The organism is Nocardia sp. FBN12 (assembly GCF_050320175.1).
GTDB lineage: Bacteria > Actinomycetota > Actinomycetes > Mycobacteriales > Mycobacteriaceae > Nocardia.
This window is the reverse complement of sequence record NZ_CP190048.1, coordinates 560674-672305: the sequence shown is the minus strand read 5'-3', so window position 1 is coordinate 672305 and position 111632 is coordinate 560674. Positions and strand designations below refer to the sequence as shown.

Annotated in this window: 110 protein-coding genes and 2 tRNA genes (2 of these 112 only partly in view); 52 read left to right on the top strand and 60 right to left on the bottom strand. The window is 67.6% G+C overall.

Features of this window, described 5'->3' with window-relative positions:
- Positions 1 to 509: the 3' portion of a ribonuclease Z gene (locus ACQHI0_RS03500; protein ID WP_427909067.1), read on the top strand. 379 nt of this gene lie to the left of the window's left edge; the window shows 509 of its 888 coding nt (coding positions 380-888); the start codon falls outside the window, past its left edge; the stop codon is at positions 507 to 509.
- A gap of 68 nt (positions 510 to 577) precedes the next feature.
- Here the strand turns inward: ACQHI0_RS03500 and ACQHI0_RS03495 are convergent, their stop codons facing one another.
- Positions 578 to 1231, bottom strand: a complete 654-nt coding sequence (locus ACQHI0_RS03495) for a TetR/AcrR family transcriptional regulator (protein WP_427906491.1) — start codon at positions 1229 to 1231, stop codon at positions 578 to 580.
- A 93-nt stretch (positions 1232 to 1324) separates the two neighbouring features.
- Here ACQHI0_RS03495 and ACQHI0_RS03490 point away from each other — a divergent pair, with 93 nt between their 5' ends.
- Positions 1325 to 1696: a nitroreductase family deazaflavin-dependent oxidoreductase gene (locus ACQHI0_RS03490; protein WP_427906490.1), complete on the top strand. Its 372-nt coding sequence runs from the start codon at positions 1325 to 1327 to the stop codon at positions 1694 to 1696.
- A 60-nt stretch (positions 1697 to 1756) separates the two neighbouring features.
- Here the strand turns inward: ACQHI0_RS03490 and ACQHI0_RS03485 are convergent, their stop codons facing one another.
- The gene (locus tag ACQHI0_RS03485) at positions 1757 to 2293 is read right to left on the bottom strand and encodes a DUF3145 domain-containing protein (protein ID WP_427906489.1); all 537 of its coding nucleotides are present in this window, start codon (positions 2291 to 2293) and stop codon (positions 1757 to 1759) included.
- Between the two features lie 102 nt (positions 2294 to 2395).
- Positions 2396 to 3211 carry a serine hydrolase domain-containing protein gene (locus tag ACQHI0_RS03480; RefSeq protein WP_427906488.1) on the bottom strand — a complete coding sequence of 272 codons (816 nt, stop codon included), beginning with the start codon at positions 3209 to 3211 and terminating at the stop codon, positions 2396 to 2398.
- Between the two features lie 39 nt (positions 3212 to 3250).
- Here ACQHI0_RS03480 and ACQHI0_RS03475 point away from each other — a divergent pair, with 39 nt between their 5' ends.
- Positions 3251 to 4450, top strand: a complete 1200-nt coding sequence (locus ACQHI0_RS03475) for a serine hydrolase domain-containing protein (RefSeq protein WP_427906487.1) — start codon at positions 3251 to 3253, stop codon at positions 4448 to 4450.
- Between the two features lie 87 nt (positions 4451 to 4537).
- Here ACQHI0_RS03475 and aztD read toward each other — a convergent pair whose 3' ends face one another.
- Complete coding sequence (gene aztD / locus ACQHI0_RS03470) at positions 4538 to 5698, bottom strand: zinc metallochaperone AztD (RefSeq protein ID WP_427906486.1); 1161 nt, start codon at positions 5696 to 5698, stop codon at positions 4538 to 4540.
- A 26-nt stretch (positions 5699 to 5724) separates the two neighbouring features.
- Entirely contained in the window at positions 5725 to 6597 is an 873-nt protein-coding gene (gene aztC / locus ACQHI0_RS03465) for a zinc ABC transporter substrate-binding protein AztC (RefSeq protein ID WP_427909066.1), read from the bottom strand.
- Between aztC and ACQHI0_RS03460 the strand changes: the two genes are divergently transcribed.
- The gene (locus ACQHI0_RS03460; RefSeq protein ID WP_427909396.1) at positions 6545 to 6673 is read left to right on the top strand and encodes a hypothetical protein; all 129 of its coding nucleotides are present in this window, start codon (positions 6545 to 6547) and stop codon (positions 6671 to 6673) included. The genes aztC and ACQHI0_RS03460 overlap by 53 nt on opposite strands.
- A 43-nt stretch (positions 6674 to 6716) precedes the next feature.
- Here ACQHI0_RS03460 and aztB read toward each other — a convergent pair whose 3' ends face one another.
- A complete protein-coding gene (gene aztB, locus ACQHI0_RS03455) occupies positions 6717 to 8789 on the bottom strand; it encodes a zinc ABC transporter permease AztB (protein ID WP_427906485.1) in 2073 nt (690 codons plus the stop codon).
- Positions 8790 to 8837: 48 nt separating this feature from the next.
- Between aztB and aztA the strand changes: the two genes are divergently transcribed.
- Positions 8838 to 9509, top strand: coding sequence for a zinc ABC transporter ATP-binding protein AztA (gene aztA, locus ACQHI0_RS03450; RefSeq protein WP_427906484.1), 672 nt, complete (start codon positions 8838 to 8840; stop codon positions 9507 to 9509).
- Between the two features lie 89 nt (positions 9510 to 9598).
- Here aztA and ACQHI0_RS03445 read toward each other — a convergent pair whose 3' ends face one another.
- From ACQHI0_RS03445 to ACQHI0_RS03435, 3 genes are all read right to left on the bottom strand, one after another.
- Positions 9599 to 10729 (bottom strand): NDMA-dependent alcohol dehydrogenase, encoded by a 1131-nt coding sequence (locus ACQHI0_RS03445; RefSeq protein ID WP_427906483.1) that lies wholly within the window; start codon positions 10727 to 10729, stop codon positions 9599 to 9601.
- A gap of 104 nt (positions 10730 to 10833) precedes the next feature.
- Entirely contained in the window at positions 10834 to 11358 is a 525-nt protein-coding gene (locus ACQHI0_RS03440) for a DinB family protein (protein ID WP_427906482.1), read from the bottom strand.
- A 71-nt stretch (positions 11359 to 11429) separates the two neighbouring features.
- Entirely contained in the window at positions 11430 to 12494 is a 1065-nt protein-coding gene (locus ACQHI0_RS03435; protein ID WP_427909065.1) for a phosphotransferase family protein, read from the bottom strand.
- Between the two features lie 70 nt (positions 12495 to 12564).
- Here ACQHI0_RS03435 and pabB point away from each other — a divergent pair, with 70 nt between their 5' ends.
- A complete protein-coding gene (pabB, locus tag ACQHI0_RS03430) occupies positions 12565 to 14613 on the top strand; it encodes an aminodeoxychorismate synthase component I (RefSeq protein WP_427906481.1) in 2049 nt (682 codons plus the stop codon).
- Between the two features lie 59 nt (positions 14614 to 14672).
- Here the strand turns inward: pabB and ACQHI0_RS03425 are convergent, their stop codons facing one another.
- Positions 14673 to 15167, bottom strand: coding sequence for a hypothetical protein (locus ACQHI0_RS03425; protein WP_427906480.1), 495 nt, complete (start codon positions 15165 to 15167; stop codon positions 14673 to 14675).
- Between the two features lie 650 nt (positions 15168 to 15817).
- On the opposite strand from ACQHI0_RS03425, the gene ACQHI0_RS03420 reads away from it, so the two are divergent.
- Entirely contained in the window at positions 15818 to 17611 is a 1794-nt protein-coding gene (locus ACQHI0_RS03420) for a TerD family protein (RefSeq protein ID WP_427906479.1), read from the top strand.
- Here ACQHI0_RS03420 and ACQHI0_RS03415 read toward each other — a convergent pair.
- A complete protein-coding gene (locus ACQHI0_RS03415; protein WP_378921229.1) occupies positions 17608 to 17898 on the bottom strand; it encodes a hypothetical protein in 291 nt (96 codons plus the stop codon). The genes ACQHI0_RS03420 and ACQHI0_RS03415 overlap by 4 nt on opposite strands.
- Before the next feature lie 206 nt (positions 17899 to 18104).
- Between ACQHI0_RS03415 and ACQHI0_RS03410 the strand changes: the two genes are divergently transcribed.
- Complete coding sequence (locus ACQHI0_RS03410) at positions 18105 to 18377, top strand: hypothetical protein (protein ID WP_378952254.1); 273 nt, start codon at positions 18105 to 18107, stop codon at positions 18375 to 18377.
- Positions 18378 to 18547: 170 nt separating this feature from the next.
- On the opposite strand, the gene ACQHI0_RS03405 is transcribed toward ACQHI0_RS03410, so the two are convergent.
- From ACQHI0_RS03405 to ACQHI0_RS03380, 6 genes are all read right to left on the bottom strand, one after another.
- Positions 18548 to 19036, bottom strand: a complete 489-nt coding sequence (locus tag ACQHI0_RS03405; RefSeq protein WP_427906478.1) for an FBP domain-containing protein — start codon at positions 19034 to 19036, stop codon at positions 18548 to 18550.
- Positions 19037 to 19133: 97 nt separating this feature from the next.
- Positions 19134 to 20360 carry a vWA domain-containing protein gene (locus ACQHI0_RS03400; RefSeq protein ID WP_427906477.1) on the bottom strand — a complete coding sequence of 409 codons (1227 nt, stop codon included), beginning with the start codon at positions 20358 to 20360 and terminating at the stop codon, positions 19134 to 19136.
- Between the two features lie 51 nt (positions 20361 to 20411).
- Entirely contained in the window at positions 20412 to 21032 is a 621-nt protein-coding gene (locus tag ACQHI0_RS03395; RefSeq protein ID WP_427906476.1) for a response regulator, read from the bottom strand.
- Positions 21029 to 22171 (bottom strand): sensor histidine kinase, encoded by a 1143-nt coding sequence (locus ACQHI0_RS03390; protein ID WP_427906475.1) that lies wholly within the window; start codon positions 22169 to 22171, stop codon positions 21029 to 21031. The genes ACQHI0_RS03395 and ACQHI0_RS03390 overlap by 4 nt, the downstream gene beginning before the upstream one ends.
- Entirely contained in the window at positions 22171 to 22983 is an 813-nt protein-coding gene (locus ACQHI0_RS03385) for an ABC transporter permease (RefSeq protein ID WP_427906474.1), read from the bottom strand. The genes ACQHI0_RS03390 and ACQHI0_RS03385 overlap by 1 nt, the downstream gene beginning before the upstream one ends.
- Positions 22980 to 23906, bottom strand: coding sequence for an ABC transporter ATP-binding protein (locus ACQHI0_RS03380; RefSeq protein ID WP_427906473.1), 927 nt, complete (start codon positions 23904 to 23906; stop codon positions 22980 to 22982). Before ACQHI0_RS03380 ends, ACQHI0_RS03385 begins: the two co-directional genes overlap by 4 nt.
- Before the next feature lie 232 nt (positions 23907 to 24138).
- Between ACQHI0_RS03380 and ACQHI0_RS03375 the strand changes: the two genes are divergently transcribed.
- Positions 24139 to 24603: a nitroreductase family deazaflavin-dependent oxidoreductase gene (locus ACQHI0_RS03375; RefSeq protein WP_427906472.1), complete on the top strand. Its 465-nt coding sequence runs from the start codon at positions 24139 to 24141 to the stop codon at positions 24601 to 24603.
- A gap of 50 nt (positions 24604 to 24653) precedes the next feature.
- Here ACQHI0_RS03375 and ACQHI0_RS03370 read toward each other — a convergent pair whose 3' ends face one another.
- The gene (locus ACQHI0_RS03370) at positions 24654 to 25673 is read right to left on the bottom strand and encodes an aldo/keto reductase (RefSeq protein ID WP_427906471.1); all 1020 of its coding nucleotides are present in this window, start codon (positions 25671 to 25673) and stop codon (positions 24654 to 24656) included.
- 120 nt (positions 25674 to 25793) lie between these two features.
- On the opposite strand from ACQHI0_RS03370, the gene ACQHI0_RS03365 reads away from it, so the two are divergent.
- On the top strand, positions 25794 to 26366 hold the full coding sequence (locus ACQHI0_RS03365) for a TetR/AcrR family transcriptional regulator (RefSeq protein ID WP_427906470.1): 573 nt from the start codon (positions 25794 to 25796) through the stop codon (positions 26364 to 26366).
- Here the strand turns inward: ACQHI0_RS03365 and ACQHI0_RS03360 are convergent.
- The gene (locus ACQHI0_RS03360) at positions 26353 to 26508 is read right to left on the bottom strand and encodes a hypothetical protein (protein ID WP_427906469.1); all 156 of its coding nucleotides are present in this window, start codon (positions 26506 to 26508) and stop codon (positions 26353 to 26355) included. The genes ACQHI0_RS03365 and ACQHI0_RS03360 overlap by 14 nt on opposite strands.
- On the opposite strand from ACQHI0_RS03360, the gene ACQHI0_RS03355 reads away from it, so the two are divergent.
- The gene (locus ACQHI0_RS03355; RefSeq protein ID WP_427906468.1) at positions 26494 to 26706 is read left to right on the top strand and encodes a hypothetical protein; all 213 of its coding nucleotides are present in this window, start codon (positions 26494 to 26496) and stop codon (positions 26704 to 26706) included. The two genes, ACQHI0_RS03360 and ACQHI0_RS03355, sit on opposite strands and share 15 nt — an antisense overlap.
- Positions 26707 to 26736: 30 nt before the next feature.
- On the opposite strand, the gene ACQHI0_RS03350 is transcribed toward ACQHI0_RS03355, so the two are convergent.
- Together ACQHI0_RS03350 and ACQHI0_RS03345 are read right to left on the bottom strand one after the other, a co-directional pair.
- Positions 26737 to 26810 (bottom strand) — tRNA-Ile (locus ACQHI0_RS03350).
- A 364-nt stretch (positions 26811 to 27174) separates the two neighbouring features.
- Positions 27175 to 28179, bottom strand: coding sequence for a zinc-binding dehydrogenase (locus tag ACQHI0_RS03345; protein ID WP_427906467.1), 1005 nt, complete (start codon positions 28177 to 28179; stop codon positions 27175 to 27177).
- 154 nt (positions 28180 to 28333) lie between these two features.
- Between ACQHI0_RS03345 and ACQHI0_RS03340 the strand changes: the two genes are divergently transcribed.
- A complete protein-coding gene (locus tag ACQHI0_RS03340; protein ID WP_427906466.1) occupies positions 28334 to 28837 on the top strand; it encodes a hypothetical protein in 504 nt (167 codons plus the stop codon).
- Between the two features lie 5 nt (positions 28838 to 28842).
- Here ACQHI0_RS03340 and ACQHI0_RS03335 read toward each other — a convergent pair whose 3' ends face one another.
- The 5 genes from ACQHI0_RS03335 to ACQHI0_RS03315 all read right to left on the bottom strand — a co-directional run bounded on the left by ACQHI0_RS03335 (position 28843) and on the right by ACQHI0_RS03315 (position 34501).
- Entirely contained in the window at positions 28843 to 30615 is a 1773-nt protein-coding gene (locus ACQHI0_RS03335; RefSeq protein WP_427906465.1) for an SDR family oxidoreductase, read from the bottom strand.
- A gap of 31 nt (positions 30616 to 30646) precedes the next feature.
- Positions 30647 to 31741 (bottom strand): PDR/VanB family oxidoreductase, encoded by a 1095-nt coding sequence (locus ACQHI0_RS03330; protein ID WP_427906464.1) that lies wholly within the window; start codon positions 31739 to 31741, stop codon positions 30647 to 30649.
- The gene (locus tag ACQHI0_RS03325; protein ID WP_427906463.1) at positions 31738 to 32640 is read right to left on the bottom strand and encodes a metal-dependent hydrolase; all 903 of its coding nucleotides are present in this window, start codon (positions 32638 to 32640) and stop codon (positions 31738 to 31740) included. Before ACQHI0_RS03325 ends, ACQHI0_RS03330 begins: the two co-directional genes overlap by 4 nt.
- 115 nt (positions 32641 to 32755) lie before the next feature.
- Entirely contained in the window at positions 32756 to 33760 is a 1005-nt protein-coding gene (locus ACQHI0_RS03320; protein WP_427906462.1) for a YdcF family protein, read from the bottom strand.
- Positions 33761 to 33838: 78 nt separating this feature from the next.
- Positions 33839 to 34501: a rhomboid-like protein gene (locus ACQHI0_RS03315; RefSeq protein ID WP_427906461.1), complete on the bottom strand. Its 663-nt coding sequence runs from the start codon at positions 34499 to 34501 to the stop codon at positions 33839 to 33841.
- Between the two features lie 376 nt (positions 34502 to 34877).
- On the opposite strand from ACQHI0_RS03315, the gene ACQHI0_RS03310 reads away from it, so the two are divergent.
- From ACQHI0_RS03310 to ACQHI0_RS03300, 3 genes are read left to right on the top strand one after another with little or no spacing between them, the layout of a single operon-like run.
- Positions 34878 to 35195, top strand: coding sequence for a plasmid stabilization protein (locus ACQHI0_RS03310; protein ID WP_427906460.1), 318 nt, complete (start codon positions 34878 to 34880; stop codon positions 35193 to 35195).
- 20 nt (positions 35196 to 35215) lie between these two features.
- On the top strand, positions 35216 to 36175 hold the full coding sequence (locus ACQHI0_RS03305; protein ID WP_427906459.1) for a TIGR03557 family F420-dependent LLM class oxidoreductase: 960 nt from the start codon (positions 35216 to 35218) through the stop codon (positions 36173 to 36175).
- 9 nt (positions 36176 to 36184) lie between these two features.
- A complete protein-coding gene (locus ACQHI0_RS03300; protein ID WP_427906458.1) occupies positions 36185 to 36967 on the top strand; it encodes a DUF72 domain-containing protein in 783 nt (260 codons plus the stop codon).
- A gap of 81 nt (positions 36968 to 37048) precedes the next feature.
- Here the strand turns inward: ACQHI0_RS03300 and ACQHI0_RS03295 are convergent, their stop codons facing one another.
- On the bottom strand, positions 37049 to 39082 hold the full coding sequence (locus tag ACQHI0_RS03295; protein ID WP_427906457.1) for a CocE/NonD family hydrolase: 2034 nt from the start codon (positions 39080 to 39082) through the stop codon (positions 37049 to 37051).
- Positions 39083 to 39237: 155 nt separating this feature from the next.
- Here ACQHI0_RS03295 and ACQHI0_RS03290 point away from each other — a divergent pair, with 155 nt between their 5' ends.
- Both ACQHI0_RS03290 and cynR read left to right on the top strand, forming a co-directional pair.
- The gene (locus ACQHI0_RS03290; RefSeq protein WP_427906456.1) at positions 39238 to 39900 is read left to right on the top strand and encodes a TetR/AcrR family transcriptional regulator; all 663 of its coding nucleotides are present in this window, start codon (positions 39238 to 39240) and stop codon (positions 39898 to 39900) included.
- 34 nt (positions 39901 to 39934) lie between these two features.
- Entirely contained in the window at positions 39935 to 40816 is an 882-nt protein-coding gene (gene cynR / locus ACQHI0_RS03285) for a transcriptional regulator CynR (protein WP_427906455.1), read from the top strand.
- 23 nt (positions 40817 to 40839) lie between these two features.
- Here the strand turns inward: cynR and ACQHI0_RS03280 are convergent, their stop codons facing one another.
- Positions 40840 to 41607, bottom strand: a complete 768-nt coding sequence (locus ACQHI0_RS03280) for an ankyrin repeat domain-containing protein (RefSeq protein WP_427906454.1) — start codon at positions 41605 to 41607, stop codon at positions 40840 to 40842.
- Positions 41608 to 41927: 320 nt separating this feature from the next.
- Here ACQHI0_RS03280 and ACQHI0_RS03275 point away from each other — a divergent pair, with 320 nt between their 5' ends.
- The 4 genes from ACQHI0_RS03275 to ACQHI0_RS03260 are packed head-to-tail and all read left to right on the top strand — an operon-like array spanning position 41928 to position 44819.
- Complete coding sequence (locus tag ACQHI0_RS03275) at positions 41928 to 42791, top strand: hypothetical protein (RefSeq protein ID WP_427906453.1); 864 nt, start codon at positions 41928 to 41930, stop codon at positions 42789 to 42791.
- A 45-nt stretch (positions 42792 to 42836) separates the two neighbouring features.
- On the top strand, positions 42837 to 43055 hold the full coding sequence (locus ACQHI0_RS03270; protein ID WP_427906452.1) for a three-helix bundle dimerization domain-containing protein: 219 nt from the start codon (positions 42837 to 42839) through the stop codon (positions 43053 to 43055).
- A gap of 58 nt (positions 43056 to 43113) precedes the next feature.
- Positions 43114 to 44199: an S-(hydroxymethyl)mycothiol dehydrogenase gene (locus ACQHI0_RS03265; protein WP_427906451.1), complete on the top strand. Its 1086-nt coding sequence runs from the start codon at positions 43114 to 43116 to the stop codon at positions 44197 to 44199.
- Positions 44193 to 44819 carry an MBL fold metallo-hydrolase gene (locus ACQHI0_RS03260; RefSeq protein WP_427909064.1) on the top strand — a complete coding sequence of 209 codons (627 nt, stop codon included), beginning with the start codon at positions 44193 to 44195 and terminating at the stop codon, positions 44817 to 44819. The genes ACQHI0_RS03265 and ACQHI0_RS03260 overlap by 7 nt, the downstream gene beginning before the upstream one ends.
- Before the next feature lie 24 nt (positions 44820 to 44843).
- Here the strand turns inward: ACQHI0_RS03260 and ACQHI0_RS03255 are convergent, their stop codons facing one another.
- A complete protein-coding gene (locus ACQHI0_RS03255) occupies positions 44844 to 45227 on the bottom strand; it encodes a DUF6223 family protein (RefSeq protein ID WP_427906450.1) in 384 nt (127 codons plus the stop codon).
- Positions 45228 to 45488: 261 nt separating this feature from the next.
- Between ACQHI0_RS03255 and ACQHI0_RS03250 the strand changes: the two genes are divergently transcribed.
- Both ACQHI0_RS03250 and ACQHI0_RS03245 read left to right on the top strand, forming a co-directional pair.
- On the top strand, positions 45489 to 46592 hold the full coding sequence (locus tag ACQHI0_RS03250) for a sensor histidine kinase (RefSeq protein WP_427906449.1): 1104 nt from the start codon (positions 45489 to 45491) through the stop codon (positions 46590 to 46592).
- The gene (locus tag ACQHI0_RS03245; protein ID WP_427906448.1) at positions 46589 to 47251 is read left to right on the top strand and encodes a response regulator; all 663 of its coding nucleotides are present in this window, start codon (positions 46589 to 46591) and stop codon (positions 47249 to 47251) included. The genes ACQHI0_RS03250 and ACQHI0_RS03245 overlap by 4 nt, the downstream gene beginning before the upstream one ends.
- 19 nt (positions 47252 to 47270) lie before the next feature.
- Here ACQHI0_RS03245 and ACQHI0_RS03240 read toward each other — a convergent pair whose 3' ends face one another.
- The gene (locus tag ACQHI0_RS03240; RefSeq protein WP_427906447.1) at positions 47271 to 47720 is read right to left on the bottom strand and encodes a GNAT family N-acetyltransferase; all 450 of its coding nucleotides are present in this window, start codon (positions 47718 to 47720) and stop codon (positions 47271 to 47273) included.
- A 64-nt stretch (positions 47721 to 47784) separates the two neighbouring features.
- A complete protein-coding gene (locus ACQHI0_RS03235) occupies positions 47785 to 48249 on the bottom strand; it encodes an anthrone oxygenase family protein (RefSeq protein WP_427906446.1) in 465 nt (154 codons plus the stop codon).
- A 71-nt stretch (positions 48250 to 48320) separates the two neighbouring features.
- Between ACQHI0_RS03235 and ACQHI0_RS03230 the strand changes: the two genes are divergently transcribed.
- From ACQHI0_RS03230 to ACQHI0_RS03215, 4 genes are all read left to right on the top strand, one after another.
- Positions 48321 to 48686 (top strand): hypothetical protein, encoded by a 366-nt coding sequence (locus tag ACQHI0_RS03230; protein ID WP_427906445.1) that lies wholly within the window; start codon positions 48321 to 48323, stop codon positions 48684 to 48686.
- 115 nt (positions 48687 to 48801) lie between these two features.
- Positions 48802 to 50115 carry an acyl-CoA dehydrogenase family protein gene (locus ACQHI0_RS03225; RefSeq protein ID WP_427906444.1) on the top strand — a complete coding sequence of 438 codons (1314 nt, stop codon included), beginning with the start codon at positions 48802 to 48804 and terminating at the stop codon, positions 50113 to 50115.
- A complete protein-coding gene (locus tag ACQHI0_RS03220) occupies positions 50112 to 51551 on the top strand; it encodes an LLM class flavin-dependent oxidoreductase (RefSeq protein ID WP_427906443.1) in 1440 nt (479 codons plus the stop codon). The genes ACQHI0_RS03225 and ACQHI0_RS03220 overlap by 4 nt, the downstream gene beginning before the upstream one ends.
- A gap of 176 nt (positions 51552 to 51727) precedes the next feature.
- The gene (locus ACQHI0_RS03215) at positions 51728 to 53110 is read left to right on the top strand and encodes a styrene monooxygenase/indole monooxygenase family protein (RefSeq protein ID WP_427906442.1); all 1383 of its coding nucleotides are present in this window, start codon (positions 51728 to 51730) and stop codon (positions 53108 to 53110) included.
- A 111-nt stretch (positions 53111 to 53221) separates the two neighbouring features.
- Here ACQHI0_RS03215 and ACQHI0_RS03210 read toward each other — a convergent pair whose 3' ends face one another.
- Positions 53222 to 53809 (bottom strand): TetR/AcrR family transcriptional regulator, encoded by a 588-nt coding sequence (locus tag ACQHI0_RS03210; protein WP_427906441.1) that lies wholly within the window; start codon positions 53807 to 53809, stop codon positions 53222 to 53224.
- A gap of 86 nt (positions 53810 to 53895) precedes the next feature.
- Here ACQHI0_RS03210 and ACQHI0_RS03205 point away from each other — a divergent pair, with 86 nt between their 5' ends.
- From ACQHI0_RS03205 to ACQHI0_RS03190, 4 genes are all read left to right on the top strand, one after another.
- On the top strand, positions 53896 to 54789 hold the full coding sequence (locus tag ACQHI0_RS03205; protein ID WP_427906440.1) for an NADP-dependent oxidoreductase: 894 nt from the start codon (positions 53896 to 53898) through the stop codon (positions 54787 to 54789).
- Between the two features lie 148 nt (positions 54790 to 54937).
- On the top strand, positions 54938 to 56635 hold the full coding sequence (locus ACQHI0_RS03200) for a fatty acyl-AMP ligase (RefSeq protein ID WP_427906439.1): 1698 nt from the start codon (positions 54938 to 54940) through the stop codon (positions 56633 to 56635).
- Positions 56636 to 56646: 11 nt separating this feature from the next.
- Positions 56647 to 56913, top strand: a complete 267-nt coding sequence (locus ACQHI0_RS03195; protein ID WP_427906438.1) for an acyl carrier protein — start codon at positions 56647 to 56649, stop codon at positions 56911 to 56913.
- Positions 56910 to 61334 carry a type I polyketide synthase gene (locus tag ACQHI0_RS03190; protein WP_427906437.1) on the top strand — a complete coding sequence of 1475 codons (4425 nt, stop codon included), beginning with the start codon at positions 56910 to 56912 and terminating at the stop codon, positions 61332 to 61334. The genes ACQHI0_RS03195 and ACQHI0_RS03190 overlap by 4 nt, the downstream gene beginning before the upstream one ends.
- Before the next feature lie 24 nt (positions 61335 to 61358).
- Here the strand turns inward: ACQHI0_RS03190 and ACQHI0_RS03185 are convergent, their stop codons facing one another.
- Positions 61359 to 62612: a reverse transcriptase family protein gene (locus ACQHI0_RS03185; RefSeq protein ID WP_427906436.1), complete on the bottom strand. Its 1254-nt coding sequence runs from the start codon at positions 62610 to 62612 to the stop codon at positions 61359 to 61361.
- Positions 62613 to 63035: 423 nt separating this feature from the next.
- Between ACQHI0_RS03185 and ACQHI0_RS03180 the strand changes: the two genes are divergently transcribed.
- A complete protein-coding gene (locus tag ACQHI0_RS03180; RefSeq protein ID WP_427906435.1) occupies positions 63036 to 64241 on the top strand; it encodes a DUF2254 family protein in 1206 nt (401 codons plus the stop codon).
- On the opposite strand, the gene ACQHI0_RS03175 is transcribed toward ACQHI0_RS03180, so the two are convergent.
- From ACQHI0_RS03175 to ACQHI0_RS03155, 5 genes are all read right to left on the bottom strand, one after another.
- Entirely contained in the window at positions 64179 to 65807 is a 1629-nt protein-coding gene (locus tag ACQHI0_RS03175; RefSeq protein ID WP_427906434.1) for a protein kinase domain-containing protein, read from the bottom strand. The genes ACQHI0_RS03180 and ACQHI0_RS03175 overlap by 63 nt on opposite strands.
- A gap of 85 nt (positions 65808 to 65892) precedes the next feature.
- A complete protein-coding gene (locus ACQHI0_RS03170) occupies positions 65893 to 66045 on the bottom strand; it encodes a hypothetical protein (protein WP_427906433.1) in 153 nt (50 codons plus the stop codon).
- 129 nt (positions 66046 to 66174) lie between these two features.
- Positions 66175 to 67386 (bottom strand): acetyl-CoA C-acetyltransferase, encoded by a 1212-nt coding sequence (locus tag ACQHI0_RS03165; protein WP_427906432.1) that lies wholly within the window; start codon positions 67384 to 67386, stop codon positions 66175 to 66177.
- Positions 67387 to 67404: 18 nt separating this feature from the next.
- A complete protein-coding gene (locus tag ACQHI0_RS03160; RefSeq protein WP_427906431.1) occupies positions 67405 to 68184 on the bottom strand; it encodes an IclR family transcriptional regulator domain-containing protein in 780 nt (259 codons plus the stop codon).
- A gap of 540 nt (positions 68185 to 68724) precedes the next feature.
- Positions 68725 to 68970 (bottom strand): hypothetical protein, encoded by a 246-nt coding sequence (locus ACQHI0_RS03155; RefSeq protein WP_266298859.1) that lies wholly within the window; start codon positions 68968 to 68970, stop codon positions 68725 to 68727.
- A gap of 211 nt (positions 68971 to 69181) precedes the next feature.
- On the opposite strand from ACQHI0_RS03155, the gene ACQHI0_RS03150 reads away from it, so the two are divergent.
- A tRNA-Asn gene (locus ACQHI0_RS03150) sits at positions 69182 to 69254 on the top strand.
- Between the two features lie 111 nt (positions 69255 to 69365).
- Here ACQHI0_RS03150 and ACQHI0_RS03145 read toward each other — a convergent pair.
- From ACQHI0_RS03145 to ACQHI0_RS03130, 4 genes are all read right to left on the bottom strand, one after another.
- Complete coding sequence (locus tag ACQHI0_RS03145) at positions 69366 to 70661, bottom strand: tyrosine-type recombinase/integrase (protein WP_427906430.1); 1296 nt, start codon at positions 70659 to 70661, stop codon at positions 69366 to 69368.
- A gap of 36 nt (positions 70662 to 70697) precedes the next feature.
- Positions 70698 to 70970, bottom strand: coding sequence for a helix-turn-helix transcriptional regulator (locus tag ACQHI0_RS03140; RefSeq protein ID WP_378952948.1), 273 nt, complete (start codon positions 70968 to 70970; stop codon positions 70698 to 70700).
- A gap of 353 nt (positions 70971 to 71323) precedes the next feature.
- Positions 71324 to 74260 carry a PrgI family mobile element protein gene (locus ACQHI0_RS03135; RefSeq protein WP_427906429.1) on the bottom strand — a complete coding sequence of 979 codons (2937 nt, stop codon included), beginning with the start codon at positions 74258 to 74260 and terminating at the stop codon, positions 71324 to 71326.
- Positions 74257 to 75771, bottom strand: coding sequence for a hypothetical protein (locus ACQHI0_RS03130; protein WP_427906428.1), 1515 nt, complete (start codon positions 75769 to 75771; stop codon positions 74257 to 74259). Before ACQHI0_RS03130 ends, ACQHI0_RS03135 begins: the two co-directional genes overlap by 4 nt.
- Here ACQHI0_RS03130 and ACQHI0_RS03125 point away from each other — a divergent pair.
- Positions 75737 to 76129 carry a hypothetical protein gene (locus ACQHI0_RS03125; protein ID WP_427906427.1) on the top strand — a complete coding sequence of 131 codons (393 nt, stop codon included), beginning with the start codon at positions 75737 to 75739 and terminating at the stop codon, positions 76127 to 76129. The genes ACQHI0_RS03130 and ACQHI0_RS03125 overlap by 35 nt on opposite strands.
- Here the strand turns inward: ACQHI0_RS03125 and ACQHI0_RS03120 are convergent.
- Positions 76107 to 76511 (bottom strand): pilin, encoded by a 405-nt coding sequence (locus ACQHI0_RS03120; RefSeq protein WP_427906426.1) that lies wholly within the window; start codon positions 76509 to 76511, stop codon positions 76107 to 76109. The two genes, ACQHI0_RS03125 and ACQHI0_RS03120, sit on opposite strands and share 23 nt — an antisense overlap.
- Complete coding sequence (locus tag ACQHI0_RS03115) at positions 76508 to 77434, bottom strand: hypothetical protein (RefSeq protein WP_427906425.1); 927 nt, start codon at positions 77432 to 77434, stop codon at positions 76508 to 76510. Before ACQHI0_RS03115 ends, ACQHI0_RS03120 begins: the two co-directional genes overlap by 4 nt.
- Positions 77435 to 77893: 459 nt before the next feature.
- Here ACQHI0_RS03115 and ACQHI0_RS03110 point away from each other — a divergent pair, with 459 nt between their 5' ends.
- From ACQHI0_RS03110 to ACQHI0_RS03085, 6 genes are read left to right on the top strand one after another with little or no spacing between them, the layout of a single operon-like run.
- Positions 77894 to 78538, top strand: coding sequence for a hypothetical protein (locus ACQHI0_RS03110; protein ID WP_427906424.1), 645 nt, complete (start codon positions 77894 to 77896; stop codon positions 78536 to 78538).
- Positions 78539 to 78583: 45 nt separating this feature from the next.
- Entirely contained in the window at positions 78584 to 79585 is a 1002-nt protein-coding gene (locus tag ACQHI0_RS03105; RefSeq protein ID WP_427906423.1) for a TRM11 family SAM-dependent methyltransferase, read from the top strand.
- Positions 79582 to 82101: a helicase HerA domain-containing protein gene (locus ACQHI0_RS03100; protein ID WP_427906422.1), complete on the top strand. Its 2520-nt coding sequence runs from the start codon at positions 79582 to 79584 to the stop codon at positions 82099 to 82101. The genes ACQHI0_RS03105 and ACQHI0_RS03100 overlap by 4 nt, the downstream gene beginning before the upstream one ends.
- 37 nt (positions 82102 to 82138) lie before the next feature.
- On the top strand, positions 82139 to 83170 hold the full coding sequence (locus ACQHI0_RS03095) for a replication-relaxation family protein (protein ID WP_427906421.1): 1032 nt from the start codon (positions 82139 to 82141) through the stop codon (positions 83168 to 83170).
- Positions 83171 to 83177: 7 nt separating this feature from the next.
- Positions 83178 to 84182: an NlpC/P60 family protein gene (locus ACQHI0_RS03090; protein WP_427906420.1), complete on the top strand. Its 1005-nt coding sequence runs from the start codon at positions 83178 to 83180 to the stop codon at positions 84180 to 84182.
- Positions 84183 to 84210: 28 nt separating this feature from the next.
- Positions 84211 to 85641 (top strand): cutinase family protein, encoded by a 1431-nt coding sequence (locus ACQHI0_RS03085; RefSeq protein WP_427906419.1) that lies wholly within the window; start codon positions 84211 to 84213, stop codon positions 85639 to 85641.
- 96 nt (positions 85642 to 85737) lie between these two features.
- Here ACQHI0_RS03085 and ACQHI0_RS03080 read toward each other — a convergent pair whose 3' ends face one another.
- From ACQHI0_RS03080 to ACQHI0_RS03025, 12 genes are all read right to left on the bottom strand, one after another.
- Positions 85738 to 86154: a hypothetical protein gene (locus ACQHI0_RS03080; RefSeq protein ID WP_427906418.1), complete on the bottom strand. Its 417-nt coding sequence runs from the start codon at positions 86152 to 86154 to the stop codon at positions 85738 to 85740.
- A gap of 93 nt (positions 86155 to 86247) precedes the next feature.
- Positions 86248 to 87156, bottom strand: coding sequence for a hypothetical protein (locus ACQHI0_RS03075; RefSeq protein ID WP_427906417.1), 909 nt, complete (start codon positions 87154 to 87156; stop codon positions 86248 to 86250).
- Positions 87157 to 87475: 319 nt separating this feature from the next.
- Entirely contained in the window at positions 87476 to 87781 is a 306-nt protein-coding gene (locus ACQHI0_RS03070; protein WP_427906416.1) for a hypothetical protein, read from the bottom strand.
- Between the two features lie 53 nt (positions 87782 to 87834).
- Positions 87835 to 88152, bottom strand: a complete 318-nt coding sequence (locus tag ACQHI0_RS03065; RefSeq protein WP_427906415.1) for a hypothetical protein — start codon at positions 88150 to 88152, stop codon at positions 87835 to 87837.
- A gap of 126 nt (positions 88153 to 88278) precedes the next feature.
- The gene (locus ACQHI0_RS03060) at positions 88279 to 90072 is read right to left on the bottom strand and encodes a VWA domain-containing protein (protein WP_427906414.1); all 1794 of its coding nucleotides are present in this window, start codon (positions 90070 to 90072) and stop codon (positions 88279 to 88281) included.
- Between the two features lie 45 nt (positions 90073 to 90117).
- Positions 90118 to 90414 carry a hypothetical protein gene (locus ACQHI0_RS03055; protein ID WP_427906413.1) on the bottom strand — a complete coding sequence of 99 codons (297 nt, stop codon included), beginning with the start codon at positions 90412 to 90414 and terminating at the stop codon, positions 90118 to 90120.
- A gap of 59 nt (positions 90415 to 90473) precedes the next feature.
- A complete protein-coding gene (locus tag ACQHI0_RS03050) occupies positions 90474 to 91658 on the bottom strand; it encodes an AAA family ATPase (protein WP_427906412.1) in 1185 nt (394 codons plus the stop codon).
- Positions 91659 to 92396: 738 nt separating this feature from the next.
- Positions 92397 to 94178 (bottom strand): BTAD domain-containing putative transcriptional regulator, encoded by a 1782-nt coding sequence (locus tag ACQHI0_RS03045; RefSeq protein WP_427906411.1) that lies wholly within the window; start codon positions 94176 to 94178, stop codon positions 92397 to 92399.
- Between the two features lie 3 nt (positions 94179 to 94181).
- Positions 94182 to 94925: a hypothetical protein gene (locus ACQHI0_RS03040; protein ID WP_427906410.1), complete on the bottom strand. Its 744-nt coding sequence runs from the start codon at positions 94923 to 94925 to the stop codon at positions 94182 to 94184.
- An 83-nt stretch (positions 94926 to 95008) separates the two neighbouring features.
- On the bottom strand, positions 95009 to 96139 hold the full coding sequence (locus ACQHI0_RS03035) for a lipase family protein (RefSeq protein WP_427906409.1): 1131 nt from the start codon (positions 96137 to 96139) through the stop codon (positions 95009 to 95011).
- Entirely contained in the window at positions 96136 to 97374 is a 1239-nt protein-coding gene (locus ACQHI0_RS03030) for a cutinase family protein (RefSeq protein WP_427906408.1), read from the bottom strand. Before ACQHI0_RS03030 ends, ACQHI0_RS03035 begins: the two co-directional genes overlap by 4 nt.
- Positions 97371 to 98180 (bottom strand): hypothetical protein, encoded by an 810-nt coding sequence (locus ACQHI0_RS03025; protein ID WP_427906407.1) that lies wholly within the window; start codon positions 98178 to 98180, stop codon positions 97371 to 97373. The genes ACQHI0_RS03030 and ACQHI0_RS03025 overlap by 4 nt, the downstream gene beginning before the upstream one ends.
- A 741-nt stretch (positions 98181 to 98921) precedes the next feature.
- Between ACQHI0_RS03025 and ACQHI0_RS03020 the strand changes: the two genes are divergently transcribed.
- The 3 genes from ACQHI0_RS03020 to ACQHI0_RS03010 all read left to right on the top strand — a co-directional run bounded on the left by ACQHI0_RS03020 (position 98922) and on the right by ACQHI0_RS03010 (position 102314).
- Positions 98922 to 99770, top strand: a complete 849-nt coding sequence (locus ACQHI0_RS03020; RefSeq protein ID WP_427906406.1) for a helix-turn-helix domain-containing protein — start codon at positions 98922 to 98924, stop codon at positions 99768 to 99770.
- Positions 99771 to 99953: 183 nt separating this feature from the next.
- On the top strand, positions 99954 to 100727 hold the full coding sequence (locus ACQHI0_RS03015; protein ID WP_427906405.1) for a hypothetical protein: 774 nt from the start codon (positions 99954 to 99956) through the stop codon (positions 100725 to 100727).
- A gap of 414 nt (positions 100728 to 101141) precedes the next feature.
- Positions 101142 to 102314, top strand: coding sequence for a hypothetical protein (locus ACQHI0_RS03010; protein WP_427906404.1), 1173 nt, complete (start codon positions 101142 to 101144; stop codon positions 102312 to 102314).
- Here ACQHI0_RS03010 and ACQHI0_RS03005 read toward each other — a convergent pair.
- The 4 genes from ACQHI0_RS03005 to ACQHI0_RS02990 form a co-directional block, all read right to left on the bottom strand.
- Positions 102232 to 102969, bottom strand: a complete 738-nt coding sequence (locus tag ACQHI0_RS03005; protein ID WP_427906403.1) for an HAD family hydrolase — start codon at positions 102967 to 102969, stop codon at positions 102232 to 102234. The two genes, ACQHI0_RS03010 and ACQHI0_RS03005, sit on opposite strands and share 83 nt — an antisense overlap.
- 61 nt (positions 102970 to 103030) lie before the next feature.
- Positions 103031 to 103477 carry a hypothetical protein gene (locus tag ACQHI0_RS03000; protein WP_427906402.1) on the bottom strand — a complete coding sequence of 149 codons (447 nt, stop codon included), beginning with the start codon at positions 103475 to 103477 and terminating at the stop codon, positions 103031 to 103033.
- Between the two features lie 32 nt (positions 103478 to 103509).
- A complete protein-coding gene (locus ACQHI0_RS02995) occupies positions 103510 to 104346 on the bottom strand; it encodes a hypothetical protein (protein WP_427906401.1) in 837 nt (278 codons plus the stop codon).
- Entirely contained in the window at positions 104333 to 104923 is a 591-nt protein-coding gene (locus tag ACQHI0_RS02990) for a hypothetical protein (protein ID WP_427906400.1), read from the bottom strand. Before ACQHI0_RS02990 ends, ACQHI0_RS02995 begins: the two co-directional genes overlap by 14 nt.
- A 777-nt stretch (positions 104924 to 105700) precedes the next feature.
- Between ACQHI0_RS02990 and ACQHI0_RS02985 the strand changes: the two genes are divergently transcribed.
- The 9 genes from ACQHI0_RS02985 to ACQHI0_RS02945 form a co-directional block, all read left to right on the top strand.
- Complete coding sequence (locus ACQHI0_RS02985) at positions 105701 to 106087, top strand: DNA-directed RNA polymerase subunit beta (RefSeq protein ID WP_427906399.1); 387 nt, start codon at positions 105701 to 105703, stop codon at positions 106085 to 106087.
- A 389-nt stretch (positions 106088 to 106476) separates the two neighbouring features.
- Positions 106477 to 106767, top strand: a complete 291-nt coding sequence (locus tag ACQHI0_RS02980) for a hypothetical protein (protein WP_427906398.1) — start codon at positions 106477 to 106479, stop codon at positions 106765 to 106767.
- Positions 106768 to 106845: 78 nt separating this feature from the next.
- Positions 106846 to 107004: a hypothetical protein gene (locus ACQHI0_RS02975; protein WP_427906397.1), complete on the top strand. Its 159-nt coding sequence runs from the start codon at positions 106846 to 106848 to the stop codon at positions 107002 to 107004.
- 205 nt (positions 107005 to 107209) lie between these two features.
- Complete coding sequence (locus tag ACQHI0_RS02970; RefSeq protein WP_427906396.1) at positions 107210 to 107812, top strand: Scr1 family TA system antitoxin-like transcriptional regulator; 603 nt, start codon at positions 107210 to 107212, stop codon at positions 107810 to 107812.
- 110 nt (positions 107813 to 107922) lie between these two features.
- Positions 107923 to 108717 (top strand): SAM-dependent methyltransferase, encoded by a 795-nt coding sequence (locus ACQHI0_RS02965; protein WP_427906395.1) that lies wholly within the window; start codon positions 107923 to 107925, stop codon positions 108715 to 108717.
- 236 nt (positions 108718 to 108953) lie between these two features.
- Positions 108954 to 109094: a hypothetical protein gene (locus ACQHI0_RS02960; protein WP_427906394.1), complete on the top strand. Its 141-nt coding sequence runs from the start codon at positions 108954 to 108956 to the stop codon at positions 109092 to 109094.
- Positions 109095 to 109151: 57 nt separating this feature from the next.
- Positions 109152 to 109844, top strand: a complete 693-nt coding sequence (locus ACQHI0_RS02955) for a 6-phosphogluconolactonase (RefSeq protein ID WP_427906393.1) — start codon at positions 109152 to 109154, stop codon at positions 109842 to 109844.
- Between the two features lie 2 nt (positions 109845 to 109846).
- Entirely contained in the window at positions 109847 to 110920 is a 1074-nt protein-coding gene (locus ACQHI0_RS02950) for an ROK family protein (RefSeq protein WP_427906392.1), read from the top strand.
- 1 nt (position 110921) lies between these two features.
- Positions 110922 to 111632: the 5' portion of a sedoheptulose 7-phosphate cyclase gene (locus ACQHI0_RS02945; RefSeq protein WP_427906391.1), read on the top strand. Its footprint extends 417 nt past the window's final position; 711 of the gene's 1128 nt are visible here — the first part of the coding sequence; the start codon lies at positions 110922 to 110924; the stop codon falls past the right edge of the window.

The window sequence follows — 111632 nt, the reverse complement described above, 5'->3', positions numbered from 1 at the left end:
TGCAGGGCAACGGTTTCACTCTCACCGCACTCCCGCTTGCCCACAGCATCCCCACCTACGGATACCGCCTCGCCGAACCGGACAGCCGAACGTTTCTGCCCGAGAAGCTACGCGAGCACGGCATCTCCGGCGCCGCGATCCGTGAGCTGTCGGGGCCGCTGCTCGCGGAATGCTCGGCGCCGAGGCCGGGCCAGAAGGTCGCGTTCGTCATGGATACGCGCCTGTGCGACAACGTCTTCGAACTCGCGGACGGTGTCGACATGCTGATCATCGAGTCGACCTTCCTCGACTCCGAGACGGATCAGGCACACGAACGCGGCCATCTCACCGCGCGTCAGGCGGGCGAGGTAGCGCGCGCTTGCGGCGTGAAAACCCTTGTCCTGACGCATTTTTCCGAGCGATACACGGCAAGCGAGGACCACCTGTTCATCGAACAGGCGGCCTTCCCCGACGCAGTCCTCGCCCACGATCTCGACCGCATCGCCCTACCCGCCCGACGCACGGCCTGAAGACAGCCAGCCGTACGGCCACGGCGTGGACCGCGCGCAGTGCTGGCGGTGCCCGGGCAATCGGGGCTTCAGTGCTCACCTCGGCGCGTTTCGAGCGCATCCAGGATCAGATCCAGACCGAACCCGAATTCGCTCGCGTAGTCGTATCCCGGTCGCAGCGCGTGGTCGACGATCATCTCGGTGAGATACGGCAATTCGTCCGCCGGAAGGTTCGCCAGAATGCCACCCGCGACTTCCTCGACATCCGCCGGCTCGGACACCGGCAGGTTCGCCTCCTGGAGGACGAACCCACCGACATAACTGTCGATCAGCGAGACAGCGTGCGCGGCCATCGGCAGCGAAAACCCGCCTTCCCGAAGAACTCCGAGGACAGCGTCGTGATGCCGGAGTGTCGCAGGCCCCGGGTTCCGGCGGGAATCCATCAGCCCGAGCGCCCAGCTGTGTTGCGCCAGCACCGCGCGCGCCGAGCACGCCCTCCCGCGAATCGCGTCTCGCCAATCGGCACTCCCCGCTTCGGGTAGCGCGATCGCCGCGAACACCGCGTCGACGACCCCGTCGAGTATCGCGTCCTTGTTCGGCACATGGTTGTAGAGCGACATCGCCTCCACCCCCAACTCCTGCGCCACCCGCCGCATCGTGATGGCCTCCGCTCCCCCTCGGTCGGCGACCCGAATCGCGGCAGCCAGCACCCGCTCGCGGCTGAGCGGTTGCCGTACGGGCATCGGACCTCCTAGGAGCTGAAGTGTTGACAAGCTTACAGTCGTAAGTCAGCCTTACAAGTGTAAGCCACACCGGCCCGAACAAGGGAGCACCCCATGCCTATGCCGATTTGGTGGGGCCACATCAACAAGCGCGTCTTCAACCCTCGCGCCGTCGCGGGCGGAAAATGGCCGGTCCTCACCCACACCGGCCGCACCTCGGGAACGACGTACCACACCCCGCTCGACGCCCACCCCGTCGAAGGCGGCTACCTCTTCGTCCTGGTCTACGGATCGGCAGCGGACTGGGTGCAGAACATCCTCGCCGCCGGCACCGCGCGACTCCGCAAGGACGGCCAGGAGTTCGCGCTCACCGCACCACGCGTCGTCGACAGAGACGAAGCCTTCCAGGCCCTACCCCCAGAGATCGCCCGCCCACCGAAACTCCTGCGCATCACGGAGTTCCTCCGCATGGACCTCGCCGACTGACGCTCGCCGGCGATCGGTGTGGCCGTCGGGATCAGACCCCGCTCGGCCGACCGGATGCCGTCAGCCCACATCCCGTCGTAACCAGGTGACTTCGGCACCGACGCTGTCGGTGCCCTGCCGGAATGCCTCGAGGTCCTCGTCCCAGGGTGAGCCAAGTGCGCGGTCGAGTTCGGTGGAGAGGTCGAAGGTTCCGTGGGAGTCGAGTTCGGTGGCGGCTTGGAGTAGGGCGCGTAATCGCATTTCGCCGAGCATCACGTCGCCGTTGGCGCCGGTGGATCCGTGCCAGAGGCCGAGGGTGGGGACGAAGCTGTAGCGTTCGCCGTCGACGCCTTCGCTGGGGTCCTCGGTGACTTCGAAACGGAGCACGGGCCAGGTGCGCAATGATTGGGCTATCCGGGCCGCGGTACCGACGGGGCCGACCCAATCGCTGCTCGCGCGGAGTTGTCCGTCGGCAGGCTGAGTGTTCCAGCGCAATTTCGCGGGCGACGAGAGCGCGGTGGACAACGCCCATTCCACGTGCGGGCACAACGCGGCGGGCGATGAGTGGATGTACACCACACCCGCCGTCGCGTCAGCGAACTGACTCGATGCGCGCACTAACAACACCTCCAGCCTCGACAAGGAACGTCTTCCCCAACGGCCCGTCGCGGTCTGGCGTGGCACGAGTGTACTGAAGTGTGCGGTGTTGCGCGTGTTACTTTACTGCGTGTTATGTGTCTCTGCGATAACGGAATCGCTGAATTTCGGCCACGCCGTTCTGGCCCAGTCACCGAAATTCTCGTCGCTCAACGCGATTGTCGCCACCCCTATTTCCGGGTCGACCCAGAGGAACGTGCCGGACTGGCCGAAGTGCCCGTAGGTGCGGGCGGAATTGCCAGATCCCGTCCAGTGCGGGGTTTTCCCGTCGCGGATTTCGAATCCCAATCCCCAGTCGTTGGGGCGCTGGGAGCCGTATCCGGGCAGTACTCCGTTGCGGTCCGGGAATTGCACCGACGTCGCGTCATCCAGTGTTTGCCGAGATATCAATTGGGGTACCAGCAACTCGCCCGCGAATAGCGTGAGGTCGGCGAGGGAAGCGCTGGCCGCGTGGCCGGCTGATCCGTCGAGGACCGCGGTGGTCATGCCGAGCGGCTCGAAAACGGCCTCGCGCAGATACTGCGGAAATTCGATGCCGGTCTGCTCGGTCAGGAAGCCGGCGAGCAGTTCGAAGCCCGCGCTCGAGTAGATGCGGCGGGCGCCGGGTTCGGCGAGCACCTCGGGCGTATCGAACGCGACGCCCGAGGTGTGGGCGAGCAGATGCCGCACGGTCGAACCGGGCGGACCCGCGGGTTGATCGAGTTCGACCGCGCCTTCCTCGACCGCGACGAGCGCGGCATAGGCGACGAGCGGTTTGGTCACCGAGGCGAGCCGGAACACCCGTTCGGTATCGCCGATGCTCGACGCACCGCCGGTGGTGACCACGGCGGCGGCGGCGTTCTTGACCGGCCAGTGCTGAACCTGCTGCAACGATCGCATATCGGCAGCGTACGAGACGCGGCTACGATCGAGGACACCATGAGTCCCGCACCATCGATCCACGGCGACGTGGCGGCCGGTTTCGGCCCCGTCGCCGACGCTTTCCGCCGCAACTTCATCGACCACGGCGAGATCGGCGCCGCCGTCGCCGTGTACGCCGGTGACCAGCCACTGGTCGACCTGTGGGCAGGCCATCGCGATCGCAAGCGCGAGGTGGCGTGGGAGCGCGACACGATCGTGCCAGTGTTCTCCTCGTCGAAGGGGATGTCGGCGTTCACCCTCGCGACGGCGGTCTCGCGCGGGCTGCTCGACTACGAGGCGCCGGTGGCGAAGTACTGGCCGGAGTTCGGCGCGCACGGCAAGGAACGGATCACCGTGCGTCAGCTGATCGACCATCAGGCCGGGCTGTCGGGGCTGGACCGGATCGTGAAACTGCGTGAGCTCACCGACCGCGATGCCCTCGGCGAGCTGCTCGCCGCGCAGAAACCGGCGTGGGTGCCGGGTACCCGGCACGGCTACCACGCGCTGACGCTTGGCCTGTATCAGAGCGAACTACTGCGACGAGTCGATCCGGCCGGCCGTAGTCTCGGGCGCTTCTTCGCCGAAGAGGTCGCGGGCCCGGTCGGCGCCGACCTGTTCATCGGGCTGCCCGCCGACGAGCCGATGGAGCGGATTGCCCAGCTCTCGGCGACCAAGGGACTCGACATCATGCGCTACGAGCGCCGCGATCTGCCGCTGCGACTCGGCGGCGAACTCTATGCCAAGCGCGGGTATTCCTATGCGGCACTGACGAATCCGCGTCCCGGCGCCCCCGCTCGTGCCGCCCGGCGGGAGTTCCTCGAAATCGAATGGCCCGGCATGAACGGTGTCGGCAATGCCCGCGCGCTGGCGAAGGTCTACGGGGCCGCGGCGGGCCGCACCGGTGCGCTGTCGATCAGCGACGATGTTCTCGACCTGCTCGCGGCGGCCGACACCGCCGACGATGTGCCCGCCGACGACCTGGTGCTGCACACCAAGAGCCGCTATCACCTCGGTTTCCGCAAGTCGCGCGGCTCTTTCCGCTTCGGCTCCGACAAGCGCGCCTATGGCACAACCGGTTTGGGCGGCTCGTTCGGATTCGCCGATCCGACAACGGGATTGGGTTTCGGCTACAGCATGAACCGCCTCGGCATGGCGATTCTCGATGATGTCCGCAGTCGCAATCTGCGCGAGGTCGTCGTGCGGTGCGCCGACCGATAGCACATCGACCGGCCCGATCTCCCGATCGGGCCGGTCCCGGTCGACACCGCGATGGCATCCAGCTCACCGAGCCGGACACGCACAGCCTCAGTGCGCGGTGACGCCGGTGATCTCGTTCGGCGATGCGGCGAGCGTGGCCGTGGCGGTGACCTTTCCGTCGGCGAGGTCGACGCGGTGCACCTGCTTGGTCGCCGGGTCGCTCACGTAGGCGATACCGTCGCGCACGAACAGCGCAGGGCGGGCTTGCTGCCAGTCCAGGGGCTCGGACCAGGTGCCGATCACCGGGATGGTGCGAACTTCCTTGCCCGCGACGGGGTCGATCACGTGGATCTTGCCGTCGGTGCCGAGCACCAGGGCCTCACCCTGCGGGCCGCGGCCCAGCGAGCGGAAGGTGTAGCTGGTGCCGATGTCGACGAGGCGCAGTGTGCCGTCGGCGGTATTCACCAGCGAGATCTGCTGTGGGCGTTCGAGTTCGGCGTCCTTGTCCTGCTTGTAGTCGCCGAGCACGATCGGGGAGACCTCGCTGCCGGACATGTTGCCGATCCGGCCGTAGGCGGTCGGGCTGGTCACCTTGGTGATCTTGCCGTCGCGGTAGATGACGGCACCGGTCTGGCAGCCGACCACCACAGCTTCGCCCTGCGCGGCGGCTTCGCCGTGCACCCCGGGGCAGTCCTCGTTGCGGGTGATCTCCTTGCGGTCCTTGTCGAGGGCCATGAGGCCGACCCGCGAGTCCTCGGTACCGAGGGTGACCAGCAGGTTCCCGTTGCTCAGTTCGAGCGCGACGCCGTGGTGCGCGGCGGCGGCCTTGTAGACCTCCGAGGACTTTCCGCTGTCGATCTTGTCGGTGTCGATGACGGTGACCTCGCCGGTGCCGTCGGCGAAGAGCACGGTCTTGCCCGCGTGCCGCACCACGTGGCCGGGTTTGGCTGCGGCGTAATCGGTTCCAGTGAACTCGGCGGCGTAGGCATCGAAGACACGGAATCCGTCCTTGGTCGACACCATCAGATGGTCGTCGTCGCCGGCCGGGTTGAGCCGGTTGTACCCTTCGAGCTTCACCTCACCTTCCTGGGCGAGCGAGGCACCGTCGAGGACGTAGATGCCGCCGTCGTAGGTGAGGGCGATCGGTTCGGCGCCAGGGGTGTGCTCATGATCGTGGGCGGAATCGTCTGTGCCACAACCGCTCAGCGCCAGAACCGAGGCGACGGCCCCGGACATGGCCACCATCGTGGTGGTCCGTGTGGTGTTCATGTAGTGCTCCATCTCTTGTGCGTGAATTACGTGGTGGGCCCGGATAAGCCACGGGCGATGGCCTCGGTGTTGGCGCGCGCCATCTCCAGATAGGTCGCCGCGCCCCCACCCGGTTCGGTCAGTGATTCGGTATGCAGGGCGATCACCTGCACCTGCAAGCCGGTGTGTTCGGCGAGCACGCGCGAAAGCCGGTCGGGTTGCGCGGAATCGGCGAAGATCGCGCGCGCACCGGCGGTCCTGATCGCGGTGGCGAGGTCGTCGAGGTCGGACGCGCTCGGCGAGGCGAGGGTGGTGCCGCTCGGTATCACCGCGCCGATCACCTGGAACCCGAATCGCTGTGCGAGATAACCGAACACGTGATGATCGGTGACCAGCTGCCTGCGCTCGACCGGGATGGTGGCGAATCGATCGGTCATCCAGCGGTCCAATTCGTCGAGTTCGCCGAGATAGCGCTGCGTATTCGCCCGCACCGCACCGGCATCGACGCCGTCGACCTGGTCGAGCACTTCGGCGCTGATCGCCTCGACAGCCATGCGCACCCGTCGCGGATCGGTCCAGAAGTGTGGATCGGGCTGTCCCGCGGACTCGTCGGAGGTGTACTGGATCGGATCGGCCCGCTCAGCGACGGCCAGCGTCGGCACGCCCGCCGCGACCGCCGCCTGCACATGCCGGGCTACGCCCTCCTCGAGCCCGAGTCCGTTGTGCACCACCAGCGCCGACCGTTCGATATCGGCGGCCTGACGGGCGGAGATCGCGAACGAATGCGGATCGGCACCCGCCTGCATCAACACCGTCACCGGCACCGTGTCACCGACCACGGCCCGGGTCAGATCGCCGAGAATATTCGTGGTCACCACGATCCCGGACCGTTCGGCGCCACTGGTGCACGCGGTCACCAAGGGCACGAGCAATGCGGCTGCGGCGATCAACCCGACCACCAGGCGCGTCGACGCCAGGCGCCGCCGTCCCGAGTGACCCGCATCGAACGTTGGGCACTGATTCTCTGGAAACGCGTGGTTCACAGGCCTGTCTCCACCATCAGCGACGGCGCGATATCCAGCGAGAACGTGCGCGCGACGCGGAGGTTGTCGTTGTAAGCGATCTCGTGGATCCTGCGCCCACGAATGTCGTTGACATAGGCGCGATCCGGGTCGACACGGATCACCGGCTGCCCTTCGACGGGCCCATCCGAAACAGCGAGATGTGCTGTCTCCGCGCCGGTTACGGGGTCGATACTGCGCAGGACGCCGTCCCGGGTGAGCACCAGCAGCGGCGATCCTTCACCTGCGGTGTTCACCGCGACCGCCTCGGAGATCACGGTCCGCGTCCAGGTCTTCTTCCTGATGTCGAGCGTCCACACGCCATCGCGACCGGCGAGCGCGGTCAGCGTGGTGCTGCCGGGGCGGTGGGTGAACGTGCTCGCCCGGTCCGTGGTCGGCGCCGGGTAGGGAATCTTCTCGGCGACGAACTCGCCGTCCCGCTGTGCTACCACGAGTGCGCCGTCAGCACAACCGAAGACGACTCCGCGTCGGGTGACGGCCTGCCCTCGCGGCTGTGGGCAGGTGACGGCCTGCGCTTGACCCGCCGCGCCGTCTCGCCCGCGCACCTCGACGCGTCCCGAGCTGTCGGCGACCACGATCCGCTCGGCATACGGCACCGCGATGCCCTCGACCCGGCGTTGGGTCCGGGCGACACCGCCGTCCAGCGCCGGACGGTCGAACAAGATCGTCGCGCCCGAGTCGAGGACAACCGACGCAACGGCGGCGTCGCTGTACGCGCCGACAACCCCGGAACCTCCCGCGCCGCTGCCGGCGCCCGGCTCGGCGGCCGCGCCACTGTCGCCCGCCACGACCGCGCCGACTTCCCGGATCGGAGCCTGGTAGTAGTGCCGGTGGTCGCCGTGGTCGACCGTCCATGCCCCGCTGTCCACGACCCGCACCGACGCGCCCGCGCTCAGATACGCGAAGCGCCCGTCACCCACCGCCGCGACGGTCGGCACCCGCTGGTCCCCACCGCTCGGCGACTGACCGGCACTGCCAGGCGTTGCCGATGGCACAGCGTCTATCGACGTGACCTTCTCGGTCAGCAGATCGATCACCCGCACCGCCCCGCCCGCATCGGCGAGAACCAGGCGCGTCTGCGCCTCGCTCATCTCCTGCGCACCGGCCACGAATCCGTGCGGCGTCTCTTCGGCCACCGCGGGTTCCTCCGCCGTCGCGCACCCGACCAACGGCAGTGCGGCCAGCGCGGCCACCGACGCGGCCCCGACCTTCCCGACGCGCTCCCGCACCGCCGAGAGAATCGCCGATACGAAGAACGACCCCACCGCCACGGCCGCGATGGTCGCCCCCGCAGCCGTCCCCGCGTGCCACGAAATGACCAGTCCCGCAACGGTAGAGAACCCGCCGACCAGCGCGGCGATCAGCATCACCACCGGAATCCGATCCGACCAGTACACCGCGGCCGCGGGCGGAGCGATGAGCAACCCGAACACCAACAGCGTCCCGACGACGTGGAACGAGGCCACGATCGCCAGGGTCAGCAGCCCGACCAACGCCACCTGTGCCGCTTTCGGGTGTAGCCCGAGCGTGTGCGCTTTGCGCGGATCAAAGGTCAGCGCGAGGAACGCACGATGGCCGAACACGGCGATCATCAGCGAAAGCGCCAGCGCCGCAACGAGATACCACAGGTCGACGGTGCGCACGGCGAGCACATCACCGAACAGGAACCCGGTCAGATCCACCGCGAACGATTGCGACCGCGACACCAGGATCACCCCGGCCGCGAGCATCCCGACGAACAGCAACCCGATCGCGGTATCGGCCGCGAACCGCTTACTGCGCGAGAGCAGCGACACCCCGGCAGCCATGGCGGTGCAACTGACCGCGGCACCGACCATCAGGTTCCCGCCGAGCAACGCCGCCACCGCGACACCGGGCAGCATCCCGTGCGCCATCGCGTCGCCGAGAAATGCCATGCCGCGCACCACCACCCAGGTCCCGGCGAGCGCGCAGACGCACGAAACGAGCAGCCCACCCCACAGCGCGCGTTGTACGAAAGCCACCTCGAACGGGGCGAACAGCCATTCCATAGCGCGAGACGATATACTGAAAATGATTATCGTTTCAATTGAGGTGAGATGCAGCACACAGATGCAATCCGGATCGAGCGCCTGACCGCGGGTTATGCCCGACGGCCGGTGCTCCGCGAAGTGACGGCCACGATCCCCCGCGGCCGGATCACCGCGATCGTCGGCCCGAACGGCTCAGGAAAATCGACCCTGCTCGGCGTCCTCGCCGGAACCGTGGCGGCGCAAACAGGGAGGGTGGACCGGAGCACCACCCGGCGGCCCGCTTTCGTGGTGCAGCACACGGCGATTCCGCCGACTCTGCCGATCACCGTGCGAGACGCGGTCGCGATGGGACGCTGGGCACACCGCGGACCCTGGCGCCGCCTGCGGGCTGAGGATCGCGAGATCACGCGGACCTGCATGGAGAGAATGGAGCTCACCGATCTGGCAACTCGGCGGCTCGACACCCTGTCGGGCGGTCAACGACAACGCACGCTGCTCGCGCAGGCCTTGGCGCAGGAGTCCGATCTTCTGCTGCTCGACGAACCGGCGGCGGGCTTGGACGAGGCGTCGCAGGCCGAGATCTCCCGCGCGCTGCGGCAGGTGAGCGCGACCGGCGTGACGGTGGTACAGGCAACCCACGACCTGGCCGAGGCGGCCGGCGCCGACCACTGCCTACTCCTGCGAGACGGTCGACTGAAAGCCGCGGGTCACCCCGATGAAGTCCTGGTCAGGACCTAGATCGACAGTCCGCTCGGCGAAGCGATTCGCCCACGACCTGATCGCCCAGGTCGCGGTCCGCCTCGCCGAGCGGGCCGAAAAAGAGCTGACTACCAGTCGGCTTCGGTGAAGCGGATGATGCCGCGGATGTTCTTGCCGTCCAGCATGTCCTGGTAGCCCTGGTTGATCTCCTCCAGCGAGTAGCTGCGGGTGACCATGTCGTCGAGGTTGAGCTGACCCGACTTGTAGAGCTGGAGCAGGCGCGGTGCGTCCTGACGGGCATTGCCGCCGCCGAAGATGCAGCCCTTCACCGTCTTCTGCAGCATGGACAGCAGGAAGCTGTTCATCTTCACGTCGCTCTCGTCCATGCGGCCCATGGAGGTGACGACCAGGGTGCCCGCCTTGGCCGTGAGGATCAGACCCTCTTCGACGTACTCGCCGTGCATCTCACCCATGGTGAGGATGACCTTCTCGGCCATCCGCCCCTCGGTGGCCTCGATCATCGGCATGATCGCGGCGGCCATGCTCTCGTAAGTGTGGGTGGCGCCGAACTTCTGCGCCTGCTCGAGCTTCCACGGATTCGGGTCGATGGCGATGACCTTCGACGCACCGGAGAGCACCGCGCCCTGCAGCGCGCTCATGCCGACGCCACCGATGCCCGCGATCACCACGGTCTCGCCCGGCTGCACCTGCGCCACGTGAGTCGAGGAACCGAACCCGGTCGGCACACCACAGCCCACGAGGCACGCCACCTCGAACGGGATGGTGGGGTCGATCTTCACCACCGAGGTGTGGTGCACCGTCATGTACGGGGAGAACGTGCCGAGCAGACACATCGGGATGACGTTCTCGCCGCGCGCCTGGATGCGGTAGGTGCCATCCGAAATCGCCTGTCCCATCAGCAGTCCGGCACCCAGATCGCACAGCGCCATATTGCCGGCGACGCACGAGGGGCAGCGGCCACACGCGGGGATGAACGACAGGATGACGTGGTCGCCCACCGCCAGGTCGGCCGGACAGTTCGGGCCGAGCTTGGTGATGACACCCGCCCCCTCGTGTCCGCCCATCACGGGATAGCCCGGCATCGGCGTCGCGCCGGTGACGATGTGATGGTCGGAGTGGCACATGCCCGCCGTTTCCATCCGGATCTGTACTTCACCGGCGACGGGGTCGCCGACCTCGATCTCCTCGACCGACCATTCCTGATCGGTGCCCCACAGGATCGCGCCCTTCGTCTTCATGCCGGTAGACCTCTCGCCAAGCTCGTGCCTCGTTGTGACTGCACTCACCCTAACGACAAATCACCGATTTCTGAAACACGTTCTAGAAATTTCTCGAGAAATTTCTATCCGCGCACGTCGTGGACGTGGTGCACGAGGTCGTGCAGGAAGTACCGACCCAGCGAGGTGACGGTGAACAGCGAGCCGTCGCTGCGCGCACCCCGCAGGTCGAGCCGATCCGAGGGCACCGAGGCGAACGCGGCGGCCACCCGATCAGCGGCGACGGTCAGTTCCGAAGCGACGACAGCGAGATCCTGTTCGCCGTAGCGGTCGGCAACCGCGGTCGCGTCCTGGTCCCAGTTCTCGAACCTCGGCGCCTCGACGCCGTCACCGGCCAGCATCAGGGCGAGCCTGGTGTCGAAGATCCGGCACACATCGCGCACGTGCGCGCCGTACTCGAGCACCGACCAGGTCAGCTCGTCCGGACGCACTCGCGCGTCGTCGCGTTCGAGCGCCGAGCCGATCCGGGTGGCGCTGTCGAGGACGCGCTCGGGGACGGCCGAGTACGCGGTGGTCTCAGCGTCGAATCCACACTCGGAACAGGGACGTTCGAGGACCCAGGTCCAGTTCTTGGTGTCGGGGACGATCATGGGAATCAGCCTAGGTTGTCCGCTTATTGCGCTCCATCAATATCACGCCAAATTTCGGCGAGATCCGGGCATCATTCGGCGAGCTGGTTCGCTTGCTCGAACAGTTCCAGCGTCACCGCGTGCAGGAAGTCGCCAACCGGTTTCGGTGCCTTGCCCGCGAACGCCCGCGCGTAGGTGCCCTCGAGCACGATGCCCAGCTTGAAGCAGGCGAGCACGGTGTACCAGGTGACCGCGCTGAGGTCGCGGTCGGAGAACTTGCCGTAGTGCTCGATCATCTCCGCCTCGGTCGGCAGACCGCCGACGGTGCCGAGCGTGCCCATCAGGCCCGCGCCGACGGTGCCGGGTTCGGGTCGGGTCGCCAGCTGCCAGCCCAGGTCGAGCAGCGGATCGCCGATCGTCGACATCTCCCAGTCGACCATCGCCGCCACCTCGGGACCGTCGTAGTCGAACATCATGTTCGCCAGGTGACAGTCGCCGTGCATGATGCCGGGCATCCAGTCCGCAGGCCGGTGCCGTTCGAGCCAGTCACCGATCCGCTCGACGCCGGGGATCTGCGGGCCGGGGTAGCCCTCGTTGCCGTTGTAGGAGTCGAGCTCGCGCAGCCAGCGCGGCACCTGCCGTTCGAGGAAACCCGCCGGACGGCCGTAGTCGTCGAGGCCGAGCGCCTGGTAGTCGAGGGAACCGAGCCGGGCGATGGCCTCGACCGCGGACAGACCCATCTGGCGCCGGATCTCGGGATCACCGGCGTGCAGTTCGGGCAGTTCGGTCTGCGGGTTGAAGCCGCGGATGGGCTCCATCAGATAGAACACCGCGCCGATCACCGACTCGTCGTCGCAGGCGGCGATCACCCGGGGCGAGCGCACCTCGGTGTCGGCGATCGCGCCGAGCAGTCGCGATTCCCGGCCGATCACCTCGTTGCTCTTGGCGCGCAGATGCTTGGGGCCGCGCCGCAGCACATACTCGCGCCCGCCCCGGGTGAAGCGCAGCATCACGTTCTGCGTGCCACCACCGAGCGCGGTGACCGCGTCGAATTCCGCCCCGGGCAAGCCCTGTTCGTCCATCCACCGCCCGATTGCCGCGAAATCGGCGATCGCCGGGTCAACATCGACAGGTTGAGAAACAGCCATGCCGCACATTGTGCCCGGAGATCGACGGGGACTGCGCGGGAATGCGCGCGCGGGCGCCCGGCGTAATGTCTCTGCCACGATGCGCACGCTCTTGATCGACAACTACGACTCGTTCACCTACAACCTCTATCAGCTGATCAGCGAGGTCAACGGGAGCGAGCCGACCGTCGTGCGCAACGACGAGGGGCCGGTGGATCTCGCGCACTTCGACAATGTGGTGATCTCGCCCGGCCCCGGCCGCCCGGACCGCGCCCGCGACATGGGAATCTCGACGGCCCTGATCGCGCAGGCCGACCTGCCGCTGCTCGGCGTGTGCCTCGGCCATCAGGGGATCGTGCTCGGCGCGGGCGGGACCGTGGAGCGCGCACCGCAGGCCAGGCACGGTTTTCTCGATCAGGTGACCCATGACGATCGGGATCTGTTCACGGGTCTGCCGCAGGGTTTCACCGTCGTGCGGTATCACTCGCTCGCGGCGCGCGAGCCGCTGCCCGCGTCGCTCGAGGTGACCGCGTCGACGAGCGACGGGGTGGTGATGGGGGTGCGGCATCGCGAACGGCCGCAATGGGGTGTGCAGTTCCATCCCGAGTCGGTGTCGAGTGAATTCGGTGCGGCGCTGCTGCGTAACTTCGCCGATCTCACCAAGGCGCGCGTGCGGGTTTCCGCACCGGTGCTCGTCCGCGGACCAGCGGTCGTCGCGCCTGCGTCGCATGAACGCTCATTTCGCTTGCGAGACAAGGTGATCGAACGGGCGATCGACACCGAAGCCATCTTCTTGCGCCTCTACGCCTCGGCGCCGACCGCGTTCTGGCTCGACAGCGAACACGTCGAACCCGGTCTCGATCGCTTCTCCTTCCTCGGCGACGCGAGCGGGCCACATGCCGAAATCGTCGGCTACCGGGTGGGCGACGGCTCTGTCACCGTGACGGACGCCGAGGGCACCCGCGCGGTCGCGGGTACCGTCCTGGACTACCTCGACCGCGAACTCCGGGCCAGGCACTGCGAAATCCCGCCGCTGCCTTTCGATTTCGCGGGAGGTTATGTCGGCTATCTCGGCTACGAGGTGAAGGCCGACTGTGGTGCGCGCGATGCCCACCGCTCCCCCACACCCGATGCCCAGTGGATTTTCGCCGACCGGCTGATCGTGGTCGACCATGAAGCAGGGCGCACCTACCTGCTCGCCCTCACCGAGGGCGAACTCGACGCCGAGCAGTGGCTGCGCGAGACCGCGGACGCCCTCGACGATCTGCCGACCTGGGTCAATCCCGCCGACCTGCCCGTGCCCGCCGATCCCGACGCCGTGCAGGCACACCTGGTGCGTGGGCGCGACCGCTATCTGGCCGATATCGCGGTATGTCAGGACCGGCTGCACGCGGGCGAGTCCTACGAGATCTGTCTGACCGATGCGGTCGCCGTCGCTGCCGCGCCCGACGACGGGCTCGCCTTCTACCGTCGGCTGCGCCGCTGCAACCCGGCACCGTATGCCGCCTACCTGCGCTTCGACGGCCTCGATGTGGCTTGTTCCTCGCCGGAGCGGTTTCTCAAGGTCGATCGGGACCGGGTGGTCGAGAGCAAGCCGATCAAAGGCACCGCCCCGCGCGGAGCGACCGCAGACGAGGACGAGATCCTGCGTCGCGCACTTGCCGACGACCCGAAGACCCGCGCCGAGAACTTGATGATCGTCGACCTGCTGCGCAACGACCTCGGCCGCGTCTGCGAGGTCGGCTCGGTCCACGTGCCGAAGCTGATGGACACCGAAACCTATTCCACCCTGCACCAGTTGGTGTCCACCGTGCGCGGGACCCTACTGCGCGACGCCGGCGTGATCGACTGTCTGCGCGCCTGCTTCCCCGGCGGTTCGATGACCGGGGCGCCGAAGCTGCGGACCATGGAGATCCTCGACGAACTGGAAACCCAAGCGCGCGGCATCTACTCGGGCACCATCGGCTTTCTCGGCCTGAGTGGCACCGCCGACCTCAATATCGTGATCCGCACGGCGGTCCGCTACGACGACGAGTGGCGGATCGGCGCGGGCGGCGCGATCGTCCTCGATTCCGATCCCGAGGACGAGTACGCGGAGATGGTGCTCAAGGCCGCGGCGACGTTCCGGGCGTTGACTCCCGATCCGTGAGTTCGACACGCATCAATACCGGTACGGCCACACACCGGTTCGGCACGGCGTTCGCGCACTCAGCGTCGGCGGCGGCCGCGCTTGTCCGGTTCCGGCTCCGGCGCGGGTTCTTCGCCCCCACGCCCGGCGATCCGCCCGAGCAACCCGACGCCGGGTAGTTTCGCCACCGCGCCCAACACGTCCTCACCCAGGGAAATCAGGGCCTCGAGCCGCGGCAGCAACCGATCGTAGGTTGCGAACACCGGATCAGCCAGCGCCAACGTCCGATCCAGCCGATCGATAGTGCTGTTGAGCCGATCGACCGCGATCGACAAGTTCTCCACCAGATCCGGCAACTGCGCGGCCAACTGCGCCGAAGCAGGCGGCAACCGCACTGCCGTATCGAAGGCGTACCCCGCAGTCTGCTGAGCAGCATCGATAGCCTGCCCCGCCGCAGCCTGCGCAGCCCCCACCGCCGCCTGAGCGGCCGACAACAAGTCAGCCCCCGGCACCTTCCGCGCCTGCGCCGCCGGAGCAGACTCCTCCGCGCGCCCCCGCTTCCTCGGGTTCGTCATAACCCCACTGTGCCGCAAGGACGCCGCCGCCGCAGGGACCACACCCCCAGCCCAGCTCCGTGTCCCACTGAAGCCCCACCACCCGCCCAAAAACAGCACCACCCACACGTCCCGTCCCCGTCCTCCACAACCCACCCAACCAACCACCACACTCCCGCACACCGCGCACACAGCCAGTCCCCGCCTTCCACGCCCCACCCAACCCAAACACACCGTGCACCCCAGCCCGTCCCCGCCTTCCACAACCCACCCAACCCAAACCACGCCGTGCACCCCAGCCCGTCCCCGCCTTCCACAACCCACCCAACCCAGCCACCGCACTCCCGACCCTTAGGGAGGGACGGCCACACAGTGGCCGGTCGCGGCCGGGTCGCCGGTTAGGCGCCGGGGCGTAGGCGACGAAGGAGCAAGCCCCGGTGCCTAACCGGCGGCCCCTCAGGGCCGCGACTCGAGCGCGCCAGCGCTCCAATAAACACAGCGTCAAACCATCTGGGACTACTCAAACCCCGGTCATCCCTGGCCACCAACGCCCACCAACCCCACACACCCCCACCCAGCACTCAAACCCTGTCAGACCCCCATGACATCATGCGAACACCATGGAACTACGCAAGGGTGCACACGCGCCGGTCCCGACATCGCTTCTCGCCGTGGTCGTTTCATGGCGATCCGCGCATACGGTAGACGCGCATGCCCTGCTGGTCACCGAATCAGGCCTAGTCCGCGGCGACCGCGATTTCGTTTTCTTCAACGCCCCGCGCCACGCCTCCCAGGCGGTCACCCTCGACCAGGAACCCGCCCCCGGCACCGCGCGACTGAGCATTTCGCTGCCCCGCACCGAACCCGACGTGGCCCGCATCGTCGTCAGCGCGTCCCTCGACGACGCCACCTTCGACCAACTCCCCGACCTCACCCTGACCGTCCACGCCGCCGACGGCCCGATCGCCCAGTTCACCATCGACGGCATCGAGGACGTCAAGGCGATGATGTTCGGCGAGTTCTACCGCCGCGACGGCCAGTGGCGTTTCCGCGCGATCGGCCAGGGCTGGTCCGGCGGGTTGGCCGGTCTGGCCGGTGAATTCGGAGTCACGGTGGACGAGCCCGCCGGGCACCCCGGCGCCGGCCACAGGTCGACAGTGCCCGCGCGAGCGTTCCAGGCCGACGACGCACATCCCGGCGATCGATACGCGAGCGTGCCCTCCCGACACGACGCGGCGACCACCACCGACCCGACGGGCAGCGATCCAGCCGATGCCCACCGCGACCGACGGAGCTGGACCGCGACCCCTGAGCCGCCGGCGCGACACCACACCGGACCGACCTCGACGCGCCCACCGGCCCTGTCCCGCCGCGTCATCGACGTCCCACCGCCACCACCGCAGGACCCGGAGCTCGCCGACTGGCACCCCGACCCGGAGAACCCCGATCAGCTGCGCTGGTGGGACGGCGACGAGTGGACCGCCAGCGTCCACCCCCACCTCCACGATCACCGAACCCGCTGCACTCGCTGCGGTAACCCCTTGCGGCGCAAGCTGTTCGGTGGACACGGCCCGTGCAAGAACTGTGCCGACGAAGTCGAGGAATTCCTCACCCACTGGCGCAACAGAGCCAGGCGCGCCCTCGCGGGCCCTGGCACGATGTCGCGGGAATGGATCGAGGTGTGGGCCGCGCTGCGCTTCCAGCGCATCGAGGAGGAACGCGGCCGGACACTGCTGCGCGAGGCCGGCCTGACCCAGGTCGAGCGAATGGTCGCCTTCGCCTTCGCCGACGGTGAGGTGTTCGCCGAGGAGCTGGAAGCCTTCGAACATGTCGTCAGCGAACTGGCGCTGTCCGGTGGCGTCGTCGACGATCTGCGCCGCCGAATGCACCGCGGCCGCACCCTGTCCCGCTTGCGCGCCGGCGAGCTGCCCACCATCAACACCCCGGGCCTGCACCTCGACCCCGACGAGCGCGTCCACCTCGACCTGCCCGCCGTCCACATCCGGATGCTCGCCCGCGGCCCACGCAACACCGAGGGCCGCCTGATCGGCAGCTCCAAGAAACTGCGCTTCGTCGGCGACGGCACCGGCATCGAACTGCCGTGGAACCGGGTGGTGTCGGTTCATCCCGAGCACGGCACCGTCGTGCTCGCCGCGACCTCCGCACGCGGCGGCGCGACCTTCGGCGTCGCCGACCCCGACTATGTGGCGGCGGCGCTGGAAGGTGCGCTGCGCGTGTCGAAACGCCTGGTCCTGACACCGGGACAGCTCGACAGCCGAAGCATCCCCCAGGACGTGAAAGCCCAGGTGTGGCAACGCGACGGTGGCGCGTGCGTCGAATGCGGCGACGGCCACTACCTGGAATTCGACCACATCATCCCGCTCAGCCGCGGTGGTGCGACGAGCGCGACGAACCTGCAGATCCTGTGCCGGGCCTGCAATCGCGCCAAGGGCGCGCGGATCTAACCGAGAATCGCGTTCATGATGGTGCCGCCACTGGTGGCGACCACCCCGCCGATCATCGCACCCGCGATCATCTTCGGCGACTCCATCGCGCTGCCGTTCCACTTCTCCCAGGCGAACTTTCCACCGGCGACCGTGATCGCGAGCACACCCGACAGGATCATGAACCAGGTCAAGTACTGGACCATTTTCATGATCTTGTCCGACAGCGGAGGCGCTTCCGGCGTAGGGTTGCCGATCTGCGCATACGTGGTGATGGTGTCGGCCATCGACGTCAGAATGATGCTCATAGCCTGCTCCCCTATCGCGTGACGCGAACTGCGTTCCAGCCCTGCCGTATTCGATCGTGGTCCAGGATACGGGCGCGAACCCCCTGCACACCAACAAAACCGATCGGTTCGGTCCAGATGGCCACCGACATGGTGGCAGATGACCGGATACCATCAGTGCAGAGTTGATCGTCGTTCCGTTCCTCCGAGCTACCGAGTGAGACCCCATGTTTCTGGCCGCCGTCACCGATACCTTGGCGCAGATCGGCAATCCGACCCCCGAAGCACCACCGCTCGCGGACAAGATCATGCAGATGGTCAGCTACCTGACCTGGTTCATCCTGTTGTCCGGCATCGTCGCCATCACTGTCGCGGGCGGAAAGTTCGCCTGGGAGAAATGGACCGGCGGCGCCATGCAATCGCCGAAGATGGTCGCCGGCGCGATGATCGGCGGCGTCGTCGCCACCAGCGCGGGCACGATCATGAACGCGATGCTCTGAGGTTTCCTGCTCCACTCGGGACGGTCCGGGATCATCAACCCGGGCAGACTCGACCAGCCAGGAAAGCATCGACCCGAGTTCTGTTGAGGTTCAACAGAACTCGGGCCTAATGGGTTGGTGAGTGTCGGCGCACAGCATCTACCTCCTCATCGATCAGCGGGGCGGGCCGGCTAGGTGTAGAGCCGGTCCACGAAGGCGTTCAGGTTTTCCACCACCCGCTGCGCCTTCTCCTCCGGTGTCAGATCCTCGCGATACCGGCTGCCCATCGACGGCCGCTTCTTGTTGCGCGCATACAGCGAACAGGCCAGATCGGTGCACATGTAACTGCCGACCGTGTTGCCCTTGCGCCCCGACTCGCCCGTCTTGCTCGCGGTCATCAGCGAAACGCCGCCACCGGAATGCGTGGTGAGACAGATCGTGCACATCTGCGTCTTACCCGACCCGCCGGTCTCGTGCCGCAACGCGACACTGACCAGCCCGTCCGCCCGCGGCACCGAGATGTAGCAGCGCCCCGCGTACGACGGGTCGGTCCAGCCGAGGAAGTCGAGATCCTCCCAGGGCCGCTCCCCCAGGTCACGCGGCACATTCAACCGCTTCGCGTCACCTTTCGAACAGTTGACGAACGACGACCTGATGTCGCGTTCGGTAATGGGTTCCATGAGCTCGTCCTTTCAGTTTGCCGAACAGCAAACGGTAGACACGCTAACGATCCCCCTGGTCAGTGACAACCCGATTTCGGACCGCCCGGTCCATGGCTCAGGAGTTGACGATCCCCGCGGCGCGGGCGGCGCGCAACCAGTCCGGGAATTCGCCGAGCAGGCGGCGATAGAGTTCGGCGTCGTCGACCTGGTCGATGTCGTCGAGGGCGAAGAAGCCCGCGTTGTCGATGACGCGGTCGTCGAGCTCGTCGAGGGTGCGCAGGACGCCGAAGTTCGCTGTGCCGAGGCCGATGAACTGCCAGAAGGCGGGGAGGTGGGCGGCCTCGCGCATCAGGGTGGCGATCTCGCGCTTTTTCGCGAAGCCGCCGTCGGTGAAGAACAGCACCAGGGTGGGTTCGGTCAGGGTGTCGATGATCGCGCGCATGATCGGCAGTTCGTCGTTGCGGCCGCCGATGGCGTTGTAATCGATGCCCTGGTGGGTGCCCTTGAGGTGGAGGTAGGTCCGCGCCCACTGTTCTCCGCCCGCGACCGTGATGTCGGGCAGTTTCGCGTAGGTGAGTGCGTAGAGGTAGGCCTCGAGCGTCCCGTCGTCATCGAGCTGGGTGGCGACCGGGATCATCCGTTCGACCACCCGGTGCACGGTGCCTGCGCGATACATCTTCTCCATGCTGCCGGTCTTGTCGATCACCAGCACCACCCGCGCTCTGGCACCGAAGGCATTCTTGTCGATCAGCACCTTCGCGACTTCGCGTTTGCGCATGTCCAGTTGCTGCCGCTTCTCGAACGACAGCGCCGCCTCGCCCGGAACCGTCCGAACTTCGGCGACCACTTCCGGCTCGTCGTCGACGCTCACCCCGTGGTCGGTGACCAAGTCGGCGAACCCGCCCGCGTATCCCTGCCCGACCGCACGGACCTTCCACGCTTCGCCCCGGCGATAGAGCTCGAGCGCGATCACGACCGACTCGCTGTCGAGCCCGTCGATCGCGTACTCGTGCAACACATTTCCCGCGCGGTCGGCGACCGAAGCCAGCGGAGCCGCGGCGGTGCCGAACGTCTGCCCCTGCGCCGCAACGGTGATCACCGCGCGAATCTGCGCGATCTCGCCCGGCACGGCGCCCAGCGAAACCTCGAGGCCCGCACCGGTCAACCGAACACCCGGCGCCTGCGGCTGATTGAAGAAGACGAAGTCCGCGTCCGAGCGAACCTTGCCCGTTTCGGTCACCAACAGCGCCGAGAGATCGGCCGCGACCCCGCCCCGTACCGACAGCACCACCTCGTCCGAAACCAAGCCCGCGTTCTGCCCTTTGACCAGCGCAGCAGCCATCGATATCCCTCTCATCGCACCGTAATGCCCCACACCCTAGGCGAAATCGGGCTAGATCCACCCCTTCTCACGGGCTTTGAGTGCGGCTTCGTAGCGGTTGGACACGCCGAGCTTGGTCATCGCCGAGGACAGGTAGTTGCGGGTGGTGCCCGGGGAGAGGTGGGCGCGTTTGGCGATGTCCTCCACGGAGGCGCCGTCGGCGGCGAATTCGAGGACGTCGGCCTCCCGGGCGGTGAGCACGGTGTCCCCCGCGCTGATGGCTTCGGCCGCGAGTTCGGGATCGACGTAGCGACCACCGTTGTGCACCGACCGGATCACCTCGGCCAGCGTCGCCGCCGAGGTCGTCTTGGGCAGGAAACCGCGCACACCCGCGGCGAGAGCGCGCTTGAGATAGCCGGGTCTGCCATGGCTGGTGACGATCAAAGTGCCTGCGCCGGGCGTGATTCGGAGCAGCTCGACAGCGGTGTCGATGCCGTCGATGCCCGGCATCTGCAGATCGATGACGGCGACCGCGGCCGGCTCACCGTCCGCGGCCCGACGGCGCCACGCGGCGACGAGTTCCGCACCGGAGCCGACGTGGGCGACGACCTCGAGATCGGGCTCCAGGCCGAGCATCGTCGCCATGGCGGCGCGGATGAGGGTTTCGTCATCGGCGAGGAATACCGGAATCACTGATTCTCCCAATGGATTTCGAGGGTGAACTCGTCGCCGGAGGTGACGATGTCGAGGGTCGCGCCGACGGCGGCGAGTCGTTCACCGAGGCCGCGCAGCCCCGATCGTTCACCGATCGCGCCCTGCGGACGGTCGTTGCGCAGCGACATACCCGACCCGCCGAGTGCGAGGGTCGCCGTCGTCGCTGCCGAGTGTTCGACGATATTGGTCGTACCTTCCCGGACCACCCAGGCCGCGACTTCATGGAATGGCGCTGGCACCTTGGCCGCGTCTCCCTCGACCACCAGTACGCATCCCGCCGCCGACAGCAGCGACCGCGCCCCGGCCACTTCCCCGCGCAGGTCGATATTGCGGTAACCGCGCACCAGGGTCCGCATCTGTCCCATCGATTCGACCGCGAGCGTTCTGACCGCCTCCATCTCCGCCACCGCGCGATCGGCATCGCCCGCGCGCGACAGTGCCACCGCCAGTTCACTTTTCACCGCGATAGCCGAGAACCCGCGTCCGACGACGTCGTGGAGGTCGCGCGAGAAACGCAGTCGTTCCTCGGCGACCTGCAGTTGCGCCTCGACACCTTTGGTTCGCTCCAGCTCATCGATGATTCCCAGCCCCCACACCGTGAGCCGCGTCAACACGATCGCGAATATCCCGATGAGAAGAAGTACCGCCGCCCCCTGCAGACCCATGCCGAGCGGCCTGCCGAAGACCACCAGCGGGGTGGCCACGCTCAGGCCGATCAGAATCCACCACTTGTGGCGAGTGAACGGGATGACGGAGAAGATCGCCATGACCACCGTGGACACACCCACCGTGCGCGCGCTGAGGACAGTCGGTTCGCCGCTCGCCAACCGGGCGACGACCCCACTGATCGCCCACAGCGCGACCAGCACCGCGAGGGCGGCCGGCAACATCCGTGGCCGCGTCACCACACCGGGGACGGTGGCGAAATCGGGTTGCGCCTCCAGTGCGACCGCGGCCGCGATACCACCGGCAACGATCCCGAGCACCGAGACCACCGACTCGGCGCTGATCGCCAGCACGACGACCAGCACGGCGATCACCGCCTGGAACGAGAGCCGGGTGTAGAGCCGGAACTTGGCGGCCCCCGACAACTCGTGCCACCAGGCGGTCGCGCGCATCACCCGCGGTCGTCCCAGCGGAAGCTCTTGCGGGTCAGCACGAGCGCCAGCACGGTCCATAGCGCCAGTGTCGCAAACGGTCGGCCTGCTTGGGTGACGGTGTCGGCGAAGCTGAGCGCGGCGTCGGATTCGGCGGTCGCCGACAGCTTGCCCATCGTGCCGAGCGAGATGAGGTCGGAGACCGCGGCGAAGGGGGTCCACTCCGCGACCTGCGCCAGTCGATCGGGCAGGAAGCCGCGGATGGAGGCCATGCCGAGCATCGCGATGACCATCACCGGCAGCGAGGTGATCTGCGCGGCCTCGGCGTTCTTGGTGTAGGCGCTGGTCGCCAGGGCGAGCAGGGTGAACAGGACTGTCCCGCCGACCAGGGCGAGCACGATCGCCAGTGGGTTGACCGGCGCGGGTGCGCCGCTGCCGTAGACCACCACGGCCACGACGGCGGTGCACGCGACGGTCATGACGGCGCCGGGTATGGCCGGAGCGAGCTGGATCTGCCAGTCGGCGGCCTCACCGATGCGCAGCCGTTTCAGCACGCCCTCGCTGCGGCGCGTCGTCACCATCGACAGCACCGAGTAGTACTGCACGAACAGCAGGGCGAGGACCGCGAGCAATTCGAAGGTCACCGCCGCCATCGCGGTTGTCGGCTCGGTGTCCTTGCCGGCAATGAAGAAGGTGGCCAACGGAAGCCCGATCGGGAACACCGTTGCCATGTAGACGAGAGTCTTGTTGCGCCGGAACTGCAACCATTCCGCCTTGGCGAGCGCGGTGAGCGGTCGACGGCGAGATCCGCCGGCGGGCAGGGTGGTGGTCATCGTGCTCCGATCAAGGTGGGAGTGGTCGCTTCGGCGATGTCGAGGAAGACCGATTCCAGCGAGGCGGCGCGCGCCTCGAGCCCGGTCAGCTGCACCCCAGCTTCGCGGGCCCAGCCGAGCAGTTCGAACAGGTGGCCCGGTAAGTCGTTGGTGCTGACGGTGACTCGCGCGTGTGCCTCGACCCTGGCACCACGCAACTGCGGCACGGGCAGGCCGGGATGGTCGAAGGCGATGCGGGCCGGATGATCGTCGACGATGTCGCGCAGGGTGCCTCTGCGGGCGATCGCGCCCTTGTGCATGATCGCGATCTGGTCGGCGAGCGCTTCGGCCTCGTCCAGGTAGTGCGTGGTGAGGACCATCGTCACCCCGGATGCTTTGAGGTCGGCGAGCAATTGCCATGTCCCGCGCCGGCTTTCCGGGTCGAGGCCGGTGGTCGGCTCGTCCAGGAACAGCAATCGGGGCTGTCCGAGCAGGGCACACGCCATGTCGACGCGGCGCTTTTCGCCACCCGAGAGCGAACCGACCCGGACGCCCGCGCGATCGGTCAGGCCGACCTGCGCCAAGACGGCGGCCGCGGTGGTCGGATCGGTGCAGGTTCCGCGCCACATCTCCAGCGTCTCGGCGACGGTCAGCTCGGCGGGCAGCCCGCCGGACTGCAACATGATGCCGACCCGCGGGCGGACCTGGTCGCGGTCCCGCAGCGGGTCGAGACCGAAGACTTCGATCTCGCCTGCCGACGGGGCGACCAGCCCTTCCAGCATGTCGAGCGTCGAGGTCTTGCCCGCACCGTTGGTTCCGAGCAGGGCGAACACCTCGCCCTCGTGCACCTCGAGGTCCACGCCTTTGACGGCTTCGAACGCGTCCTCGCCGCGACCGTATGTTCGCCGCAGCCCGCGTGCGGTGATCACGTCTGTGTTTCTCATGCCTTCTACGGTGGTCGACGCGGGGCGTCACCAGTAGTAAGCGCAGTCACCGATCGCCGATGGGATTCGCACGGTTGCGCCATGACAAAAGTCATCGGCCACTGTTGACGAATCACCACCCCACCGGCGGACAACACGTCTACTATGGTGCGTAGTAGATCGAGACTCTGGAGGGGCAGTGCACGATCAGAACCAAAACCGCAGTACCACAACGCCGTTGACAGCACGGTTGGTGGAATCGCTATCCCGATTCGCGAGCAAGCGCGGAATCTACCTCGGCCGCCGATCAACGAAGGTCCATGTAGCCCTGTACCGCCGCACCAACGGCCGACTCGGCGGCCGTTTCCCCGCTTTCCCCGATGCCCGAGTCCTGCTCCTGAACCACGTCGGCGCCAGAACCGGCACCCACCGAACCTCACCCGTCATGTACCACCACGACGGCGACGCCATCGCCATAGCTGGATCCAAAGCCGGCCAACCAACCCACCCAGCCTGGTTCCACAACCTGAAAGCCAACCCGGACACCACGATCCAAATCGGCGCCGACCTACTCCCCGTCCGAGCCCGGATAGCCGCCGACACCGAACGAAACCGCCTGTGGCCGAGGTTCGTCGAGTCCTTCCCCAGCTACGACTTCTACCAACGCAACGCAGGCAACCGCACGATCCCAATCGTCATCCTCGAGCCACGCGACTGATCCCACCGTCGATCGGTGCTCTGGTTATGCCGCCGGTGCGAACGCCCTCATCATCGACGACGTAGGGCTGGGTTGAGCAGAGATGGTGGCGTGTCATGCTTTTCGTGGGGAGCGAGGTCGGTGCCGGGGGCGACTATCGCATCGATGGCGTCGAGGACGTCGGGCGGCAGGACGGTGTCGGCGGCGGCTAGCTGGGAGCGCAGGTGGTCCATGGTGCGTGGTCCGATGATGGCGCTCGTGATGGCGGGGTGCGTGGTGACGAACGCCAGGGCGAGTTGGATCAGGGTCAGGCCCGCCTGGTCGGCCAGCTTCGCGAGTTGCTCGACGGCGGCCATTTTGGCGTGGTTGGCGGGGATCGTGGTGTCGTAGCGGTCGGGCATGAAGGTTGAACGGCTGGTGGATATTTCGCGGTCGGCGCGGATCGCGCCCGAGAGCCAGCCCGACGCCAGCGGACTCCACGCGAGGACGCCGAGGCCGTATTCCTCGGTGACCGGCAGGACGTGGGTTTCGATGCCGCGCTGCAGGATCGAATAGCTGGGTTGTTCGGTCACATATCGGCTCAGGTGGCGCTCCGCGGCTGCCCATTGCGCCTGGACGATGCGGTAGGCGGGGAATGTCGAGGAGCCGAAGTAGCGGATCTTGCCCGCGCGCTGCAGGTCGGTCAGCGCCGAGAGGGTTTCCTCGTCGCTGGTTTCGGGGTCCCAACGGTGGATTTGATAGAGGTCGACGTGGTCGACGTCGAGGCGGCGCAGGCTGTTGTCGAGCGCGGTGGTCAGCCAGCGGCGCGAACCGCCGCGATGGTTGCGCTCCTCGCCCATCGGCATGCTCGCCTTCGTAGCCAGCACGATGTCGTCGCGACGGCCAGCGATAGCCTTGCCCACCAGTTCTTCCGATTCACCGTGGCCGTACATGTCGGCGGTGTCGATGAGGTTGATGCCGCCCTCGATCGCGACATCGATCATGGCGGTGACCTCGTCCTGCGTGGACTTTCCCAGCTTGCCGAAGTTCATCGCGCCGAGCACGAGCGCGCTGACCTGAACGCCGGTACGACCCAGAGTGCGGTACTGCATGGCGGTTCCTCCCAGATGAGCTTGGTTCGGCTCGCCGGTTCTGGCATCCTCAACCAAGCGGAACAATGTTCCGCTAATCAACATACGGAACAGTGTTCCGCTTAGCAAGAGGGAGGTCTCGTGGTCGACAACCCGACCGAGCCGCCGCGCCGACGAGCCGACGCCCGGCGCAACCAGCAGGCGCTACTCGACGCTGCCGCAGCCGCCTTCATCGCCTCCGGCGTCGACGTCCCCGTCCGCGAGATCGCCACCCGCGCCGGCGTCGGGGTCGGCACCATCTATCGCCACTTCCCCACCCGGGCCGACCTCATCGTCGCCGTCTACCGCCACCAGGTCGAAGCCTGCGCCGAAGCTGGCCCCACCCTCCTCGCCACCAACACCTCACCCCACGCCGCACTCGGCGAATGGATCAACCTCTTCGCCGATTTCCTGACCACCAAACACGGTCTCGCGGAAGCACTTCAATCCGACGCCACCACCTTCGAAACCCTCCACACCTACTTCCTCGACCGCCTGGTCCCCACCTGCGAGGCCCTCCTCACCGCCGCCACCGCCGCAGGCGAAATCCGCCCCGGTACCGACCCCTACGAAATCCTCCGTGCTGTCGGCAACCTCTGCGTCGGCGGAAGTACTCCTCGCTACAACCCGCGCCGCATGGTCGGCCTCCTCATCGCGGGGCTCAGGGCGAAGTAGGGGTACCGAAAGCTCTCAGAAAGGTTGTCACCGCCGCGTCGGAGACAACGCGTAGTTCGGGGATCGCGAGGGGGCAGGTGCCGAGTTTGGATCGGGTGTCGATGCTGCCGGTGAGCAGGGCGGTGAAGTGGGTGGCCGCCAATTCCGGGTCATCGAGCCGGAGCGTGCCCGCGAGGGCGAGGCGGACTCGAGTCTGGTAGCCGAGAACCGGCGGGTGATCGAACGAATTCGAGCGACGTATCAGTCGGTGGACACCTTCGACCCCGAAGCGGCCGACCGCCTATCCGCCCTCACCGAGACCCTGCTGCACCGCGCCCGGACCGTCGACGCGCAGAGTTGATTGCGAATATCAGCAGGTCAGAGGGGGAAGTGGGGCGGGTGGGGCTCGAACCCACGACCAGCGGATTATGAGTCCGCGGCTCTAACCGACTGAGCTACCGCCCCTCGCCGCGGGGGTCTCCGCGGGCGAGTCGCATGGTACCCGGCGGAGTGCGGGGTTGACCACTTGACGCGGCGGTCGTGTCGGAGGTGGGACAGGAACGGCGATCGGGGGCCGCGGCTTCCTAGGAAGGCGCGGCGACCGATCGCCGTTGTCGTGCGGCACCCGGGGGATGGGTTACGAGCGTTCAGCTCGCTGGCCACCCCGCACTCGCGCGTCGCGGTCGCGACGTTCGATGTTGCCCCCTGGGTTGCTGGCCAACTTGATGACTCCTATTACCAACAACAGAACCGCAGCTATCACTGCGATGATTATCAGTCCCTGCACAGAACATAACTTAACGTGTATTCCGTTGCGGTGCTTGATAAGTTACAATGACGCGCCGAGCGTCAACAAGGTACGACCGAGGGCGGATCGACTCTCGATGGCGGCGTGCGCCTGTCGCACCTGGTCGATCGGGAAGGTTTGCCCGATCACCACTTCCAGCGCACCCTCGGCTACCGCCTGCTGCGCGCGGGCCGTGATACCGACCCAGTCGACATCGTCCTCGACGACATCGAACAGCCCGAGCACTCGCACACCGCGTGCGACCGCCGCTTCGGTGTCGCCCTGCGCGAAATCACCCGCGGCAGAGCCGTATCCGAGGAACAGGCCGCCATCGGCAGCGGCCGTCAACGCCGCGCCGCCGATCTCACCGCCGGCACCGTCGAAGACTACGGCCACACCCCCTCCGGTGATCTCACGGACTCGCTCTTCCCACCCGTCGGCGGAGTAGTCGACCACTGCCGTGGCGCCCAATCGTGTTGCGAGCGCGAGCTTTTCCTGGCCACGGGCAGCCGCTACCACGTGCGCGCCGGCGGCGACCGACAGCTGGGTGAGCAGTGTGCCGAGGCCACCCGCGGCGGCGGTGATCAGCACCCACGAACCCGGTTGCACCGCGGCGGTGTCGAAGACGGACAGAGCCGTGCGTCCGTCGTGGGCGAGACCGACGGCCTGCTCAGTGGTGAGTCCGTCGGGGATCTCGGTCAGGGTGGCCGCCTTGGCGAGGGATTTCTCGGCGTAGCCGCCGGTGGGCAGGCCGCCACCGATGCCGCTGGCGGCGGTCTGGGTGACCACGCGCTTGCCCAGCCAGCGGGGATCTACCTGCGCGCCGACCGCGCTGACCACACCACCGACAGCGCCGCCGGGGACATAGGGCAGGCTCAACGCGAAGTAATCCTGCCCCCACCCGCTGCGCAACCGGGTGTCGAGGAACATCACGTCGGCCACCTCGACGTCGACCACCACTTCGGCCGAATCCGGTTGTGGCGCAGGGAATTCCAATACCTCCAAGACTTCGGGACCACCGAATTCCTTGACCTGCACTGCACGCATCGCGACTCCTTCGTGGTGTTGACCGAACGAGTCAAGCATGAAACCTGAAGTGAAGTTCAGGTCAAGGGCGCTGAGGCCTGGATCACAGAATGTCCACCGGCCGGACTGCCCGGATCCCACGGCTGCTCCGCGGCCAGTGGCCTTACAGTGAATTGTGGCGTTCTCTTTCCCGCGAGCGGGCAGACGGCAAGTCGACCTCCCCACCGTCGACCGCACCGTCGATGCGCTGCGCTTGCCCGACGCGATCTTCAAGACCTCACCGTGGCAGCCCCGCGAGCTCGTGGAAACCGGTCTGCGCCAATGGTTGCGGTGCTGCGGCGCCGCCATTCGCGACGACCAGGTGATCGGCATGCCCTCGCACGCGGTCGACGAGGCCTGGCACGGCTTCATCCTCTGCACCCAGCTCTACGCGGACTTCTGTGCGCAGGCTTATGGCCGTTTCCTGCATCATTTCCCCGAGGGCGTCGGCGAGAGCACCCAGAATCACGGCACCATGGTCGAACAACTGGGCCGCACCGTGGTGGCCTGGTCGCTGGTCGCGCGGCCGGACGAGGAGTGCGTGCTCTGGGACCTGGACCGAAAGGTGGGCGTCGACAACCCCTGGGGCGTGGACGCCCGGCACGTCGCCGCCGTGCAGGAGCAACTGCGCCGGGCGTAGCCGAGTCAGACCAGCTTCATCCGGCGCGCGGCGAAGCGCACCGCACCGGGGGCGATCCGGTTGAGCCGGTACTGCACCCACGATTCCGGCGTCACCGGCACGATGTCACGTCCGGTCCGCACGGCCTTCACGATCTGGGCCGCCACACGGTCGGGAGTGTAGCCGCGTCGCTCGTACAGCTTGTCGAACTTCTGCTGCTTGGCCGTCTCCTCCTCGGCGGAGACACCCGAGATGCGGGTGGTGGCGACGATATTGGTGTGCACGATGCCGGGGCACACCGTCGACACCGAGACGCCGCGGTCGGCCAGTTCGGCACGCAGGCAGTCGGAGAACATGAACACCGCCGACTTGCTGGTGGCATAGGCCGCCATGTCGCGCTGCGGGCTGTAGGCGGCCATGCTCGACAGGTTCACGATGTGCCCGCCGAGCCCGCGATCGGCCATCGCCGCACCGAACGCCCGGCAGCCGTTGACCACGCCGCCGAGGTTGATCCGCAGGACGCGGTCGAACTCCTCCGACGGCGTGTCGAGGAACCCGCCCGCCTGGCCGACGCCGGCATTGTTGACCAGCACATCGGGCACGCCGTGCGCGGCGATCACCGTGTCCGCATGCGCGCGCACCGCGTCCTCGTTCGACACATCGAGCGGATAGGAATGCGCCACACCACCTTCCGCGGCGACGAGTTCCGCGGTGGCCTTGGCGGCGAGCTCGTTGACATCGGAGACCACCACTTCGGCGCCGAGCCGGGCGAAGGCCAGCGCGGTCTCGCGGCCGATGCCGCTACCCGCACCGGTGACCACCACCAGCTTGTGCTCGAATTCCCTTCGCGCAGGGCCTACTTCAGCCCTGGCCAGCCCGCGTGAGACCGCGGCACCGTCGAGTGCGTCGATCAGCTCGGTGGTCGCGGTGGCGAGCAGTTCCGGATGCGAGAACGGCATCCAGTGCCCGGCGGGCACATCACGACGCCACAGCCGGTCGGTCCACTTGCCCGAATCGTCGTAGCCCGCGGGTCGCACGGCGACATCGCGTCCGGCCACGATCAGCTGCACCGGCACCTCGGTGCGGCGCTCACGCGGGGAGAGCATGCGCTGCACGATGTTCGCGCGATAGATGAGCAGTCCGTCGACCATGTCACGGCGGAAGGTGGGGCCGAGCTTCACATTCGCGACGGGCGTGTCGTTCATCAGGGAAACCGCACGCTGCCACAGCTTTTCGGTGCCGATGGCGTTGAATGTCGCGCGCGGCAGCCCGGGCGTCATGAAGAAGAAGGTGTAGGCCGAGGAGGCGAGCTGGGTCATCGGCTGCCAGACATTGCGCAGGGTCGGGCGGGAGAGCCGGTCGCGCACCCAGCTGGACAGGTGGTCGAGATTGGGGCCCGAGACCGAGGTGAACGAGGCGACGCGCTCGCCGGCCTGCGGTTCGCATACCGCCTCCCACACCTGCACCGAGCCCCAGTCGTGGGCGAGCACGTGCACGGGGCGGTCGGGGCTCACCGCGTCGAGCACAGCGTAGAAATCGCGTGACAGTTCGTCGAGGCGGAAGTCGTCGGTGCGCTGGGTGCGGGTGGATTCGCCGTGCCCGCGGGTGTCGTAGGCGACCACATGGAAGCGGTCGGTGAGCAGCGGAATCACCCGGTCCCACAGGTGGTGGGTGTCGGGCCAGCCGTGCACGAGCACGATGGTGTCGGCGGCCGGGTCGCCGTATTCGAACACGGCGATGTCGAAATCACCGCTGCGGACGGTGCGCTGGTTGACGGGCTGCGGGCTGTCGTTCGTCATGATCGTTCGGACTCCTTGTCCAGCAGAGAAATCACAGGTCGAGCACCAATCGCTCACCGCGGGAACGGGATACGCAGGCCAGCATGGCACCCTCGGCACGGTCGGCATCGGACAGCGTGGTGTCGCGATGGTCCGGCTCGCCCGAGCGAACCCGCACCACGCAGGTGCCACAGAAGCCCTGCCTGCACGAGTAGGGCTGGTCGGGGCGGGAATCGAGGATCGTGTCGAGCACCGACCGGTCGGCGTCGACCGTGACAACCGCACCGCTGGAGGCGAATTCGATCTCGAATGCCGTGCCGTCGATGATCGGTGGCGGCGAGAATCGCTCGAAATGCAGTTCCACATCGGGCATCTCGCGCACGGCGGCGACGATCGCCGAGGTCATCGGTGTCGGGCCGCACGCGTAGACCGCGGTGCCGGGACCTACGCCCGGCAGCAGATCCGGCGCGGTGGGCAGGCCGTGCTCGTCATCGGTGCGCACGACGACATTCGCGCCGAAGCTCTCGATCTCGGCCAGGAACGGGATGGTGTCGCGACTGCGACCGCTGTAGACCAGCGTCCACGGCACACCGAGCCGGTGGGCGAGCCGTGCCATCGGCAGGATCGGGGTGATGCCGATGCCCCCTGCGACGAAATGCAGCCGCTGCGAAGGTGATCCGTGACCGGGCACCGCGAACGGGAAGGCGTTGCGCGGGCCGCGCACCACCAGCCGGGAGCCGGCGGGCAGTTCGTCGTGCACCTCGATCGAGCCACCGCCGCCACCGGGAATACGGCGCACGGCGATGCGGTACGCGCGCTCGTCGGCGGGATCGCCACACAGCGAGTACTGGCGCAGCCGACCCGACGGCAGTTCCAGATCCAGGTGCGCACCGGGCCGCCAGCGCGGCAGCACGCGACCGTCGGGGGCTTCGAGGCGAAGACTCACCACGTCCTGGTCGTGCGCTTCGATCCGGCGTTCGGTCACCACCACCGGCAGGCGGCGGTCGTCGACGCGCGGTCGCAGATCAGCTCGGTTGACCAGCGCGCTCCAGCGCAGCCGGGTAGCCGCGATGGCGTCGATGACCTTCATCGCCGGATCGTGGCGGTACTTGCCGTAGAGATCGGCGGGAATGTCGCGCGTGGTCACGACGCTGCCGAGCGGGCACCGGGCGAGGCGGCCAGATACGCGATCGCCTGCGCCGTCGAGCCGACGGATTGCGGGTTGTAGCCGGGCTGGAAGGTCGACAGCGCACTTACCAGCAACGACGGGACGCCGGGCAGCGCACCGCGCCACATCGCCCCGAACACCCCGGTGAGCAGCCGCGGGTAGCCCCGATCGGGCAACCGCGGGTCCTGCTGGACGAGGAACCGCGCACCGCGCACCAGCACGATGAGGAAGATCGGGAACACCAGCGTCATGGACGCGCAGCGACGGACGTAGCCGACGCCGAAATACTCCGCGACATCATGGGCGACGCTGCGGTGTTCGACCTCTTCGGCACCGTGCCAGCGGAACAGGTCGGCCATCCGCGGGTCGGCGCCGAACTGCTCCAGATCGGCGTTGAGAATCCAGTCGCCGAGCCAGGCGAAGAAGTGTTCGAGGCAGGCGATGAAAGCGAGGCGTTCCACCAGCATCTGGCGGCCTGCGCGATCGTCGCCACCGCGCGGGCCGAGCGAGACACGAAACAGGAATTCCATCTGCCGCAGATAGGGACTCGCGTCGATGCCATGGGCGGTGAAGACGTCGTCGAGCACCTTCGCGTGGGTTTGCGCGTGCATGGCTTCCTGCCCGATGAAACCGAGCATGTCCTCGCGCAGCTTCTCGTCCTTGACGTAGGGCAATGCTTCGCGATAGGTCTCGATGAACATGCGCTCGCCCTCGGGCAGCAACATGTTGAGCGCGCTGATCAGGTGGCCGGCGATCGGTTCCGCCGACATCCACTGGAGGTCGATGCCAGACCAGTCGAAGCTGACATTGCGCGCGTGCAATGCCACCACGCCCGGATCGATGTCCGGATGCTCTCGTCCCCAAGGAAATATCTTCATCGGTACTCCTCGATCAACCGCGCACGGCCTGCCATGCACCAGGTCGCGACGTTGCGCCCTGCTCGGTAGTTCCGATGATACAACTATCCATAACTGTACGTAACACCTAAATGTGTCAGCCGGCTTCGCCGAAGATCGCCAGCGCGACCGGAGCCGCCACCAGCAACCCGCACAGCACGGCATTGAGCACCTTGTGCTCGGCCAGAATCCCGGCGTATTCGCGCAGGATGGCGCTGGGCAGGTAGTAGCGGGCCGTCGGCGCGCCGACGGCCTTGGCGTCGATCCCGACCGAGCGCGCGAGCAACGCGGTCCGCAGCACATGGAAATTGCTGGTGACCAGCAGAATGCGGCTCTCGATCCCCTGTCTGGCCAGCAATTCGCGGCTGAACAGCAGGTTCTCGCGGGTGGTAGTCGAACGGTCCTCCCGCAGGATCTCGTCGTCGCGCACGCCGTGTTCGACGAGGTAGGCGGCCATCGCGGTGCTCTCGGCGACCTTCTCGTCGGACCCCTTGCCACCGCTGGTGACCAGCAGTGGCGTCCGGCCGTGCGCGCGGGCGGTGCGCCAGATACCGAGCGCACGGTCGAGCCTGCTCGCCAGCAGCGGCGGAACCCGGTCACCGAGCAAGCCGGAGCCGTGCACGACGATCGCGACCACGTCGTCGGTACGTGTCACCCAGCCGTAGACGAGCGAATAGAACAGGAACGCGACGAGCACGAAGCCGAGGTAGGCGGCGACGAGCACGACCGCGAGCAGCAATACCCCGAGCACCTCCCACTCGGCGATCACCGCCAGCACCAGCAACACGTACGGAACCAACAGTGCGACGCCGAGTCCGAGGGAGAGCAGGTTCGCCACGCGCACGCCCTCGCGGCGCAGCATCACCACCCCGTTGAGCATCAGCAGCCCCGACAGCGCGAGCACGAGCAATGGCGACAACGCCAGCGCGAAGAAGACCAGCATCTCGGGGCCCGCCCCTTCGGCACCCGAACCGATCAATGCGCCACCGGCACACAGAATTCCGAGCAGCAGCAACACGCCATTACTGAATCGGCGCCGCTCCTGACGGAAGCGCAGCGCGAACACACCGAGCAGAACCACACCTATCGCCAGCAAGATCACCGGTCCCACCCTAGTGAGCACAGGACGCTCGGCGGTCGCCCGTCCCGCACCCACGGCCGGTCGGCTAACTATTAGCAATCAGCGCTCGGTCGAGGATTTCCGCAGGACTACCGCGGGATCCCACGCGCGCCCGCGGCCTCGAGTCAGCGGGTAGCAAGCGAAACCGATGGCGGCCGCGCTCGCATGTCCGATGTCGGTGAACGCGCGGTTCAGGAAGATCGGCGGGAGCACGACCGCGAGGACCGCGACCACGTATAACCAGCGCCACGGCGTCACCACCCGGTACGCGAGCACCGCGGCCACACCGGCCAGCGCGTAACTGACGCCCACATCGAGGAAATACATCGCGCGTTCGGGCGCGTCGTCGCTGCGAATCGCCCACAGCAGCACGCCCTGACTGAGGTAGGTGGCGCCCACATGCGCGAGCACGACGACCACCAGCCAGCGCAGGGTGCCGAGCCAGCGTTCGACATTGGCGTGAAAGACGGTGAACAGCACCACATAGGCGAACCATCCGCCGCCGTCGGTCCAGAAAGCACTGGCGATCAGCACCCGCAGCGGATCTTCACCGAGGTGATGCAGGTTGGTCGAGCGGTGACCGAGCCACTGTTCGGCTTCATCGGGCGGGAGACGATCGATGATCACCGTCGTGACGGCGAGGGCGGTGAGCCAGAGGTAGGTGCCGGGCGCGCTGCGGATCCACCGCCATGCACGAATCGCGATTCCGCCTGGTGCGCCCACCAGGTAAGTGTGGCAGGTCGATGCGACCACATGCAGGTAGCTATGTTATTGCTAACACAGTTTCGGGTACTCACGATATGTCGGGTATCGGAACCACAACCAGCTATGACACCACGGCTCGAACACTTCGTCCCGCGGTGAGCGGCAATAGCTGGATGGACATTCGGGGAAGGAGGTGAGCCGTTATGGTCATCGACTTCTTTCAGTGGCTAGCTACCGTGATCTTCAACTTCTTCATCTGATCCGCCAGGCTCGGACCGTGATGGCGCCCACCGACCGTGGACGCCATCATCGCGTGACCGGCCGCTGTTTCCGTCCTCGGCTACCGGGTAGGCGACACCCAAGATGCCCACCGATCGAGGAGGAGGTCTACGCCATGCCGCAGCAAGCGTGGAGCGACAAGCGCGAACGCCAGTACAAAGACATCAAGAAGTCCGAGCGCGACCGTGGCCGTAGCGAAGAACGGGCCGAGGAGATCGCCGCGCGGACGGTCAACAAGACTCGCGCCCAGCACGGCGAAACAAAGGGATCCAGCAAGAAATCCGGCAGTTCCTCGCAACGACGTGGCGGTCAACGAACCCAGGGCAGCGGCAAGACCCGCGATCAGCTCTACGACGAGGCCCGGCGCCGCAATATCGACGGCCGCTCCAAGATGAACAAGCAGGAATTGGCCAACGCCCTCGGCCGCGGCTGACCCACTGCGAAAGGTTCGCCATGCAGCTCGGATTTAAATTGGCGGCCGAGGCATTCGGCCCGAAGGAACTTGTCCGACAGGCGGTTCGGGCCGAATCGGTCGGCTTCGATTTCGTCGAGATGAGCGATCACTTCCATCCGTGGCTCGACAATCAGGGCCACTCCCCCTTCGCCTGGACGGTCCTCGGCACGATCGCGGCACGCACCGAGGAAATCGGGCTCGCCACCGGCGTGACCTGCCCGATCATCCGCTATCACCCCGCGATCATCGCCCAGGCGGCCGCCACCACCGCCCTGGTATCGGACGGGCGGTTCACCCTGGGAATCGGTTCGGGCGAGCGGCTCAACGAGCACATCGTCGGGCACGAGTTCCCGCCGGTGCTGATCCGTCAGCGGATGTTGCGCGAGGCGCTCGAGATCATTCGGTTGTTGTGGCGCGGCGGCTACCGCAACTACTACGGCGAGTTTCTGGAGCTGTCGGACGCGCGGGTGTTCGATCTACCGGAGACGCTGCCGGTGATCGCGGTGGCGGCGGGCGGCCCCAGCGCGGCCAAGATCGCCGCCGAACTCGGCGACGGGCTGTTCGCGACCGCGCCGGATCCCGCACTGGTGCAGGCCTTTCAGCAGGATGGCGGCACAGGTCCGCGCTATGTCGAAGTGGGCGTCGCCTTCGCCGAGAGCGATCGCGAAGGCGCCGAGGCCGCGCTGTCGACGAACCGGTGGTCGACCGGCGGCTGGAAGGTGATGAGCGAGCTGCCCAATCCGGCGAACTTCGAAGCCGCGTCGAGCACCGTGCGAGTCGACGACATGCTCGAGTCCTTTGTCTGCGGCAACGATCCGAAACGCTACGTCGAGGCGGTGCGCAAGGCAGTCGACGCGGGTTTCGATCACGTGGTGCTGATGAACGCGGGACCGGACATGGACGCGTTCCTCGACTTCTACAGCAGCGAACTCCAGCCGCTGCTGCGCTCGGAGATCTGAGGCACCGACATGACCATGTACGTCGGCACTTCCGGTTGGCAGTACCGCGATTGGCGCGGCGTGCTGTATCCACCGAAGGTGCCGGCGAGGCTGTGGCTCGAGCAGTACGCGGAGGCGTTTTCGACCGTCGAGTCGAACAACGCGTTCTATCGATTGCCGAGCCGGGAGAACTTCGCGACCTGGCGGGAACGCACGCCCGCCGGCTTCGTCGTGGCGGTGAAGGCGAGCCGCTATCTCACCCATATCAAGCGGCTGCGCGACCCGGCCGAACCGGTGCAGCGGCTACTCGACCACGCCGCGGGCCTCGGCGAGCGACTCGGCCCGATCCTGCTCCAGCTGCCGCCGACCCTGCGCGCGGACTCCGATCTCCTCGACACCTGCCTGCGCTGCTTCCCGGATTCGGTGCGGGTAGCGGTGGAACCGCGCCACGATTCCTGGTGGACCGACGAGATCCGCACGGTCCTGAAATCCCGTGGCGCGGCACTGTCCTGGGCAGATCGCGACTCCCGCCCGGTCACGCCGCTGTGGCGAACCACCGACTGGGCCTACCTGCGCCTGCACGCGGGCCGCGCCACTCCCCTACCGTCCTACGGCAAGCAGGCGCTGAGCGGCTGGGCACATCGGCTGCTCGACACCTGGTCGCCCGACGACGACAGCTACGTCTACTTCAACAACGACCACGGTGGCGCGGCGGTGCGCGACGCGGTCACCTTCGCCCACCTCGCGGCGGGTGCGGGCGCCGACGTGACCCGGGTGCCCGACTTGGCGACCCACGAACGGTCGCGGTCGTGACCACCGCGACCGATCGCACCGAGGCATATGCCGAATTCGTCGACGATCTGACGAGGCTGTTCGAACCGGGGTGAACCGGGCTCACCAGCCGGGATCGACGTCCAAGGGAACGTTGATCCAGCTCGGCCGGGACGGATCCAGCTCGAGATGCTGGGTGCGCAGCCCGCTCTCGTTCAGCAACGGCCGCAACGGGATTCCGCTGGGGAAGTTGCCCGCGAACACATCCACCCGAAGCCGATGGCCCGGCAACAGCACACCGTCGGTGGCGCGGATGCCGATGTCGATGGTGGTCGGCTCGCCGGGCACGATCGGTTGGCGGGTGTCGAGGGTGAGGATCGGGTAGGGGTCGGTGTAGTCGCCGTTGGGTGAGCGGGTCGACTTGGCTTCGTCGACCGCGCGGAGCGAGGCCATCAGCTGGCCCTGGGTCCACACTGTCGAAGTGCCGTCGGGCGCGACGTCGTTCACCGTGACGGTCCAGTAGCCGTCGGTGGTGTCGAGCACGGTGTTGAGGTGCGCGGCGATCTCACCGGAGATCCTGGTCGGCTGGGTCACCGGGGCAGTGGTGAAGGTGAGCGCGGCGCCCTCACTGATCCTGGCGTCCTTCGCGCAGATATCGGGCAGCGGAATCATGCCCGCCGTGCCCTGCGCCGCGTCCCGCGAACAGATCGTCGTCAGGCTCGGATCGACCGAAACACGCTGGGCCGCACCGGGCGCGGCTACCAAACTGCCGTCGTACCGCGCGCCCGGCGCGGTCCCCGACGAGGCGCCGTCGAGATACATCCGCCGGTACTGCATGCCAGGGCGCGGAAACTCCACATCGGTGGTCCACTGCCCACTTCCCTGCTGCCACAGGGTGACCGGGTCGTAGCGATCGATGCCGTTGTCGATTCCCTTGAGCCACTTGTCGAACCACGCGCGCTGCAGCGATTCCAGCGGCGCGGGCGCATTCGGCTGACCGAGGCCCGAGCTCACCGTCACGTGGTAGACGTCGCCCATGATGAGCTTCTTCTGCTCGGCTGGCACGTCGACGGCGTTGTAGATGCGCGGAGTCGAGTAGGTGAAGATGTCGTGCCAGCCGCCGTAGAGGAAGGTCGGCACCTGCACCTTGTCGGGCTCGCCGACCCAGGCGGTCCGCAGCGGGCTCTCGTCGTCGAGAATCGCGGCCATCTCCGGTGGGATCTGTTCGACGGTCGGCGTGGCCAGTGCGGCGATGAGCACGTTGAAGAAGGTGAACGGGTCACGGATCCGGTCGGCCATCCAGGTCCAGTCGAACTTGCCGGTGAGGATCGCGACCACATCCGGCAGCAGTTTCGCGCCGTCGACGGCGAGCAGCCAGAGCGGGATGAAGCCGATGCCGAGCGCGCCACCGGGGGCGGCGACATCGCGGATCAGGTCGTTACCGGGGACGATCGGGAAGATCGCCTTCAGCGCCTCGGGATGGCGCTGCGCGGTCTGCAGCTGGTTGATCCCCGAATAGGAGATGCCGCTCATCCCGATCTTGCCGTCGGACCAGCCCTGTTTCGCCGCCCAGTCGACGACTTCCACGCCGTCGAGCTGTTCGCGTTCGCCGAACACCTGCCAGGTGCCCTGCGAGAAACCGGTGCCGCGCACGTCGACGACCACCTGGGTGTAGCCGCCGCGGATCAGGTTCCGGTCGACGCCGAAGGTGCGGGCGGCGCCGCCGGGCAGCGCCTTCATCATGTCGCTGAGGCTGCTGAAACCGAACGGCGAGAAGTCCAGGTTCTGCAGCACCGGCATCAGCACGTCCGACAGGCCGGGCACCGCGAGCGCCGAGTCGGCGATGTTGGTGACCAGCTTGGTGTAGGGCGTCATGTTGACGATGGTGGGTGTCGGCTCCGCGATCGGCTGACCGTCGGCGCCGGCCGGGTGATAGACGTTGGCTTTCAATACGGTGCCGTCACTCATCGTGATCGGCACATCCCACTCGATGAAGACATTGGGGAATTGCTGGGGCCCGTTGTGGGTGGCGACGAACTGCGCGTCGAGACCCTCAGCGTTCGGCGATGCTTGTCCGACCGGTGCGGATGCCACGGCGCCTGCCAACACGACGACGGATGCGACCAGCGCAGCCAGCCGCCCACGATGTTTGATCATGCTTCGGTTCAGCCCTCCACCATCGGGAACCACAACGTTCCCGTACCGGGAAGTAACGTAGCGCGCGTCACGTTCGATCGCAAGAACATGTTCTGGGCAAGCCATGATCAGCGCCCGCGCGAATCCCGCACCGGTCACCTGACAGAATCGACACTGTGACAGCGCCCGAACTCGACGACGGCCGCCGATACCGTGGCGCCGCACCCGGGCAACGTCAGCAGGAACGCCGCACCCGGCTGATCGAAGCGGCCACCGAAGCCTTCGGTGTCGACGGCTACCGCAACACCACGGTCACCACGATCTGCGCGGCGGCAGGTGTCGGCAAGCGCTACTTCTACGAATCCTTCGCCGACAGTGAGGATTTGCTGCTCGAGGTGTATCGCGAGACAGCCGCCAGGATGATCGAGGCGATCCATACCGGCCTGCGCGATCCCGACGCCGACGTCGAGACCCAGGTGCGCGTCGCGCTCACCGCGTACTTCCAGCTCATCCTCGACGACCCACGGGTTCCCCGGATCGCGTTCTTCGAGATCCTCGGCGTGAGCGCTGCGGTGGACCGGGCCTACTACGGCGTTCTCGACGCCCTGGTCGACATCTGCCTGGCCCTGATCACCCCGCACGTCGACCTCGAAACCCACCCCACCGTCAGCGTGCGCACAGTGCTGTTCGGCCTGGTCGGCGCCATCGTGATCATCGCCCAGAAGTGGGTGCTCGACGACTACCGCCAACCGATGACCGATGTGGTGGACAGCGCGTGCCTGGTGGTCAACGCGGTGCTGACGAAGATCGGCCCGGACGGCAGGTCGATTCTCGGTTGACGACGCGGGCGGTGCTCGCGCGTATTCTCGGGCGGTGACGCCAGAACTCCGGCACCTGCGTTATCTGGCCGCCGTCGCCGAGCACGGGAATTTCACCCGGGCAGCCGAGGAGCTGCACGTGTCGCAGCCGACGCTGTCGCATCAGATCAAGCAGCTCGAGCGGGCCGTGGGGGCGGTATTGCTCGATCGGGCGGGGCGCAGTGTGCGGCTCACCGACGCCGGGGCGGCCTATCTCGCGCATGCCCGCCGGGCCGTCGAGGAGGTCGCGGCGGCGCAGCGGGCCGTGCACGATGTCACCGATCTGAGTCGCGGGCTGCTCCGCTTCGCCGCGACGCCCACTTTCACGCCCTACCTGGTGGGGCCGCTCATCGCGGGGTTTCGGGCGCGCTATCCGGGGATCACCGTCGAGTTCGGCGAGTCCTCCCAGGACACCATCGAGTCCGAACTGCTCGACGACCGCATCGACCTCGGCATCGCCTTCGCGCCGCCGCGTCTGCCCGGCATCGCGGCCGAAGCGTTGTTCGAGGAGAACCTGGCCGCGGTACTCGGCGTCGCCGCCCACCCCTCGCTACCGGAAACCATGGCACCCGGCGATCTGGTCGGCCACGATCTCGCCCTGCTCAATCCGTCGTTCGCGACGCGCCATCACATCGACAGCTACCTGCGCGCGCAGGATATTTCGCCCCGAATCGCCTTGGAGGTCGACTCGATTCAGGCGCTGCTGGAGGCGGTGTCCGCTTCGAGTCTGGTGACGATCCTGCCCGAGGCGGTCACCGGCACCCACCCACAGCTGACACGAATTCCGTTGTGGCCCAGCTTACCTCGCAGAACAGTCACTCTGCTGCGCGCGGCCGAGGGTCATCGTAGTGCCGCCGCAACGGCGTTCGCAGAATTGGTGCGCGAACACGTGCGGTGAGCTTCGACCGCTGTCGTGTCCACTCAGCGCAGCAGCGCGACGATCGCGTCTTGGTCGAGACGCTCGGCGTTCTGCAGCGCGGTGCGGCCTTCGGCGTCGCGGATCTGCGGGTCGGCGCCCGCGGCGAGCAGTGCGGTGACGGTTTCCTGGTAGCGCGGAGAGCCGTCGCCATAGACGACCGCCTCCTGCAGTGCCGTCCACTGCGGCTTGTTCACATGGTTGACGTCGACGCCCGCGGCGATCAGCATTCGCACGGTAGTCACATGCGCGTGCTCACTCGCCGGGATGAGTGCCGTGCCGCCGTAACGGTTCACGCTGCGCAGGTCGGCGCCGTGGCGCAGGGTCGCTTCGAGGATCTGGTCGAGGCCCTCGGCGCCGGCGTACAGGTAGGCGGAGTCCTGGAGGTCGTCCTTGGCGTTCACGTCGGCGCCCGCCTCGATCAGCGCCACCGCTGCCTCGGCGGCCTTGTTCTTGGTGGCGGCGACCAGTGGGGTGCGGCCGTGGTCGCCGCGCGTCTCCATGTCGGCGCCGCGGGCGATCAGGTCACGGACCTGCGCGGTGTCGTTGCCCGCTGCCGCGGCGTAGAGATCGTCGTCCAGCGTGTGATCGAGCTGCCGAGCCTGCGGAGCGGCGGCGGACCCTGCTGAGGTCGCGGCCGGCGCCGCCGAGGTCGACGCGCCGGTTCCCGCCGTCCCGGGGTCGGCGGAGCAGGCACCGACGCCCACCGCGAGAATCGCGAGCGCGAGCACGGCCGCGCGGGGGCCACGAACTGTCGGGCGAGCCGGATTCATATCTCTCCTCTGGTCAGGTCCCTTCCACCGTGCCCACCCGATCGCCCCGCGTCCAGGACGCGGCGCCGATCGCGACCATCGACACCGTCTATGCGTCGCGGCCCAGCAGGGATGCGCCCGCCGGCCGCCCGCCGCATCCGGGTCAACCGCGGTGACCGCAGGGTGAACAGCGCGGAACCATCACCGGTGTGTATTGCCCTGTGCGACACCATGTGCCCAGACTGAATGCCTGTTCGACAGCGTGGTCGAGATCCCTGCCGCCCCACGCGGTTCCCCGTGCGTTCCGGGTCGGCGACCATCGACGAGCCGAAGGATGCGCGATGCCGTTTCTGTTGATCTCCGGAGTCTTCGTCGCCAAAGGCGCACAGCCCGATGGCGATTCGGTCCGCTTCCGACCTGACGACCCCGCCCTGTGGGATCGCGTCGGCGGTCCGCATCGCGTCAAACGCAACGCCTCGGGTGCCGCGCAGTTGCGCCTCGACGGCATCGACTCACTCGAAACGCACTACACGCCCAGGCACGGCACCCGCATGCACCAGCCGCTCGAACTGGCCCACGCCGCCGCCGGGGAGCTGCTGGCGTGGCTGGGGTTCACCGGCGTCGTGCGTAACGCGAGCGAGACGGTGACCAGCACCGATCAGGCCGACGTACCCGGTTTCATCCTGACCCGCGGCGCCGACCTGCACGGACGATGCGTCGCGTTCGCCGGGCGTGGACCCGCACCCGGCGACTCGGGCAGCGAGACCTTCGTCGATGTCGCGCTGCTGCGGCTCACCCTCAACCACCATCAGCTGGCGACCGGCCTGGCCTACCCCACGTTTTACCGCAGCCTGTTCCCCGCCTTGCGCGACGAGTTCATCGCGGTCTCGACCGCGGCCGCCGGCCTCGGCGTCTGGCCCGCCGACGCGACGACGACCGGTGCCACCATCACCTCCCCGACCTCCCTCACCGACGACATCGTCTTGCTCCCCAAGCTGTTCCGCCGCCTCGCGGATTACCTCGAACTCGGTGACGGCGACCTGTCGCTCGACGGCTTCCCCGCCTTCCTCGCCCAGGCGGCCGACCGCTTCTTCATCCTGTCGACCGGCCACTCCACCACCGGACTCGACGCGATCACGGTGATCGACGGTGCGACCGTCCGCCTCACCCACCCGCCTACCGATCTGGTTTTCGACGAAAAGTAGGCACCGCCCCCGTTGATCGTCGCGGTCTGCGGGTAACCCAGGCATATGACCACTAACGAGAACCGACAGCTCGATGAGGTCATCGAGCGGTTGATCATCAGGTACCCCACCATCGAACCCGCTGAGCTCGCCGACATCGTGCACAACGTGTACGACGCGTTCGGAAAAGTGCACATCCGCGACTATGTCCCGCTGCTCGTCGAGCATCACGTGAAGGAAGAACTCGGCACTCCGACCGGACAGATCCCACCCATCCCGGACTGATCGGGCGCGCGACCCCGCTAGCGTTGGCGTAGCTCACGTCAACAATGAGGAGGTTCGCATGCCCGACACCGTCCGCGGGGTCATCGCTCGCGCGCAGGATGCGCCGGTCGAAACCGTCGATGTCGTGATTCCCGATCCGGGGCCGCACGATGTGGTCGTCCGCGTCCAGTCCTGCGGGGTGTGCCACACCGATCTGCACTATCGCCAGGGTGGGATCAACGACGAGTTCCCGTTCCTGCTCGGTCACGAGGCTGCCGGTGTGGTCGAGTCCGTCGGCGCCGCCGTGACCCATGTGGCCGAGGGCGACTTCGTCGTCCTCAACTGGCGCGCGGTCTGCGGTGAGTGCCGAGCGTGTCGTCGCGGGCGCCCCTGGTACTGCTTCGACACCCACAACGCCAGCGTCCCGATGACGCTCACCGACGGCACCCCACTCACCCCGGCCCTCGGAGTCGGCGCGTTCGCCGACAAGACCCTTGTGCACGAAAAGCAGTGCACCAAGGTCGATTCCGAGACCGACCCAGCTGTCGCGGGCCTGCTCGGCTGTGGCGTGATGGCCGGCATCGGCGCCGCCATGAACACCGGAAACGTCTCGCGCGGTGACAGTGTCGCGGTGATCGGCTGCGGCGGTGTGGGTGACGCCGCCATCGCCGGTGCGCGCCTCGCCGGGGCGGGCACGATCATCGCGATCGACCGCGATCAGCGAAAGCTGGACTGGGCCAAGGACTTCGGTGCCACCCACACCATCGACGCGACCAGCGAAGACGTCGTGGAACGGATCAAGGAACTCACCGACAGCTTCGGTGCCGACGTGGTGATCGACGCGGTCGGCCGCCCGGAGACCTGGCAGCAGGCGTTCTACGGCCGCGATCTGGCAGGCACGGTGGTGCTCGTCGGTGTTCCCACTCCGGAGATGAAGCTGGAGATGCCGCTCATCGATCTGTTCTCGCACGGTGGGTCACTGAAGTCGTCCTGGTACGGCGACTGCCTGCCCGAACGCGACTTCCCGATGCTCATCGACCTCTACCGGCAGGGCAGGTTGCCGCTGGACCGGTTCGTCACCGAGAAGATCGGCATCGACGAGGTGGAGCAGGCGTTCGCCGCGATGGCCGAGGGCAAGGTGCTGCGTTCGGTGGTGGTCTGGTGACCCGCATCGAAAGAGTCGTCACCTCGGGCACTTTCGCGCTCGACGGTGGCACCTGGGATGTCGACAACAATGTGTGGCTGATCGGTGACGACAACGAGGTGCTCGTCATCGACGCCGCCCACGACGCCGATGCCATCGCCGCCGCGGTCGGCGACCGCCAGGTCACCGCGATCCTGTGCACCCACGGCCACAACGACCACGTGACCGTCGCCCCGGAACTCGCGAAGCGCCTCGACGCACCCGTCCTGCTCCACCCCGGCGACGAGCCACTCTGGCGCATGACCCACCCCGACGCCGACTACCGCTCCCTGGCCGATACTCCACGAATCACCGTGGCGGGCACCGACATCGACATCCTGCATACTCCCGGCCACTCCCCCGGCTCGGTCTCCCTGCACGTCCCCGATCTCGCGGCCCTGTTCACCGGCGACACCCTGTTCGCCGGCGGCCCCGGCGCCACGGGCCGCTCGTTCTCGGACTTCGACACGATCATCGACTCCATCCGGGACCGGCTCTTCGCCCTCCCCGACGCCACGACGGTCCACACCGGCCACGGCGACAACACGGCCATCGGCACCGAACGGCCCGCACTCGCCGACTGGATCGCCCGAGGACACTGAACTCGCCCCCGTGACGCGTGCCCGCTAACGATGGGCGCGGGCGCGCGCACGGGCGCCGAGTGCGATGGCCGATACGCCGAGGACGATCGCGATCGCCGCGCCGACGATGCCGTTTCCGGTGCCGGGACCGCCGTCCGCGGTCGCGACGCCGATCGCGCCGACGATCGCCGCGACCGCGCCCCCACCGATCGCGATGATCGATCGGATCGGATTTCCGTCGCGGACCAGGGCCCAACCGCCCACGATCGCGGCGGCCAGGCCGAGGAAGGCGGCCGAAGTCGCGAAGAAGCGGTCGGTCGTCATCCCAGAGGAGTCGGCGAGAGTGCTGGTATCCGCCGAGGCAGGGGCGGCGGCGATGAGAACGATGGCCACGGTGACAGTGGCTGTGGTGAGCGGGCGGATGGACATGGGTGCTCCTTCGTCTCTGGTCACTCGCTGGGTTCTCGGTACCGGCAGCTGGCGGTGGCCGCTCCGTCGGTGACTGCTTCCATCGTCGACGTGTACAAGGGCTCGGTCATCGTGCGGCCGTGGACAATTCGCGCTGCGACGAGGGCGGCAGTGGGATACCGCGACGGCAGGCGGTAGCGCCGGGACTACCACGATCGCGGTAGCCGCAGGATCATCCCGATGCTGGACGCGGTCCCGATCGAGCCGGGCTAGGGTGCACAGATGAGCAGGGCACGAGTCATCGATTGCGCGATCGCGGTCGCAGTGGCCGCGGTCCCGCTGGTCACCGGGCTGACCACGGAGCCCGCCGGATCCCGCCTCGACGTCCTCGGCTACGGGTTGCTCGTCATCAGCGGGCTCGCCCTCGTCGAACGCAGGCGCGCGCCGGTGGCCGTGCTGATCGTGACCGGGTTGTGCGCGTTCGGCTATCAGGCGCTCGATATCGACCTGCCCGCTGTCGCGTTCCTGTTCGCGGTGTATTCCACCGTCCGGGCCGGTCACCACGTTGTGGCGGTACTGGCCTCGGTGGCGCTGATCGCGGCGCTACCCCTCGCGGCCATGCTGTCGCTGCACGACATCGCCGCATCGCTCGCTCGGGGCCGCGACGCGCTGGAGATCGCCTGGCTGATCGCGGCGGGCGCGGCGGGTGAGGCATTGCGCCAGGCCGAACGCCGGGCCGACGAAGCAGAACGGACCACAGAGGAAACCGCGCGCCGCCGGGCCGACGAGGAGCGCTTGCACATCGCACGCGAGCTGCACGATTCGCTCACCCATCAGATCTCGGTGATCAAGGTGCAGTCCGAGGCCGCTGTTCATGTGGCACGCAAGCGTGGCGACGAGGTCCCGGCAGCGCTGCTCGCCATCCGCGAAGCCGGTCGCGAGGCGGCTCGCGAGCTGCGCGCGACCCTGGAAGCGCTGCGTGACGACGACACCTCCCCGCGCCCCGGCCTCGCCCACGTCCCCGAGTTGGTGGAGCGTGTCCGGTCCGCGGGCCTCGACACGACCCTCACGATCGAAGGTGCGCACCCGAACGTGCCCGTCGCGGTCGACCGGACCGTCTACCGGATCGTGCAGGAGTCCCTCACCAACGTCACCCGCCATGCCGCCGCCGCGACGGCCACGGTCCGAATCGATTACGGCGCAGACAGTCTCGTCGTCGATGTCGAGGACGACGGAACCGCGAATCCCGCCGCTGTTCCGGTCCCCGGAGTCGGATTGCTCGGGATGCGCGAACGCGTCACCGCACTCGGCGGCCACCTGCACGCCGCGCCACGAGCCCGCGGCGGCTTCGCCGTGCACGTCGAATTACCCGTGGAAAGAACATGATTCGGGTCCTGCTCGTCGACGACCAGCCGCTCATCCGCAGCGGCTTTCGCGCACTCCTCGACATCGAGGACGACATCGAGGTGGTCGCCGAAGCCGCCGACGGACGCGAAGGCGTCGAACTTGCCCGCGAACACCTGCCCGACATCGCGCTCATCGACATCCAGATGCCGGTGGTCGACGGCATCGAAGCCACCCGCCGTATCGCCGCGGACCCGGCCCTGTCCGGCGTCCACGTCGTCATCCTGACCAATTACGGCCTCGACGAATACGTTTTCGACGCCCTGCGCGCGGGTGCCGCGGGCTTCCTCGTCAAGGACATCGAGCCAGAGGACTTCCTCCACGCCATCCGGGTGGCCGCCCGCGGCGATGCCCTCCTCGCCCCCTCGATCACCCGCCGCCTGATCCACCGCTACCTCACCCAGCCGCGCACCCCCACCCCCGGCGCCGCCATGAACGAACTGACCACCCGTGAACGCGAAGCCGTCACTCTCGTGGCGCAAGGCCTGTCCAACGACGACATCGCCCGCCACATGGTGATCAGCCCCCACACCGCCAAAACCCACATCAACCGGGCCATGACCAAACTCCACGCCCGCGACCGAGCCCAACTCGTCGTCCTCGCCTACGAATCCGGCCTGGTCACCCCTGGAACCCCGTGACCCTCAGCCGCGAAGTAGCTCAGTTCAGTCGCTTGTGCATTTTGACCGAGGTCGCCTCATAACCGAGCGTCTCGTAGAGGCCTCGTGCCCTCGTGTTGAACCCGAAGACTTGCAGGCCGAGGGTGTGCGCGCCCTGCTCACGGGCATATTCCTCGCCGAGGAGCATGACCGCGCGGCCAAAGCCCCGACCGCGCTTGTCGGCGTCGATCAGGATGTCCCAGATCCACCAGGCGCCGGGGTCGGGGCTCGTGTCCGGGCCGATCCAGAGGTAGCCGAGAATGTCGCCGGCATCATCGACCACATCGAAGACCGCGTGACCCGGAGCCGGTGCACCGGAGGGAAATGAGCCGGCCACGCTGTCGTCCGCCTGCCGCAGGGCGGCCTCGGGCGTCTGACCCACGGCGACAAGATCTTTGGCGTATTCGTCTCGACTGCGCTCGAGCCAGGCAGGGAATTGTCGCGCGGCCATGCGACGGAGGGCTACAGACATCGGAACAGCCTTCCACATCGCGAGATGTTCCCACCGAGGTGGACTAATTGTCGCGTCTGGCCGACATCACGAGCGCGATGATGAGCGCGAAGGCGACGAATGCTGTTCCGGTGCGCAGGAAATGGAATATGTCCCAGCGGGTGAGGATCGCGGCGTAGTCCGCCGGTGCGCCGTCGAGTGCCCACCGGTTGATCCGGTGGTTGATCGGCACATTGCCCAGTCTGGTGATGGCGAACGAGGCGAGCACCAGTGTCGTGGCGAGCGCGGCGACGATCCGGTCCCGACCGGTCGCGAGTACGGCCGCACCCAGACAACTCAGCGCGGCGGCGGCCATCGTGGCCTGCATGCTGTTGCTGTTGTTCTGCATCAGTTCGGTGTGGAATTCCAGGCGCACCTGCAGCGGGACGCGATGGAAGGTCGGGACGAGATTGGCTGCGCCGTAACCGAATGCGCCGACCAGGAGGTCGATGGTGAGCAGGGCGAGCGAGCGGATACTTCGGACGAGCACGGAGATCTCCGCACTTCGCTTCTCGCGGCGACCTGATCAACGCCGTCGTCGAACGCACGACCGGACAGGCCGTGGCGGCGATGCGCGCCGCCGACCTCGACAGCGGGCCCGCGACCGACGCGCTGCTGCGCATGCTGGATGTCGGCTGGCGATTCTTCCGGGTGTCACCGCTGGCCCACCATGTCGGTTCCTTCGCCCGGCAGCGCGACGAGGACCGCCAGCTCCCGGTCAACGACCGCCTGCTTCGACTCGTCACCCGGGGCCAGCAGGCGGGCGAGTTCGATGACGCCATGGCGGCACAGTGGCTCGTCACCGCGATCGTCGCGGTCAGCCATGCCGCGGGCGACGAGGTCAGGTCAGGCCGGATGACGCAGGCGGAGGCGGAGGTGGTGCTGCGCGACAGCGTTGTACGACTGGTCGGCGCCGGCGGGAGTTGAGCCGAAGACTTCCGCGACTCACCGGCCGAGGAAAGGTGTCAGCGGTGCCGCACCCGTTGTGATCGCGCTGCGCGCAACCCGTGAATCCCGCATCCCCCTGCGCGATCGTGGACCCATGACTTCCACCGCCGCGCCATCGACCACCGATTCCGAGCTGGACGCCGTCTTCGCCCCGATCTTCGACCGGATCGCCGCAGGCGCGGTCGAGCGGGAAGCCGACCGGCGGCTGCCGTTCGACGAGGTGGGCTGGCTGAAAGAGGCCAGGTTCGGCGCCCTGCGGGTGCCGGTCGAGTTCGGTGGGTACGGCGTGCGTGTGCGGCAGTTGTTCCGGCTGCTCATCGACTTGGCGGCGGCCGAGTCGAACCTGCCGCAGGCACTGCGGGTGCACTGGTCGTTCGTCGAGGATCAGCTCCTGGCCGAGGACGGTCCGGAGCGGGAGCGGTGGTTGCGGGCGGTCGCGGCGGGCACCCTGGTCGGCAATGCGATCACCGAACCGGGGGTGGGTGCGGTCGATCGGTACCGCACCCGGCTGACGCGCGACGTTGACCGACTGTTGCTCAACGGCGTGAAGTACTACAGCACCGGATCGCTGTTCGCCGATCACATCCTCGTCGCGGCCGACCGCGACGGTGAGCGGCTCGGCGTGCTGGTCGACGCGAATGCCGATGGGGTTGTGCAGCACGATGACTGGGACGGTTTCGGGCAGCGTCTCACCGCGAGCGGCACCACCGAGTTCACCGACGTCATCGTCGCCGAGGACCGCGTCCTCGGCCCCGGTTACGGTGTCGCGGGCCCCACCTACGGCACCGCCTATCTGCAGCTGGTGCAGCTCGCGGTGCTCGCGGGGATCGCCGCACGCGCCGAACGCGATGCCAGAGAGTGGGTGAGTGCGCGCACCCGCACCTACACCCACGCCGCCGCTGATCTGCCGCGCGAAGATCCGCTTGTCCAGCAGGTGATCGGCAAGCTGTCGGCGGCGGCGTTCACCGCGCGAGCGGCGGTGCTCGCGGTGGCGGATGTGCTCGACCGGGTCCTCGACGCAGGGGCGAAGGACGAGCAGGATCTCGTGGCCGCCGAATTGGCCGCCGCGCAAGCACAACTCGGGGTGATCGACATCGTGCTCGACGCCACCACGCGATTGTTCGAACTCGGCGGAGCCTCGATCGTGTCCGAACGACTACGCCTGGACCGACACTGGCGCAACGCACGCACCGTCTCCGTGCACAATCCCACCCTCTTCAAAGCGCGTGCGGTCGGCGACTACCTACTCAACGGTACCGACCTGCCCTTCGGGTGGAGTGCGGGCGAACGTACCGCGGGCGCGGCGGCGCAACACGATGGCAGGTCGGCGGAATCCGAGCTCGACGCCTCGGCGAAGGACCTTCGCTCGGAGGCGAGCGCCGCGCTTTCCGCGGAGGCGACGCGATGAGCAGGCCGATCCGGTTCAACGCCTTCGACATGAACTGTGTCGCCCACCAGTCGCCGGGGCTGTGGCGGCACCCGGAAGATCAATCGCACCGCTACACCGACATCGGCTATTGGACCGAGCTGGCGAAACTGCTGGAACGCGGCCGGTTCGACGGGATCTTCATCGCCGACGTGCTCGGCACCTACGACGTGTACGGCGGCAACGACATCGCCGCACTGCGCCAGGGCGCGCAGACACCGGTCGCCGACCCGCTGCTGCTGGTGTCGGCGATGGCGGCGGTGACCGAGCACCTCGGTTTCGGGATCACCACCGGCACCGGCTTCGAACACCCGTTTCCGTTCGCTCGCCGCCTGTCCACCCTCGACCACCTCACGAACGGGAGGCTCGGCTGGAACGTGGTGACCGGGTATCTGCCCTCCGCCGCACGAAATTTCGGCGCCGACGACCAACTCGACCACGACGAGCGGTACAACCAGGCCGACGAATACCTCGAGGTGCTCTACAAGCTCTGGGAGGGTTCGTGGGAGGACGACGCGGTCGTGCGCGATGCCGAACGCGGCGTCTACACCGATCCGTCGAAGGTGCACCACATCGGCCATTACGGCAAGCACTACACCGTGCCGGGCATCCACGTCTGCGAACCGTCGCCACAGCGCACGCCGGTGATCTACCAGGCGGGCGCCTCACCGCGCGGTGTGCGGTTCGCGGCCGAGAACGCCGAGGCGATCTTCATCGCCGGCCCGTCGAAACGAGTGCTGGCGCAGACCGTTTCGCGTGTTCGTGACGCACTGGAGGCCGCGGGCCGTGACCGGTACGCCGCCCGGATCTACGCGCTGGCGACCATCATCACCGACGAGACGGACGAGGCTGCGCGGGCCAAACGCGCGGAGTACCTGTCCTACGCGAGCATCGAAGGCGGGCTGGTGTTCATGTCCGGCTGGATGGGAATCGACCTGTCGCGCTACGACCTCGACGATCCGATCGGCGACGTGCAGAGCAACGCCATCCAGTCGGCGGTCGCGGCGTTTCAGGAATTCGACGACGACGGTCGCGAATGGACGGTGCGCGATATCGGACGCTGGGCGGGCATCGGCGGCATGGGCCCGGTATTCACGGGCTCCGGCGAAACCGTCGCCGACCTGTTGCAGGAGTGGGTCACCGACACCGACCTCGACGGGTTCAACCTCGCCTACGCGATCACGCCGGGCACGTTCGAAGATATTGTGCGCCACGTTGTTCCGGTATTGACCGAGCGCGGGGTCTACCGCACTGGATACGAGCCGGGCACATTGCGCAATGTTCTGTTCGGCGCCGGTGACCGGCTTCCACCGGAGCACCGCGGCGCCGGGTATCGCGTCGGCGGTCCGCGTTCCACCGCTCTGCCACCCGAGCAGTCGCGTCCCGAACCGGTGGAGGTACCCACAGTTCCGGCCTGACGGCCACCGGCCCCAGCCGCGCTCCAGCCGTCTCCGTCGATGTTCGCGCCAGGCCGACCCCGGCCCGGCGAGATCGGCGTGCGTGCATTGACATACGTTGTGGTACAAGGTATTTAGATCGATTCCCGCTGATCGCAACACTCATCATCGGACCGAGGCAAGCGCACCATTCCGGTATGACATCGCAGACTCCCGTTTCCCGTTCCTCTCGTTCGGCCGCGGTAATCGGCGCCGGCCAAACCGGCGTCACTGCGGCGCTAGGTCTTCTCGACGCCGGTTTCACCGTGACCCTCTACAGCGACCGAGATCAGCGCGCACTCCGCGACGACGTTCCCGCCACCGGCACCGCCCTGGAGTTCGGCGAGACCCAGCAGGCCGAGGCCGCGCTCGGACTCGACAGCTATACCGGCCGCGCGCCCCGCCACACGGGGCTCAGTGTGCGCATCGCCGGGCCGGAGAACGCCGAATTGATCGCCTTCGACGGCACTTTCGAGGGTTACGTCGGCGTCGCCGTCGACACCCGGCTCAAGGCCGACGAACGTCTCACGACCTTCATCGAACGCGGCGGCGATTTCGTCGTCGAACCGGTCACCCCTGAATCCCTCGACGCCATCGCCGCCGGCAACGACCTCACCCTGGTCGCCACCGGCCGCGGCGGGCTGGCCGACCTGTTCCCGATCGACGAGGAGCGCACCGTCTACGACAAGCCGCAGCGCTCGCTGCTCACGGTCACCGTGACCGGCCTCGACTTCGACCCCGGAGTGTTCGCGCACCGCAGCCCCGCCGGTGGCGCGCACAGCTTGTTCTCCATTCTCGCCGAACAGGGCGAGGCGTGGTGGGGTCCGTACCTGCACAAGGACGCGGGCCCGAGCTGGGCGTTCCTCGGCTGGGCCCGCCCCGGCAGCGACTGGGAAACCCGTTTCGCCGCAGCCGATTCCGCCGAATCGGCGTTGCGGATCGTGCAGGATCTCTACCGCGACTACATCGACTGGGATCTACCGGAAGTGCAGGCCACCCAGGTGATCGCCGAAGACCCGCACTCCTGGCTCAAGGGCGCGGTCCGACCGGTCGTGCGGGCCGGGGTGGGGCGCACCGCGGGCGGTCATCCGGTCGCCGCCCTCGGTGACACCGCGGTCGCCTACGACCCGGTCGCGGGTCAGGGCGCGCAGAGCGGGCTGATCCAAGCGCAGCGCCTGGTCGCGGCTGCCGCCGTGCACGACGGACCGTTCGACGAGCAGTGGATCAGCGACCAGTACGCCGCCTTCCTCGCTGCCCGCAGCGACGCCGCCGCCAAGGTGACCCGCCTGTTCCTCAGCGACCCGGAATTCGCCGACATCAGCGGCCAGTTCTTCGCCACCGCCGCGGTGAACCCGAAGTTCGCCTCGGCATTGGTCGGCTTGCTGCACCGCCCACAGCCGTTCCTGCCCATCGACTCCCCCGCCGACGCCGCCGCCTACGTCGCCGAGGTCACCGGGGCCGACGCGGGCGAGTTGCTGGCGAAGTTCGCCCCGGCCGGGCGCTTCGAACGCTCGACATTCGCCCCGGCAGCCGTCGGGTAACGCGCACACCGGGTCCGGCCGACCACTACGCACACCCGCGGTCGGCCGGACCGATAGTTGCTCGGCGATCACCGAGCCATGTGACCTGCCCGGCGAGACCCGGGACAGGCGCTACGCGCGAACCCCGGGGCGGGTGACCTCCCAGGCCGCCTCGATCATCTGGAAGATCTCGTCGACCGCAGCCGCTGGATCGGCGGCCTCCCGGCCCAGCGAATAGGCGTCGATCACGAACCTGGCGATGGCCGCGCTCTCCGTCGCGGTCCGCGCCAGTGCGGGATCGGCGGCGATGGCCGCTGCCAGCGCCTGCGCATGACGTAGCCGCATCGACTCCCCGTACCTGCGCAGCGCGGGCGATCCGTCGATCATGCGCCAGATCGGGGCGGCGCCGTCCGCCGAGCAATGTCGCACCATGGAATGGATTTCGCGACGCAGCGCGGGGATGAGCGGTTCGTCGGCCGCCCGGTCGGTGACCGCGCGCACCAGTCCTTGCTCGAAGACTTCATCGCGCTCGAACACCAGGGCCTCTTTGGCGGCGAAGTGGGCGAAGAGCGTGGTGACAGCCACGTCGGCCGCAGCGGCCACTTCGCGGATGCCCACCTCGTCGTACCCGCGTTCCAGGAAGAGCCGCAGGGCGGTATCGGCGATCTTCTGGCGGGTCGCGGCCTTTTTGCGCTCACGACGTCCGGTCGGCACGGTCATGCCAGGAGGCTACCAGTTACGAACCTGAATCAGTTATGAAGTCCTACCCGTTTCAAAATACTAACTGTTAGTGTTACCTTCGGGACATGAAGAAAGTGATCTTCGCCGAGTTCGGCGGTCCGGACGTCCTGCAACTCATCGATGCCGAGGAACCCCACGCGGGCCCCGGCCAGATACGCGTCGCGGTGCGCGCGGCGGGCGTCAACCCGGTCGACTGGCGGCTGCGCGAAGGCCAGATCCTCGGGGCCCATCCGATCGAGTTGCCCGCCGGAGTCGGGCTGGATGCGGCCGGGGTGGTGGACGAAGTCGGCGAGGGCGTCGACGACGTCGAGGTCGGCGACCACGTGTTCGGCGAAGGCTCGAGCACCTATGCCGAGTTCGCCGTGCTGTCGGCCTGGGCCGCCATGCCCGAGGGCCTGACCTTCGAAGAAGCCGCCGGATACCCCTCCGTGGTAGAGACCGCGTTGCGCGTCATCGGTGAGGTCGGGGTCCAGGCCGGACAGACGCTGCTGGTCAGCGGTGCGTCCGGGGGTGTCGGATCGGCGGTGCTGCAGATCGCGCGCGAGGGTGGCATCACGGTGATCGGCACCGCGGGGGCCGCGAACCAGGACTATCTGCGGAGCCTTGGCGCTCGCACCACGACATACGGCGAGGGCTGGGTCGAGCGGGTGCGGCGGCTCGGCGCTGTTGACGCGGCCCTCGATCTGGCGGGCTCGGGGGTGATCCGCGAACTCGTCGAGTTGACCGGGGATCCACAGTCGGTCGTCTCCATCGCGGATCTCGACGCGCCGAAGCTCGGGGTGCGGTTCTCCGGCGTGGCCGGGAGCGTGCCGGACGCACTCGCCACGGCCGCCGCGCTGATCGCGCGGGGAAAGCTCCGTATCCCGGTCGAGCAGTCGTACACGCTGTCCGAGGCCGCCGCGGCCCACATCGATAGCCGGACCGGTCACTCGCGAGGGCGTCGGGTCATCGTCGTCTGAGCCGTTCTCGCACCAACAGCGGACGCGGATTCGGGCGGTTCGGCCGCCACACCCAAGGGTGCGGCGAGACCACCCCCGGGTTAGCTGGGTGATACCTGCGGGCACTATCCGGACCGACACAGAGAGCGGATAGTCATAGTCGACCCCTATGACTTTCTCCCCTGTGAAGGAACGCCACATGCAGCTCAGTTACGTGCACCACGTCAGGCAGCAGGTTCGCGTCTACGGCGAGACGCGCTCCTACACCTACCTGCGTGAGGCAGGGCGCGAGCTGACCGAGGAGGTCCTCACCTACCGCGAACTCGATAGCGATGTCAGAGCCCTGGCCGCGTGGCTGGCCGAGCGCCCGGAATCGACGGAACCCGTCGTCCTGCTCTACCACGACGGGATGGCTTTCCTGCGGGCCTTCCTCGGCTGCCTCTACGCCGGCGTCATCGCGGTGCCCGCGCCGCTGCCGCACGACGAGCGCAGCACCCGGCGCGTAGCGGGCATCATCGCCGACTCCGGCGCCCGCTTGGTGCTCACCACCGCCAACTTCCAGCCGATGGTCGCCGCGGCCACGACCGCGGCCGTGGTGGCCACCGACGAACAGCTCGGTGACCCCGACGCGTGGCGCCTGCCCGCCATCGACACCGGAACCATCGCGTTCCTGCAGTACACCTCCGGCTCGACCGGCACCCCGAAGGGTGTCGTCGTGACCCACGGCAACCTCCTGCACAACGAAGCCGCGATCTCCACCTCGATCGGCATCGACGACGCCTCGACCGGGGTCACCTGGATCCCGCAATTTCACGACATGGGCCTGATTGGATCGCTGCTCGCCTCGATCTACGCCGGCGCGAACCTGGTGTTCATGTCGCCCACCACCTTTCTCAAGCGCCCCGTTCGCTGGCTGCAGGCGATCGACAAGTACCGCGCGACCTGCACCGCAGCACCGAACTTCGCCTATGAGCTGATCGCCAAGCGCGTCACCGACGAACAGTTGGCCACCCTCGACCTGTCCACCCTCGAGGTGGCGTTGTGCGGCGCCGAGCCGGTCCGCGAACGAACCATCGCCGCGATGCGCGAACGGTTCGCGCCCGCGGGGTGGCGTCCGACCGCACTGCTACCCGCCTACGGCCTGGCCGAGGCGACGCTGCTCGTCACCGCGGGGCCGATCGACGCACAGCCTGTCGTCACCGCCGGAACCGACAGCCTGCTGGTCGGTTGCGGACAACCGGCGCGCGGTCTCACCGTCCGCATCGTCGACCCGCACACCGGGCAGCAGGCCATCGACGACACCGTCGGCGAGATCTGGGTTCGCGGCGACAGCGTCGCGGCCGGCTATTGGAACCGGCCGCAGGAGACCCGCCACACCTTCGACGCGTATCTCGGCGACGAAGGGCCGTTCCTGCGCACCGGCGACCTCGGGATGTTGCGCGACGGCGAACTGTTCGTCACCGGGCGGCTCAAGGACCTACTGATCATCAATGGCCGAAACCTCTACCCGCAGGATGTCGAGGAACTGGTTGAGCAGTCGCACCCCGCGCTCACGACCGGCGTGGCCGTCTCCGTCGAAGCCGGTGGCCGGGAACGACTCGTCGTCATGCAGGGCATCAAGACCGCGCTGCTGCGCGGTACCACCCTCGCCGAGCTGACCTCGACGATCAAGATCGCGGTCGCCCGCGGTTTCGATGTCCCCGCACCGAGTGTCGTTCTCGTCGAAAGCCGCTCCGTACACCGCACCACCAGCGGCAAGGTCCAACGGGCCTCGATGCGCGAAGCCTTCCTCGACAACAGCCTGTCGACCGTCCTGCACGAAGATCTCGAACCGGCCCTGAGCCGATCATCGACCGCGACCCGCTGAGGAGCCGAAACATGTTCGCCACCATCACCACCCACGCCGCGACGACCGAGGACTGGCTCATCGAGCGGGTCGCCGACTACACCGAACGCGCACCGCACCAGGTGGATCCGACGATCCCGCTCGCCGAACTCGGCATGGACTCGGTGTCGGCGGTGGCCCTGTGCGGCGAGATCGAAGACCGGTGGATGCTCGACATCGACCCGACCCTGGTCTTCGAATACCCCACCATCGCGGCCATCGCCACCTACCTCACCGCCGAAATCTCCGTCGCGGCATGACCGATATCGCTGTCGTCGGCCTCGACTGCCGCTTCCCCCACGCCGCCGACCCGGCGCGGTTGTGGCAGTTGCTGATCGACGGCCGCGACGCGATCTCGGAAGTCCCGTCGAGCCGCTGGAATGCCGACGACTTCCACGACCCGGCCGGCGCGCCCGGCACCATCAATACCCGCAGCGGCGGCTTCATCGACGATGCCGACGCGTTCGACGCGGAGTTCTTCGGCATCACCGCGCACGAGGCCGAGTCGATGGACCCGCAACAACGGCTGCTGCTGCAGGCCACCTGGCGCGCGTTCGAGGACGCCACGCTCGATCCGCGTGCGCAATCCGGTTCGCGGACCGGAGTTTACGTCGGCGTGATGGCCAACGAATGGGCCAACCTGCAGATGAGCGACTACGCCGCGATCACCCCACAGCACGGATCCGGCAACGGATACTTCATGACCGCGAACCGGCTGTCCTATCAGTTCGACCTCGCGGGGCCGAGTATCGCGGTCGACACGGCATGCTCGTCGTCGCTGGTCGCGGTCCATCTCGCGTGCAATGCCCTGTCGGCGGGCGATTGCGACCAAGCCGTCGCGGGCGGGGTCAACCTCGTGCTGACCCCGGCCGTCGGTGTGTTCTACACCCAGGCAGGACTGTCGGCGCCGGACGCACGGTGTAAACCGTTCAGCGGCAACGCCGATGGAATCGTGCGCGGTGAAGGCGTCGCGGTGCTCGTGCTGCGCCGCCTGGCCGACGCGCAGGCCGAGGGGCTGCCGATCTATGCGGTGATCAAAGGCAGTGCGGTCAATTCCGACGGGCGCAGCAACGGCATCACCGCGCCGAACCGGTGGGCGCAGGAGAAGGTGATCGGCGAGGCCTATCGACGGGCGGGCGTACCGGCCACCGACATCGACTTCATCGAGGCGCACGGCACCGGAACGGTTCTCGGCGACATGATCGAGGTCAAGGCGCTCGGCAAGCTGCACGGGGGCAATCGGGCGCGACCCTGCGGGATCGGATCGATCAAGGGCAACCTCGGCCACACCGAGGGGGCGGCGGGCGTGGCCGGACTCATCAAAGCCGTCCTCAGCCTGCACCACGGTCTCGTCCCGCCGTCGCGATTCGCCGACCAGGAGAACCCCCGCCTGCAGATGGCACGGCACGGCCTGCGCCTGCTCGATGACCCGATGCCACTCGACCGGCCCGCGCACTGTGGGGTGAGCAGCTTCGGGCTCGGCGGTACGAACGTACACATGGTGCTGGCCAGCGCCAGCGCCACCACGGCGCCCGCAGCGTCCGGGGCCTCCGCAACGACCGGGACCTCAGGGGCGTCCGGGGCGAGGGTGATCACCCTGTCGTCGGACAGCGTGGAAGGATTGCGGCGCAACGCGATTCGCATGGCCGAGGCATTGAGATCGGTGCCGGATGACCATTTCGCCCAGTTCTGCTGGACGAGCAATCAGGTCAAGTCGTCGGGTCGGCACCGGCTCGCTGTCGTCGCCCACAACCGGGACGAGGCGATAGCGCAACTGCGCACCGGCGCGTCATCCGATGGTCGCACCCGCAACGAGCCGACCGCGCCGTCGCGCACCGGCGACCGCACGCGCGAGGACGAGAGCCTGCGGGCAGAACAGCAGGGTGTCGCGCGGCCGGTACGCGTCGGCTGGATGTTCACCGGCCAGGGATCGCAATTCCCCGGAATGGGGCGCACGCTGCACGAGGCGAGCCACGGGTTCCGGCAGGCGCTCGACCTGGTGGATACCACCATGGGCGCCCACCTCGGCCGCTCGGTCCGCGACCTGCTGCTCGACGAGCACGCCGACGTCGACCCCACCGCCCTCGCGCAACCGGCGATCTTCGCCATGGAATACGCCATCGCCAAGACGCTGGCCGACCTCGGCATCCGGCCGGCCTGGCTGATCGGGCACAGCATCGGCGAATTCGCCGCCGCGGCGGTGGCGGGAGTCTTCGATCTCGATGACGCCTGCAAGCTGGTGACCACACGGGGGCGGCTGATGCAACGGCTGCCGACGGGTGGCTCGATGCTGGCCGTCCGCTCCACCACCGAGCAGCTCGCCGACCTGCTCGCCGACGAACCCGCTATCGTGATCGCCGCCGTCAACGGCCCGCGAGATCTCGTCCTCTCCGGCGACGCCCGAGCGCTGCACCGCATCGCCTCGGCGCTGCGCCCACTGGCGGTGAGCGCGAAGCCACTCACCGTGTCGCACGCGTTCCACAGTCCGCTGATGGCACCGATGCTGGCCGAGTTCGAGGCGGTCGCCAGTACCTGTGCCTACCGCGCCGCCACCCTGCCCATCTACTCGACGGTGCACGGCCGACCGCTCGAGCCCGAGGAGGTGATGGATGCCGAATACTGGACCGAACACGTCCGCGCCACAGTCCGTTTCGGCGACGCCGTACAAGCCGCGCTCGCCACGGACCCGACACACCTCATCGAAGTCGGACCCCGCCGCGTACTCGCCGCGGCGGTACGCGGAATCGACCCCGGCCTCGGCACCCGCTGCCTGTCCCCGAGCCCCGGCCCGAGCGCGACCGGCGACGAACTCGCCACCACCGTCGCCGCGCTGTACCGCGACGGTCTCGACCCCGCGTGGAACGAGCTCTACGAACCCGCGCAGCGCGTCCGCCGACGCCTGCCCGTGTACGAATTCTCCGTCGCGCACCGATTCTGGGTGGAGCCACCCGCTGTCAGCGAAATCGGCGCCTCGGCACTCGATCCGAAATCCCCACCACCGCAAGCACATACCGAGGCAACGATGATCGAACCACTGATCGCGCTCTTCCGTGAACAGAACGCGGTGCTGGCAGGCTTGCTCACGGCACCCGCCGATGCGCCCGGCCCGCACCTCGACACCGCGCGCCGCGATCGGGCCCCGGACGCGGTCGCCGACATCGTCCGCGCGGAACTCGCCAGGGTGAGCGGGTTCCCCGCCGACCGGCTGCACGACGCGCGAACACTCGGTGACGGCCTCGGATTCGATTCGCTCATGCTGACCGACCTGTTCGCCGGCCTGGCACGCAAACTCCCCGGCACGACCATCGACCCGACGCTCATCACGGGGACAACGACGCTCGGCGACGTCATCGCCCACTTCACCGATTCACCGTCCGGGCGAAACGTGTCGGCCGAGATGCCGGGCACCACCGAAATCACCTCTCCTGCAGCCGAAGTCAGGCCGTCCGCCGTCGAACCCGAGTATCGGATCTCCGACTTCGCCGAAGTGCGGGCCATCGCCGATCGGCTCGCCGGCGGGCATGCGCTCGGCCTGGCCAATCCCTACTTCCTGATCAACGACGGCGTCACCCGGGACACCTCGTTCATCGACGGCACGCAGGTGGTCAACTTCTCCAGCTACAACTACCTGGGGATGTCCGGCCACCCCGCCGTCGTCGCCGCCGTTCAGGACGCCGTGGCCCGCTACGGCAGCTCGGTCTCGGCCAGCCGCCTGCTTTCCGGCGAAAAGCCGATCCATCGCGAACTCGAGGCCGAACTCGCCGCCCTGCTCGGCACCGAGGACGCGATCGCGCTGGTCGGCGGCCACTCGACGAACGTCACCGTCATCGGCCATCTGGTCGGCCCCGAAGACCTGGTGATCCACGACAGCCTGGCGCACGACAGCATCCTGCAGGGCTGCCAGCTGTCCGGCGCGACCCGCAGACCGTTCCCGCACAACGACCACGCCGCCCTCGACGCGTTGCTGACCGAAATCCGTCACCAGTACCGCAGGGTGCTCATTCTCATCGAAGGCGTCTACAGCCAGGACGGCGATATCCCGGATCTGCCCGCGATCATCGAGATCAAGAAGAAGCACCAGGCCCTGCTGATGATCGACGAGGCGCACAGCGTCGGCGTGCTCGGCGAGAACGGCGGTGGCATCGGCGAATACTTCGATGTCGACCGCCGTGATGTCGAACTGTGGTCCGGCACGATGTCGAAGGCGCTCGCGGGCTGCGGTGGCTATGTGGCAGGCAGCGCGGACCTGGTCCAGTTCCTGAAGTACACCACCCCGGGTTTCGTCTACAGCGTCGGCATGACGCCGATGAACGCCGCCGCGTCCTTGGCCGCGATGCGACTGTTGCGGGCCGACCGCGAGCCGCTCGACCGTCTCCGGCGCAACTCGGAACTGTTCCTGCGCCTCGCCGGCGAGGCGGGTATCAACACCGGCGACAGCCACGACACCCCGATCATCCCGTGCATTGTCGGCGATTCGATGAAGACGCTGAAACTGTCCACCGCGCTGCTGCACCGCGCGATCAACGTCAACCCGATCATCTACCCGGCCGTCCCGGAGGATCTGGCCCGGCTCCGCTTCTTCGTCACGGCCTGCCACTCCGAAGACCAGATCCGCGACACCGTCACCGCTCTCGCCGAAGAACTCGCGCGGATGTCGGCCGACGACCTCGTCGACCACTAACCGCGGCCGCTGCGACGGCGCAGGTCAGCTGGTCCAGTCGACTCGGTCGGCCATCGCGAGAAGTCTGGCGCGGCGATGCGGACCGGTTTCGCCGATCCAGGAGATCAGCCCGTAGACGTGGGCGCGGAAGTCGTTGTGTCCGTGGCGGTTCTGAGCCGCGGCACCCGTGCGCAGACAGTTGTGGAGCAGGGCGCGGACGGCGTCGTAGCGGTCGCGGGGTGCGGCCGGGGCGTCGTTGACGACGAGCCCGGCCAGCACCTGTCGCTGGTGGGCGCGGCGGATCAGGGTCTTGCCGGTGTGCACGGTGAAGCCCTCGTCGCGGGCGATTCGGGTCACCGTCCAGATCAGCCGGGCGGTATCGAGGTCGTTGCCGGAGAAGGCGAGGTCGTCGGCGTAGCGGGTGTAGGTCAGGCCGTGGCGGCGCGCATAGCCGGTCAGGCGGCGATCGAGGCCGCGTGCGACGAGGTTGGCCAGGCGCGGCGAGGTCGGGGCACCCTGGGGCAGGTGCCGGGCGGCGAGCATGGTGCGCTGGAAGTAGTCGAGTCCGCGCAGTTCGGCCACCGGGGACGCGGTGGTGCACAGTTCGGCCAGAACGCGGGCCACCGGCGGGGAGTAACCACAGGCCACGAACACCGCACGCACCCGCGCCACGCCGATCGTGGGAAAGAAGTCACGCAGGTCCTGCCGGACCACCACCGCGGTTCCGGCATGCGGCGCGGCGAAAGATGCCGCACTGCAACCCTTCTCGAAGCCGTGACACGCGGGGTCGGCGGGGATGCCGGCGAGCACCCGGTGCAGGATCCGGCGCTGGATCTCACGCAACCGCACCTTCGGCGCCTCGACGAGCCGCATCCCTTTCGCCTTCGGTAGTCGCCGATATCGATAGTGCGACAACGGTTGTGACGCGCGCCGCAGCCAGCCACCCCGATCGGCGAACCACTCGAGCTCGGTCGGCGTCACGTTCAGCAACAGGGCCAGCGCGGCGAGATCCGGGATCTCGACCGCGCCGAATCGCATCGGCGCCACAACGGGATCGAGGGTGACAACAGTCGTCGGCAGCTTCGGCAGGTCGACCAGCACCCGGCGCAACGTGTTCACCGGATCCACCGGCTCGACCGGCATGAGGTCGATCACCCGCCCCGCGAGCTCCTGCGCCGGCCCCGGTTCGAGCACTTCGGCGAACGCCTCGGCCAGTGTCGAGGACCCCCACCCGTCGTCGAGGAGCTCGAACGAACGTGCCAGCCGCGCAGCCAGATCGGGCTCGATCGCCGGGCTCATCGGCGTGCGACAGTGACGGGGCGACCAGAATCCTTCGTCTGCGGTGCTGCGCGGCACGCGAAGCGTGCGCCTTTGCTCCGGACGCTGAGCCCAACTGACAAGACGTTCCCAGGGGTTACCCCTGAGGTGGGTCGAACCGACCCGCTCTCCCCCCGCCACCGTCGCACCCGGCCACTGTAGACACACCCGCGGCGAACCCCGGACGAGCCGCGCCGAGGCGCGAATCCGAGGGAGTCACCCTTTTCGGGTGAGCCGGGCACGCGGGTCGATGTGTGACCATCGCAAGGTCCGCGTTGGTCGTGCCGACAGGAGCTGAGTCGATGGCTGGTTCACGATGATCCGCGCTGGTCGACGCGCCGTGGTCACCGACCACCCGCCCGGCGACGCCAGGGGGCTCGACCTCATCGATGCGGACCGCGCCGAGTGCACGCCCGGATAACCCGCCGCCCGCGCCGCCTGCGAGCCGGTCTGGCCCAGCTCGCCTTCATGCTCGCGGGACTCGGCGCGGGGCTGGTCGTCCCGAGGATCGGCTGGGGACCACGCGTATCGAGCGGCCCGGTGACCGACGCGCTGCTCTCGATCGGGATCGGTTTGCTCGGCGCGGTGGCCCTCATATTCTCGCTGCTGTTCCTGGTGGTGCAGTGGGTGACCACCACGTTCACCCCCCGTTTGATGCTGTTCCGCGACGATCCCCTCGTCTGGCGAACCTTCGGTTTCGCTCTCGGCTTGGTCGTGTTCTGCATTACCGCCGCACTCGCCATCGGCAGGAAGATCGAGGTAACGGCTTTCGTGCCGGTGCTCGCGATGGTGCTGCTGCTCGTGCTGATCGCGCAATTGCGGACCCTGCAGTTGCGGGCGTTCGCCGCTATTCAGCTGGCGCCCGCGCTCGGCTCGATCGCCGACCGCGGACGCACGGTGCTCGACACCATGTACGCCGAACACAGCTCCGCCGCGCCAGAGCTGCCACCGGCACTGACAACGGTGGTCTGGCGGCATCCACCGGCGGTGCTGCAACGGGTCGAGACGGCCGCGCTGATCGACGCCGCCACGGCTGCGAATGTGACCATCGTCGTGCACGAGAGTCCGGGCGCCACACTGCATCACGGCGATCGCGTGGCAACGGTGCACGGCGGGGAGTTGTCCGCGGAGACGGTGCTGCGCGGGCTCGCCGTCGGCGATGAACGGACCTTCGATCAGGATCCGCTGCTGGCGGTTCGGCTGCTGGCCGATATCGGGCTGCGTGCGTTGTCCGCGGCGGTGAACGATCCGGCGACCACCGTCCAGGCCCTCGACCAGTTGGAGGATCTGCTCGGCTGGGCGGCCGCGGCACGGCTGGAATCACTGCACCACGCCGATGGCGACGGTGTCGAAAGGCTCGTCGTACATCTGCCGGGATGGGAGGAATTCCTCCGGACAGGTGTCGATGACATCGCCTTCGCCGCCCGCTCGCCGATGGTCGTCGCAGGTCTTCGAGGCGCCCTGCTCCGGATCCGCGACCGCGCCACCCCCGAGCGCGCCGCCGGGCTCGACAGACGATTGGCCCGACTCGACGGAAAGGTCGCCGAGCTATGCCTCGATCCCGGCGACGCAGAACCCGTTCGCGGCCTGGTCGAGGGTGAACTCGATTGATGTTTTCGCACCGTCCGCGCCGGTCACCGGCGCGCTGACGGTTACGGCCGACCCGGTCGAACCGCGCACCGTGAGCGCTTTGTCCTCGAAGCGCCGCACCCCGGACAGCGCGGTGCCGGGCTGGGCGCCGGTGCACAGGAGCGGGTAGTCGGGTTCCACGTCGGCCGGGTTCACCGGATCACCGACCACCCGGCTCAGATACCGTTCGACGGTGTAGCGCGCCTGCTCGTCGGTGAGCTGGGTCGCGGACCGATCACTGACGATCGGGCAGCCGTAGACAGACCGCAACTCGCTGGGCCGCAAGCTCACCTGGAGCGTGTCGTTCTGCCAGTAGGGTCCGAATTGGCCGAGCACGCCGGGCCGGCGCACCGCGTCGGTGATCTGGGCGACGTCGCCGTACATCCCAGGTATTTCGGCGGGCGACTGGGTCCAGCATTTGCGGACCAGTGCGCTCATGTCACCGGCGAGGACATCGTCGAGCCACGGGCGCAGGACAGTCGCCGCGTTCGGACTGCCCGGGACCGCACCGATCTGCGCGGCAGGCTTGGTCACCGGCGCGTCCGACCCACCCCGATCCTTGGCGGTCAGTACGGCGAACGCGGTCACCCCCGCCACCGCCGCCGCGGCGCCGACTCCGACCAGGACCCGGCGTGTCCGTGAGCGTCCGCTCGGTGGTGTGGGCGGCGTATCTCGCCGCAGCACAGCGGTATCCGTCAGAGCGGGGATGCCGGTGAGCGCGGCGACCGCGGCGTCGGCGAGCTCACCGCAGCTGGCGTACCGGTCGTCCGGGTTCTTCGCCATCGCCCGCGCGATCACCGCGTCCAAGGCGAACGGCAACGCCGGATTTCCGGCCGACGGGCGCGGCGGCGGTTCGATCAGATGCGCGCTGATCAACGCGGCGGGACTCTCCCGCTGGAACGGAACGAACCCGGTGAGCAGCTCGTAGAGCGTGCCGCCGAGGGCGTACACATCGGTGCGCACGTCGAGCGGCTGACCCTCCAGCTGCTCGGGGGCCGCGTAGGCGAGGGTGCCGAGCACCGAACCCGCGGACGTGAGACTTGTTGTCTCCCCCATACTTCGAGCGATCCCGAAATCGGTGACCAGCACCTCGTCGGTGCCGTCATCGGCCCGCGCGATCAACAGGTTCGCCGGTTTGATATCCCGGTGCAACAGACCCTGCCGGTGCGCGTAGTCCAGTCCTTCGGCCGCCTCGGCGACAATGCGCACCGCCCGCTCCGGCGTGAGCACCGACAGCCCCTGGCGCAGCAACTGCGCCGCATCGAGGCCGTCCACGAACTGCATCGCGATCCACAGCCGATCGCCGTCGACCCCACGGTCGAAGATCTGCACCACATTCGGATGCCGCAGCCGGGCGGCCAGGTCAGCCTCGCGCTCGAACCGCGCCCGAAACGTCGGCTCCACCGCCAACCGCGCATCGAGGACCTTCAGCGCATCCCGGCGCGGCAGTCGTGGATGCTGGGCCAGATAGACCGCGCCCATTCCCCCGCCACCGAGCCTGCGTTCGATGCGGTATCCCGCGAGGATCGCCCCTGGCCCGAACTCCATCACCACTCCTTCGCAGCACGACCACCCACGTGACTGCGCCCCAGGCTATCCGCCCCGGCACACCCACGCTGGTGGTCGATTCGACTCAGGTGGTGGCGTCTGGATCTCCTACGGCGGCCAGGAAGGTCGGAAACTGGTTGCCTGCGACCGGCTCGGCGGGCGCCGTGCTCGCGTCGCTGTGATCCTGGGCGCTGAACAACGGCACCGGTGCGGCGCCGACGGTGTTCGGATCAGTCATGGGTGTTCCCCCGTGTATCGGTTTACCTGAGCGGTAGTGGCGCCGAGCCTAGCGGCATCCGCATGCGGTCATCGGCGTGGGTCGCAGAGGATCCTGCGATCTGCCTGACCAGAGGATACCTGTGCCGGATCAGCAGACGCGTTCGAAGACGGCTGCCAAACCCTGTCCGCCGCCGATGCACATCGTCTCGAGCCCGTAGCGACCCTCACGGCGAGACAGCTCGTGCAGCAGGGTGGCCAGGATTCTGGCGCCGGTGGCGCCGACCGGGTGGCCGAGGGAGATCCCCGAGCCGTTGGGATTGACGCGCGGATCGTCGGGTTCGACCTTCCAGGTTCGCAGCACGGCCAGGGTCTGCGCGGCGAAGGCCTCGTTGAGTTCGATCAAGTCCATGTCGGCAAGGGTGAGATCCAGTCGAGCGAGCGCCTTTTCGGTCGCGGGGACCGGCCCGATGCCCATGGTGGCCGGCGGTACCCCCGCGACCGCCCACGACGCGAGCCGCGCCATCGGACGCAGGCCGAGCGCCTGCGCGCGCTCCGCAGTGGTGACGATGCAGACAGCCGCGCCGTCGTTCTGGCCACTGGAATTGCCTGCGGTCACGGTGGATTCGGGATCGGCACCGAGCCGGATCGGACGCAGCCGCCCCAACGTGTCGAGGTCGGTATCGGCACGCGGGTGCTCATCGGTCCGCACCAGCAACGGGTCCTGTTTCCGTTGCGGCACAGCGACAGTCACCATCTCCGCGTCGAAACGTCCATTCCGCTGCGCGTCGACGGCCCGCTGATGCGACTGCACCGCGAGCGCGTCCTGATCCGCGCGGCTGATGCCGAACTGCGCGCGCAGATTCTCCGCGGTCTCGATCATGCCGCCGTCGACGCGAAAGTTCTTGCCACCGGCGGTGACTCGCGCGCGAGCGAGACGGTCGTGCAGCACCGGCCCGTCGCCGCGGATGCCCCAGCGGATGTCGGCGGCGTAGAACTCGGTGCGGCTCATGGATTCCACCCCACCCGCCAGCACGAGATCACTGCCGCCCGACTGCACCTGCATGCACGCCTGCAGCACTGCTTGCAGGCCCGACCCACAGCGCCGGTCGACCTGAACGCCCGGCACGCCGACACCGAGGCCGGCGTCCAGCGCGGCGATCCGGCCGATCGCGGGGGCGTCGCCGTTGGGCGATGCCTGACCGAGGACGACGTCGTCGACGGTCGCAGGATCGAGCCCGGTGCGGGCGATCAGTTCCGTGATCACGGTCGCGGCGAGTTCTTGCGGGGCAAGGTCTTTGAAGACACCGCCGAATCGGCCGACGGGCGTGCGCAGCGGTTCGCAGATAACAGCTTCGGGCATGGATCTTCCTCGTTGACGTCAGGTGTTGGAACGGATCTGGGTCAGGTCGTGCTCGATCGCGGTGCTGGTCGCGAGCAGGGCGGGGATCAGGGAATCGCGGACCTCGCGCAGCGTGTAGCGGGCGGCGTGGGTGGAGATGTTCACCGCGGCGACCACAGTGCCGTGCCGATCGCGCAGGGGCGCCGCCATGGAGCGCAGTCCGTGCTCGAGCTCCTGGTCGACGATGCAGAAGCCGTCGGAGCGGACCTGTGCCAGCTCAGCGCGCAGTTGGCGCTTCGTGGTGACCGTCGCGTCGGTGAGCGGCGTCAGGTCGGCCTGTGCGAGGTATTCGCCGAGCGCGTCGTCGTCGAGATCTGCGAGCAGTACTCGGCCCATCGAGGTGGCGAACGCGGGGAAACGGGTGCCGATATTGATCGAGACGGTCATGATCCGGCTCACCGGAACACGGGCGACATAGACGATGTCGGTGCCGTCCAGGATCGATACCGAGGTCGACTCGCGGACCTTCTCGGCCAGTGCTTCGAGATGCGGGCCTGCCAGGTCGGGCAGGCTCAGGCTGGACAGGAAGCTGTAGCCGAGTTCGAGAACCCTTGGCGTGAGCCAGAACTGGGTGCCATCGGAGCGCATGTAGCCCAGTTCGACCAGGGTGAGCAGGAAACGTCGCGCGGTGGCCCGGGTCAGCTCGGTGGACTGGGCGACCTCACTGAGGGTGCGCCGGGGATGTTCGGCGTCGAACGACCGGATGACGGCGAGGCCGCGCCCGAGGGACTGCACGTAATCCGGCGACGGTTCGGTCATGACTGCCGTGACTCCTTCTCCCGTGGGAACCGGTGGCGCTCGCCCCGCGGCGAACGTCGATGCACCGGGCCCGCGGCTACGTCGCGGCAGCCCTCACCGAAGTTCGGCATGCACGAGGGCCTCATGTTCACCATACGAACAATAGTCCGCATAGCGAACCAAGTTAAGGCCACACCCCAATAGATGGTCAAGGGCATGCGCGGCGCGATGGGCCTGGTCCACGGCGCGAAACGGGTCATCGTGATGGCCCGACGGCCTGACCCTCGCCGAAACCGCGCCGGGCGTCAGCGAATCCGACGTCCGCGAGGCCACCGGCGCGCACCTCGGAGTCGCTCTGACAACCGTCGTCCGAGAGTTCGATAACGGCTCGATGGCTAGCGCGAGGCGAACAGTGAAAGTGTCTGTGCTGTAAACGAATTCAGCCAGATCTAGCCGAGGGCGCCACTCAGCAGGTACAGCCCTCTTGCATCGAGTCGGATTCCTCGTCAGCCAGGGACTTCCATACAAGCGAACCGACGTACCCGGCCGCCTGGATTCAGCTCAGCGGCGCAGCTGATTGTGGGGAATCAGCACCGTGGTCCGCTCGTCGATCGGCTCCATCGGCTCCAGCTTCTGCTGCGTGCTCAACTTGTCCGACAGCCTCTGCCGACCCACCGACACCAGCTTCTTCGTCACCGGGGACCCCGTGACAGCCCGCGTCGCCGCACTGATCTGCTCGTAGCGCGCGCGCCCGGCCTTCGTACCGAGCACATACCCGGCCGCTACGCCGATGATCAACCGCAGCATCTCCTGGAGCTCCTCCCACGTCTGTGTGCGCGCTCCATCCTGCCCCAGCCGCCCCATCCATGTCGATCCGGCCACCATCCGACGACACATCGTTATACGCCGCATGTCCGCAGGTAGCGCCCCGATTTGGGTTCCCGCGACACGATGCGCTAAAGTTTCATCTCGGTCAGCCCGCCAAGGCAGACCGCCTGAGTCTAGCCACCCAGGGCAATCCCCTATAGCTCAATTGGCAGAGCAGCCGACTGTTAATCGGCAGGTTTCTGGTTCGAGTCCAGATGGGGGAGCATAAGAAATCCCCTGACCAGGCAAAATGGTCAGGGGATTTCTTCGTTTATCCTGCATTTTCGGGCCATCACCAAGAAAACACCAAGAATTCGCCACCAAGAACGTCGTTGTCAGCCCGACGTACCGAACCCCAGCTCCAGCGCGGCCGATGAGTCCGGCGCCTGCTCCGGTGACGCGATGTAGTGCCGTTCGGTGATCGCCTCGCGGGAGTGCCCCAACTGCTTGGCGGCGGTCTTCGAATCCGACGTCTCGGCGATCAGCGTCGCTACCGCCTTCCGGAACGTGTACTGCGTGACATCCTGATACAACGTGCCCCGGGCATTCCGCCATGTCCGATTGAAGTTGTTCGGATCGCGCAGCACTGCGCCCCGACCGGGAAAGACGAGCGGGACCTTGTCTTCGATCTGCACCACGTTGGTACCCACCTCGCGCAGCGCCTTCACCGCGCACATCCGTCCACAGGTCGGGCTGTCGCGTAGCCGCTTCAGCATCTCGATCGTGAACCCGGGCAGCGCCACCGTCCGATGCCCGGCATCGGACTTCGCCCACTCCTGCCGGAACAACCCCTTCCCGTTGAGCCTGACAATGGTCGCCGACACGGTGAACGTCGCCGGTTTCGCCTCGAGATCGAACTGATCCCACGACGCTGCCAGCGCTTCGCCTGGCCGCACCCCTGAGCCCAGGATCAAATCGGCCACATCGAGTATCGTCCGGTCCCTTTTCGGGCCGTGCGTGTAAGCGGGCGCTCCCGGAATCTCGTTACCCGCCAACCACTCCCGAAGTTGAGCACGCAGACCTGCCAGGCGGTCCCGCTCGATCGTCTGAGGTTTGATCTTGCGGCTGCGCAGACGCGATGTGTCTCGCACCGGGTTCTCCGGCAGGGCTCCGTATCGCACGGCGACCCCCATGATGCCGGTCAGAATCACCTTGTGCAGCCGCGCCTTCGACCTCATTCCGGCAGCGACAATCGACTGGATGTGTTCGTCGAGTCGACCTGTATCTGCCTCCCAGACACGAAGATTGCCGATCGCGGGACGCAGCTTGACCGTCGCCTTGTCGGCGCGCTTGTCATCGCTCGCGTCGATCTCGCCCTTGTACAGGTCATACGACTGCTGGCCTACGCCTTCATCTCGTGACACCTCGTCGAGCCAGATGTCCATCAGGACGGTGAGGCGTGTATCGCGGGTGACTTTGCCGCGCGTGCGGCCCTTGTACTGCTTCTGCCGAGCTGTGAGCTTCTTCCGCAACTCCGCCGTGGCCTTGCTCTTGGTTTTTCCGAGTGCATCCACGACGCGGCCCGTGCCGTCGTAGTCACGAAACGTGACCCAGGCTCTCCACTTCCCGTCCTTCTGCTCCTTGGTGCCGATATCGCCGTAGCTGCCGAGCTCGGTGGCTGGTCGTGGCATTGATCCTCTCGATTCTTTCGATTCTTTCGATGGCTGTCAGGCGGCTTCGGGTTGGTCATCGGTGTGCACCATGCACGCTTTGAGGTAGGCGTCCAGGTCACCGAGGCGATACATGCACGAGTTGCCGGAGGGCTTCGAGTAGCGGGGGCCGCGTCCCATCGCGGCCCAGTTCGCCAGCGTTCGAGGGTGCACGCCCAAGTAGTCGGCAGCCTCACTGCGGTTAAGCCAGCGCCTGTGTCCCGTCCGGTGTGGACCGCCGGGCCTGTGCAGCGGCGTGACCACCTCGCCGCCAGGAGTTCTCGGATTCATCAATTCCTCGCTTTCTTCGTGCACCACGCCGCGTGTCCGGTGCCAAGTAAGGGTCGGCGGCGACGGGGTGATGGGTTGCGTGAAGGGACCGGATCATTCCGACACCGGGTCCATGAACGCTCCGTAGTTGGTGAGCAGTCAAATAGCTTCTCGTCCAACGTTTCTGCTGTCGCGTCGCCCGATTTGGGGTTTCCCGTTCGCCGACCGCCCCGTTCGGGCACAGCGGCGGATTCCGGGCGGATTGGGTAGCGCGTGGATGCGCGGACGGGCCGCGCTAGATCGCTCTCGCCGGGCATGCGGGGTCCGTGATGGTGAAGAAGATTTGGGCGTCCTACGACCGGAGCAGGACGAGCTCATGCCCCATAACTTCCGACCACCACCTCGGCTCGGTCGCTGGCAGACGCGACCATGTTCGGGTGGCCGGTCTCCTGCTTGTTAGGAGTGCCGGTCAACGAGTCCGCCAACGTATCGCCGATCTCGACGTCGGTGTTGGGTTCGTCATCCCTAGCGGCTAGTTCGACCGGAGCGGTCGTGATGATGGAGTTCTCGGTGGCCGACGCCAGCGATCCGAACACAGCCCGATCTCCGCCGACCGTGAGGAGACCGCTCCCCCGTGCGGCCGAGAGCAGGAATTGTTGTTCTCCGTCGGAGAGGTGGAACGCGGTGGCGACTTCGTCGATGGCTTGGGGTGCTTGGCGTAGCAGGATCTGGGTCGCAGCGTTGGACACGATCGCGCGTCCGAGCTCGGTTGAGCACACGTCGGCGCAGTCCTGGGTTGCCACGGTCAGCCCGGCCCAGTGCTTGCGGAAACTCTTGGCCGCCTTGAACAAGAACCGTGCTCCGGCGGGCTGGCTCAGCAGCAGCCACCCTTCGTCCACGGTGATCATGCGAGGTCGTCGCAAGCCCGGGTGCGACACCCGGCGCCAGGTCAAATCCAGCACCAGCAAGGTGCCGATCGTTTTCAGCTCCTCGGGCAGTTCTCGCAGCGAGAACACGATGAGCCCACCGTCCGGGTCGGTGGTGGTCGGGCCATCCAGCAGAGCGCCGTAGGCTCCGCCGCCGACGAACGGATGCAGCCCAGCCTCCAACTCTGCGGCGGCGGGGGCTGCCATCCGGGCGAGTTGCTCGCGCAATCCGCCCAGGGTGGGTGCCGGTTGGGTCCAGGTGGCCGGGTCTTCGGTGATCCCGACAGCGGCGTAGGTCGCCGTCAACGCCGAGTCCAATGCTGTTCTCTGCGCGGCGGTCTGGTCACCGAGCAACACCTGCATCAACGTGTGCAGAAACAGCTTGCGCCGCGTGAGCGCATCGGGCGGGGCACTGCGGCGGCCGTCGTCTCGGGTGTGGATTTCCAGGTCGAAGGGGTTGAGTCGCACGCCGGGGGCTCCGAGGCGGATGGTGGTTCCGCCGACAGTTTCGGCGAGGCGGCGGTATTCGTCTTCGGGGTCGATCACGATCTGTTCGATCCCGCGATAGAGCGACCGCAGGATCTCGGTTTTGACCAGGTAGGACTTACCCGCACCACTACGCCCGAGGACGACCAGGTTGTGGTTGTGTGCTTCGGGGGCGAACCGGTCCACGAACAGCAGCCCGGAGGCGGCGTCGCGGCCGTAGAGCACCCCGTGCGGGCGGGCGGCCTGCGCCGGATCGACGGCGGGAAGTTGTGGGGAGTCGAAAGGGAACGCCGCGGCGAGGGCGGTGGTGTCGAAGGTGCGCTGGACTCCGATCAAGTCCTGGCCCAGCGGCAGAGTGGTGGCCCAGGCTTGAGCGGCTCGGTAGGACAGGGTGCAGGTATCCACGAGCAGGCTGGCCGCCAAGGCCCGCACGGCGGCAACCTCGTCAGCCAGTTCGGCCTCGGATTCGGCGTGCACGCTCAGATATATCCCGACGCGGAACAACCTCGCCTCCGCGCGCGCGACCCGGGCGGACAGGTCGGCGGCGTCCTCCACCGCAACATCGACCTGTGGGTCGGTGAGGCGGCCTCGGCCCGTGTCGTGCATCCGGGAGGACTCGAGTCGGGCTTGCTGGCGGCGTAGACGGGTGGCGGCAGTGACCGGGTCGACGGGGTCGATGTGTATGGCGACCTCGACACGTCCGGGGTGTGAGAGCAGTGGTGCGAGCCAGCCGGCCGTTACCTCTCTCGGGTATCCGGTGACCGCGAGGGTCTGAGTCCAGTCCGAGCCGATCTCGAGATGCCGGGTGCCGATGGTGAGTGATTCCGGCGCGAACCCGGTCTCGGTGGCGAATGGGTCGACCACTGCGGAGGCGGGGTCAGACGTGATGATCGCGGAGGGTTCGGCGATGTCGGCTGCGACCGAGACGAGGCCCTCGGGGTTGGTGCAGCTGGTCAGCACCGACCGCGCCTGCGTCTCTTCGAGAGAGGTGACCGAGATTCCCAGCGGTGCAAGGACATCGGCTGCCTCGGCCATCCGGCGTAGGAGCCGCGATTGCGCAGCCCGGCGCGCGCCGGTGGACAGCGCGCGCCGGGCCCGGTTTCGTCCGGGCCACCGGGCACGCAGCCCGGTGGCGGCGAGGCTCTGCGTGGGTTCGCGCCACACCAGCAGCACTTGGCGGTGGGTCGGGTTCTCTCGCGCGGCCAGCTCGGCGAGATGATCGGCATGATCGAGCGCGGACACAGCGAGGTCGGTTGACATCTGCTCGGCGGCGGAGTGCAGGCCGGTGATCTGTTCTGTGAGGTCCAACCGTGCCGAGCGCACCAGGATCTGCACGGGTTGGCGCAGCGTGTGTAGCCATCCCGCGAGTTGGCCGACGAGACTGTCCTGTTCGGCCGGGGTACGCAGGCTCAGGTTCAGGGTTCCGGCGACCGCGATGACGGCGAGCCCGTCGGCACCGAGGTCGATCACCCCGATACCGCTACCGGTTTGCGTCACCGACTCCGGCAGCGGTGACATCTGCGCGGTGAACGCGACCGGTGTGGGTGGGCGGGGCCGGGTTCGGGTGGTGCGGTTGGTGATCCATTGCGGCGGGGGCGGTGCCTGCCCGCGTGTTCTCACCAGGTGACGTGGGCGCAGGCGGTGGCGGATCGCAGCGACGGCGAGCAGGTCGGTCGACAGACCGTCGCGTCGGGTCACGACGGCGACGGTGACAATGACTCCGATTGGAGTCATTGTGGCGAGAAAGATCGGCGGCTCGATCACCGTTTTGACGGTGATCCAGGCGACGTAAATCAGTGCGGCGGTGGTGGCGAGGACGGCGAGTTGGCGGGCGGTGAACGGACCCAGCAGTCGGTCGGAGCGGTCGACGTCGGCGGGGATGCGCACGATGGTGCTCATTGCGGGGTGTCTCCTCTCGGAGCGCGTGGTGCGCGGCGGCGCACGGGCAGGTCGGGCATGGGTAGATGCAGCTGCCGCCCCGCAGGACGCGCAGGCGCGGATGCGGGTGGATGTGGCGGGTTCGGTGGCGGCGGAACAGGTTTGACCCGGGTCACCGGGAACGGCAGCGGGTACTGGCCGCTGCGGTTCGGCCGGAGACGGGCGTAGGGGTCGGCCGGGGCGGGCTCGGTGAAATCGAAGGCGAGCTGTTGAGGTGTTGCCCGGCGGCCGGGTCGCTCGGGTGGTGGTGTGGCCGGTGGTGTCGTGCGGACCCGGCGGACCGGGATCGGGAGCGGGTACTGACCGCCAGCCCCGGCGCGGATGCCCCGGTATGGGTCCGGTGGGGCGAAGTCGAACGCGAGCTGGCGTCCACGTTGAGCCCGCGTCGGTCTCGGCGGTGGGGTGGGGCTGGTCGAGTGGGCGGGTGTCGGGCTCGGCTGGCGGGCGACGCGGCGCACCCCTGCCAGAGGCAGCATCAGCTGCCCGTCTCGCGTCGAGCGGACCCGCGCAAACGGATCCACAGGTCCGGAGCTGGTAGCGGTACGAGGTGCTCGTGGGGGCCGGGCCGCACGCTGGCCGGATGTCGCTGAGGCGGCGCTGCGTGCGCTACTCGCGGTAGAACCTTTGAGCAGGCCGAGCGTCTTGTAGGCGATGAAGCCACGCACAATCGAGCCGACGAAGCTGCGGCCTTGCCCGATCTTGAGTACCGATAGCAGCCAGAACGGGGTCTTGATCAACACGAACATCAGCGCCAAAGCGACGATCATGTTCACGATCTCGTTCGCGTCCGGGCCGAACAGATACCACCCGCCCGGGGCCAGCAGCACCCGCAGAACCGTCACCAAGATCAGCGACTGCACGACCTGGATCCCCAGGCACGCGGCGAACGAGCGCCACCACCACCGCGCTACCCCGTCGATACCCGGCAGGGCATGACACATCAACGCTAGCGGTGCACCCACGATCAGCAGGATCGTGATGGTGACTCGCACGACGTAGCTGATGAGCAGCACGAGCAGCATCACCACCAGCGCGAGATAGAGCAGCAGCGCGAAGCCTTGGCTCTGTGGACCGGTCGTTGCGAGCTCGGTCAGCGCATCGGCGGCTGAGCCGGAGTCGACGCCATCTCCGGCCACGGCGGCGGCGAGTGCGTTGGCGAAGCTGATCGCTGCCGTGGCGATCGCCATGCTCAGTCCCCCGGCGGCGAACCCGACCACCAGGCGGGGGGCGAGTTCTCGGAGCGACCATTGGGTCTGCAGGTTCTCGCGCATCATCAGCAGCACCCCGGCCGCCATCACGACGAGCACGTAGAGGGCGGTGACGATCTGCCAGGACTGGTTCCACAGCACACCGATCTGTGGGATCTCACTGGGTTCGGGTGTGGTGAGCAGGGTTTCCGATAGCAACTCGAGCAGCGGGTTGAGCGCGGACTCGACGATGCGCCGGAAGAATCCGTCGATCGCGTTCTCCACGCACCCGTTGATGTTGGTGACCCCGCACTCGGCCGAGGTCGATGAACCCGGCGAAGCCGGAGAGGGTGTGGGCGTGGCCGGGGTCGGGGTGGTGGTCGAGGGCGGCGTCACCCACCGCGACGGCGGGGTCGTAGTCGGCGGAGCGGTCGTCGGTGAGGCAGGTGTCGGGGTCACCGGCACAGGGGGCGTCGGCGTGGCGGGCTGGGCGGCGGCATTACCCGCGCCGGTGAGCCCGAGTAGGACCGCCACCAACACCGCCACCACTGCCGCCGTTATGGCGGTGCGTACGAGTGCGCAGACCCGGGTGGGACTGGGCTGGTGTGAGGCGTTCACCGTCAGCCGCCGACGATGGACTTGAGAACGGCCACGATGACCGGTGCCAGCACCGCCAACCCGTAGCCGATGCACGCGGCACGGAAGGCGGTCTTGGCTTTCTCGGTCTCGGCGGGGTCTCCCGCGCCGAGCAGATACCGCGCACCGGCAACGGTCAGGCACAGCGTCGCCAACCCTGCCAGGATCCCCATCACCCAGTTGCGGGCGTTGTCGATCACCTCATCCAGCGACGACGCGACCGCCAGCACCGCTGTCTGCGGGGCGGCCGACGCTGACCCGGCCATCAGCACCAGCAACGCCATGATCGTGGCTAGGGCCGCGAGGATCGTCGCCCGCCGCCGCCGCAGCACCGCCTGCCGAGTCGAGGACAGTGCCACCACGCTGAGGTGTTCTCGGTTCCCGTTCATGCCGCCACCTGCCCGTGCTCGGTGATCCGCTGCGCCGGTGCCGAGGAGTCGCGCTTGGGCCGGCGACCTCGCCGCGGTAACCGTGAGGGCGGCGCGAGTGCGGTGACCGTCGCGGCCTCGACGGAGCTGGTGCGATCGGAGTCCAGGTCTCGGGCGCGTTCGGTCAGCCACGCCAGCAGGGCGCGTTCGGCGCGGCGGCGTTGCTTGCGCAGCTTGCCCAACGACACGCCACGCTCAGCCGCCAGCGAAGTCAGCGAGCGGGCCTCCCACCGCGAAGCGGCGATGAGTTCGGCCGCGTCGGCGGAGATCACTCCGGCCGTCACAGCTCGGGCCAGAACCGTCTCGGGATGGCCGGGTTCGGCGATCGCCGACCGCGCCCGCGTTGCGAGCGGACCGAGGTCGCAGTCGATGTCACCCGCTGACATCGCTGGTGATTGCTGCTGATTCGCCCCGGTGATCATCGCGCGGTAGGCCGCCCACCGCAGGCGATGCCACACCCCGGGCCGGTCCAACGGGACGCGAGCGAGGTGGGTGAGGAATCCGGTCAGTACCTCGGACTCGACGTCGTGGCGGCTGCTGCTGCCCGGGGTGGCGTATTCCCCGGCAACTCTGCTTAGCATCGGCACGGCCAGGCCCGCGCACACCAGCATCGCGTCCTGGTCGTGGTTGTGTGTGCGTTCGATCAGCCATACCCAGATCGCGTCGATCTCGGCGATCGGCACCGCCGGGTCCCACAGCCGCTCGCGCAACTGCTCCCACGTCCGTACCGAGCTGGCCGTGGCGGCGTCCGGCGTCGGCACCGCACGCGGGTAGGCGGGCAACAACTCGGTGGCGATGCGGTCGAAACCCGCCCGCACTACTGCCAGCGGAGAACCCGGTTTACCGCCCGATCCCGCATATGTCCCGACGTGTGAATTCGTCACCACAAAGACTCCTTGTTTGATCGAGAACTTCCGACCTCACAAGGACACCTGCGGCCTCTATCTGAAACATATCCAAACCATATCCAAAACCTATCTGAAACATATCCAAGTCATATCTTTGGCGACCTGGCGAATATTTCGCTATCGCTTAGCTCGGGCCTCGATATCCCACTCATACCCGGACTGATATGCCCATCTACCTGCAACCGTGAAGGCGCGGATAGGTTCAGGATATGAACCGGATATGTTTCAAATAGATTGCCGATATCCCATCCGAGCCGGTTCGCAACCACCCGAAAAATTCTCAAAAAAGTTCGACCCGCCACCCACAGAACGGCATCCTGTCGCCATTTCTGTCTCAGAAAATTCTCAGAAAAAAGTTCTAATAATTGTGTCCCGAAAACGGCTTTTCGGCGGAAGTAAGCGAGTACACACCGCTCTCTCTCGTCAGGAGTCGTTATGCCCGCCAATTCCCGCCACCGCTCCACGTCTGCCCCGGTGCGCGTCCCCTCGACCCTGTGGGCGCTGGGCCCCGAACCACTCGATCCCGAGGACCGCTGGCCCGCCCCGGTCCTGGCGCAGGCGATCGCTGAGTTCTCCGAACCGGCCTCGCGGGTGATGCTGCTGGGCTGGCCCGCCCCCGCCGCCCGGGGCGCACTGCGGATCATCGAGCCCGACACCGCCACTGCTCTGGCCTCGATCGGTGAGCTGGACCGCCATGGCCTCGATGCCCCCACCGACCGGAGCTGGTCCGGGGAGCAGGTAGATCTGGTTATCGCGAGCCTGCTGGCCGAGCACGTCGACCCGAACGCCGCCGCCGACCATGTCACCTCGCTCGCGACCGAGGTGCTGCCGATGGGCGGTTTGCTGGTCGTTCTCTCCCGATGCCGACACAGCGACTCCGGGATCCTGCTGGATCCGGCCGGGTCGGTCGTGGCCGCCGCCCAGGCAGCCGATCTGCTCTACCTCCAGCACATCATCGCCGCACCCGTCAGCGGCACCACCATCACCGTCGCGCCCACCGAACCGGGCTCGTCTGCCATCGCTCGCCACGCCGTCGCGCACACCGATGCCGTCGTGTTCCTCCAGCCCTCCCATGGCTGACCCGCACCCCTCGCCCCGCCCGAACCCCTCACACGAAGGATACCCATGACTCTCGACGCCAATACCAACATCGACTCCGCGACCCCCGCACAGACCGGCCCGGCCGCACTGCCGGTGTCAGTGTGGGCGACCGCTCAGAACGCCCCTGCCGCGCAACGGCGGGGCCGGTATCACCCCGACAGCACCGCGCACCCGGCGAAGATGTTCCCCGCGATCGTCCAACACGCGGTCGAGACCTACACCCGCCCCGGGGACCTCGTGCTGGACCCGATGTGCGGGATCGGCACCACCCTCGTCGAGTCCCTGCACCTGGGCCGCCGCGCGGTCGGCGTCGAGTACGAGAGCCGGTGGGCCGAGCTGGCGCGCACCAACATCGAGCTCGCTCGCGAAGCCGGGATCGATCTCGACGCCAACGTCTACCACGGCGACGCCCGCAAGCTTGCGGATCTGATCCCGGCCGAGTTGCGCGGCCAGGCGAGCCTGGTCATCACCTCCCCGCCCTACGGCGACTCCCTGCATGGGCACGTGCGCGCCAACGGTGCTGACCCAATACGCAAGACCAACCACCGCTACGGCCAGATCCTCGACCGAGGCAACCTCGCCAACGTCGGCCTCGGCCGACTACTCACCGGGTTCACCAAGATCCTCGCCGGGGCCGCCGAATACCTCGCCCCCGGCGGACATGTCGTGATCACCGCACGGCCATGGCGTCAGCACGCCGAACTGGTGCCCCTGCCCGGCCACCTCTACACCTGCGGCGAGCTGGCCGGGCTCGTGCCGGTGGAGCGATGCGTGGCACTGCTGGGCCGCCTGACCGAGGGCGAACTCGTCGCCAGGTCGAGCTTTTTCCAACGCGACTTCGTCGTCAAACAGCGTGCTGCCGGGCTGCCGATGCACCTCATAGCGCACGAGGATGTGGTTGTTTTGGCCAAGGTCGAGACCACCAGCGCGACCGAGCGTCGCCGCACGGACGGACGTTTCCCTTTCGGCACCGCTGCGACGCTGCCGACTCTCGATGCGACCGGCCCGGGACCGGTTGCCGCGTGAATCCCGAACAGGGGTGGCTGGGCCGGGCGCTTCTCGCGCCCGGCCCCGCCCTGCGCGATCTCACCGAGTCGATCGAACAGGCCCTCGGGTTCGTCTCCGGGCTGGGCGTGGTGGCGGTTGTGCTCGCGGTGCTCGCTGCGGTACGGATTGTGGCCGAGTGGCGTCGGCGCCGGCTGAGTGCACGTGCTCGCCAGATCACCGTGCTCACCCCGCCCGAGGTCGATGCCAAAGGCGCACTCGCCTTCTGGGCGCACTTGATCGGGCAGTTGCGCCCGGCCTGGGCGCGGGTGCTGTTGGGGCAGCCGCATCTGGGGTTCGAGTACACCGTCACCCCCGAGGAGGGGGCCGCGATCCGGCTCTGGGTCCCCGGCGCGATCCCACCCGGTCTCATCGAACGCGCCATCGCTTCGGCGTGGCCCGGCGCGCACACCGACACCCTCGCCCCCGCCCGGCCGCCGCTACCGGTCGCGGCGAAGGGCCAGCGGCGGATCGTCGCCGGGGGCGAGCTGCGGCTCGGACGGCGTGAAGGACTCCCCTTGAGTACTGATCACTCGGGTGATCTCGTGCGCGACCTGATCACCGCCGCCGACGACCTGGGCCCCGGCCAAGCCGCGTGCGTGCAGGTCCTCGCCCGGCCGGTCACCGGCCGCCGAGTCGCCCGAGCTACCCGCGCCGCGGCGAGCACCGGCGCCTCGGCCGGTGTCGTGGTGGGGTTGCTGCGCGAGGCGCTGAATCTGCTCACCCCCGCCACGACCACCGCCCGAACCACTCGCGCCGGGGGTGGCAGCGACGGCCGGGGCAGCGACCGGCAAGCCGTGCTGGAGTACAGCGCCGCCGCCCGCGCGGCGGCAGCGAAAGCGCGTGGCGCGCACTGGGAGACCGTAGTCCGCTACGCCGCCTCGATCCCGGTCTCCGATGATCCCGACGACGCCAACCTTAGGTCGCAGGCGCGAGCGGTGGCACGCGGGCGGGCCGACGCCCTCGCCACCGTGTTCGGGGCGTGCACCGACCACAACTTCTACCGGCGGCGTCGTCGCCTGCGCCTTGCGTGGTTGATCCGGCAGCGGCGTCTCGGCCGGGGGGACGTGCTGTCGGTGCCCGAACTCGCCATGATCGCGCACCTGCCCACCGACACCGGGCTACCCGGCCTGCAACGGGCCGGAGCCCGCGCCCTGTCTCCCGCCCCGGAGATACCGGTCGGTGGCGAGTTCACCAAGCCCCTCGGGATGGCCGACACCGGAACTCGCCGCCCGGTCGCGGTCAAAATCTCCGACGCCCGACACCACCTGCACATCCTCGGCCCGACCGGTGTCGGCAAGTCAACGTTGTTGGCACGCACCATCCTCGACGACGCCGACGCCGAGCGCGGGGTGATCGTCATCGACCCCAAAGGCGACCTCGTCACCGACGTCTTATCCCGCCTGCCTTCCCGCATGGCCGATCGCGTGGTGCTCTTCGACGCCGACTCCTCCACCCCGCCGCCGTGCGTCAACCCCCTCGACATCGACCGGATCGGACGCGCGGGAATGGATCTCGCCGTCGACAACCTCGTCACCGTCTTCCACCGGATCTTCCACCAATGGTGGGGACCACGCACCGACGACATCATGCGCGCCAGCCTGCTCACACTCTGCGCACAACCCGGCACCGCCACCCTGGCCGACCTACCCCGACTGCTCACCGAACCCGCCTTCCGCGCCCGGGTCACCCGCACCACCAAAGACCCCGTCCTGCGCGGGTTTTGGGACAGCTACGAGACCCTCTCCGACACCGGCCGCGCTCAGCTCACCGGCCCCTTGCTGAACAAACTGCGAGCGTTCCTGCTGAGACCATTCGTGCGCTCGGCCATCGCCGGAGGACCCTCGACCGTCGAGTTCGCCGACATCCTCGACAACGGCGGCATCTGCCTCGCCCGACTACCCAAAGGCTCACTCGGCGAAGAGACCTCACGGCTGGTCGGGTCGCTGCTCGTGGCACGCACATGGCAGGCAGTGACCGCGCGGGCCCGGGTGCCCGCCGCTGACCGGCCCGACGCCGCGCTAGTGCTGGATGAGGCGCAGAACTTCCTCAACCTATCGACGCCGATCGAGGACATGCTCGCCGAAGCCCGCGGACTGCGCCTGTCGCTGTTGCTGGCCCATCAGAACTTGGGCCAGCTCTCCCGGGAGTTGCGTGACGGGATCTCGGCGAATGCCCGCAACAAGATCGTCTTCGCCGTCAGTCCCGATGACGCACGCGACCTGGCCCGCCACACCGAGCCCTGGCTGTCCGAGCACGACCTGTCTCACCTGGACGCCTTCCACGCCGCCGCCCGCCTGCTGGTCGACGGCCGCAACGCCCGCCCGTTCACCCTCACCACCCGGCCCCTGGACCCGCCGATCCCGGGCCGTGCCCGTGAGATCGCCGCCGCCGCCCGAGCCCGCCTCACCGCACCCGCACCCCCGCACAGCGGCACACCGCACCGCGATCACGACGAGCGGCCCGATCGCCCACAGCGCGACCCTCGCCACTCCTGACCGCACCGCGCCCGTACTGAGAAAGGTTGCGTCACCGATGATCTCGCGTCCCGACCAACAAACCGACACCCGCCGACCCCGCCCCGAGGCCCGGCCCGCCCGGACCCGGCCGCTCGACATCACCGCACTCGTCGCGCGGCTGACCGAGCGCGACCGCTGGGTCCTGCGGATGTTGCACGAACACCGCGTCCTGACCACCAACCAGCTCGCCGCACTCGCCTTCCCTACCCCTGCCATCGCGTTGCGCCGTCTCACCTTGCTGCACCGCTATGGCGTCCTGGAACGGTTCCGGCCCTTACGCACCCGGGGCAGCGCGCCCGTGCACTGGGTCCTCGCGCCCGGTGGAGCCGCCGTCCTCGCCGCCGAGGCCGGGATCAGCGTGCGCGAGCTCGGCTACAACCACCAGCGCGCCCTCGCCATCGCCCACAGCCTGCACCTGACCCACACCCTCGGCGTCGCCGAATGGTTCACCACCCTGATCGCCCACGCCCCCCGAGACCAGCGCGGCAACCAAGCTCAGGTGCAGGCGTGGTGGTCGCAGACCCGCTGCCAGCGTCTGTGGGGAGACCTCGCCCGCCCCGACGCCTTCGGCCGCTACACCTACGCCGAAACCACGCTGGACTTCTTCCTCGAATACGACCTCGCCACCACCACCGCCCCTGCCCGGGTCGCGGCCAAGTTGCACGGATTCGCCGAGCTGGCCCGCACCACCGGCGTCATCACCCCCGTGCTGCTGTGGGTACCGACCACGATGCGCGAAGCGAACACTCGCGCGGCACTGCGCCGGACCTGGAAACGGCTCCCCGACCCCGACGCCGTACCTGTCGCCACCGCCGCTGCCGAACTCCTCACCCCGAGACCCGAAGCCAGCCCCGCCGAACACGTGTGGCTGCCACTGGACACCGACACCGACACCGACCGCAAGCGCCTGCACGAGCTCCCCGCTCTCTGGCCACGGCGAATCCCACCTGCCACCAGCGTCGACTCCGAGGAACCCGCGCCCTCGCTGAACGGGCTCGTCGTCCTCGCACCACCGCCCCCGCAGCCACCGGCCTCCGAGCACTGGTGAGGTAGCGATGCTGGTCAAGGCACTCGCAGCGGGATTCGCGGGGTTCGTGTTCCTCACGATCGTCATCGCGACAGTGGTCACCACGGTCGTCGTGTTCGACCACGCGCTCACCGCGCCCGCCCCGGGAGCTTCGACCGGCACCGGGTCGTCCCCGAGTACCGAAGCCCAACAAGACATCCCGGCCGAGATGCTCGTGCTGTATCAGGCCGCTGCCGGGGACTGTCCTGGGCTGGACTGGTCGGTGCTCGCCGCGATCGGCAAGATCGAAACCGACCACGGTCGCTCCACGCTGCCGGGAGTGTCCTCGGGCGAGAACGCTTCGGGGGCGGGCGGGCCGATGCAGTTCCTCGCCGCCACCTTCGACTCAGTCGTCGCACGGCATCCCCTGCCCGCTGGTGGTTCGAGCCCGCCCTCGCGCTACAACCCCTCCGACGCCATCCACGCCGCCGCGTTCTACCTCTGCGACTCCGGCGCACCCGACGACATGTACAACGCGATCTTCGCCTACAACCACGCCGACTGGTACGTCCGTGACGTCCTCGCCCAGGCCGCCCGCCACCGCGCCACCGACACCACCTCCGGCGGCGACTGCCACACCACCTCACCATCGAACCCGAACGCCGCGCAGGTGATCTCCTTCGCCTGCGCCCAACTCGGCCTCCCCTATGTGTGGGGCGGCAACGGACCCGACGTGAACGGCGGCTGGGACTGCTCCGGACTCACCCAAGCCGCCTACCGCGCCGCCGGAATCTCGATCCCACGCACCACCTACGACCAGATCCACACCGGCACAACGGTTTCCGAGGACCAACTCGCCCCCGGCGACCTGCTCTTCTACAGCACCGCAGGCGACGTCCATCACGTCGGCATCTACCTCGGCGGCGGCCAGATGGTGCACGCCCCCACCTTCAACGAGCCGGTCCAGGTCTCGCCCTACCGCTGGCCCGGCGACGACTACTACGCCGCCACCCGACCAACACCCGCCCACGACGACTCCCGCGCCACCTCCTGATCACCCCTTGCACGGACGGAGAACCCTCATGCACCACAACCACACTCAAACCACCCGCCGCGCCGCATGTATGGCACTGTGCGCGGCCGTCGCCGCGACCACCGTGACCGCCGGTGTCGCTGCCGCAGAACCCACACCGGGCCGCAACGGGGCGCAGTGCCCGCGCTGGACCACACTGCTGGTGCCGGGCACCTACGAGACAACCCCCACCGCCACCGGGCAGGCCATGCCCGGGATCCTCACCCAGCTCGGGCAATCACTGACCACCCGCTACGGCAGCGACATCGAGGTCCGCACGCTCGCCACGACGACGACCGGTGCCGGTTCGGTGAGCGGAGCAGAACTCACCGCGGCGGTCTCGGGGCTGTGCTCGGACACGCGAGTCGTTTTGGCCGGCTATGGCCAAGGCGCCGAGGTCACCGGCGACCTCGCCACCAGCATCGGCAACAGTAAGGGCCCGATCCCGGCCTCCCGAGTCGTGGCAGTCGCGCTCGTCTCCGACCCGCGCCGCGACCCCACCACCACCCAGCTCGGCAACTCGGTCGCCGGGCAAGGTGTCACCGGCTCGCGATCGCAGAGCTTCGGCGAGCTGGCCGAGCGTGTCCGCACGCTCTGCATCGAAGGCGACAGCTACTGCTCGACCACCGCCGAGTCCTCGCCGGTCCTCGCCGCGATGAACCGTGCACTCGCCGCCACCTCGGCCACATCCACTCCGGCCCCGACCACCACCGCCTCCCCCACGACCACAACCTCAGCGAAGGTCCCCACCATCACGACGAGTGCGCCGACTATGACGACCTCGACCGGGCAGCTCAGCGCGTCACAGATTCTCGCCCAAGTGGTCACCGTCCTCAACGGGCTCGCGAGCTTCACCGCGAACGTGCCCGCCATCGTCAACGACCTCGCCCAACTGCCGGGCCTGCTCACCGCAGCGGATGTGCCTGGCCTGCACCGAGTCTCCGGCGACCTCAACAACCAGTTCAGCCCGCTCGTGCAGATGGCCGCCGGACTCGACCTGCGCCTGGTCGCCCGCGCACTGAAGCTGGCCGCCCCCTTGGACACCACCGGCGCGGCAACGATCGCCGCCGAGATCGTCGGTGTCCTGGCCGGACTCGACATCTCCCGCATCGCCACCGGCATCGGCCAAGCACAAGAGATCGCCTGGACCGCCGCCGAAACCCTCGCCAAAGGCGACCCCGTCACCGCCTTCCTGGCACTGACCGGGCTGGCACCGATTGCGGCCGATCTCCTCTCGGCCACCGCCAGCGCGTTCACCGGCACCACGTTCCCCGCGCTCACCCAGACCTACAACACCGCCACCACCGGGGCCGACATCACTACCGGTACCGGCACCGCCCCCCAGGACGGCGACACGGCCGTGTTCGACGCCACCGGCTACGACACCGCCGCGCCCGTGCTGATCGACTGGATCGCCGGGTCCATCGACCGCACGAAATAGCCACCGCCACACAGTGACCCACAATGCACAGCGAGACGGCCGATGGTGCCGAGCGAATTGCTCGGCACCATCGGCCGTCTCAGTCGGTAGCCGGGGTCAGGAGATCAGGGGCGGCACGGCGCGCGGTGTGAACGCGCCCGGGGAGCCCGTAGTGCGGAACCGCCACAACGGCAACACATTCCGCATCACGTCCGACACCGGGGCCGGGGTCGCCTCGACAACCGCCCGTGCGGCGCTGTCGGCATTGGCGTAGGTGTTGCTGACCAGCGGCCCCGACAGGATCCGCACGGAACCGGTGTACGGGAAGAAGTCGCCCTCGGTCCGGTAGAGCCGGTAGCGCAGCACCACCGGCACCCACGGCACCAGAGCGGGTTGCACCGGCATGCTGAGCTCATGCACGGCCTCGGCCGCGATGTCGCGCCACAGTGCGAGGCTGTCGGGGGCCTGTCTGGAGTTGGCGAACACCCGGTACAGGGATGGGGCCAGGATGGCGGGGGTGGGAGTGACGTACATGGTTGAGCACCTTTCTCAGCAGATACATTGAGAGGCGCGGTGTCGGACTCCCCGGAGGTTCGAGCTCCGGGGATTCCGGCATCGCCCCATTTGTCAGGACGCGAGGGTGAATTTCTTGGGGACCGTGCTGGTCTGGCGAGCGGTCTCGTCTTTGGTCAGCTTGACCAGGGCGTTGTGGACCGCGCCGCTGGACCGTTCGAGGGCCTTGCCGATCTGGTGTGGAGTGAACTCCTCTCCTGGGTTGTCGCGCAGGTAGTCCTCGACCTGTCCCCGCAGCGCACCGGCGGGCAACCGCTCCAGCGTCGACTCCGCGTCGGCCGCTGCCGGTTCGGCGGGCGGTGTTGGTGCCACCGGGGCCGGTTCGGCGGGATCGTCGCCCGTGGGGGCAGCTGCCGCCGGTTCCGGTGCGCTGTCCGGCACGGGGTCGGCCGGTGCCACCTCCTCGTCGGGGTCGGCCGGGTCGAGCGAAACAGGTTCCGGCGCGGCGGGTTCCGGCGCAGCGGGTTCCGGCGGGGCAGGCTCCGCCGAGTCAGGTTCCGGGGCCACCGGTTCCGGCGCGGCGGGTACTGCCGGGCCGGGTTGCGGGTCGACCGGTTCGGCGGCGGCGGGTTCGGGCGCGGCCGGTTCCGGGGTGGCCGGTTCCGGTTCGGCGGCTACGGGTCCGGCCGGTTCGGCGACGGGTTCGGGCGCGGCCGATCCGGCGATGAACCAGGTTTTTGCGGCCCGGGGCGTTTCCGGGTCGGTGTAGGACCGCACCGCACGGGCCGATTCCCACCCCGTCAGCAGACGGCGGACCGTCGACACCGCGATCCCCGCCGTGTCGGCCAGCGCGGCGGTGGTGCTGCCGGGGTTGGTGCCCAGCGCCGCCCACAATGCCCGGGTGGCCGGTTTGCGCAGCACGGGCACCACCGTCGAACCGTATTCCGGGGCCGGTGCGGCGGTTTCGGGGACGGGTGCGGCCGGTGCCGTGGGAGCGTTCGCGGTGTTCTTCCTTTTGGACATGGGGGGATTCCTTCCAACAGTGGGTTTCGGTGAATTCGTGGTGTCCCGGCCGGGACGGAATGCCATTCCGGTCGGGGCGAATTCCCCGGAGGCGGTGGCGTTCCGGGTTCCATGGACGCTCGATACGGTGTCCGATGTCAAGCGGAACGTGAAAACAAATTCCGGTCCCGAATTCCTCTCTTCCATTTCTGGAATGCCAACGGCACGAGAGGAATTCGACTTGCGCGCAATTGTTGTGGCAGCGCGAGAGCCACTCGCGCCGACCTCGCCGCGGGCGAGTAGGCGGACCGAGCACGAGGCCGGTCGAGGGTCGTGCCCACTATGAGTCGGCCTCGGCGGACCGGGTGGCTTCGGTGGGCTGTACGTCGAGGGCCTCGCGTAACCGTCGCCCGCCGCCGGTCAGGTCGTAGTGCACGAGGTGGTCGAGTTCCCAGCTCTCAGCGCACTCGATACAGAGGGTGTAGCCGTGGTTGCAGCGGGAGGGGTTGCCCACCAGCAGGATCCGGCCGTAGGGGTCCTCGCTATCGCGCAGCCTCACCAACACGTAGGCGTTGCCGCTGAGTTTGGCTCCGGGTTTGATCACGCCGTACTCGTCGTGGCTCTGGGTGTTCTTCATCTCGCGCATGGATGTCTCCTGTTCGCGGTTCGGTATCGGGTTCGGTTGTGTCGCTGGCGTGTTCATCGAGTCAGGTGCTCGTGCAGGGGGCCGGTGGTGCGGTCGAGCCACACGCTCACCGTGTGCCCGGCGTGGCTGGCGCGCAGCCGGTTCACCGCACCGGTGGCGTAGGCGGCGATGTCGTCAGGGTGCACGAGGTGAACGCGCGGGATGGCGAGCCGGTCCGTGCTGCCGGTCACGTGCGCGACGGTGTACATGCCGCGTTCGTCGTGTGAGCCGGGGGCGTAGATGACGAACTGGTCGCCGGTGACGGGGTTGGCGGCGGCGTAGAGGGTGTCGAGTGCGGCCGTGGTGGGGATCGGGTGGGCCTTGCTCGTCATGTCGTGTCCTGTCGTCGGTGCCCGTGCGGGCGGGGTGGTGTTGGGGCGAACAGTGGGGGCGGGTGGTGGTCGCGGTCCCCGGTCCTGGTGCCCCGGGCGCGGTTTCGCGCCCGGGGCAACACGGGGCTAGGTGCCGCGCACAGCGGCAGTAGCGGCGCGGCCGATAGCGGCGGCCGTGGTGGCCGGGTCGGTGATCAGGTGCACGTTCACCCCGTTGAGCGGGTTGGGGCCGCTGTCGGCCGGTGCCAGCCACAGCACCGCGCACCCGGCGGCGCGCAGCTTGTCGAGGTGTTGCTGGGCGCGGCGTCGTTCGCTGCCGGTGTAGTGGCCATCGGAGATGACCACCAACAGCCGGGTCGCGCCCGGGTAGGCCAGATCGAGGCCACCGTTGAGGGCTTCTACCGCGATGTCGAGGGCGTGGTAGCCATCCGGGCAACTGAATTCGGTCACTCGCGCGGGTGCGGTGCCCGGGTAGGTGATCGGTTTGACCGAGGCCCCGAACGTCACGGTCGCGGTCGTAGCGGGCATGGTGGCCAGCTCCGCCGCGCGGGCGATGATCCACGCGGCCGAGGCCACGGGGGTGGCGTAGTCGCCCATCGACGAGGACACGTCGCAGGCGATGCCGACTCGCAACGGCGGTAGGGGAACGGTTTTGCGGGTGGTGCGGGTGAACGGTTCGGCGGTCGGCATCGCCCCGGCCGCGCGTTGGGCCTCCCGGGCGAGCGCGCCTCGCATCCGCAACCGGCCCGGCGGCAGCGCGGAGGTCGTTTTCACCGTGGCCCGTTCGCGGGTGGCGGCGGTGTTGAGGGCGCGAGCCAGTACCCGGGCGGCGGTGTGCTCCTCGGGGCGGGCGTCACGGGTCCGTCGTCTGCTCGCGGTCCAGGCCCGGCGCGCCCCGGAACCGAACACCTTGCCTGCTTGCGCGGCAGCGTCTTTCGCCTGTTGTTCGGCGGCCTGGCGCGCGGCCTCGGCGACCTCGGCAGGGTCTGGCTCTACCGGGGCGGCGGCGACCGCTTTGCCGACGTTGGTCACCGTGTCACCGATCGCGACCCCCAATGGCGAGGACGGTTCGGGGTCGGCGTGGGGGTCGGGGCCGACCAGGTCGAGCCAGCGCGCCCCGAGTTCGAGCATGGCGGCGGCGTCGGTGTCGGCCACGGTGTGGGCCTCGCGCCAGATCGCCCGCAATTTCTCGAGGGTGTCGGTGCCCAGGATGGCCTCGATCGCGGTGGCGGCGGGCGCGCACTCGCCATCGTCGAGGATCCCGCCGTCCAGGCGGGCCAGGATGAGGGCGGCGTTGCGAGCCGCGTGGTAGGGCACCGGGGGAATCTGGGCGGCGGCGATCGCGCCGCCGTTGTCGCCGATCACGATCTCGGTGGTGCAGGCACGCAACCAATGCCGGTCGTCGGGGCGGCGGCGTATCTGGGCGGCCTCGATCCGGGATTCCTCGAGCAGCGTCGCGGCCTCGAGGACCCCGGGGTGCGCTACCGGCGGCGCGGTCCACACCGAGTGTTGGGCGTGGGCGCACTCGTGGACCAACGCGCCCCACACCGCCGGGTACCGGTTGCGGTCGCTGGTACGTTCCGGGCGGGCAGTAGCCGGGTCGATTTTGAGGCGGGTGCCATCGATCTCGATGGCACCCCAGCTCGGCACGAACGCCGCCGGGTGCCCGAAAGCGGCACCCGGGGCGATGGTGACGGTTAGGTCGTCGCGGTCAGCGATCGGCGGGGCCTCGGCGGTCATAGCCGCCGAGAGCGTGGCCCACCCGCCGGTGACAGGCACCGACGCCGAGGCGGGTGTGGGTGCCGGGGCAGCGGCAACGGCGGCGGGTGTCGAGGTGGCGGGTGCGGTTGCCGGGGCGGAGGGTGCCGTGGTGGCAGGGGCCGGGGCGGTTGTCGGGGCGGGGGCGGGTGCTGTGATCACGTGGCCGGTCATGGCGGGCAGTGCCTTTCGTGGGCGGGCGGGTAGTCAGCGGCGAGGGCGCAGGGGCATTGGTTCGAACGTGTCCGGGTCCGCGTGTAGGGCAAGGAATCGCGCCTCGTCACCGATCGCGCGCCGGGCGATCGGCGCGAGGGCGGTGACCTTGCTGATCGCCATCGAGACCCGTTCACCGCGAGGTGGGTCCTGCAGCTGTAGTCCGGCGGCGAGGTTGAGTCGCGCGTGTTCTGTCTGTCGGGCCAGCACGGCCAGCTCGTCGCGCAGGTCGCGCACGGCGACGATGTAGTCGTGAATCGCGAGGGCCTCGGTGAGGGTGCGTTCGGTCATGTCGGGGGTCCTTTCCCGGGATCAGTGGTGGTGGTGGTGGATTGAGGCGCGTTGGCAGGTCAGAAACGGGGGCCCAGAGACAGGGGCTCGTGGCTACGGCCGCACACGGTTTTCACCACGGCGGCCACGACATCGCGGTCCTCTTCCGGCGCGGCCCCTACGAGGTTGGCCAGGGCGGTGGCCTGATCGGTGGCGGCGGCGATCTTGCGGAACGCGAGCAGCTCGCGCAGCTGCGGTGCCCACCCGACCTCGCCTTTGGCCTGCCGGGCAGCCAGCTCGCGGGCTACTTTCACCGCGCGCCGTTCCACACCGAGCTGGGCGGCGAGGTCGTAGTCGCTGCCCACCTGCACCTGGAACGCGAACCGCGAGGCGAGCGCGTCCGACAGGATGGCCCCGTGCACGCCGGGGTTATGGCCTGCCACCACGAAGAAGCCGGGCTCGGCTTTGATGACCTCGCCGCCGTTGGCTTTGATCACGATCTCTTTGCGCCCGTCCATCGCGGGGTACACCGCTGAGAGCACGGTCGGCGGGATGAGGGTCGCGTCGTCGATGAACAGCACCCGACCCTCACGCATGGCCCGGACCATGGGCCCGTGCACGAAAACGAAAGTGCCATCTGACTTTTGGGTGTACTCGCCCACGAGATCGGCGACCGTGGTGTCCCCGTCGCCCTGCACTGTCAGCAGGTCCCCGTAGGCGGCCTCGATGAGCGAGGTCTTGCCCGTTCCGGGCGGCCCGTACAGCAGCACCGGAACCTCGGCCGCCCGCATCGTCACCAACACATCGACATCGGCGCGCCCGGCCAGCTGGCGCACGTGGTAGTCCTGCCCGTTCGGCCGGGCCACCGTGTTACCCGTGCGCGCCGGTGCAGCCGGGGCGGCGGCAGTGACCGGGGCCGGTTTGGCGGTTTTCGGTGCCCGGGGGCGGCGGGTGGCCGGTTTCGCCGCCGTACCCGCCGCCGGGGTTGCCGGGGCCGGTGCGGTGGCAGCGGTGGCGGTGGCGGTATTGGCGCGGTAGCGGCGCGGGGTGGCCGAAGTACGGTCGGCGTGCCCGGCTGCGGCCAGTGACTCGAGGGCGTTGCCAACCGCCCCGGAGGATCGGTTGAGACCCTTGGCGATTTCGCGGGGGGACTGTTCGCGGCCCGGGTCGGCGGCCAGTGCAGCGGCAACCATGCGCCGCAATTCCCCGTTGGGCAGACGACCGGCGGCCGGTGCAGTGGTGGCGGTGGCGGGTGTGGTGGGCATTGCAACTCCTGGAAAATCAGTTCCGAATTCGTGCGCCGTTTCGGCATAGGTGCGGCACGGCGGCCATTCGGATTTCTGCGAATTTCCCGGCGAATTCCGGGGACGGTTCGACGCTAGCTCGACCTCGAACGGGCTCGCAACCCCAAAAGTGCGCGAATTTCCCGGAATTATTCCGGACAACGGCGAGCCCGGCAGTGCAATACGGACATGAAATGCGCACAGTAATGCTTAGGCGCGACAACCAGCTGCCGACCAAATGAATGGAAAGGAATCAAAAGATAAAAGACGAATGATAAAACGGGGAAGGAATCGGAATGGATCAGCAGGAGCAGGACACGAACCGGATGCCGAAGACAGGCATGGACGGACCGGCAACGCATGTCTATACAGCTTTGTGTATAGACAATCCCGGCTGCTATCCGCCCGGATAAACCGCTTCCCACCTGCCGGTCTGCCGGGCACGGGTGGGTCGTTTTGATCCGCCCACCGAGTAGGGCACGGAACCTCACCATCGAACGATGCACGGATTGATTTTCATCGAGCCACCCAGGCCGCAGAATATCCAACCCCTGAAAATTGGCAGAATTCTCCGCAGCGGAAACCTGGCCATTTCAACAACTTCGACAGAGTTTCATGATTGCCACAACCCGCCATTTTCGCCATTTCCGGAATGGCGGTAAATGCGATCACCACGTTAATCGATCGACGGCGAAACGGGAACACCCGGCCTATGTCTATCTATTTCGGGGCGTGGCGGAGACGTTCGAGGAGCTGGCGGGTTTCGAGACTCGGAGTCTGGCCGATCTCGGCGAGTGTGTGGGTCAGGAGTGTGTAGGTGCGGGTAAGTGCGGCCTTTTCGCCGAGGCGGGCATGGAGCCGGAGAATGTCTTGCCAGACCGATTCGTTGTAGGGGTCGTTCTCGACGGTTGTCTCGAGTATTCCCAAGGTGGCGTGGGGGTCGTTTTCGGTGTTGCGGGTGGCCAACCAGCTCAAGGCGTTCAGGGAGGTGCGCCGCGCTGATTCGCGCAGTGCTTCGACCCAGGTGTCGGTGAGGTCGCTGGCTAGTTCGCTGGTGGCCAGGTCCGCGATGCGGCGGGCGGCGTCGGCCTGCTCGGCGTCGTTGCTCGCGCGGCGGCGCGCGGCGACCGCGCTGGTGAAGTCCCAGTAGTCGACTCCCAGTAGCAGGTCCGACAGCTGGAGCCTGTCGTCGGCGAGGACGCTGGTGATCTGGCCACCGGTGGCGGCAGTGATCGCGGCGCGCAGGCGGCTCAACGTGTTGGCAAGCGCACTACCGCCCCGCTGGCTAGGGCGCTGGCTCCACAACCGTTCGATCAACTGTTCGCGCGGGAGTCCCTCGGGATGCAGGGCGAGCACGGTCAGCAGCTCGCGGATACGCGGCTGTAACTGCGAAGTGATCTCCACGCTCTCACCAGTTTCGGGCTTGCGCCAGAAGATCCGGGTGGGCCCGAACACCCGCAACCGCAGCGCAGGCTCGGCCGGTGTCGGCATCGGCAGCGGTGCGGAGTCCGCGATCTCGGTCTCGAGGTTAAGGCTGGACTTCGCCGCGGCGAGGTCGTCCTCACCGGTGTGGCCGGCATCCTCGGCCGCCTCGACGAGCACAGGCTCAGAAGCCGGTGGCGGAGTGCTGGGCTCGGCCGGTTCCACCAGCACTGGCTCCGGCGGCCGAGGTCGCGAGGCGGGCATAGGTCCGCCGTCGATGCTGTAAATCCTCGGCCCACCGTCGTCACGACGGCTCGGGCGGTTCTGGCGGGGCGTGTGCGGCTGGGCGAGGCGGTCGCGGCCATTGGCGCGAAGCTGGATTTCCACGTCGCTGATGATGAGGCGAGCGGGTGAGATCAGGTGCCGCCGTGTGCGGCGGCCCTTCAGGAGCGCCTGGGAAGCGGCGCGCGAGGCGGGCAAGGTACCCAGGACCGGAAACCCGATCGCGGCGGCGTAGGCGCGGTTGGCACCGATGAGCACGATCCCTCGGGGCCGTCTGCGGCGGGTGAGATCGAGGATGCGTTGCGCGGCAGGCTCGGGGTCGATGTGCTCGGCGCGCACCACGAACAGGCAGGCATCGGCAGCGGCGATGACCGGATGCGCGGGCGAATCCGGCTCGGGCACACCACAATCGGCGAACACGGTCGCCACGAGTGCCCGCCAGCTGCCATGCGGATCAGTGAGCAATTCGGCGGCTGGAAGGGCTCGCGTGGGGTCGTGGTGTGGTGGCGCGGCAAGCAGCGCTTCGCCGCCGGGCAGTCGCTGCACATGCCGCGCCAGGATGTCCGGGGTGATGGGTTCGCCGGGGTTGGTCCTGCGGGCCATGCTCCCCAGCCCGAGATACGGGTCAGCGCCGACCATCTCGGCGAGCTGCCCACCCAACGGGTCGGCTTCCACGATCAGGGCGGTCTCCGGGCCGGGCCAGGAGTGGGCGAGTGCGACGGTGGTCGTGGTGGTTCCGGCGCGGGGGCTCAGTCCAGCGACGGCGATCAGTAGTGGCGCCTGTGAGCCTGTTCTCATGCCCTATCCCCGTTTCTGGAAGTTGGAGATCAACAGCGCGGTGCCGGTCTCGGCGGGTCGGGTGTTGATCAGCTGGAGGTAGTCGATGCGTTTGCGATCCGGGTGCAGCTCGGCGATGTGAACGTTCGCGGTACTCGGGGTGATCGGGGTGATCGCCACACAGTGCCGGGTACCTGGCGGGATGCTCGCGATCCCCGCGGCGAGAGCCTCAGCGGTGATGCCAGTCTCGGGCCCGAGCAGTCCCGTCGCCTTCCCGGCATCGCGATCGATGTAGTAAGCCGCTTCGAACGAGGCAATCAGCCCTTCCACAGTGCTCGGGTCACCGGCGCGGTCGGTGACCACCGTGCCCGAGAGCCCGGCGCAGGGACCCTGTGCCGTCGTGGTTGGGCTCGGCGGTGCGGCGGTGGCCTGCACCTGCTGGCCGGTATCTCCGGTGTCGCCGGTCCCGACCGTCAGGACACCGGCCAGCAGGGCGACGGTGGCCGCTAGGGCGGCCCAGGCTACGACCGGCATCCGGTATCGAATGCCGGTCCACCATCCAGACATCGTGTCGATGGCGGCCGTGCCGGGAGGGTCACCGAGTGCGACGAGCCAGTCGTCCTCGGGCGAGGGTGACTGGTCGGGTTCGTCGACGTCGGGGCCGGTGTCCTGGCCAGCAATGTTGTGGAGGTCGGGTTGGGAGTGGGGTAGCTCGACCCATGCTTCGGCGTCGCCGTCATCGGGTGGATTTTGGGGGTACCTCGCCATTCAGCTCGCCTCGGATCGGGAAAGGCTCCGGGGGCCTGCCCGCACCCCGGAGGGGTGGGGCGCGGGCAGGTTCCCCGGAGGGGTCATGGGCGGCTCGTGTGCTCGCTTCCGGTCTCTGCCGGGGTGAGCGAGGTCGCCGGCCGACTCGTGAGGTCCTCGCCGAGCCGGGCCAGGACATCGCTGACCGCGAGGTGGGCGGTGGAGCGGTGATCGGCCTCGTACTCACGCCAAGACACGATCGCGCCGCGCTGCCGGTAGGCGATGAGCGTGCGCCGACCAGCGCGCACGGGCACGACGAGGTCGAGCTCACCGTGATAGAGGTGCAGCGGCATGGGCGGTTTGGTGTGGGCGAGCGTTTCGAGCGCCAGCACTCGCCGCCACCAGTGATCGTTCCAAGGGTCCGCACCTTTGGTCCAATGCGCCAATGGTTGCGGGAACCTCTCTCGCAGTTCGACACCGGTGAGCTGTTGTGCCTCGGCGACCGCTTTCAGCCCGGCCTCGCTGAGCACGTGACGCAGCGGGAGCTGGTCATAGGCACGGGCGAGCCCGATGAACCCAGCCAGTCCCAGTCCCGCGACCGCACCCTCACTGATCGCCGAGGCCACGGCCACCAGATCGGAGACGACAGCTCCGGCGGCGATGCCGCGCAGGTCCACTTCGGGTGCGTACCACGGTTGCAGTTCCCCGGCAGCGGCGGCGACCCGTCCTCCGTCGGCGTATCCCCAGGCCACGACGGGGGCGACGGGCAGATCGAGGTTCGCACCCCGATACACAGCTCGAGCTAGGTCGAGCACGGCCCTGGCCCCGTCACGTGCCGCGAGGAAAGTGTGTGGCCCGGTTGCTACGCCGAGTCCTTGCCCGTCTGGGATGGCGACCACCCACCCTCGCTCGAGGGCCGCTTCGATCGCGTAGGTGTCGGGTTCGGTGCCGGTGGAGAGGAGTTGCGAGGGCGCGCACACTCCCGCGAGCCCGCGAAAAGGTGGGCAGTACATCAGGATCGCGGTCTTGCCGGGCTCGGCGGTGGCTTCGGGGATCAGCACGATCGCCGAGGCGGGCAGCAGTTGCCCGCGTGAGCCGGTGGTGACGTAGATGACCTGCCAGGCCCCGGCTGCCCCGGCGAGTTGGGAGGCGAAGACGGGCCTGGTGCGGACGAGGTCGCCGGGCCGGGCACCGTCGCGCAGGATCGGTGTTTGGTAGAAGTCGCTGAATTTCACTGGTATCTCCCGGCGAGGTCGTAGGCGAGGGCGGTCATCCACGCGACCGAGCTGGCGAGTTGCCCGGTCGCGTGATAGCTGGTGTGGCGTGCGGTGGTATCGGCGTAGCGAAGCAACACCGTCGGATCGAGCAGATCGGCGTTGTCGGCGACCAGCTGGCCCCACGCGGCCGACAAACGTGCGGCGAGGTTTGGCAACTGGGTGAGCGGGTTTGCGGCTACCACGGCGGTGATCTGCGCCCACTTCGCTGACGCTGCGGCATTGTCCGCAGGGCCCGGAGCGGGCGTGCGGGAGTCGGCGGCGTCGGTGAGGCGCTGGGCCAGACTCGCTGCGGGCACGTAGTCGACGAACCCTGGACTGATCGGGAAGTCGTTGAGCACCACGGTCGTCCAGGCGTCACCGAGGGTGGAGGACAGCAGCGACTGGATCGAGCCGAGCGCAGCGATCGGGTCTCGCAAGTCGGCCTGGGCAGCGAGCTGGGCCGACATCCGCAATAGTGCGGCGCGATCGGGTGCCGAGCAACTGAGGTCACCTTCGACGCAGATGTCGGCGACTCGGCCGGTCAGCGCGCCGTAGTCGATGCCCGAAGTGGTGGCGATTCCGCCACCAGAGGCGGGCGCGGTGGTGATCGCTACTTGCGATACCGCTGCCCCGCTTGTGCCGGGGGCCGGGTCCGGTGTCGTTTGTCCGGGGCGGCCGGGGATCACCGGTGAGCCCGGCGCGCGTTGCGGATCGGAGAACAGCGCGATCCCCGCGACCCGTCCAGGATCGACGGGGCCTTCCCCGGCCCCGACCGCCTGAGCGAAAGACGAAACCACCTGCGCGCCTTGGGAGTACCCGACAGCAGCCAGGGCAGTGCCGGGGCAGTCGGCATCGATCCGCCCAGCAGTATCGGTGAGCCCGGCCAGGCCCGCGCCCGCCGACACCGCGTAGGGGTCGGTCCCGCCACCGGTGCCGACCGCACCGCCGAACGAGGCTGGATAGCCGATGTAGCTGCGCGCCACCAGATGTGGTGCGGCAGCCACCACCGGGCCGAGCAGCTGCCCGAGCATCCCGCTGTCAACCGTCTCAGAGGCGCCCGGCGAGGACTCGCTGGTGCCCTGCACCCCGAGCACCCACAGCGCCGGGCAGCTCGGCCCCGCCGGAGACGGTTGCGCGACAACGGTGCCCGGCGCGCAGAGGCTACCGGCGAAGGTGGCCAGAACGGCTGCGGTGAGGACACGGCTGGCGGTCATGGCTGGCCCACCCCTGCGCCCGCACCGAAGCCAGCACCGACCGTGCCGCCGACCAACGCGCCCACGGCCGCAGCTGGCACACCGGCCACCAGCGCGCCCGCGACCGCCCCGGCCGCCGCACCGATTGCCGTACCGGCCACGCCGGAGGTAATCGTCCCGATCACCGGGATCGCCACCACCGTTCCGATTGCGGCCCCGGCGATTCCACCGACCGTGCCGCCCGCCAGCGCACCCACCGCCGCACCGGCCACTGCGGCCGGGGCACCGGTTATCGTGCCGCCGATCGCGCCACCGGCCCCGGCACCGGCGACCGTGGCCCCGGCCACCCGATCCGAACGCCCGGCCGGGAGCCCGACCGAGTCCAGGAACGTCGCGGCCTGGGCTTCCAGGTCGGCGGCGACGGTGTTGATCGTGTCGCCGACCTCGGGCGGCAGCCATTCCGGGTCGGGGAATTGTGCCGTCCCGATCCGGATCGTGTCCGGCGGTGGCTCGATCGGCGCGACCGGTTCCACCGGCACCGGAGTGTGTAGCTCGAGCACGTACACCGGCGGCGCGGGCTCGGGTGAGGGAGCCGGGCGCGGGGACGGGCCGTTGCGGACCTCGGGTGGCTGCTCGACATACACCGGTGGCTCAGGCTCCGGGGCCGGAGGCGGTGCGGGAGCCTGGGTTCCGGGTTGTGCAGGAGCTGTGACGCCGGGCTGGTCCGCGATCGGGGCCAGCGGTGCCATCGCGCTCGCGGGCTGGGTGGCTAGCATCATCAGCACCGGCACGGCACCAGCGGCCACTAGGCGGCCACTCCACAGCATCCGCCCTCCGTAGGGCAGACGAGGGCTGCGGGCCGGGTGGCAGCCTTGCACCGGGAGCGCGACAGCGACCGACGATGTATTCCCATTTTTGGGCATGACAAATAACCCTTCAATGAAGGTGGAAAAAGAACAGGGAAAAGACCAGGGAGAAGACTAGGAATTGCGCGAATTTGCGACAAATTCCCGTGTCTCCCGGCTGTGGATCGCAGCCGGGAGAGTCGGGCTCTCGATTCTTCTAGCCTGCGAGAACCTGTTGGCCGATCAGAAGAACGGCAGCACCTGTACCGCGATCGCCAGCGCATTCGAGACTAGCGACGCACCAGCGCTGAGTACCGACAAAACTGTGTAGAGGTCCATGATTTCCCTTTCGGAGGAGGTTGGGGTACCTCACCATCACAGCCCCGAAAACCAGTGCAGCGCTACCCTTTCGACTGGTAAAAATTGTGGTACCACTCCGGTTACCACCCCGCCGACAGCGGGTGGCCTGCGCCGATCGGCGAAACTGGTAAGAAAAGTGTCAGATAAGAAAATTTCCGGGGCCTGTCCCCCCGCCAAAAGGACACTCCGAATACCCGACACGCCCGACGCGGCGGTGGTAGCTAATTGTCAGCCAGGTCACAGCGAATTATTGGTGGCCGGACCGCTCCCTTTCTGGTACGAATTAATCAACTCGGGGGAGTCAACCCTTCAACCTAACTCCTGGTGGAGGGCAACGGAAGACCGTAGTAGGAGGGGCTTGATATGAACCGGAGGACCAACCCGACCAACGATCCGCGGCGAGGCCAGGGGCGCGCCGCATCCGAGCTACCTGACCTGGGCCGATGGGTGCGCAGGGTCCGCGAGCATCGCGACCTCTCCCGGCCCGAGGCCGCCGGCCTGCTCAAAATCAGCTACGAGCTGCTCAAGAAGATCGAGTACGGCACCGCCCCGTGCACCCTGCCGGTGCTCGAGCAGATGATCACCACCTACGGCCTGGATATGGCCCAAGCCCGCCACACCCGCGACCTCGCCCGGACCCCTGTGTCGCTGGACCCGGTCGAGGAACTGCGAACCCGACCCAGCGCTAGCGACCACCTCTCGACACTGAGCAGCCTCGACGAGCGCGGCCTCGTCGGCGCCTACATCGACCCCTTGTGGTCGTTGGTCCACGCCAACAAACGATTTCGCTCCGAGCTGCCCGGTATCGACTACTACGACGACAACGTCAGCTTGTGGTTCTTCCATCCCGACACGACCGCACACACCGCCGAATCCCTTGTCGTGGACTGGGATATCGCCGCCGCCTACCTGGTCGCGTCCCTGCGCGCCGCGTTCGGCATCTACCGTCAGAGCCCACAGGCACAGGCCCTGTTCGAGAAGTTGTGTGGTTCAGTCATTTTCACCGAGTTGTGGAACACCAGGCTCGGGGTCGCCTACGGCTACCAGACCGAGGAACCCCTCCGACTCTGCGAACCCGGCACCGGAGAGTTGTACTGCGTCCGGATCCACCTCGGTGCCAAGGGTCGTACACACCTCGGCACCAGAGACACCCCGGATCTCCGATTCTGCATGGGCTACCGCGACCCCTGCGACCCACCGACCCACCTCTGACCCGCCCCGCTCAACAACGACTCGTCTTAGCGAACACGCAGCGAGACAACCGAACACCGACACAGGAGCAGACAATGACCGCTGTCTTCACCCGCACCAGCCATCACGACGCCAAACCGGGACCTCGTGCCCAGCGCGAGGTGGACATCGTACTCATCCCACCGCACATGCGAGGCCAATGACATGTTCAACCCGCCTCTGCTACCCGGGATGCCCGACTTCCACGACTCGGTGGAATACCTGCGCCACAACCGCAAGCTATCCCGCGAATCCACAGCCCAAAAGGCTGGAATCAGCAGCACTCACCTCAACGAGATCATCTGGCAACGCAAGATTCCCGGCTCCACCGTGTTCGATAAACTCGTCTGGTTCTTCGGCTTGACACCCGCACAGCGGTGGCACCTGGAAGAGCTGATGCAGCCCTCCGGGCGTCTGCTGTCCACTGACGAACTGCGCCGCCGCCTCACCGATCAGGGAGTCCAAGCCCACCTCGACTACCTCGACCAGCACGAGGTCCTCGGCGGCTACGTGGACCCGCTCCAGACCGTCGTGCACGGCAACGAGGTACTCCACCGGATGATGCCCGGCCTTGGCAAGGTCGACCACAACGTCATTCGTTGGATGCTCACCCCCGCCGCCCGCGACCGCGTCTACGGCTGGCACGGCGAATTGCTTTACCTGGTCCGTAACCTGCGCACTGTGCTCGCCCGCTATCGCGACGATCCCCAGGCCCAAGAACTGTTCCACACACTGCGGAAAGACATCGCCTTCCGCAGCGCTTGGGACGGCACCCCGATGCAAGTCGCCTACAACTGGCCCCGCACAACACCGATGCGTCTGCGCGTACCCGGCATCAGACAACCGCTCGCACTCAATCTCGAGATCAACGAATACGGGGCATGCTCCACCGTCCTCATCGTCCACGGCCTCTACAGCACAGCCGCAATCGCTTGCTGAGAACACCTCTGCCGCATGGTAGTCACCTGCAACGTCGGTCCGGCCGCAGTCGAGATCGGGTTCGTCGACCGGATGCTGGTACAGATCGGGTCTTCAAGCAGCAGCGATCTGGACCGGCAGTAGTGGGGTACCGTTGGATCTATCGTTTGCATTTCCCAGGTCAGAGGCAGGAAAGTAGGGGCGGCGATGATACGAGGGCGGGGATGGACCGGCTTCGAAGCGGTTGCGCTGCAGGAAGCGATGCGAAAGTCGAACCGGGAGTTCGCGGCCCTGCTGGGTGTCGAGAAGACAACGATCAGTAATTGGCGTTCGGGACTGAGCGTGGTCACACTCCGACCCAGAACGCAAGAAATCTTGGACACAACCTACGCACAACATGCAACGACAGCAGACAGGGCTCGGTTCGATCAGATCGTGGCCGAAGGTGAAGCCGCGTGGAGATACCGACACCCCGCGTTCTCGCACGAGGCCACAGCACCAACGAAGGCCGAGCTCTCCGCCTCTCCTCTCAACGACTCTTTGCCGGTGAAGAACAATCCAGGGGTCGTCGCGGCATTCGATTTCAACACGACTTCGCCACTGAGACGATCGCGAGCGGCTTCGGAGAGGTCCCTGAGCAGCTTCGCCGCCGTCACTCGTCTATTGGCGGGCCAGCGTCAAAGCATTGCACCCGACGCGCTGATCGGCCCGATAGAAGCTCATCGAGACGCCGTCGCCGCCCTGTTTCGCGCTGCGACCGATGACCGCGTCAAGCAGCAAGCTGGGGCGCTGCTGGGCGAGGCATCCGTTGTGGCGAGCCGGGTGTGGAGCGCCATCGGTGACCGCGACATGGCGCTCACCCACTGTGCATTCGCCCGGAAGCTCGCGGACGAACTCCAAGACAAGACGATGAGCGGGATTGCGCGCATATTCGAGAGCAACCTTCGATCCGACGCTGCAACGTTGATCAGCTCGGACGGCGATGTCGTCATCGGGCTCCGAGTACTCAGGGAGGCCGCGAACTTCTCCGACTATCTGCCGCCCGCCGCGCGAGCACGGATCGGAGCCGAACAAGCGCAAGCCTACGCAGTGCTGGAACTCCGGGACGAATGCGAGCAAGCGCTGACCCGAGCACAACGTGCGGCCGACGACATCGATGACCATGACCGCGCCGGACTGTTCAGCGATTGGAACACCACCCGCATCCAGGTCTATGTCGGGACGTGCCGACTTCTCCTCGGCCAACCGAAACGAGCGATCGCCGCGCTCAACGAAGCCTTGGCGACGCCCGAGATGGACAGCCCCAACGTCGCTCTCGCCGCCCACGTTGACCTAGCCAGCGCGTACGCCCTGTCCGGCGAGCTCGAAGAAGGTTGCAGAGTCCTCGGCGAAACCTACGACGAGCTGGCGACGATGGGCAATCATCGCGGCATCGAGCGTGCACAACGAGCCATCGAAAGGATGGCTCCCTGGCAACATGAGAGGCCGGTCCTCGCGTTGCGCGAGCAGTTAGACAGCATTCCGGCTATCGATCGATCCCAACGGTCGACTGGATCGCTTGCGCCGAGCGGATCGCTTGCAACACCGCCTCCGGGTCCAACTCGCTGACGATCGCATCCGGCGAGTGCTCCGACAACTCTTCTCGCGTCAGTCGGTGCGCTACGGCAACAACTCCGAATCCAGCGTGTCGAGCGGTGGCGACATCGTTCGGCGCGTCGCCGATGATGACGGTTCGCCCGGGATCTATCGGGTGCCCGTACTTTGCTCGGAACCGGTCGGCGACGAACGCGGGCAGATCGAACCGGTCCCGCGCATCGGAGCCGAACGCGCCGATGTCCAGGTCCAGATGTGAGTCAAGGCCCGCAACCGAAAGCTTGAACTCAGCCGAAATCCGCAGGTTGCCCGTGAGGGCGGTCTGAACATATCCATGTTCGGCCAACGCGGTGATCGTATGGGCAGCACCGGGATACGCGGCCTGGTCGCGGGCTAGTTCCGCCGCACCGTCGGACATGACCTCCATCAGTACATCGGCGTACCGGTTGAAGCCATCTTCAGCCGCTTCACTGGTGACACCGGACGCGATTGCCGTGTCGACAACAATGGACTGGTCTGTGTAGCCGTGCACCCGTGACGGGGGAAAAACGACGGCGGACTCCTCGACGTCGTACGTGCGAGCCACGGCCCGTCGGAGCCAACGCAAGTCTGCCGGGATCAGCGTGCCGTCAACGTCCCAGACGATGAGTCCCGCCTGTGTCTCAACCATATTCACCGATCTTTCAGTTGGCGGTGCTCGGATACCGAAGGTGCATCAGCGGTTGGCATCGCTAGTCCCTCGCTGCGCCTTCTGGCCATACGATGTCGACCGGAACGCCGCGCTGTCGCGCCAGCGCGACCACGGTGCCGGTGCCTGCGCGCTGACCGTCATGGCCGTCCCAGACCGCGACCATCCGATCGACCCCCTGGACGAGCGCCTCGTTCGCGGCCTCGTAAGCTTCGCGGCCCGCACTGTCGAAGTCCATGACCCGCACCGTAGCGGCGCGGGCGACCAACGCATCAAACTGCGCAAGGTGGTCCGGCTTCACCTTTGCCTCGCGGTAGTCGATCGATGGCAACACCACCTCCAGCCGACCTCCGATGTCGAGGACGGCTTCGGCGAACACGCTGTCGGCACCCCTGGCGATGCAGGAGATGCCCACGAGATCGGGAATTCCGGCGAGCAGATCAGTGATCGCTTTCCGCACCAGGTCGGCTGTCGCGGCGGTGATGTTCATGTGTCCGGTGACGCTGATCCTCATGCTGCCCATCATGCCGGGGAGTGCACCAGTAGGCGCAGCATGTCCCGCAGCTCGGCCACTGGTCGGCTGGTTCCGCATTCGCCTGCGCGCTGGTACAGCTCCAGGGCTTTCGCCTGGACACGATGGGAACTGGTCCTGCTGACGTCCTCGATGGCGGCTTCGCCGAGGCGGAGAGCTTCGGCGTATTCGCCCTGGATGAGTCGGGCCTCGGCTATTCCGAGCCGATCCAGTGCGCTGGAACGCCATCGTTCGGGGCGCCGCAACGCGATGGCCAAGGTGATCGCTTGGGCGGCTTCGTCGGCGAACTCGGGCTCGGTTCGGGCGAGTTCGAGCAGGCGGCCACCGAGTGTGCCGGACAGTTCTGCTGCGTCGAAGTAGTGCATCCAGTAGGGGTCGTCAGCCGGGCAGGTATCGGCGAAGGCGGAGTGGGCCTTGTCGGCGGCGCGTTGGAATGCAGCTGGGCGCCCGAGTTTGGCGTATGCCCACGCTTCGCGGGTGTGGAGCAGTGCGCGGGTGGTCGGGGTGATCGACCGTCCGACGACGTCTTGGGCGAGGCGCACGAGTTCGAGGGCATCGTTCGCGCGGTCGCGGGAGTAGACGATTCGATCGACGCCGTTGCCCTCGGATTGCAGGGTCAGCATCTGGCGCGCGAGGCCGGCGAGTGCGTTGGCGAACAAGCTCGGGTCGTCGGCCTCACGCGCGGAACGGGCCGAGAGCATGTAGTAGCCCTGCGCGGTGTGCTGCTCGGCGGAGTCCCAGGACATGGTGGCCGCCGTTTCGGCGAGCAGAGCACGGATGTGGCCCAGGCGCTGACGTCGACCGGGGTTGGTTTCAGCAGCCACCATGTCGTTCACCTCGGACAACTGGACCGACGACGGCTTTGCGTCGCAATCCACCGCCGAACTTGTCGTCCCACTCACGAAACAGCCGGGCGGCATGCTCGAGTTCGTCGAGTTCCTGGGCGCCGGTGCCGGTGACGACCGGGACCGGGCGGGTGGTGCCGCGCTGTTGACGCAGCCAGCGTTCGAGAGGTTCGAGGAGATACGCGCCGACGACGACCCCGATGAGCGTTGTCCCGGCTTCGCGGCGATCCACGAGAAGGTCCTTCCGTGCGAGGTCGTCGGCGACGTCCTCGCACGACGCCTTCCAGATCGCCGGATCAGCGTCGATCTCGAGGGTGCCGGGCGCGAGTGCCCGCCGGGTTTGCAGTTGGTTGAGCTTTGCTCGCTGGCCTGGGGTGGCCGCGGTGAGGACGGCCTCTAGTCGGTCGGCGTGCTCGGGGCGGAGCGTGATCGTTTCCTGGCGCTTGCACCACTTCTTGATCGTGTTGATGTGGATGCTCGCGCGAACAGCGAAGCGTTCGTGCGACAGGTCCAGTGCTTCGCGCAAATCCGCCGCGTCCGCTCCTGTCCACTTCTTCATAGTCGACTCCTGGCCCCTCGCGAAAGGGATTGTGTACCAGCGTGTACCGGGCATGTACCGGCGCGTGTACCGCGTGTACCTACGTGGACTTCCGGGATTAATTGTCAACCAGCAAGGTTGTTTGTGCGCCCGGTACCGGTTTCACTCCGGCACTGGGCGGAATCAAATTTCCAGCGATTCAACCGTAGGCGGGTGGTCCAATGCTGGCCAGTCTCAGTTCATTTCAGGCGACGACACGTGTCCCTCACGTTATGGCTCCCCGTAGTTTCCAGGAGCTGGCCGGGAAATGCGACCAGTACGCCACCGGTAGGCCACCACTGTGCGGTTCCCGCCGATGCTGTGGGCGGGCCACGATTGGAACCAGAACCCGTTTCAGGGAATCCGTAGCGAAAACGTCTAACGGGTGCCCCTCGTTATTTGGAAGCGTCACCAGGGAGGCCCGCGCATGAGACACTCCGACGAGCTGAACCCGCAGCTTGCGGCGAGGCGTGCCCGGTCATCGGGCGGTAGCGTCAGCTCTTCCGTCGACTCGCTGCCCGTCGCTGAGGCTACTCACAACCAGTCGCGTGCCGAGCTTGTCAGAGCGCTCGAGGCGATGGCGTTAGCCGGGTTTCTCACGACTGCGCCCGCTGTAACCACGACCGAAGCCGCCGACACGGCGGACGTGACCGCGTCAGCTGGGGAGTGGCGGTGACCCAGACCAGCGCACCCAGGGCATGGACCGAATCGCCCCGCTCACGCTGCCAGTTCTATCGGAGCGTGTGCTCGCTGCCTACCGTGATCGACCCGGCCTCGGGGCGGATCATGATGCGGGCCGGTTTTGTCGGGGCGGTGATGATGCCGACCGAGCTGGCTCAGCGGGTCAAAACCAGTCTCGACCTTCGCGGTGTCGCGCCGTTGTCAATCATCGGTCACCCCCGCGCAGAAATGTGGACATACCTTGTCCGGGCCGACATTCAGCCGATCGGTGACCCCGCCGAGGTAGCTCGCTTGTGGAAGGCGCGAGTCGTGGTAATCCGCGATGGTGACATAGCGTTGCCGTCCCCGGTGCCGGACCCGCTGATGATTCGCACGTGGGTGTCCCCGGCCACCAGCGCTTTCCGTCCCTCGGGGACTGTGGTGATCGAATGCGCGCTATCGATCTTGAGGCAGACCGGGCAATGAACAACGGCGGCCGGTCACCTCGCCCTGACGAACCCGACGTTCGCCTTTCGGTCGAATTGGCCGGTGTGCGCGTGTATTTCGCCGCGTGCCTGACGGCCGCACTGGTGTTCGTCTGTGATGTGGCCGCCCGCCGTCCCGGCGCAGTCGCTGTCTATCCCGGCCACTGCGCCGGATTGCCCCGGCTTCCGAACGAGAAATTGTTCCTACAGCCCTGACCCGCGCCCAGCGCACCTTCCGACCGCCCGAATGACCTTGGCACGACGGCCCGGTGAGACCACACGACACCTCACCCGGGCTTGCCCCGCGCCAAGGCGGCCCCGGGAGTCGTTCCCAGCGACTGCCGGGGCCACCCCCAACCCCGCCACCCACACCGAAGGACCGATAAAACCATGTACGCGAAGTTCGACACCACCACTGCCTCCACCCCACGGTCACACCGCCACCGATGGATAGCGGCGGGAGTGCTGGTAGGGCTCGCCGCACTGGCAGTCGTCGCGGTGGTGACGGCCCCGGACGGGAGTGCGCAGCCGACCGGTTTCGCTTGCGAGGAAACCTCCGGACCCGACGTGGTCACCGGTTCCGGGCCCGGTGACACCACCAACGGCCCGGCCGCGATCCTGGGGTTCAATCACGCCTACTACGTGGACCGATCCGCCGAGCAGGGGCGCGCCGATTCCTGACAGCCGACTCCGCGATCGCCACTGGTGACCGGTTTGCAGACCGGGATCGACGCTGCGCCTACCGATACCCGCCACTGCGTGAGCATCTCACCGTTGACCACCGGCGGCGAGTCGGCGCAGTGGGCGGTGACCGTGGCCGAGTTCCGGCCCAGCACCGAGCCCTGGATCGCCCGACAGACGGTGACCACCCGCACTGTCGACGGGGTGACCCTGATCAGCGAGATCACCCTGGCCTGACACGGGGCCGTTCACACAGACCACCTGAATACCTCGGACCGAATCCGGCGCCCCTCCGAGCCGGTCGGGTCCGAGGGTGGGGAACGTCCCCGGACGCCGACCAACCTCCCGGCCTCCGGGACGCCTACCCGACCCACACGAACCACACCCGGTGGAACCCTCCACCGAATCCCAACCAACGAAACGACTTGGAGAGGTTAGAACCATGGTCAACACGAGCCGGTACGACACCACCGATGGCGGGCCGGAAACGTTGCAGCGCTTCCTGATCGCCAGCGAGTCCGACACCATCCATCAGCGCTCCTACAGCACCAAACTCCTCCCGGGACTGTTGCAGACCCACGACTACGCCCGTGCGTTCTTCGACAGATGCTCGGCCGTGATGGGTATGGCCGACGACAGCGAGGAGCTTGCGCTCGCGCGCCTGCAACGCCAGACCGTTCTCGACACGCCCGGGTACGAGTTCCACATGCTCATCGACGAGGCCGCGCTGCGAGTCACCGTCGGCAGCTGCGAGGTGATGACCACCCAGATCCGCCACCTGATGAACATCTTGACCGCTCGCGCACACGTCCGCATCGGCATCATCGCCCTCAACGCCGAATTCCTCGCCCCAGCAGACAGTTTCGACTTCAGCACCGCCACCGACTCCGACAACGAGCGAATCATCGATCCGTTCGAGAACACCGACACCGTCGAGCTGGTCGAGCGAACCTTCGACCTGCTCGCCACCACGGCCGTCTACGGCGAGGAAGCCCACGCCATCCTGGCCCGGGCGCTGGCCAGCCACACCGAGTCCGGCATCTGATCCATCCGACCGCCCGCGAGCCCCCGCAACAACCCGACGCCGTCATCCCTTGTCACGGCGACCAGGAGGTTTGTTCGGTGATTCGCGGCACCCTCCGGCGAGGACAGGACATGACAACCCCCAACGAGACAGTGCTGGACACCAGCCGCCCCAACACCGCCCGTGTGTGCAATGCGTTGCTGGGCGGCAAAGACCACTACGAGCTCGATCATGTGATCGCCAAGCCCCTTGTGGACAGCCAGCTCGCGACCGCCATGACCGAAGCGCGCCTCTTCGCGCGGCGCGCGGTCGAATACCTCAGCCACACGCATCAGGTGACCCAGATGGTCGAACTCGGCTGCGGACTCCCGCTACACCCCGACATCGGTGAGATCGCCAACCACGCAAGTGACACCGCCCGCGTCCTCTACATCGACAACGACCTCCTCGCCGCCACCCACTCCCGTGCCCTGCTGACCGAACCGAACAACGCCGTCGCCAATATCGACCTCACCGACACCGCCGCCGTCCTCGCCGAGATCACCGCGGTCATGGACTCCACCGCGCCTTTGGCGGTCTGTCTGTCCGGGACCGCTGAACTCCTCGCCGACGCCCCCGCCGTCCTCGACGCCCTGACTCGCCAGCTCCGGCCCGGAACCTGGATCGTGTTCAGCCACATCACCGACGACAACGCCGGAGACGACATCAGCAGCGCTGTCGCAGCTCTGGGCGACGCGGGCATCGCTTTTCACTCGCGCGACCGCGACACGATCACCACAATGCTGGCCCCCTACCGGCTCGTCGAACCCGGGTTGATCGCGCCGCACCGGTGGCGGCCCACCGATACCGAGCATGACACTCTGCGGCCCCTGCACCCCGGCACCTGGGACCTGGCCGCCTACGCCGCCATCGGCCAACTGCCGTAGCGCGAAAGGACACGAAACGATGGGTTGGGACCACGACAGCGACGACGAGTACGAGGGCGGCACAGAGCAGAGGCGTACTACGGACAGCTCGGGTTCATGCGCCGCGCCGGGATGACCGCGTACGTCGACAAGCTTGTCGCTGGTGGGCCACCTCCGCCCATGGCCGCGACGGCCCGATCGGGTGGCTGGTTTGGCATTAGCACCACCTGCCCACGCCTGAAGAACTCGCCCAGCTCGTGGACCGGCTGCTCGGTGCGGGGTTGATCACCGCCAGCCAGCTCAGCGCCCACACCTTGGCTCCCCACGACGCGACCCGCATCGCGACCTTGCGGGCACTGATTGCCGCCCGCACCGCCGACGACCATCCATCCGGATAGGGGGCATTCGACTTCGATCTTCGTCCCGGCTACGTCTCGACACCCAGGAGGTACCCAATGCCGCTGACATGCGCGGTCCACGAAACAGCAGCGGATCTGGCCTCGGCAGCAGCCGATCTGATTGCCACACATATCTATTCGGCAATCGACGCATCGGGAGAATGTCTCATTGCGGTGGCCGGTGGAACGACACCGGTCTTGACCTATCGAGAGCTGCGCAGACTCGATATCGATTGGGCCAAAGTCGTTTTTGTTCAGACCGACGAGCGGGTGACACCGCAGCCAACCGATCGATCCGCTGGGTCGATCGAGACTGCCCTGGGTCTGAGCGAACCGGGTCATCGCGCAACCTGGTGCCCGATTCTGGTGAGCGGGGACAGCCGGGAGACCGCTGCGGCATATGACGAACAACTTTCGCGAATGCGCGCCGAGGGCGTACCCGACATCGCGGTCCTCGGGTTGGGAACCGACGGCCACACGGCCTCGATCTTCGACCACAATCTCTACGAAGCACCCCTTCAGCGGGTGGTTGCCACGACCTATCAACGCGAGACGCGAGTCAGCCTCGGGTTGAACTATCTGCGGGCGGTGCCGACTCGAATCCTGCTGGCCACTGGATCCGGTAAGAGTGCGGCACTGGCGAAAGTCCTCACGCCCGCCATAGGCGCTGCTCCGGTGCCAGCCGCTGTCGTGCTCGGTGAGGACGGTTATGTCTTGGCCGACGCCGCCGCCCACCCAGGCCAGGCGTGAGAATGAGGAACGTAGCTGGCGATGGCCGTCCGGTGATCGTGTTCGATCTGGGCGGGACGTGGTGGCGTTGCGCAATTTTGTCCCCATCCGGTGTGCTCACCGATCACGACCGGCACCCGGCAGTGACCAAGGCCGGTACCGGGAGCAATACCGCCACACTGCGCGAGCTGATGGTGCAATTTCTTCTCGCCCAGACCCGTCGACTTCTCGAAATCCATCCCGGTGTCGCGGATGTGGGGATCTCGATCGGTGCCGCCACCAACGGTCACACCGGACAGATCCTGGCCAGTGCGCCGCTGTGGGGTGACAGCGCCGACCCCTTCGATCTGCGAGTAGTGCTGCGGGAGAACGAATCACGAGCCCGGTGGTGGGTGGTCAACGACGTGACAAGTCTCGCGATAGCGATCGCCAACAGGCGCGAGGTCCGGGAGTTGGGCGTGAAAACTGTTGCGGCGGTGACGGTCAGCAGCGGGATCGCCGCGCGCACCATCGACGTGGATTCCGGCGAGGTGGTCTTGGACCCGGTGCACGGGATTCAGGGCGAAATCGGTCATCTGCCAGCAGTTGTCACAGCAACACTGTCGACCGATCCGCCGGTGTGCGATTGCGGAGCTGTCGGCCACGTCTCTGCCATCGCGGCGGGCAAGGCGATCGACCGACAGCTCGCGCAGCTGGCGAGCATCTTGGGTGCGGACGCGACCACCGAACCATCACCACTGGCTCGCCTGTTTGCCGCGCTGGAGAACAACAATCCGCACGCCACAACGTTTCTCGACTCGGTGACCGCCCCGCTGGCGCGAGCACTGCTGTACCTGCTGACCATCGACGCCCGCATCGAGCACGTGTTCTTGTCCGGCGGGGTGGTCGACACACTCGCCGATCACTACATGAACAGCATGTACCGCTGTCTGGAAGCCGACGGTCTCTACCTCGTCTCCACTCACCAGCCCACCGTCTTTCGCGACCGGATCTCGCGGCTGGAATCCGATGGGCTCGATCCACTGCGCGGAGCGGGGCTTTTCGCTCGCGCGCAATCGCTACCGGCAACCGCCCGGCCTGGGGGAAGGAACTACTGACATGGACCGCATCTGGGGTATCGCTGCGACACAAACGATGTGCTACCGAATCCGACGGACACGAGACTGCCTAGACCCCGACAACAGCGACCTGGCCGACGCCGTGGGCATCGGCAACCGTCGCACGCTGGTCTTCGTCGACTCGACGGTCATGAGCTTTTTCGGCGACAAGATCCTCGCCTACTTCGACACCTACAGCTCACTGTGCACCGTCGTGCCGATCGAAACGACCGAGCGCACCAAGAACTCCGAGACGGTGAGCCGGATCGTCCGCGAGTACGACAAGTTCGGACTCAGCCGGCGTCGCGATGCCGTCGTCGCCGTCGGCGGTGGAGTACTGACCGACGTGGTCGGCTTCGCCGCGAGCATCTACCGCCGCGGCGTGCCTTATGTCCGAGTGCCGACCACCTTGTTAGGGATGGTCGACGCTGCCGTGGGCGTCAAAACCGGGATCAACTTCAACGGCCGCAAGAACCGGCTCGGCACCTACTACGCCTCGAGCGAGACCCTCGTCGACCCGAGCTTCCTGTCAACATTGCCCGACCGTCAGATATCCAACGGGATGGCCGAGATCCTCAAGATCGCACTGGTCAAAGACAGCGGGCTGTTCGACCGCATCGAGCGAGAATGGACCACCGCTCCCGGTTTCGCGGCCAACACCAGTGTCAGCGGCCCCATCATCGACGCCGCGATCACAGCGATCGTCGAGGAG

Excerpts from the sequence above, each read along its gene's own strand:
- ACQHI0_RS02970 (WP_427906396.1), top strand. The coding sequence starts at position 107,210 with ATGGTCAACACGAGCCGGTACGACACCACCGATGGCGGGCCGGAAACG.
- ACQHI0_RS03175 (WP_427906434.1), bottom strand. The coding sequence starts at position 65,807 with ATGGAGTTCGGGCCAGGGGCGATCCTCGCGGGATACCGCATCGAACGC.
- ACQHI0_RS03385 (WP_427906474.1), bottom strand. The coding sequence starts at position 22,983 with ATGACCACCACCCTGCCCGCCGGCGGATCTCGCCGTCGACCGCTCACC.
- ACQHI0_RS03405 (WP_427906478.1), bottom strand. The coding sequence starts at position 19,036 with ATGGAACCCATTACCGAACGCGACATCAGGTCGTCGTTCGTCAACTGT.
- aztA (WP_427906484.1), top strand. The coding sequence starts at position 8,838 with ATGCAGCACACAGATGCAATCCGGATCGAGCGCCTGACCGCGGGTTAT.
- ACQHI0_RS03085 (WP_427906419.1), top strand. The coding sequence starts at position 84,211 with ATGCACCACAACCACACTCAAACCACCCGCCGCGCCGCATGTATGGCA.
- ACQHI0_RS03345 (WP_427906467.1), bottom strand. The coding sequence starts at position 28,179 with ATGCGTGCAGTGCAGGTCAAGGAATTCGGTGGTCCCGAAGTCTTGGAG.
- ACQHI0_RS03165 (WP_427906432.1), bottom strand. The coding sequence starts at position 67,386 with ATGCCCGAAGCTGTTATCTGCGAACCGCTGCGCACGCCCGTCGGCCGA.
- ACQHI0_RS03300 (WP_427906458.1), top strand. The coding sequence starts at position 36,185 with ATGACCATGTACGTCGGCACTTCCGGTTGGCAGTACCGCGATTGGCGC.
- ACQHI0_RS03135 (WP_427906429.1), bottom strand. The coding sequence starts at position 74,260 with ATGAGCACCATCGTGCGCATCCCCGCCGACGTCGACCGCTCCGACCGA.
- ACQHI0_RS03310 (WP_427906460.1), top strand. The coding sequence starts at position 34,878 with ATGCCGCAGCAAGCGTGGAGCGACAAGCGCGAACGCCAGTACAAAGAC.
- ACQHI0_RS03240 (WP_427906447.1), bottom strand. The coding sequence starts at position 47,720 with ATGGCCGCGCGACAATTCCCTGCCTGGCTCGAGCGCAGTCGAGACGAA.
- ACQHI0_RS03305 (WP_427906459.1), top strand. The coding sequence starts at position 35,216 with ATGCAGCTCGGATTTAAATTGGCGGCCGAGGCATTCGGCCCGAAGGAA.
- aztB (WP_427906485.1), bottom strand. The coding sequence starts at position 8,789 with ATGGAATGGCTGTTCGCCCCGTTCGAGGTGGCTTTCGTACAACGCGCG.
- ACQHI0_RS03445 (WP_427906483.1), bottom strand. The coding sequence starts at position 10,729 with ATGAAGACGAAGGGCGCGATCCTGTGGGGCACCGATCAGGAATGGTCG.
- ACQHI0_RS03380 (WP_427906473.1), bottom strand. The coding sequence starts at position 23,906 with ATGAGAAACACAGACGTGATCACCGCACGCGGGCTGCGGCGAACATAC.
- ACQHI0_RS03495 (WP_427906491.1), bottom strand. The coding sequence starts at position 1,231 with ATGCCCGTACGGCAACCGCTCAGCCGCGAGCGGGTGCTGGCTGCCGCG.
- ACQHI0_RS03435 (WP_427909065.1), bottom strand. The coding sequence starts at position 12,494 with ATGTGCGGCATGGCTGTTTCTCAACCTGTCGATGTTGACCCGGCGATC.
- ACQHI0_RS03055 (WP_427906413.1), bottom strand. The coding sequence starts at position 90,414 with ATGACCGAACGCACCCTCACCGAGGCCCTCGCGATTCACGACTACATC.
- ACQHI0_RS03215 (WP_427906442.1), top strand. The coding sequence starts at position 51,728 with ATGACATCGCAGACTCCCGTTTCCCGTTCCTCTCGTTCGGCCGCGGTA.
- ACQHI0_RS03265 (WP_427906451.1), top strand. The coding sequence starts at position 43,114 with ATGCCCGACACCGTCCGCGGGGTCATCGCTCGCGCGCAGGATGCGCCG.
- ACQHI0_RS03160 (WP_427906431.1), bottom strand. The coding sequence starts at position 68,184 with ATGACCGAACCGTCGCCGGATTACGTGCAGTCCCTCGGGCGCGGCCTC.
- ACQHI0_RS03255 (WP_427906450.1), bottom strand. The coding sequence starts at position 45,227 with ATGTCCATCCGCCCGCTCACCACAGCCACTGTCACCGTGGCCATCGTT.
- ACQHI0_RS03080 (WP_427906418.1), bottom strand. The coding sequence starts at position 86,154 with ATGTACGTCACTCCCACCCCCGCCATCCTGGCCCCATCCCTGTACCGG.
- ACQHI0_RS03295 (WP_427906457.1), bottom strand. The coding sequence starts at position 39,082 with ATGATCAAACATCGTGGGCGGCTGGCTGCGCTGGTCGCATCCGTCGTC.
- ACQHI0_RS03475 (WP_427906487.1), top strand. The coding sequence starts at position 3,251 with ATGAGTCCCGCACCATCGATCCACGGCGACGTGGCGGCCGGTTTCGGC.
- ACQHI0_RS03335 (WP_427906465.1), bottom strand. The coding sequence starts at position 30,615 with ATGACGAACGACAGCCCGCAGCCCGTCAACCAGCGCACCGTCCGCAGC.
- ACQHI0_RS03170 (WP_427906433.1), bottom strand. The coding sequence starts at position 66,045 with ATGACTGATCCGAACACCGTCGGCGCCGCACCGGTGCCGTTGTTCAGC.
- ACQHI0_RS03200 (WP_427906439.1), top strand. The coding sequence starts at position 54,938 with ATGACTTTCTCCCCTGTGAAGGAACGCCACATGCAGCTCAGTTACGTG.
- ACQHI0_RS03440 (WP_427906482.1), bottom strand. The coding sequence starts at position 11,358 with ATGATCGTCCCCGACACCAAGAACTGGACCTGGGTCCTCGAACGTCCC.
- ACQHI0_RS03020 (WP_427906406.1), top strand. The coding sequence starts at position 98,922 with ATGAACCGGAGGACCAACCCGACCAACGATCCGCGGCGAGGCCAGGGG.
- ACQHI0_RS03050 (WP_427906412.1), bottom strand. The coding sequence starts at position 91,658 with ATGCCCACCACACCCGCCACCGCCACCACTGCACCGGCCGCCGGTCGT.
- ACQHI0_RS03145 (WP_427906430.1), bottom strand. The coding sequence starts at position 70,661 with ATGCCACGACCAGCCACCGAGCTCGGCAGCTACGGCGATATCGGCACC.
- ACQHI0_RS03075 (WP_427906417.1), bottom strand. The coding sequence starts at position 87,156 with ATGTCCAAAAGGAAGAACACCGCGAACGCTCCCACGGCACCGGCCGCA.
- ACQHI0_RS03225 (WP_427906444.1), top strand. The coding sequence starts at position 48,802 with ATGACTTCCACCGCCGCGCCATCGACCACCGATTCCGAGCTGGACGCC.
- ACQHI0_RS03190 (WP_427906437.1), top strand. The coding sequence starts at position 56,910 with ATGACCGATATCGCTGTCGTCGGCCTCGACTGCCGCTTCCCCCACGCC.
- ACQHI0_RS03390 (WP_427906475.1), bottom strand. The coding sequence starts at position 22,171 with ATGCGCGCGACCGCCTGGTGGCACGAGTTGTCGGGGGCCGCCAAGTTC.
- ACQHI0_RS03070 (WP_427906416.1), bottom strand. The coding sequence starts at position 87,781 with ATGCGCGAGATGAAGAACACCCAGAGCCACGACGAGTACGGCGTGATC.
- ACQHI0_RS03155 (WP_266298859.1), bottom strand. The coding sequence starts at position 68,970 with ATGCTGCGGTTGATCATCGGCGTAGCGGCCGGGTATGTGCTCGGTACG.
- ACQHI0_RS03270 (WP_427906452.1), top strand. The coding sequence starts at position 42,837 with ATGACCACTAACGAGAACCGACAGCTCGATGAGGTCATCGAGCGGTTG.
- ACQHI0_RS03120 (WP_427906426.1), bottom strand. The coding sequence starts at position 76,511 with ATGAACGGGAACCGAGAACACCTCAGCGTGGTGGCACTGTCCTCGACT.
- ACQHI0_RS03185 (WP_427906436.1), bottom strand. The coding sequence starts at position 62,612 with ATGAGCCCGGCGATCGAGCCCGATCTGGCTGCGCGGCTGGCACGTTCG.
- ACQHI0_RS03105 (WP_427906423.1), top strand. The coding sequence starts at position 78,584 with ATGACTCTCGACGCCAATACCAACATCGACTCCGCGACCCCCGCACAG.
- ACQHI0_RS03015 (WP_427906405.1), top strand. The coding sequence starts at position 99,954 with ATGTTCAACCCGCCTCTGCTACCCGGGATGCCCGACTTCCACGACTCG.
- ACQHI0_RS03045 (WP_427906411.1), bottom strand. The coding sequence starts at position 94,178 with ATGAGAACAGGCTCACAGGCGCCACTACTGATCGCCGTCGCTGGACTG.
- pabB (WP_427906481.1), top strand. The coding sequence starts at position 12,565 with ATGCGCACGCTCTTGATCGACAACTACGACTCGTTCACCTACAACCTC.
- ACQHI0_RS03095 (WP_427906421.1), top strand. The coding sequence starts at position 82,139 with ATGATCTCGCGTCCCGACCAACAAACCGACACCCGCCGACCCCGCCCC.
- ACQHI0_RS03425 (WP_427906480.1), bottom strand. The coding sequence starts at position 15,167 with ATGACGAACCCGAGGAAGCGGGGGCGCGCGGAGGAGTCTGCTCCGGCG.
- ACQHI0_RS03250 (WP_427906449.1), top strand. The coding sequence starts at position 45,489 with ATGAGCAGGGCACGAGTCATCGATTGCGCGATCGCGGTCGCAGTGGCC.
- ACQHI0_RS03410 (WP_378952254.1), top strand. The coding sequence starts at position 18,105 with ATGTTTCTGGCCGCCGTCACCGATACCTTGGCGCAGATCGGCAATCCG.
- ACQHI0_RS03245 (WP_427906448.1), top strand. The coding sequence starts at position 46,589 with ATGATTCGGGTCCTGCTCGTCGACGACCAGCCGCTCATCCGCAGCGGC.
- ACQHI0_RS03000 (WP_427906402.1), bottom strand. The coding sequence starts at position 103,477 with ATGAACATCACCGCCGCGACAGCCGACCTGGTGCGGAAAGCGATCACT.
- ACQHI0_RS02950 (WP_427906392.1), top strand. The coding sequence starts at position 109,847 with ATGAGGAACGTAGCTGGCGATGGCCGTCCGGTGATCGTGTTCGATCTG.
- ACQHI0_RS03195 (WP_427906438.1), top strand. The coding sequence starts at position 56,647 with ATGTTCGCCACCATCACCACCCACGCCGCGACGACCGAGGACTGGCTC.
- ACQHI0_RS03030 (WP_427906408.1), bottom strand. The coding sequence starts at position 97,374 with ATGACCGCCAGCCGTGTCCTCACCGCAGCCGTTCTGGCCACCTTCGCC.
- ACQHI0_RS03275 (WP_427906453.1), top strand. The coding sequence starts at position 41,928 with ATGCCGTTTCTGTTGATCTCCGGAGTCTTCGTCGCCAAAGGCGCACAG.
- ACQHI0_RS03480 (WP_427906488.1), bottom strand. The coding sequence starts at position 3,211 with ATGCGATCGTTGCAGCAGGTTCAGCACTGGCCGGTCAAGAACGCCGCC.
- aztD (WP_427906486.1), bottom strand. The coding sequence starts at position 5,698 with ATGAACACCACACGGACCACCACGATGGTGGCCATGTCCGGGGCCGTC.
- ACQHI0_RS03325 (WP_427906463.1), bottom strand. The coding sequence starts at position 32,640 with ATGAAGATATTTCCTTGGGGACGAGAGCATCCGGACATCGATCCGGGC.
- ACQHI0_RS03205 (WP_427906440.1), top strand. The coding sequence starts at position 53,896 with ATGAAGAAAGTGATCTTCGCCGAGTTCGGCGGTCCGGACGTCCTGCAA.
- ACQHI0_RS03210 (WP_427906441.1), bottom strand. The coding sequence starts at position 53,809 with ATGACCGTGCCGACCGGACGTCGTGAGCGCAAAAAGGCCGCGACCCGC.
- ACQHI0_RS03065 (WP_427906415.1), bottom strand. The coding sequence starts at position 88,152 with ATGACGAGCAAGGCCCACCCGATCCCCACCACGGCCGCACTCGACACC.
- ACQHI0_RS03280 (WP_427906454.1), bottom strand. The coding sequence starts at position 41,607 with ATGAATCCGGCTCGCCCGACAGTTCGTGGCCCCCGCGCGGCCGTGCTC.
- ACQHI0_RS03110 (WP_427906424.1), top strand. The coding sequence starts at position 77,894 with ATGCCCGCCAATTCCCGCCACCGCTCCACGTCTGCCCCGGTGCGCGTC.
- ACQHI0_RS03370 (WP_427906471.1), bottom strand. The coding sequence starts at position 25,673 with ATGCAGTACCGCACTCTGGGTCGTACCGGCGTTCAGGTCAGCGCGCTC.
- ACQHI0_RS03490 (WP_427906490.1), top strand. The coding sequence starts at position 1,325 with ATGCCTATGCCGATTTGGTGGGGCCACATCAACAAGCGCGTCTTCAAC.
- ACQHI0_RS03140 (WP_378952948.1), bottom strand. The coding sequence starts at position 70,970 with ATGAATCCGAGAACTCCTGGCGGCGAGGTGGTCACGCCGCTGCACAGG.
- ACQHI0_RS03040 (WP_427906410.1), bottom strand. The coding sequence starts at position 94,925 with ATGGCGAGGTACCCCCAAAATCCACCCGATGACGGCGACGCCGAAGCA.
- ACQHI0_RS03025 (WP_427906407.1), bottom strand. The coding sequence starts at position 98,180 with ATGCTGTGGAGTGGCCGCCTAGTGGCCGCTGGTGCCGTGCCGGTGCTG.
- ACQHI0_RS03415 (WP_378921229.1), bottom strand. The coding sequence starts at position 17,898 with ATGAGCATCATTCTGACGTCGATGGCCGACACCATCACCACGTATGCG.
- ACQHI0_RS02990 (WP_427906400.1), bottom strand. The coding sequence starts at position 104,923 with ATGAAGAAGTGGACAGGAGCGGACGCGGCGGATTTGCGCGAAGCACTG.
- ACQHI0_RS02955 (WP_427906393.1), top strand. The coding sequence starts at position 109,152 with ATGCCGCTGACATGCGCGGTCCACGAAACAGCAGCGGATCTGGCCTCG.
- ACQHI0_RS02965 (WP_427906395.1), top strand. The coding sequence starts at position 107,923 with ATGACAACCCCCAACGAGACAGTGCTGGACACCAGCCGCCCCAACACC.
- ACQHI0_RS02980 (WP_427906398.1), top strand. The coding sequence starts at position 106,477 with ATGTACGCGAAGTTCGACACCACCACTGCCTCCACCCCACGGTCACAC.
- ACQHI0_RS03125 (WP_427906427.1), top strand. The coding sequence starts at position 75,737 with ATGCGCCGGAAGAATCCGTCGATCGCGTTCTCCACGCACCCGTTGATG.
- ACQHI0_RS03090 (WP_427906420.1), top strand. The coding sequence starts at position 83,178 with ATGCTGGTCAAGGCACTCGCAGCGGGATTCGCGGGGTTCGTGTTCCTC.
- ACQHI0_RS03220 (WP_427906443.1), top strand. The coding sequence starts at position 50,112 with ATGAGCAGGCCGATCCGGTTCAACGCCTTCGACATGAACTGTGTCGCC.
- ACQHI0_RS03005 (WP_427906403.1), bottom strand. The coding sequence starts at position 102,969 with ATGGTTGAGACACAGGCGGGACTCATCGTCTGGGACGTTGACGGCACG.
- ACQHI0_RS02995 (WP_427906401.1), bottom strand. The coding sequence starts at position 104,346 with ATGGTGGCTGCTGAAACCAACCCCGGTCGACGTCAGCGCCTGGGCCAC.
- ACQHI0_RS03400 (WP_427906477.1), bottom strand. The coding sequence starts at position 20,360 with ATGGCTGCTGCGCTGGTCAAAGGGCAGAACGCGGGCTTGGTTTCGGAC.